The 91,836-nt window shown below is 35.5% G+C and carries 83 protein-coding genes, 2 pseudogenes and 1 riboswitch; of the genes and pseudogenes, 51 read left to right on the forward strand and 34 right to left on the reverse strand.

All coding sequences use genetic code 11. The annotated features are described in order from the left end of the window. The first annotated feature begins 20 nt into the window (after positions 1-20). From prfA to scpA, 4 genes are all read left to right on the forward strand, one after another. Positions 21-1,106 (forward strand): peptide chain release factor 1, encoded by a 1,086-nt coding sequence (gene prfA, locus CW752_RS15155; RefSeq protein WP_101240540.1) that lies wholly within the window; start codon positions 21-23, stop codon positions 1,104-1,106. Between the two features lie 79 nt (positions 1,107-1,185). Beyond that, positions 1,186-1,851 carry a hypothetical protein gene (locus CW752_RS15160; RefSeq protein ID WP_228401807.1) on the forward strand — a complete coding sequence of 222 codons (666 nt, stop codon included), beginning with the start codon at positions 1,186-1,188 and terminating at the stop codon, positions 1,849-1,851. A gap of 104 nt (positions 1,852-1,955) precedes the next feature. Continuing rightward, on the forward strand, positions 1,956-4,058 hold the full coding sequence (locus CW752_RS15165) for a prolyl oligopeptidase family serine peptidase (protein WP_101240541.1): 2,103 nt from the start codon (positions 1,956-1,958) through the stop codon (positions 4,056-4,058). Between the two features lie 173 nt (positions 4,059-4,231). Then, positions 4,232-6,364, forward strand: a complete 2,133-nt coding sequence (gene scpA, locus CW752_RS15170) for a methylmalonyl-CoA mutase (protein ID WP_101240542.1) — start codon at positions 4,232-4,234, stop codon at positions 6,362-6,364. A gap of 50 nt (positions 6,365-6,414) precedes the next feature. On the opposite strand, the gene CW752_RS15175 is transcribed toward scpA, so the two are convergent. Further along, on the reverse strand, positions 6,415-7,260 hold the full coding sequence (locus tag CW752_RS15175; protein ID WP_133121701.1) for a hypothetical protein: 846 nt from the start codon (positions 7,258-7,260) through the stop codon (positions 6,415-6,417). A 440-nt stretch (positions 7,261-7,700) separates the two neighbouring features. Between CW752_RS15175 and CW752_RS15180 the strand changes: the two genes are divergently transcribed. The 6 genes from CW752_RS15180 (at position 7,701) to CW752_RS15200 (ending at position 14,331) form a co-directional block, all read left to right on the forward strand. Next, positions 7,701-8,438 (forward strand): hypothetical protein, encoded by a 738-nt coding sequence (locus CW752_RS15180; RefSeq protein WP_101240544.1) that lies wholly within the window; start codon positions 7,701-7,703, stop codon positions 8,436-8,438. A gap of 27 nt (positions 8,439-8,465) precedes the next feature. Continuing rightward, on the forward strand, positions 8,466-9,857 hold the full coding sequence (locus CW752_RS15185; protein ID WP_101240545.1) for an RtcB family protein: 1,392 nt from the start codon (positions 8,466-8,468) through the stop codon (positions 9,855-9,857). Positions 9,858-10,080: 223 nt separating this feature from the next. Next, a complete protein-coding gene (locus tag CW752_RS15190) occupies positions 10,081-10,626 on the forward strand; it encodes a hypothetical protein (protein ID WP_101240546.1) in 546 nt (181 codons plus the stop codon). 3 nt (positions 10,627-10,629) lie between these two features. Next, positions 10,630-11,328, forward strand: a complete 699-nt coding sequence (prfH, locus tag CW752_RS15195) for a peptide chain release factor H (RefSeq protein WP_101240547.1) — start codon at positions 10,630-10,632, stop codon at positions 11,326-11,328. 75 nt (positions 11,329-11,403) lie between these two features. Further along, a complete protein-coding gene (locus CW752_RS17090; RefSeq protein WP_262496357.1) occupies positions 11,404-11,526 on the forward strand; it encodes a hypothetical protein in 123 nt (40 codons plus the stop codon). Between the two features lie 216 nt (positions 11,527-11,742). Next, positions 11,743-14,331 (forward strand): T9SS-dependent M36 family metallopeptidase, encoded by a 2,589-nt coding sequence (locus CW752_RS15200; protein ID WP_185117648.1) that lies wholly within the window; start codon positions 11,743-11,745, stop codon positions 14,329-14,331. A 45-nt stretch (positions 14,332-14,376) separates the two neighbouring features. On the opposite strand, the gene CW752_RS15205 is transcribed toward CW752_RS15200, so the two are convergent. Further along, the gene (locus CW752_RS15205) at positions 14,377-14,664 is read right to left on the reverse strand and encodes a cytochrome C (RefSeq protein ID WP_101240549.1); all 288 of its coding nucleotides are present in this window, start codon (positions 14,662-14,664) and stop codon (positions 14,377-14,379) included. Between the two features lie 20 nt (positions 14,665-14,684). Then, on the reverse strand, positions 14,685-14,978 hold the full coding sequence (locus CW752_RS15210; protein WP_101240550.1) for a c-type cytochrome: 294 nt from the start codon (positions 14,976-14,978) through the stop codon (positions 14,685-14,687). Positions 14,979-15,178: 200 nt separating this feature from the next. Here CW752_RS15210 and meaB point away from each other — a divergent pair, with 200 nt between their 5' ends. After that, entirely contained in the window at positions 15,179-16,171 is a 993-nt protein-coding gene (gene meaB / locus CW752_RS15215) for a methylmalonyl Co-A mutase-associated GTPase MeaB (RefSeq protein ID WP_101240551.1), read from the forward strand. Here meaB and CW752_RS15220 read toward each other — a convergent pair. Beyond that, positions 16,168-16,716 (reverse strand): DUF4251 domain-containing protein, encoded by a 549-nt coding sequence (locus tag CW752_RS15220; RefSeq protein ID WP_101240552.1) that lies wholly within the window; start codon positions 16,714-16,716, stop codon positions 16,168-16,170. The two genes, meaB and CW752_RS15220, sit on opposite strands and share 4 nt — an antisense overlap. 107 nt (positions 16,717-16,823) lie before the next feature. Between CW752_RS15220 and CW752_RS15225 the strand changes: the two genes are divergently transcribed. Both CW752_RS15225 and CW752_RS15230 read left to right on the forward strand, forming a co-directional pair. Continuing rightward, on the forward strand, positions 16,824-17,630 hold the full coding sequence (locus tag CW752_RS15225) for a M48 family metallopeptidase (RefSeq protein ID WP_101240553.1): 807 nt from the start codon (positions 16,824-16,826) through the stop codon (positions 17,628-17,630). A 90-nt stretch (positions 17,631-17,720) separates the two neighbouring features. Next, complete coding sequence (locus tag CW752_RS15230; protein ID WP_101240554.1) at positions 17,721-18,032, forward strand: lipopolysaccharide assembly protein LapA domain-containing protein; 312 nt, start codon at positions 17,721-17,723, stop codon at positions 18,030-18,032. A gap of 36 nt (positions 18,033-18,068) precedes the next feature. Here CW752_RS15230 and CW752_RS15235 read toward each other — a convergent pair whose 3' ends face one another. The 11 genes from CW752_RS15235 to CW752_RS15285 form a co-directional block, all read right to left on the reverse strand. Beyond that, a complete protein-coding gene (locus tag CW752_RS15235) occupies positions 18,069-18,680 on the reverse strand; it encodes an outer membrane beta-barrel protein (protein WP_101240555.1) in 612 nt (203 codons plus the stop codon). Next, positions 18,664-19,473 carry an ABC transporter ATP-binding protein gene (locus tag CW752_RS15240; protein WP_101240556.1) on the reverse strand — a complete coding sequence of 270 codons (810 nt, stop codon included), beginning with the start codon at positions 19,471-19,473 and terminating at the stop codon, positions 18,664-18,666. Before CW752_RS15240 ends, CW752_RS15235 begins: the two co-directional genes overlap by 17 nt. After that, the gene (locus CW752_RS15245) at positions 19,473-20,225 is read right to left on the reverse strand and encodes an MlaE family ABC transporter permease (protein WP_101240557.1); all 753 of its coding nucleotides are present in this window, start codon (positions 20,223-20,225) and stop codon (positions 19,473-19,475) included. The genes CW752_RS15240 and CW752_RS15245 overlap by 1 nt, the downstream gene beginning before the upstream one ends. 86 nt (positions 20,226-20,311) lie before the next feature. Continuing rightward, the gene (locus CW752_RS15250; protein WP_101240558.1) at positions 20,312-21,682 is read right to left on the reverse strand and encodes an exopolysaccharide biosynthesis polyprenyl glycosylphosphotransferase; all 1,371 of its coding nucleotides are present in this window, start codon (positions 21,680-21,682) and stop codon (positions 20,312-20,314) included. Between the two features lie 41 nt (positions 21,683-21,723). After that, positions 21,724-22,353: a 7-carboxy-7-deazaguanine synthase QueE gene (locus tag CW752_RS15255; protein ID WP_101240559.1), complete on the reverse strand. Its 630-nt coding sequence runs from the start codon at positions 22,351-22,353 to the stop codon at positions 21,724-21,726. A 7-nt stretch (positions 22,354-22,360) separates the two neighbouring features. Beyond that, positions 22,361-23,245 carry a bifunctional 5,10-methylenetetrahydrofolate dehydrogenase/5,10-methenyltetrahydrofolate cyclohydrolase gene (locus CW752_RS15260; RefSeq protein WP_101240560.1) on the reverse strand — a complete coding sequence of 295 codons (885 nt, stop codon included), beginning with the start codon at positions 23,243-23,245 and terminating at the stop codon, positions 22,361-22,363. Positions 23,246-23,318: 73 nt separating this feature from the next. Further along, positions 23,319-24,959 carry a glucose-6-phosphate isomerase gene (pgi, locus tag CW752_RS15265; RefSeq protein WP_101240561.1) on the reverse strand — a complete coding sequence of 547 codons (1,641 nt, stop codon included), beginning with the start codon at positions 24,957-24,959 and terminating at the stop codon, positions 23,319-23,321. 208 nt (positions 24,960-25,167) lie between these two features. After that, entirely contained in the window at positions 25,168-25,773 is a 606-nt protein-coding gene (locus CW752_RS15270) for a hypothetical protein (protein ID WP_101240562.1), read from the reverse strand. Next, positions 25,763-26,197 (reverse strand): RNA polymerase sigma factor, encoded by a 435-nt coding sequence (locus tag CW752_RS15275; protein WP_410493650.1) that lies wholly within the window; start codon positions 26,195-26,197, stop codon positions 25,763-25,765. Before CW752_RS15275 ends, CW752_RS15270 begins: the two co-directional genes overlap by 11 nt. A gap of 99 nt (positions 26,198-26,296) precedes the next feature. After that, complete coding sequence (locus CW752_RS15280; protein ID WP_101240564.1) at positions 26,297-27,172, reverse strand: TraB/GumN family protein; 876 nt, start codon at positions 27,170-27,172, stop codon at positions 26,297-26,299. A 143-nt stretch (positions 27,173-27,315) separates the two neighbouring features. Continuing rightward, entirely contained in the window at positions 27,316-28,236 is a 921-nt protein-coding gene (locus CW752_RS15285) for a DUF4349 domain-containing protein (RefSeq protein WP_101240565.1), read from the reverse strand. A 210-nt stretch (positions 28,237-28,446) separates the two neighbouring features. Between CW752_RS15285 and CW752_RS15290 the strand changes: the two genes are divergently transcribed. Next, on the forward strand, positions 28,447-29,805 hold the full coding sequence (locus CW752_RS15290) for an acyl-CoA dehydrogenase family protein (protein WP_101240566.1): 1,359 nt from the start codon (positions 28,447-28,449) through the stop codon (positions 29,803-29,805). Between the two features lie 66 nt (positions 29,806-29,871). Here CW752_RS15290 and CW752_RS15295 read toward each other — a convergent pair whose 3' ends face one another. The 3 genes from CW752_RS15295 to lon all read right to left on the reverse strand — a co-directional run bounded on the left by CW752_RS15295 (position 29,872) and on the right by lon (position 34,161). After that, entirely contained in the window at positions 29,872-30,249 is a 378-nt protein-coding gene (locus CW752_RS15295; RefSeq protein WP_101240567.1) for a DoxX family protein, read from the reverse strand. A gap of 182 nt (positions 30,250-30,431) precedes the next feature. Then, positions 30,432-31,544: an AI-2E family transporter gene (locus CW752_RS15300; RefSeq protein WP_101240568.1), complete on the reverse strand. Its 1,113-nt coding sequence runs from the start codon at positions 31,542-31,544 to the stop codon at positions 30,432-30,434. 211 nt (positions 31,545-31,755) lie between these two features. Next, positions 31,756-34,161, reverse strand: coding sequence for an endopeptidase La (lon, locus tag CW752_RS15305; RefSeq protein ID WP_101240569.1), 2,406 nt, complete (start codon positions 34,159-34,161; stop codon positions 31,756-31,758). A gap of 260 nt (positions 34,162-34,421) precedes the next feature. On the opposite strand from lon, the gene CW752_RS15310 reads away from it, so the two are divergent. From CW752_RS15310 to serS, 11 genes are all read left to right on the forward strand, one after another. After that, entirely contained in the window at positions 34,422-36,575 is a 2,154-nt protein-coding gene (locus CW752_RS15310; protein ID WP_101240570.1) for a peptidylprolyl isomerase, read from the forward strand. 127 nt (positions 36,576-36,702) lie between these two features. After that, positions 36,703-37,653, forward strand: a complete 951-nt coding sequence (locus tag CW752_RS15315) for an MlaD family protein (protein ID WP_101240571.1) — start codon at positions 36,703-36,705, stop codon at positions 37,651-37,653. 8 nt (positions 37,654-37,661) lie between these two features. Further along, entirely contained in the window at positions 37,662-38,993 is a 1,332-nt protein-coding gene (locus CW752_RS15320) for a (Fe-S)-binding protein (RefSeq protein WP_101240572.1), read from the forward strand. Between the two features lie 90 nt (positions 38,994-39,083). Beyond that, the gene (locus CW752_RS15325) at positions 39,084-39,869 is read left to right on the forward strand and encodes a (Fe-S)-binding protein (protein ID WP_101240573.1); all 786 of its coding nucleotides are present in this window, start codon (positions 39,084-39,086) and stop codon (positions 39,867-39,869) included. 133 nt (positions 39,870-40,002) lie between these two features. Next, positions 40,003-40,818: an FkbM family methyltransferase gene (locus CW752_RS15330; RefSeq protein ID WP_101240574.1), complete on the forward strand. Its 816-nt coding sequence runs from the start codon at positions 40,003-40,005 to the stop codon at positions 40,816-40,818. Positions 40,819-40,980: 162 nt separating this feature from the next. Then, positions 40,981-41,469: a hypothetical protein gene (locus CW752_RS15335; RefSeq protein ID WP_101240575.1), complete on the forward strand. Its 489-nt coding sequence runs from the start codon at positions 40,981-40,983 to the stop codon at positions 41,467-41,469. Between the two features lie 6 nt (positions 41,470-41,475). After that, on the forward strand, positions 41,476-42,588 hold the full coding sequence (locus CW752_RS15340) for a glycosyltransferase (RefSeq protein ID WP_101240576.1): 1,113 nt from the start codon (positions 41,476-41,478) through the stop codon (positions 42,586-42,588). A 51-nt stretch (positions 42,589-42,639) separates the two neighbouring features. Continuing rightward, entirely contained in the window at positions 42,640-43,887 is a 1,248-nt protein-coding gene (locus CW752_RS15345) for an oligosaccharide flippase family protein (protein WP_101240577.1), read from the forward strand. 104 nt (positions 43,888-43,991) lie between these two features. Then, entirely contained in the window at positions 43,992-45,890 is a 1,899-nt protein-coding gene (gene asnB / locus CW752_RS15350; RefSeq protein WP_101240578.1) for an asparagine synthase (glutamine-hydrolyzing), read from the forward strand. A 39-nt stretch (positions 45,891-45,929) separates the two neighbouring features. Beyond that, complete coding sequence (locus tag CW752_RS15355) at positions 45,930-46,433, forward strand: hypothetical protein (RefSeq protein ID WP_101240579.1); 504 nt, start codon at positions 45,930-45,932, stop codon at positions 46,431-46,433. 65 nt (positions 46,434-46,498) lie between these two features. Continuing rightward, entirely contained in the window at positions 46,499-47,767 is a 1,269-nt protein-coding gene (serS, locus tag CW752_RS15360; RefSeq protein ID WP_101240580.1) for a serine--tRNA ligase, read from the forward strand. 58 nt (positions 47,768-47,825) lie between these two features. Here the strand turns inward: serS and CW752_RS15365 are convergent, their stop codons facing one another. The 9 genes and pseudogenes from CW752_RS15365 to CW752_RS15405 all read right to left on the reverse strand — a co-directional run bounded on the left by CW752_RS15365 (position 47,826) and on the right by CW752_RS15405 (position 57,409). Continuing rightward, entirely contained in the window at positions 47,826-48,563 is a 738-nt protein-coding gene (locus CW752_RS15365; protein WP_101240581.1) for a hypothetical protein, read from the reverse strand. 20 nt (positions 48,564-48,583) lie between these two features. After that, positions 48,584-49,309, reverse strand: a complete 726-nt coding sequence (locus tag CW752_RS15370; RefSeq protein ID WP_101240582.1) for a sulfite exporter TauE/SafE family protein — start codon at positions 49,307-49,309, stop codon at positions 48,584-48,586. Then, positions 49,300-49,752, reverse strand: coding sequence for a FixH family protein (locus CW752_RS15375; RefSeq protein WP_101240583.1), 453 nt, complete (start codon positions 49,750-49,752; stop codon positions 49,300-49,302). The genes CW752_RS15370 and CW752_RS15375 overlap by 10 nt, the downstream gene beginning before the upstream one ends. Positions 49,753-49,761: 9 nt before the next feature. Then, the gene (ccoG, locus tag CW752_RS15380; protein ID WP_101240584.1) at positions 49,762-51,216 is read right to left on the reverse strand and encodes a cytochrome c oxidase accessory protein CcoG; all 1,455 of its coding nucleotides are present in this window, start codon (positions 51,214-51,216) and stop codon (positions 49,762-49,764) included. A gap of 95 nt (positions 51,217-51,311) precedes the next feature. After that, the gene (locus CW752_RS15385) at positions 51,312-52,193 is read right to left on the reverse strand and encodes a cbb3-type cytochrome c oxidase N-terminal domain-containing protein (protein ID WP_101240585.1); all 882 of its coding nucleotides are present in this window, start codon (positions 52,191-52,193) and stop codon (positions 51,312-51,314) included. 10 nt (positions 52,194-52,203) lie between these two features. Then, positions 52,204-52,404, reverse strand: a complete 201-nt coding sequence (locus CW752_RS15390) for a cbb3-type cytochrome oxidase subunit 3 (RefSeq protein ID WP_101240586.1) — start codon at positions 52,402-52,404, stop codon at positions 52,204-52,206. Between the two features lie 22 nt (positions 52,405-52,426). Further along, positions 52,427-54,687, reverse strand: a pseudogene (gene ccoN, locus CW752_RS15395) (cytochrome-c oxidase, cbb3-type subunit I). Positions 54,688-54,708: 21 nt separating this feature from the next. After that, positions 54,709-54,921, reverse strand: a complete 213-nt coding sequence (gene ccoS, locus CW752_RS15400) for a cbb3-type cytochrome oxidase assembly protein CcoS (RefSeq protein WP_101240587.1) — start codon at positions 54,919-54,921, stop codon at positions 54,709-54,711. A gap of 109 nt (positions 54,922-55,030) precedes the next feature. Beyond that, positions 55,031-57,409: a heavy metal translocating P-type ATPase gene (locus tag CW752_RS15405; RefSeq protein WP_101240588.1), complete on the reverse strand. Its 2,379-nt coding sequence runs from the start codon at positions 57,407-57,409 to the stop codon at positions 55,031-55,033. An 89-nt stretch (positions 57,410-57,498) separates the two neighbouring features. Between CW752_RS15405 and CW752_RS15410 the strand changes: the two genes are divergently transcribed. From CW752_RS15410 to CW752_RS15480, 15 genes are all read left to right on the forward strand, one after another. After that, the gene (locus CW752_RS15410) at positions 57,499-58,212 is read left to right on the forward strand and encodes a Crp/Fnr family transcriptional regulator (RefSeq protein ID WP_050019785.1); all 714 of its coding nucleotides are present in this window, start codon (positions 57,499-57,501) and stop codon (positions 58,210-58,212) included. A gap of 62 nt (positions 58,213-58,274) precedes the next feature. Continuing rightward, a complete protein-coding gene (panB, locus tag CW752_RS15415; RefSeq protein ID WP_101240589.1) occupies positions 58,275-59,090 on the forward strand; it encodes a 3-methyl-2-oxobutanoate hydroxymethyltransferase in 816 nt (271 codons plus the stop codon). Positions 59,091-59,093: 3 nt separating this feature from the next. Further along, entirely contained in the window at positions 59,094-59,411 is a 318-nt protein-coding gene (locus CW752_RS15420) for a hypothetical protein (RefSeq protein WP_101240590.1), read from the forward strand. An 11-nt stretch (positions 59,412-59,422) separates the two neighbouring features. Further along, positions 59,423-60,100 (forward strand): RluA family pseudouridine synthase, encoded by a 678-nt coding sequence (locus CW752_RS15425; protein WP_101240591.1) that lies wholly within the window; start codon positions 59,423-59,425, stop codon positions 60,098-60,100. Positions 60,101-60,303: 203 nt separating this feature from the next. Then, positions 60,304-60,714, forward strand: a complete 411-nt coding sequence (locus CW752_RS15430; protein ID WP_101240592.1) for a very short patch repair endonuclease — start codon at positions 60,304-60,306, stop codon at positions 60,712-60,714. After that, positions 60,715-61,908 (forward strand): DNA (cytosine-5-)-methyltransferase, encoded by a 1,194-nt coding sequence (gene dcm, locus CW752_RS15435; protein WP_101240593.1) that lies wholly within the window; start codon positions 60,715-60,717, stop codon positions 61,906-61,908. It begins immediately after the preceding gene. Continuing rightward, a complete protein-coding gene (locus CW752_RS15440) occupies positions 61,898-63,073 on the forward strand; it encodes a type II restriction endonuclease (protein ID WP_101240594.1) in 1,176 nt (391 codons plus the stop codon). Before dcm ends, CW752_RS15440 begins: the two co-directional genes overlap by 11 nt. Positions 63,074-63,181: 108 nt before the next feature. Next, a riboswitch (TPP riboswitch) is annotated at positions 63,182-63,278 on the forward strand. A 57-nt stretch (positions 63,279-63,335) separates the two neighbouring features. Then, a complete protein-coding gene (thiS, locus tag CW752_RS15445; protein WP_101240595.1) occupies positions 63,336-63,542 on the forward strand; it encodes a sulfur carrier protein ThiS in 207 nt (68 codons plus the stop codon). 24 nt (positions 63,543-63,566) lie between these two features. Then, positions 63,567-65,378, forward strand: coding sequence for a phosphomethylpyrimidine synthase ThiC (gene thiC, locus CW752_RS15450; RefSeq protein ID WP_101240596.1), 1,812 nt, complete (start codon positions 63,567-63,569; stop codon positions 65,376-65,378). Next, positions 65,375-65,962 carry a thiamine phosphate synthase gene (locus CW752_RS15455; protein WP_101240597.1) on the forward strand — a complete coding sequence of 196 codons (588 nt, stop codon included), beginning with the start codon at positions 65,375-65,377 and terminating at the stop codon, positions 65,960-65,962. The genes thiC and CW752_RS15455 overlap by 4 nt, the downstream gene beginning before the upstream one ends. Next, a complete protein-coding gene (locus tag CW752_RS15460) occupies positions 65,938-66,678 on the forward strand; it encodes a hydroxymethylpyrimidine/phosphomethylpyrimidine kinase (RefSeq protein WP_101240598.1) in 741 nt (246 codons plus the stop codon). Before CW752_RS15455 ends, CW752_RS15460 begins: the two co-directional genes overlap by 25 nt. Positions 66,679-66,936: 258 nt before the next feature. Further along, positions 66,937-67,551 (forward strand): thiamine phosphate synthase, encoded by a 615-nt coding sequence (locus tag CW752_RS15465; protein ID WP_101240599.1) that lies wholly within the window; start codon positions 66,937-66,939, stop codon positions 67,549-67,551. After that, positions 67,548-68,324 carry a thiazole synthase gene (locus CW752_RS15470; RefSeq protein ID WP_101240600.1) on the forward strand — a complete coding sequence of 259 codons (777 nt, stop codon included), beginning with the start codon at positions 67,548-67,550 and terminating at the stop codon, positions 68,322-68,324. The genes CW752_RS15465 and CW752_RS15470 overlap by 4 nt, the downstream gene beginning before the upstream one ends. Positions 68,325-68,335: 11 nt before the next feature. Next, complete coding sequence (thiH, locus tag CW752_RS15475) at positions 68,336-69,454, forward strand: 2-iminoacetate synthase ThiH (protein ID WP_101240601.1); 1,119 nt, start codon at positions 68,336-68,338, stop codon at positions 69,452-69,454. A 178-nt stretch (positions 69,455-69,632) separates the two neighbouring features. After that, the gene (locus tag CW752_RS15480; protein ID WP_101240602.1) at positions 69,633-70,343 is read left to right on the forward strand and encodes a HesA/MoeB/ThiF family protein; all 711 of its coding nucleotides are present in this window, start codon (positions 69,633-69,635) and stop codon (positions 70,341-70,343) included. A gap of 205 nt (positions 70,344-70,548) precedes the next feature. On the opposite strand, the gene CW752_RS15485 is transcribed toward CW752_RS15480, so the two are convergent. Next, the gene (locus tag CW752_RS15485) at positions 70,549-72,759 is read right to left on the reverse strand and encodes an outer membrane beta-barrel protein (RefSeq protein WP_101240603.1); all 2,211 of its coding nucleotides are present in this window, start codon (positions 72,757-72,759) and stop codon (positions 70,549-70,551) included. Positions 72,760-73,034: 275 nt separating this feature from the next. Here CW752_RS15485 and CW752_RS15490 point away from each other — a divergent pair, with 275 nt between their 5' ends. Next, positions 73,035-73,316 (forward strand): hypothetical protein, encoded by a 282-nt coding sequence (locus CW752_RS15490; RefSeq protein ID WP_101240604.1) that lies wholly within the window; start codon positions 73,035-73,037, stop codon positions 73,314-73,316. A gap of 36 nt (positions 73,317-73,352) precedes the next feature. Beyond that, on the forward strand, positions 73,353-73,823 hold the full coding sequence (locus tag CW752_RS15495) for an Hsp20/alpha crystallin family protein (protein WP_101240605.1): 471 nt from the start codon (positions 73,353-73,355) through the stop codon (positions 73,821-73,823). Between the two features lie 229 nt (positions 73,824-74,052). On the opposite strand, the gene CW752_RS15500 is transcribed toward CW752_RS15495, so the two are convergent. After that, complete coding sequence (locus CW752_RS15500; protein WP_101240606.1) at positions 74,053-76,320, reverse strand: aconitate hydratase; 2,268 nt, start codon at positions 76,318-76,320, stop codon at positions 74,053-74,055. Positions 76,321-76,632: 312 nt separating this feature from the next. Next, positions 76,633-79,416 carry a bifunctional aconitate hydratase 2/2-methylisocitrate dehydratase gene (locus tag CW752_RS15505; protein WP_101240607.1) on the reverse strand — a complete coding sequence of 928 codons (2,784 nt, stop codon included), beginning with the start codon at positions 79,414-79,416 and terminating at the stop codon, positions 76,633-76,635. A gap of 290 nt (positions 79,417-79,706) precedes the next feature. On the opposite strand from CW752_RS15505, the gene CW752_RS15510 reads away from it, so the two are divergent. From CW752_RS15510 to CW752_RS15550, 9 genes are all read left to right on the forward strand, one after another. After that, entirely contained in the window at positions 79,707-80,477 is a 771-nt protein-coding gene (locus CW752_RS15510; RefSeq protein WP_228401809.1) for a WG repeat-containing protein, read from the forward strand. 300 nt (positions 80,478-80,777) lie between these two features. Further along, positions 80,778-82,898 carry a TonB-dependent receptor gene (locus tag CW752_RS15515; RefSeq protein ID WP_101240609.1) on the forward strand — a complete coding sequence of 707 codons (2,121 nt, stop codon included), beginning with the start codon at positions 80,778-80,780 and terminating at the stop codon, positions 82,896-82,898. A gap of 197 nt (positions 82,899-83,095) precedes the next feature. Next, entirely contained in the window at positions 83,096-83,836 is a 741-nt protein-coding gene (locus tag CW752_RS15520; protein WP_101240610.1) for a hypothetical protein, read from the forward strand. Next, positions 83,824-84,378 carry an acyl-CoA thioesterase gene (locus CW752_RS15525; protein WP_101240611.1) on the forward strand — a complete coding sequence of 185 codons (555 nt, stop codon included), beginning with the start codon at positions 83,824-83,826 and terminating at the stop codon, positions 84,376-84,378. Before CW752_RS15520 ends, CW752_RS15525 begins: the two co-directional genes overlap by 13 nt. A 78-nt stretch (positions 84,379-84,456) precedes the next feature. Next, on the forward strand, positions 84,457-84,837 hold the full coding sequence (locus CW752_RS15530; RefSeq protein WP_101240621.1) for a GxxExxY protein: 381 nt from the start codon (positions 84,457-84,459) through the stop codon (positions 84,835-84,837). A 38-nt stretch (positions 84,838-84,875) separates the two neighbouring features. After that, positions 84,876-85,805, forward strand: a complete 930-nt coding sequence (locus tag CW752_RS15535) for a 2-hydroxyacid dehydrogenase (protein WP_101240612.1) — start codon at positions 84,876-84,878, stop codon at positions 85,803-85,805. Between the two features lie 195 nt (positions 85,806-86,000). Then, positions 86,001-87,263 (forward strand): serine hydrolase domain-containing protein, encoded by a 1,263-nt coding sequence (locus tag CW752_RS15540; protein ID WP_101240613.1) that lies wholly within the window; start codon positions 86,001-86,003, stop codon positions 87,261-87,263. A gap of 25 nt (positions 87,264-87,288) precedes the next feature. Next, on the forward strand, positions 87,289-89,067 hold the full coding sequence (locus CW752_RS15545) for an Ig-like domain-containing protein (protein WP_101240614.1): 1,779 nt from the start codon (positions 87,289-87,291) through the stop codon (positions 89,065-89,067). Positions 89,068-89,071: 4 nt separating this feature from the next. Further along, positions 89,072-89,530, forward strand: coding sequence for a heme-binding domain-containing protein (locus tag CW752_RS15550; RefSeq protein ID WP_101240615.1), 459 nt, complete (start codon positions 89,072-89,074; stop codon positions 89,528-89,530). Between the two features lie 266 nt (positions 89,531-89,796). Here CW752_RS15550 and CW752_RS15555 read toward each other — a convergent pair whose 3' ends face one another. From CW752_RS15555 to CW752_RS15570, 4 genes and pseudogenes are all read right to left on the reverse strand, one after another. Beyond that, complete coding sequence (locus CW752_RS15555) at positions 89,797-90,309, reverse strand: NUDIX hydrolase (RefSeq protein ID WP_101240616.1); 513 nt, start codon at positions 90,307-90,309, stop codon at positions 89,797-89,799. Positions 90,310-90,351: 42 nt separating this feature from the next. Next, complete coding sequence (gene xerD, locus CW752_RS15560) at positions 90,352-91,266, reverse strand: site-specific tyrosine recombinase XerD (RefSeq protein WP_101240617.1); 915 nt, start codon at positions 91,264-91,266, stop codon at positions 90,352-90,354. A 6-nt stretch (positions 91,267-91,272) separates the two neighbouring features. Beyond that, on the reverse strand, positions 91,273-91,695 hold the full coding sequence (locus CW752_RS15565; protein ID WP_101240618.1) for a deoxycytidylate deaminase: 423 nt from the start codon (positions 91,693-91,695) through the stop codon (positions 91,273-91,275). Positions 91,696-91,745: 50 nt separating this feature from the next. Next, a pseudogene (locus tag CW752_RS15570) lies at positions 91,746-91,836 on the reverse strand (enoyl-CoA hydratase); the annotation flags it as partial.

The following is a 91,836-nucleotide window of genomic DNA, read 5'->3' on the forward strand; positions in this document are numbered from 1 at the left end:
GCACCCACAAAAATTCCACAATGTCTAAATCATTAATTCCAAAATTAGAAGCTATAAAACAAAGATATAATGAGGTTGCAGACCTTATTATACAGCCTGATGTCATTTCAGACCAAAAAAGATATTCTTCTTTGAACAAAGAATATAGTGATTTGGGAAAAATTGTAAGAGTTTACGATCAATATAAAGGAGCTTTGGATTCTATTGCAGAATCTGATGAAATCATTGCTGATGGCTCAGACAGAGACCTTGTAGATCTGGCTAAAGAAGAAAAACTGGAAGCTCAGTCAAGAATCCCTGGATTAGAAGAAGAACTTAAAGTATTGCTGATTCCTAAAGATCCGGCAGACGACAAAAACGTTATCGTAGAATTACGTGCCGGAACCGGAGGTGATGAAGCTGCAATTTTCGTAGAAGATATCTACAGAATGTATACGATGTACTTCAAAGCAAAAGGATGGAGACATGAAGTGACAGATTCCAATGAGGCCGCAAAAGGATACAAGGAATTAATCATGAAGGTGGAAGGAGAAGGAGTTTATGGAATCATGAAGTTTGAATCGGGAGTTCACCGTGTACAACGTGTTCCTGAGACGGAATCTCAAGGTAGAGTTCACACTTCTGCGATCACAATAGCTGTTTTACCGGAGGCTGAAGAAGTAGACGTAGAAATCAACCCGGCTGATATCGAAATGCAGACTTCCCGTTCAGGAGGTGCAGGAGGTCAGAACGTAAACAAGGTTGAAACGAAAGTTCAGTTGACACACAAACCTTCAGGATTGGTAGTTGTTTGCCAGCAGGCGCGTTCTCAGTTAGCAAACCGTGAATTAGCAATGGAAATGCTTCGTGCCAAGTTATATGATATCAAATTGCAGGAAGTTCAGGGAGATATTGCTGCCCAAAGAAAAACAATGGTTTCTACAGGAGACCGTTCTGCAAAGATCAAAACATACAATTATCCTCAAGGGAGAGTAACGGATCACAGAATCAACAAATCAATGTATAATCTGGATGCTTACATGAACGGAGATATTGCTGAAATGATAGACGCCGTAATTATGGCGGAGAATGCAGAGAAAATGAAAGGAGAAGAAGAAAACTACTAAGGTTTTTTTAAAATAAAATAAAGCTTCTGATTTTTCAGAAGCTTTTCTTTTTCAAAATCACATAACAAAAATATTAACTATGAAAAGCTACAAAATTATTGTATTGCTGTTCCTTATGGTGATGGGACAGAATCTTACGGCACAAACAGAAGTAAAGAAACCCAAAGAAGTATTTCAACTATTTTTCGATACTTTTTTAAAAAATGATGAGGCTTCACGGGTTAAACTTAATGACTACCTAAGACCTACCGTAGAGGGGCAGGATGCATATCAGGTGAATTTCAAAGAAACTTCAGAAGAAACGCTTAAGACAACCACTGAAGGCTTCCTTTCTATTTTCCCTAAAGCTGCGGCTAAAGCTTGCCAAAAAGACGCAGAGGAATATGTAAGACTTATGTTCGAAAATTTCAGAAAGGGGCAACTAATGATAAAAAGTGTAAAGGTGGTTCCTAATGAATATTTGGAAGGTGAAAAAATTGCTGAACTTACTTATACTGTAAGTTTTAAAGTTCCTTCCCATCCACCTGCACAACCATCCACCGATCCCAAAAAGGTAAAACCTGAGGAGCTGAAAAAATATTTATCAGACCTGATTGAAGGGTTTAAAAATGCTGATAAAACAATAATGACAGATCAGGAGTTCAGTTTGTATGAGCTTAAACAAGACGGTAAAATATATTATTGGAACGGAAGCCCAGATCAGATTGTAACCAACCTTACCGATTTCTATTTTGATAGCTTTTAATCAAAACACATTTGATTATTACGATATAATTAATAAAAAGTCCCGATTTTATGGGACTTTTTTTATTTCACATACTTTACGTACTTTTGATAAAACCGTTCACTATGAATTTTAAACCTATGTTATTAACTGCTGGAGTTTTATTTTCAGCATCTTTTTATTCTCAAAAAATGAACTATCCTAAAGCATTAAAAGGAGGTCAGACCGATACTTATTTTGGTACTGCTGTAGCCGATCCTTTCAGAGATTTAGAAAATGACTCTGAAGCGACAAAAAAATGGGTGGATGAAGAAGTGGCTTACAGTCAGAATTACCTTTCTAAAATTCCATTCAGAGATAAAATTAAAAGTCAGTTGAAAGATATCTGGAATTATGAAAAAATTTCAGCACCTTTCAAAGAAGGTGACTATACATATTATTATAAAAATGATGGTTTACAGGCACAATCTGTTTTATACAGAACCAACAGCAAAACAAAAACGACAGAAGTTTTTTTAGATCCTAATAAATTTTCAGAAAAAGGAACAACCTCACTTTCTCAGCTTTCGTTCAACAAAAAAGGAAATCTTGCGGCTTACTCTATTTCCGAAGGTGGAAGCGACTGGAATAAGATTATCATTATTGATGCTGTTACCAAAAAACAAATTGATGATACCTTATTGGATGTGAAATTCAGTGGAATTTCATGGCAGGGGGATGAAGGGTTTTATTATTCAAGTTATGACAAACCTAAAGAAGGGACTGTACTTTCCGGAATGACGGATAAACACAAAGTATATTTTCACAAATTGGGAACCAAACAATCTGAAGATAAATTGATTTTTGGAGGAGATAAAACACCAAGAAGATATTTAGGAGCCGGAGTTTCTGAAGATCAAAGATATCTCATCATTTCTGCAGCCAATGCTACCAATGGAAATGAATTGTATATAAAAGATTTAAAGAAAGGAGGTGACTTTGTGCAGATTGTAAAAGGTTTTGATATCAATGCAAACATTGTAGACACACAAGGTGATGATCTTTTTATTTTTACAGATAAAGATGCACCGAATATGCGTCTTGTGAAAACTACGATCAGTAATCCTGCTCCTGAAACATGGAAAGACGTCATCCCACAAACAGAAAATGTGTTAGGGATTTCTACCGGGGGAGGATATTTCTTTGCCACTTATATGATTGATGCTATTGATCAGGTAAAGCAATTTGATAAAACAGGAAAATTAATCAGAGACATAGCACTTCCCGGAAAAGGAAATATTTCGGGATTCGGAGGAAAAGAAAAGGAAAAAGATGTTTATTTCTCTTTCAGTAATTATATTACACCAGGAACGACTTACAAATTTAATGTAGATTCAGGGAAATCAGAAGTATATCAGAAACCAAAAGTGAAATTTAATCCGGATGATTACGTTTCCGAGCAGGTATTCTATACTTCAAAGGATGGTACAAAAGTTCCTATGATGATCAATTACAAAAAAGGAACTCAACTGAACGGTAAAAATCCAACTATTCTTTACTCTTACGGAGGTTTCAATATCAGCCTACAGCCTTCTTTCTCCGTAGTGAATGCAATCTGGATGGAAAATGGAGGAATCTACGCTGTTCCAAATATCCGTGGAGGAGGTGAATACGGGAAAAAATGGCATGATGCAGGAACAAAAATGCAAAAGAGAAATGTTTTTGAAGACTTTATCGCAGCAGGAGAGTATCTTCAAAGTAAAGGATATACCTCTAAAGAATATATGGCGCTTTCAGGAAGATCAAACGGAGGTCTTTTGGTAGGAGCTACAATGACAATCCGCCCTGATTTGGCGAAAGTGGCATTCCCGGGAGTCGGAGTATTGGATATGTTGAGATACAACAAATTCACCGCCGGGGCAGGATGGGCTTATGATTATGGAACCGCAGAAGATAGCAAAGAAATGTTTGATTATCTTAAATCATATTCTCCGGTACATAACGTAAAAGCTGGAACCTGCTATCCTTCTACAATGATTATTACCAGCGACCATGATGACAGAGTAGTTCCTGCTCACTCATTTAAGTTTGGTGCTGAGCTTCAGGAAAAACAGGCATGTAAAAATCCTATTTTATTAAGAATAGAAAAGAATGCAGGGCATGGTGCCGGAAGATCTACAGATCAGGTAATCGGTGAAAATGCTGATTTATTATCATTTGCATTGTATGAAATGGGTATTAAACTTTAATTCTGTGGCGTAAAAACCAGGTTTAAAATAAAAATATACAGACCAAATAAATTACAGAAAGATCGGCAGTTGTCCGGTCTTTTTCTTTGTTAAATAACATAAAAGCTGAATGTTAACAGAAGTTTTGTGTTTCGTTCAAAAAAATTAACTTTACGGAGACAAAAATTATTGGAATGCGAAAGACAATTTCTGTGAAAACACCGGATTTTAATGTATTACCTCAAGAAAGAGAAATTTACAATTTTGAAAAAGACGGATTGGAGCTTAAATCATCTTATGATAAAAAAGATGTTAAAGACTCATCTTTAACACAAACTTCTCCGGGAATTGAACCCTACTTAAGAGGACCGTATTCCACGATGTATGTACAGAAACCATGGACGATCCGTCAATATGCAGGATTTTCTACTGCTGAAGAATCAAATGCCTTTTATAGAAGAAATCTAGCTGCAGGTCAGAAAGGGCTTTCGGTAGCATTTGACCTTGCTACTCACAGAGGATATGATTCCGACCATGCAAGAGTAGTGGGAGACGTAGGAAAGGCAGGAGTGGCAATCGACTCTGTTGAAGATATGAAGATTTTGTTCAATGAAATTCCGTTGGATCAAATATCCGTGTCAATGACAATGAATGGTGCTGTACTTCCGATTTTGTCTTTCTACATCGTAGCAGCTGAAGAGCAAGGGGTAAAACAGGAGTTGCTTTCAGGAACCATTCAAAATGATATTCTGAAAGAGTTCATGGTAAGAAATACCTATATCTATCCGCCGGCACCTTCCATGAAGATCATTGCAGATATTTTTGAATATACATCTCAGAATATTCCGAAATTTAATTCGATTTCCATCTCAGGATATCATATGCAGGAAGCAGGAGCTACTCCGGTATTGGAAATGGCCTATACCTTGGCAGATGGTCTTGAGTATGTAAGAACCGGAATCAAAGCAGGAATGAATGTAGATGATTTTGCTCCTAGACTATCGTTTTTCTGGGCAATCGGGATGAATCATTTCATGGAAATTGCTAAAATGCGTGCTGCAAGATATATCTGGGCTAATCTTTTAAAGCAGTTCAATCCACAGAATCCAAAATCTTTAGCATTAAGAACCCATTCTCAGACTTCCGGCTGGTCTCTGACAGAGCAGGAACCTTTCAATAATATAACAAGAACAGCGATTGAAGCCTTGTCTTCAGCACTCGGAGGAACACAATCTTTACACACCAATGCATTAGATGAAGCAATTGCCCTTCCAACAGACTATTCTGCAAAAATTGCAAGGAATACCCAGATTATCCTTCAACAAGAAAGTGGAATATGTGATGTCGTAGATCCGATGGGGGGAAGTAACCTTGTGGAAAGTCTTACCCAGCAGATGATTGAAGAAGCGATGAGGTATATTGATGAGGTAGAGCAGGAAGGAGGGATGACCAAAGCCATCGAGGCAGGAATTCCGAAAATGAGAATTGAAGAAGCTGCTGCCAAAAAACAAGCAAAGATAGATAGTGGAGAAGAATTTATTATTGGTGTGAATTCATTTAAAACGTCATTGAAGCAAGATGCCATCGAAATTTTAGATATTGATAACACTGAAGTTCGCAGAAAACAAATAGAAAGGCTGAATTCCATTAAAGCAACAAGAAATTCTGAAGCAGTGGAACAAATTTTAAGTGAAATTCGTGAAAGTGCAAAAACAGGGAAAGGAAATCTGCTGGCATTATGCATCGAAGCCGCAAGAAGAAGAGTAACGCTTGGTGAAATGAGCGATGCTATGGAAGAAACTTTTGGAAGATATAAAGCTAATATTAAAACAATTTCTGGAGTATACGCTATGAATGCCGGTAAAAACGAATACTTTGAAAAAGCTCTTCATTTGACACAAAAATTTGAAGAAGAAGAAGGACGACGTCCAAGGATTATGGTCGCGAAAATGGGCCAGGACGGACATGACAGAGGAGCGAAAGTGGTAGCTACCGCATTTGCCGATATGGGATTTGATGTAGATGTTGCCCCATTGTTCCAGACTCCGGAAGAAGTGGCTAAGCAAGCTGTAGAAAATGATATTCATATTCTGGGAGTATCTTCATTGGCTGCCGGACACAAAACATTAGTTCCTCAGGTTGTTGGTGAACTTCAAAAATTAGGTGCTGATGACGTAGCAATCGTCGTAGGAGGAGTTATACCACAACAGGATTATGAATTCTTATATGCCAATGGAGCCGACTTTATCTTCGGTCCCGGAACCAATCTTCCGAAATGTGCGGTTGAGATTTTAGAGCAATTATTAGCCCGGTCTTCCGATCAGTAGACTGGCAATACCATAAAAAAGACTGCTTCCATTTCGAAGCAGTCTTTATTTTATTTCTTGATTTCTACTATTTTACCGTCATCCAAAATCTGGTAATACGCTTTGGTAATGCTTTGACTTTCCCCATCTAATGTGTGATCCGTAGTGACAGTTACCTTACCGCTTTTACTGATTTCATAACTGCTGAACTCTTCCTTCTTATCGTCCTTTCCGGGATCAAACCAAATACCTTCTACATAAGCTTCACCAACGATGCTGTTATTCATTACAGTAAGCAGATAGTATCGGTAATCAAAATCTCCACAATCCATCGGAACAAGAATAAGATCCATCCCTTTATATTGGGTTAACGGAAAATATCTGAACTTGGGTTCTCCACAGGTATATTGTTCTGAACCTTCAGGCAAGAAATCGGTTTCCATAAACTTGACATCTACCCTGGGAAGACTTTCCAGAGGGAAACTGTATTTCCCTTTTTTTAAACCGGATTTTTCCTGTGCAGGCTCATTCGTTGCCTTTCTCCATTTTTCAATAGATATATAATCTCCCGAAACAGATTCCATAATTTCCAGCTGATCACATTGATTACCGGAAGCCCGAAAAATATGATAGGTTTCAAAACGGTCAGGTCCGTTATATCCCGCAGAAATAGAATAGTTCCAGATACCATTAACCTTTGTACTGTCTACTAAAAAAGCAATGCCACTTTTCCCGTTAGTCAGAGAATCCAGAAATTTAGCCTGTTCTTTCATTTCATCAAGATCAAGGATTTTTTTCGTGAAATCGGTTGAATAACAAGCTTTGTCCAACACTTTTACTTCTTCTTTTTTTACTGTGGATTCTTTCTTACATCCGATCAACAATAACGGGAGTAAGCCTAACAAAAGTCTATGCATGAAATTAATTTTTTCACAAAAATAAGATTTAAAAAATTGACCATTTGAAAAATAGTTATATATTTGCACCTGAAAATCAAGTTTAACCATTTAAAAACAACGAAGCAATGTTCAGAAATAAACAGAATTCTACAGTTGGATTGCCACTTTTCGTGGTAAGGCTTCGTGGTTTGGTACAGTCTTAGAATAATAGTACAAAGAAATATCAAAACCCGGAGTCGTATAGATTTCGGGTTTTTTATTGCGCAATATTTCAAACTCAAGTTTCCCCGAAATCTTTTAGTGTCGTTAAAGGACAAATAATTGGATGAGATTTTAATCTCAAAACAACAGATGTCCATCATTGTCAATGCATCAACTAATATTTTAGTTGAAAAAAGGAAAAAGATACAAATAGATCTTTAATTATAGATCTTGTATCTGATATCCTGTGTCTTAACATGGAAAATGATCACCTTCTGTCCCATCGCTTAAGAAGTGTGAGGAGCAGAAAAAGAACAAAAAGAAAAGATGTAGAAAAGCAGATCAGAAAAAAGTTTAAACGTAGTAAAGAACTTTGGAAAATCAAGAGAAATACTCCACTGATTCCTTTAGATAATCCCTATCAGAGAGGATTTGTAAGATTCTTTGTCGTCAGGGATGATGTCATGAGATCCAAAGACGGAGAATTTTTTGAAGAAATTTTGAAGAAAATCAATACTTATATGTATTCCGAAAGTCGCCAATTTCTCAAGAAGAAAAGGAAATTCGGGAGGAGAATATATGTCGAAAAAGAGCAAAAGCTCAAGCCTATTTCTCTGTGGTCCTGGAATGATCCGAAACTCGGACTTACGGCTAGAGAAAGGCAATATTTTCTAAAATATGAAGAATATTGTCCCTATCGGAAATGCAATGAGATATACTACGAATTTACTGAACCATGGAGGTTTACCTTAAGGATAAGACCCAATATGATTACCCACTACAAACCTGTAGACTTTGAATTGGAAAAAGAAATTGCAGAGCTGGAAGCTTGTCTGCAGCAGCATAAAACAGTAGGGGTTATCAACAAAAAAATCTACGGTAAATCATACAAATGGAGATCACGAAAAGAAGATGTACATCTTATCAGAAGCGGGAAATATTTTACCTGCGCACTTTCTGCAAAAGAGATTGCAGAAAACTTTCAGGACGTGTAAGTCCGACTATTATTTAAAACCAAAACAATGGGAAATTTAAAACTAAAAGGAAAAGATATATTAAAACTGGGCTATCCAAACAATCAGAGTGTTAATGTTGCTTTGGAAGTCATGAAAAGAAATTTTGCCACCAAAAATATCCATCACGTAAAATCTATTTTAAAAGAAATCCTGATCAATCCGGAGAATTTTGAAAAAGACTTAACCTTCGGGCAGATCGCAGAAACATTGCTTTCTTCAAAAAAGACAGAAAAAAGAATGCTGAATTCACAGCGTGTCTCTTTTCAGATCTTTGGAAACAATATTTCAGAAGAAGCAAAAAACCAGTTGTACACCGCACTGAAATTGCCGATTTCTACACAAGGTGCTTTAATGCCTGATGCACACAGCGGATATGGGTTGCCTATCGGAGGCGTACTTGCTGTAGAAAATGCAGTCATTCCTTACGGAGTAGGCATGGATATCGGTTGCAGAATGAGCCTCAGTATTTTGGATACGCCGGTTTCATATCTCAACGGAGCAAGGGATAAATATGAAAAAGCCCTTGCAGAACATACAAAATTCGGAATGTACGAGACCCATAAATCTCACATAGACCATGAGATCTTCGACAGAGATACCTTTGATCTCATTCCAATTTTGAGAAGGTTAAAAGGTAAAGCCATTAAGCAAATGGGTTCTTCCGGTGGTGGAAATCACTTCGTAGAATTCGGGGAAGTAGAAATCACCGAAGAAGATGAACAGATAGGTCTTCCGAAAGGGAAATATTTGGGAATCCTTTCTCACAGCGGCTCCAGAGGGCTGGGAGCAGAGGTTGCCCAATATTATTCCAGAGTAGCTGTAGAGCAATGTCCATTACCAAAAGAAGCGCAACAGTTTGCCTGGCTGGATTTGAATACACATCTTGGGCTGGAATATTGGACAGCCATGAATCTTGCAGGAGATTACGCTTCTGCCTGTCATGATGATATACACAGAAGATTAGTGAAAGCTGTCGGAGGGAGAGTGAAGGCGAGAATAGAGAACCATCACAATTTTGCATGGAAGGAAATCCATAACGGGAAAGAAGTGATTGTTCATCGAAAAGGAGCAACACCGGCTAATGAAAATGAATTGGGAATGATTCCCGGATCGATGACGGCAAAAGGCTTTATCGTCCGTGGAAAAGGCAATTCTGATTCCCTGAATTCTGCATCGCATGGAGCAGGAAGAGCCCACTCAAGAGGAGAATGCAGAAGCCTGTTCACTCAAAATGACATTAAAAAAGAATTGAAATTAAAAAATGTCACCTTGATGGGCGGAAATGCAGAAGAGGCACCAATGGCTTATAAAGATATTCATGAAGTGATGAACGCACAAAGTGAACTGGTAGACATCCTTGGAACATTTCAACCGAGAATTGTGAGAATGGATAAGTAATCAGCTCTATAATGAGGAGCTTAATCCCGCTTTCCGCACTCGCTATTTTTCTTTTTTCACAAAAAGAAAAATGAGCTCAGACAATTGCTGCAATCGGGGCTAACCTAACAGGTTTCAAAAACCTGTTAGGTTTTAATAACAATAGAAAAGAAAAGGTAATGAACAGATTAAAATAATAAGGAAATAATCAGTTACCAACTTTATCACTTTAAAAAATAAAACAATGGGAGCACCACATAATATAAAACGATACGGAGAAGTCTGGCCGGAATTCAGAATTCGATTTGGACTTGAAATTCTAGAAAAATTAAAAAATAAAGTCATTATATCGGGCGGATGGGCGTGGCATTTTATGTCCGAACCGGGACACACCGAATACAAACATGCCCATGATCATAAGGATATTGATGTTTTTGTAAAAAAAGAAAATGTTGCAGAAGCAGTAATGATTCTTCAGAATGAGGGATTTCAGAAAGTCTGGACCCGCTATGATCATCTGCCAAGTGAAGAAAACTTTCGCAGGTATGAGAAAACAGTAGTGTTGGAAGGCGAAAAGTTTCATAGAATTACTGTTGATTTCTTTGAAAGAAACGATCTGGAAACTGTTCAAGCGAATGGATTTATTGTAGTAAAACCAGATGTTTTACTTTCATTCTACAGGAATATTCATTCCAGTGACAAATGCTGGGCAGTAATGGCTGCAAAAGAATTATTACAAAAAGGGATTGATCCTTTGGGACATCCCCAATTAAGCGAAATGCCAAAGTAAAAAATGAAAAAATTAATACAAATCACTGCAGGAAAAGGACCTTTAGAATGCCAATGGGTAGTCGCTAAAGTGCTAAAGACCTTCCTGGATGAAGCAAAACAAAATAAAATAGACTACGAAATGATCCACCGCGAAAATGGTGAAGAAAATTTGACTTTGAAATCAGTAACCTTACTTTTAAAAGGAAAAGACCTAACGATCTTTTTAAAAAGTTGGCTGGGAAGTATTTGTTGGATAGGGAAAAGTACATTTAGAAAGATGCATAAAAGAAACAATTGGTTTATTGGTATTTTTGAGTTGGAAGGATTAAAAACTGTTGATTTCAATGAAAGAGATATCCGGTTTCAAACCACAAGAAGCCAGGGAAGTGGTGGGCAGAATGTAAATAAAGTCAATACCGCAGTTCGGGCTACCCATATTCCAAGCAAAGAATCTGTATTTGTACAGGATTCAAGATCACAGTGGGAGAATAAAAAACTGTCTGTGATCCGGTTGAAAGAAAAAGTAATGGCAATACACATTCAGCAATTGGAGAAAAGAATGAAAGAAACTTGGGCATTGCAGATACAAGTGCAGCGTGGCAGCCCGGTACGAACATTTTCAGGAACGGATTTTAAAAAAAATTATGAAGACAACTCCTTTAAAAAGACAAGGAGTGCTCTGAAAAATGAACTAAAAAAATACAGTAATGACCTTAACTAAAAATAAATATTACTTTGAGGCCTTAGCAATACAACAGAACAAATGGGAGAAGGATGATCGGGTTATTTTGCTCTAATGATTACTACCAGACCCGGTGATACTTCTGTTCTTGTGAGAGGAGTAAGTGCATATCCGAAGGGACAGCCCATTACAGGAGTGGGGATAAGACTTGCTAAATATTCTCCTGATTTTGGATAAAGCATTGCTTCCTGATGTATTTTAAAAGTAAGTTTTCATAAGAAAGCTTACTTTTTTATTCTAAGGAATTTATAAAATGAAAATTGCCAACTTTGTGAATAAAAATAACTGAAAAAATAAGAAAAGGACAAAATAAAGGTCTATTTTTTCTTTTAACAATTCTTTCAATGTTTTGATTGTAGCAGTCTGTAAATTAGTATGATAAAAACTTTGAGTATGAATAGAAAATTATTTTTAATGCCAATCTGCTTGGCTGTTTCTTTGACTTGTGGAGTGCTGAATGCACAAAGTTCCACAACACTTATTAAGGATTATTATCAAAAAAGTGGGAAGCTAACCCAGAAAAAGAAAACGAATAATAAAACTGAAGTCATTATCTTAAATGAAGACCCTTCCCAAAGTTTAGGAGTGACCGTTGTTAATGTTCAACAGACTTATGATGGTCTCAGAGTCTATAATGCATTAGGGAAAGTGCTCATTAAAGATAATAAAATTATTTCCGAGAGTAATGAGTTCAGTAAAAATATTGTTATTGCTGATCAGAAATCAGCTCAGGGAAAACTTTCCGAAGATTTTCTTAAAAAGAAATTGGGAATAAGTAATGTTTCTAAAATTGATTATTTGCCAAACGTATATTTTGAAAGAAATGGGATTTATGTTCTTTCACAGGAGATATTTGTTTCAGATAAAAAAAAGGCTGCAGTCTGGCATATAATTGCCGATGCGGCCAGCGGAGAGATTTTAAGTAAAGAAAATATGGTTCTTAGTTGTAGTTTTAGTGACAATTCACAAGAACAAAAAATCTCCAATCCCGGATTAAAATCTGATAAAGAACAATTGCCGGCACCCATAAAAAATATTAACAGTAATGAAGGACTACTTACTCCTACCAGTGCTTCTTACAATGTTTTTCCTCTTCCGGTCGAGGCGCCATCATTTGGATCCAGGGCCATTGTAAATAATCCTTGGGACCTGCTACTTTCACCTGAAGGATGGCATTCGGACGGAACAAATAATTATACCAACACAAGAGGGAATAATGTGTATGCCTATTCGGATCAGGATAATAATGATAGCCCTGGTTATTCCCCGGACGGAGGTAGTAGTCTGACCTTTAATTTTCCTTTTGCAGAAGGAAGATATGAGAATCCATTTACCTATAGAAATGCTTCTATTACCAATTTGTTTTATATGAATAATAAAATGCATGATATATTCTACAAATTTGGATTTACAGAAACATCACGAAACTTTCAAACAAACAATTTTAATAAAGGAGGATTAGGGGGTGATGCTGTAAATGCAGAAGCATTTGATGGCAGTGGTTTTAATAATGCTAATTTCTATTCAGGGCGTGAACAGGTAATTAACGGGCAGACCTTTCTTGAAGCACCAACAATGCAGATGTATCTTTTTGAAAGACCTAATACAGCGTCAGATCCTATTTCACGATACCGTTACAATTCTCCAGCAAGTATGACAACCAGACCGAAGGTAGATGTCCGACGTGTATATTTAGGTGCTATTTATGGTCCAGTGGAAACGGGTGATCTGGCATTTACTATTCCGGATAATTCTTGTACCGCTATGGCAGCAGGAAGTTTGACTGGAAGAATAGCTTTGATAAAGCAAGGTGGTTGTAACTATGATTTGCAGGTTTATAATGCTCAAAATGCTGGTGCCATTGGTGCTGTCGTATATAACCCAAATGCTAATTTCCCAGCTCAACCCTCAAGTACTACGTGGTTTTATGATGACAATATAACCATCCCTTCTCTTAACATCGGAAAAACAGAAGGAGAATATCTTAGGGATCAGATTCTTGCCGGAACAACAATCAATCTTACATTAAGTGATAAAGATTATAATGGTTATAGACATTCAAGTTTTGATAATGGCATAATTGCTCATGAATACGGGCATGGAATATCCAATAGATTAACCGGGACAGGATACGGGTGTCTTAACGGAAGTGTTTCCAAAGAGCAAATGGGTGAAGGATGGTCAGATTATTTTGCTTTAATGATAACAACAAGGCCAGGAGATACTTCGTCATTAGCTAGAGGAATGGGAACATATCCTTATGGGCAACCAACAACAGCAGTAGGGATCAGACCTGCAAAATATTCTCCGGATTTTTCAGTAAATGACTATACTTATGCAAAAACAAATACAGCAGCTGTTCCGCATGGTATGGGATTTATCTGGGCAACTATGCTTTGGGACCTTACATGGAAGTATATTGAGAAATATGGCTATAATAGTGATGTGATGGCAAGTCCGACTTCCGGTAATGCCAGAGCATTACAAATTGTAATGGACGCAATTAAACTTCAGTTTTGTAATCCTTCTTTTATTGATGGAAGGAATGCTATTCTTCAGGCTGATGCTGTTAAAAATGCAGGCGCAGACAAATGTATGATCTGGAATGTATTTGCTAAAAGAGGTTTAGGAGTTAATGCTTCAGCAGGAGTTAAATCTGTAGCGAATGATCAGGTGGAAGATTTAACAGTACCTCAGGAGTGTAATTCTGCTTTATCGACTCAGGATGTTAAAACAGCAGACCAAAAATTCATTATTTTCCCTAACCCTACATATGATGAGTTTTTTGTAGGAAACATAGATAAATCCAACAAAGAAGTTAAAATTACAATGTTTGATATGTCCGGAAAATTAGTGTTCTCCGATTCCCGGGAATCAACATCCAAAAAAGCAATTTCTACGAAAGATTTGCAGAAAGGAGTTTATATGGTTCATATCCGACAGGGAGATAAAGCACAGGTTGAAAAACTTATTGTAAGATAAGTATATGTTTAAAATAAGATAAAAAATAAGCCTCCAATTGGAAGCTTATTTTTTATTCACTGAAATCAGATAGTCATAAACCATTTGATGTTGCTCATCACTAAGCTTAGCTTTCGGAGCCATTCTGCTTAATGTATTGATCCATCCTTGGTTGTCATGTTTTGTTGGTTCAGGTAATTTGTGGCATCTTGAACATGAATTTTCAAAAATAGTCTTCCCCTGAGCCAATTTCTCCGATGAGGTATATTTAGGTCCGGTTACAGCAGTACTTTTAGGTCCACAGGATAGTAAAATTACCGAACCTGCAATACTGCTTAAAATTAATTTTTTCATATGCCTATTTTGTTTGATGGTTATTTTTTCACAGAAACGATATAATCGTAAACCCATTTATGCTGGTCATCCGTTAATTTTGCTTTTGGAGCCATTGCGTTCATAATTCCTACCCATTGTACCGAATTGTGTGAAGTTGGGTCAGGAAGCTTATGGCATTTGCCACATGAGTTTTCAAAAATAGTTTTTCCCTGGGCGATTTCCGCAGCAGTTGACGTTGATGTTCCTGGTGTTGCAGTAGCAGTAGAAGCTTTTGGAGTACAGGAAACTAAAAGTATTGCAGTAAATGAAGCCGCAGCGATGATTTTTTTCATGTTTCTAATTTTTGATGTACAACAAATGTAATGAATTCTCTAAGCTGTTGATATAATGTTCTATAGTTTTAATTTAGAAGAAATAAAAACTAAATAAGTAATAAAATCATTAAAAATAATGAAGATGGTAATGAGCCTTTTTGTGATGTCTTCCTGTAAGCATTATTGATCATTCATAATTAATTATTAATTTTGGAACAATGAAATTTTCTACTGAAGAGCTAATAGAAGGAATACGATCAGGAAATAAACGTCTGATTGCAAAAGCTATTACACTAGTTGAAAGTAAAAAAGCCGACCATAGAATACAGGCAGAAGAACTCTTAAAGAAAATAATGCCCTTTACAGGAAACTCCATCAGAGTCGGAGTAACTGGTGTTCCCGGTGCAGGAAAATCTACATTTATTGAAAATTTTGGTAGACTGGCTATTACGAAAGGTAAAAAAGTAGCTGTTCTTGCTATTGATCCTAGCTCCTCCATTAATAAAGGAAGCATTTTAGGAGATAAAACCAGAATGGAAGAATTGGCCAAAGAAGAAAATGCATTCATACGTCCTTCCCCAAGTTCCGGCTTTTTGGGCGGAGTTGCCAACACAACTTTTGAAACCATGATGATCTGTGAAGCAGCAGGTTATGATTATATTCTTATAGAAACAGTAGGAGTAGGGCAATCAGAGGTGCTGGTAGCTGATATAACTGATGTTTTTCTGTTTCTTAAAATTATTGGAGGCGGAGATGAGCTTCAGGGAATAAAAAGAGGAATCATGGAAATGGTAGATCTTATTTTTATTAATAAAATAGATCAGGATAATCTTCAGAAAGCAAAAAATACAAGATTGGAACTGAAAAGAGCATTAGATTTTATACCTCCTAAAGAAAAAGAATGGAAAATACCAGTTTTATTAGGGTCTGCATTGCGTAATGAAGGTTTGGGAGATGTTTATGATAATATTGCTGAATTCATTAATCTGAAGAAAAAAACGGGGCGCCTTGAAGAAGTTCGTACCCAACAAGCTGAAAAACGGTTTGAATACTGGGTTCAGGAATATATCTTGAACTTAATGAAAAAGAGCAATACCGTAGAAGAGGCTTATCTTATGCATAAAAAAAATGCTTCAGAAATGGTATCTAATCCAAGTACTGAAGCAAAATTATTTGTTGAAAAATTTTTGTCTAAAGAAAATAGAGACTAAAGCTTTTCCTTTTCCTGCTTTACTTCATTTTTTGAAACGTATCCGTCATAGGTAATAGGCTGTCTGTCATTACTTCTTACAGATACAAATGCCTTACCTGTTTTATAAACTTCAATATTAAGCTCATCAACATTTCTCACATCATTAGGTTTGATTCTGAGTGTCCATGTTCCTTTTTTATTTTGAGATTTGTTAATCGTGAAATCCTTTGAAATAAATCTATAGCTGTTATTATCTGTATTTCCATAAGTTGGATTGAACAGTCTTCCGAAATAAGGAAGTGTAACCTCCAAATTATTTTTACTCAATACTATAGAATAATCTCCGTTCAGGTTCAGCATTCTTGTAGCGGTAGCATTAGGCATAGAATTCATGATATTGATAACATCATAATTGGTAGGGTTCGCTCTCTGAGCATTGAAGGTAAACTCCTGCGAATTCACTAATGTATCTACTGTCTTTGGATCTAAAGAACCCTGTGAGGCACAGCTCTGAAAGAAAAATAGAAATCCAAAAATAAAGAATAGAGAAATATACTTTTTCATGATTGAAATAATTATTAAATTTAAAACAGCAAAATGTATGCAAATATATTCTTTCCGAAATATTTTGGAACAAAAATTGTTAAGGTTGAATTATTAACACTCAAAATATGAAATTTATACATCTATTTGGAATAGGAGCAATTGCTCTGTCGGCCGTTGCCTGTACTACAAACCCGATTACGGGGAGATCATCTCTACAGCTGGCCAATAATTCGGAAATTTTAACAATGTCTGCACAAGAGTACAAAACGACATTGTCTAAAGGTAAAGTGATTTCCGGTACGGCAGATGCAAAAAGAGTGGCAAATGTAGGAAACAGAATTAAAAATGCAGCAGAAAGATATTACCAGAGTATAGGAAGATCTGCAGATCTGGCAAGCTATAATTGGGAATTCAATCTTCTGCAAAGCAACGAATTAAATGCTTGGTGTATGCCAGGAGGTAAAGTAGCGGTCTATACGGGAATTTTACCAATTACAAAAGACGATAATGGACTTGCCGTAGTAATGGGGCATGAGGTTTCCCACGCTTTGGCGGGACACGGAAATGAAAGAATTTCTCAGGCAATGGTAGCACAATATGGAGGAGCAATTCTTGGTGGTGCTATTTCCAATGCACAATGGGCAAGTATCTTCCAGAAAGCATATCCTATCGGATCGCAAGTTGCACTATTGAAATACGGAAGAAACCAAGAGTCAGAAGCGGATCAGATGGGACTTTACTTAATGTCTATGGCAGGATATGACCCAAGAGCTGCAATTCCTTTCTGGAATAGGATGGAGGCTGCATCTTCAGGATCAAGACAACCTGAATTTTTATCTACTCACCCGAATCCGGAAACAAGAATTTCAGACATCAATAAAGATCTTCCTAAAGCTTTGGAATATTATAAGGCAGCGGGAGGAAAGATATAACTAGTATAGAATTTTAATCTTGAATGGAGCCTTATTAAATTTTTAGTAAATTTGGTAAGGCTTTTTAATATAACCACTAAACACAATATTATGAAGAGTTTATCAATTACCGGACTTATTCTTTTGGCAGTGTCTGCCTTACTTTTTTATCTGACTACCGATTTTGCTGTGGAGCAAATTAAAATTTCCCATATCATGGGCATGATGGCCGGCGTCGGCATAGGGCTGATTATTGGCGGATTGGTAGGCTATGTAAGCAAAGGAAGTGCAATGAAGGCTGAACAGAAGAAAAAAGAGTTCAAACAGCTGCAGAAAGAAAAAGAAGAATTGGAAAAACAGGCTGCCAGTATTGCAAAACGTCAGGCTGAGCTTGACAATCAAAATAAAAACCCTCAAATTTAAATTTGAGGGTTTTCAGTTGTTATTTTCGATACTTGATTAAAATTTATATCCTAAACCTACCATAAATAAATTAGGTCTGTTGTCATATCTGATTTCCGAACCGGAAACCTTGTTGATAAAATTTCTTTCATCCTTACTGAATGCACCTTCATATTTTGCATTGACAATCAGTTTCTTAATTTCAAGCTGTGCGCCAAACTGATATCCTACTGTAAAGTTATTCTTAGCATTTTCCTTAAAATCATTGTAGGTGTTGTCTTTGCTTAAATTGAAGCTTCCTACCGGACCAACAAATACACCCAACATATTCCCTAAAAGATTGTATCCTAAAAGAACCGGTACGTCAATACGGTTGCTTTTAACATCAAAAGTAGTGTTTTGTGTAGTGAACTCATTTTTGAAATGAGTATAGTAAATTTCCGGCATTACAAACAATGAAGTAGGCAAAGCTACTTTTAATGAAAGTCCTGCATTGAACCCAACATTGTTTTTTCCTGTTCCTTCAATGGCATCATTCACTGTTCCTTTGATGTTTGACCATGAAGGAGAGCCTGTAGGAAATATTAAATTGGCTTTAGCTGCCAGTGATATCTGTGCAGAAGCCCACATTGAAAACCCTACAAGAGCTATACTAAGTACCTTTTTCATTATCGTCTATTTTTGTATTCTCAATCGTTTTATTATTCTCAAGTAAATATTCTCGCAGTTCTTTAAACAGTTCTGAAGAATAAACGAAATCGATCAGATTTTTATTACCTGCCGTAATAAGAATGTCTTTATTACCTTCCCATTCTTTAATTCCCAATCTTAGGTATACAATTTTCTCGCCAATCGTCATTACGGAGTTCATATCATGCGTATTGATGATTGTCGTAGTATTATATTCTTTTGTGATTTCGTAGAGAAGGTCATCTATTACTTTTGAAGTATAGGGATCTAATCCGGAGTTGGGCTCATCACAGAATAAATACTTAGGATTGTTTACAATAGCTCTTGCAATAGCCACCCTTTTTTGCATCCCTCCGGAGATTTCGGAAGGGTATTTTCTATCGGCCTTATCGAGATGTACTCTGCCTATAACTTCAAAAACTCTTTTTTTCTTTTCTCTATAAGTAAGATTGGTGAACATATCAAGGGGAAACATGATGTTTTCCTCTACAGTTAAAGAGTCAAACAATGCACTTCCCTGGAACACGGTCCCGATTTCCGAACGAAGATGTTGTTTTTGATCTCTTGTCATGGTATTAATGTCCCTCCCGTCAAATAGGATTTCTCCGGATGAAGGGTCGTAAACATTCAATAAGCTTTTAAGAAAAACTGTTTTTCCTGAACCACTCTGGCCGATGATCAAATTTACCTTTCCTTTATCAAATGTGGTTGAAATTCCCTTAAGTACTTCAACATCACCAAAACTTTTCTTAAGATCTTTTACTTCAATCATCAGCTTAATATTAATTGGGTTAAAATTAATTCAGAAATGATAATGAATACCATTGTCCATACCACAGCTTGTGTACTGGCTCTCCCCACTTCAAGAGATCCTCCTTTTACAGTGTATCCGAAATAAGAAGGCACTGTTGCAATGATAAATGCAAAAACAATGGTTTTAATAAATGCATAATAAATAAATAAATTAGGCATGTACATTTGAATCCCGACAATATAATCGTTTTCTGTCCAGTTTCCTGTTAAAATCCCTGCAATATAGCCCCCGCCAATACCAAATACAATACTAATGGCAATAAGAAGAGGGTTAAAAAGCATACAGGCGATAATTTTAGGGAAAATCAAAAAGTTAGGTGAATTTACGCCCATAATATCCAGCGCGTCAATCTGTTCGGAAACTCTCATTGTCCCTATACTGGAAGCAATGTAAGAGCCTACTTTACCTGCCAAAATTAAACTGATGATAGTAGGAGCAAATTCCAAAACAAGTACGGCTTTAGTAGCATATCCTACAAATGAAGGAGGAATAGGAAAGGATGAAGCATCAAAGTTATTGAACATCTGAATGGCAACTACTGCCCCAACGAATATAGATGTGAAGACAACCAACCCAAAAGAGTTGACTCCCAAATCATTAATTTCTCTCATGAACAGCTTCCAGAAAACCCTCATTTTCTGAGGTTTCTGCAGGGATTTACCCAGAAGGATCATGTATTCCCCTACTGCTGTGAAAAACTTTTTTAACATACTGCTAAATTAGACTTTTTTATTTAATTAGGCTAGGGTTAAAGTAAAGACTGAGGCACGGTTTAATGTTAAAATTTGTCTAAATATTATTTAGCATTTTTGTCTCCGCCAATAACCAATAAAATGGTTTTCAAAATAATGACCAGATCCAATACAAAACTCCAATTTCTGACATAAAATGAATCGGCTAGAACCCGTTTGTTCATTTCCACCTCTACATCTCCAAAATCCCCTCGCAATCCATTTACCTGAGCTAATCCTGTAATACCGGGGCTTACCATGCTTCGTAAGCTGTATCTGCCAATTTTTGCTTTATAATAATGGTCAACTGCCAGCATATGTGGACGCGGACCAACGACAGACATATCTCCTTTCAAAACATTGATGAATTGTGGAAGTTCATCGAGACTTGTTTTTCTTAGAAATTTTCCAATAGGAGTAATTCTTGAATCATTTACCTGTGTTGTACGGATGGTAGATTCATTATTAGGAACCATCGTTCTGAATTTAAAACAATTAAAAATTTCTTCATGGAAACCATATCTTTTTTGTAAGAAAAATACAGGCCCTTTAGAGGTTGCTTTAATAAGGATGGCAATGATTGGAAAGACCCAGGAACAAATTAAAACAAGAACGATGATCGAAAAAATAATATCGAATGCCCTTTTCATTAGAAAATTGGCATAATAGTCTAGTGGATATCTGGCTTGATTGAGAACCGGCTGAGTCTGAATATATCCAAGATCATAAAGGAAAAAATCACTTTGTGTTATACTCGGGATTAATGAAATATGAACTTTATTCTCTTCTGCTAAGCTAAAGATCTGGGATTCTGTTTCTTCATCAAATGAATTTTCAGTAGATAAAAATAGAGTATGAATTTCGTTTTTTTTCCAAAACCCGACTAATTTATCACGGCTGATGTCTGAACTTTCGTATTCAAATATTCGATATCCGTAATCTTTTCGCTCTTCAAAAATGTTTTTTAAAATTTCGGTAGAACTATTATTTCCCAAAAACATTACATTCCTATAGTTGACTCCTAATGAACGAAGATATTTGATTGCAAAATATATGATTGATTTTGACAAAAAAATAAAAACGAAAAGATAAAGGGAAAGCCAATAAATATCAGAATTGAAAAAAACATTTTTACTCACCTTTCCGATAAGCAGCACACCCAATATAAAAAATAAAAAGTGGATAAAGAGCTTTTCAAGAAACAAAGTATACGTGAGGTTCCTCTGAATGTTGTATATTTTTGTTCTACCACTTAAAAGCATCCAGAACAAAAATAATAAGGTTAGGGAAAATACATTTTGATACCAGGTTTCTTCATGATATCTTAAACTTTCGTTCCTGCTTATAAAAAAGAATATAAAGATAGATGCAATAACCATGAGGTCAAGCAAAATAATGATCGATTTCAGGTATCTAGAGTATCGAATTCTCTGCATCTATCGGTATTATCGTATACGGCGAGCTAATTTACATATTTTTACGGTATGTTCAGATATTTATGGGTTTGAACCGAAGCCTGCCACTCAGGATGTTCCAGAATAAAATCCGTAATCTTGGGATACATTTCGTTTCTTTTGCTCCATTCGCTTTGAAGGTAAAGTTTACAGTTTTCAGAAACTTTTGCCGCTTGTTCTTGGGCAAATGTAAGATCATGATTGTTGAAAACAATTACTTTAAGTTCATTGGCCTTCTGATAAATCTCTTCTTTAGGTAATCCGGTTTTCTTTGGGGATAAAGTGATCCAATCCAATTGTCCACTCATCGGGTAAGCACCAGATGTTTCAATATGAATAGAGCAGCCTAATTCTTTTAATTTAGAGGTAAGAATATCCAAATTCCACATTAAAGGTTCACCACCTGTTAATACAATGGTTTTACAATGTTTAGCCGCTGTTTCTGCAATTTCTATTGTATCCATTACTGGGTGCAGGTCCGGATCCCAGCTTTCTTTCACATCACACCAATGGCATCCGACGTCACATCCTCCTAATCGGATGAAATAGGCTGCTTTTCCGGTGTGTGCTCCTTCTCCTTGTAAAGTGTAAAAATGCTCCATCACAGGGAGCATTTTACCTTCTTTTAATAAAATATCTTTTTCTTTATTCATTTTAAAATTAGTCGTTATAGACCGAAGTTTTGTAAGCAATGATGGTGTTTTTCATCAACATAGCTCTCGTCATTGGGCCTACTCCTCCAGGTACTGGTGTGATCCAGCTTGCTTTGGCAGCACAGCTGTCAAAATCTACGTCACCTGCCAGATAATATCCTTTTGGAGAATCATCATCTACTCTTGTGATCCCAACGTCCACAATTACAGCTCCATCTTTGATCATTTCTCCTTTTAGGAAATGAGGATCTCCTAGAGCCGTGATTACGATGTCTGCCTTTTTTGTGTATTCTTCGATGTCTTTAGTATATGAATGCGTAAGGGTAACAGTTGAGTTTCCAGGGAAATCTTTTCTTCCCATCAAAATACTCATCGGTCTTCCTACAATTTTACTTCTTCCAATAATTACACAGTCTTTTCCTTTGGTTTCGATATTATATCTTTCTAATAATGTTAAGATTCCAAAAGGGGTAGCTGGTAGGAATGTATCCATTTCTAAGGCCATTTTTCCAAAGTTTTCAGGGTGGAATCCGTCCACGTCTTTTCTTGGATCAATAGCGTTGATAATTTTCTCCTGGTCAACTTGATCAGGCAAAGGTAATTGAACGATGAATCCGTCTACCGCTTTAGATTTATTCAACTCGTCAATTGTCTCCAATAATTCAGATTCCGAAACTGTACTTGGAAACTTGATCAGGCTGGATTGGAATCCTACCTCTTCGCAGTCTTTTACTTTTGCATTTACATAAGCCTTACTTGCTCCATTGTTCCCTACAAGAATTGCCACCAAATGAGGAGCTCTTCTTTTGCTGGCAAGGATTTTTTCCACTTCAGCTTTGATCTCTGCTTTGATTTCCTTGGATACTTTAAGTCCATCAAGAATTTCTGCCATTTTACTTTTTTACTTTTATTTAGATTTAGATTTTATCAATGCTATAATGTCCTGAAATTCATCAGCTTTCTTTTTACTTATTCCCTTTATAATAATTGATCAATCCGTTGGTGGAGCTATCATGAGAATGTATAGCCTCATTATTTTCAAGCTCCGGAAGGATTTTGTTGGCTAATACTTTTCCTAATTCAACTCCAAATTGATCAAAACTGAAAATATTCCAGATTACTCCCTGAACGAAAATTTTATGCTCATATAAAGCAATCAATTGTCCAAGTGAAAATGGCGTTAATTCTTTGAATAATATTGAGTTAGTTGGTGTGTTTCCGTGGAAAACTTTATAGTTTAATAATTTTTCGATCTCTTCATCGGATTTACCTGAAGTTCTAAGCTCTTCCTCAACTTCTTCTTCAGTCTTACCAAAAGCAAGGGCTTCTGTTTGTGCAAAGAAGTTGGCCAATAATTTATCCTGATGGTCAGAAACCTTATTAGGACTCTTAGCATAGGCAATAAAATCGGCAGGAATTAATTCTGTTCCCTGGTGGATCAGTTGATAAAATGCGTGCTGTCCATTGGTCCCAGGTTCCCCCCAAATGATGGGTCCTGTTTCATATTCTACAAATTCACCGTTTCTGTCCACACACTTTCCGTTACTTTCCATATCTCCCTGTTGAAGATAAGCAGCAAATCTGTCCAGATATTGAGAATAAGGAAGGATTGCATAGCTTGTTGCTGCATAGAAATTACGATACCAGATTCCTAAAAGTCCCATTAGTACAGGTACGTTTTCTGAGAAGTTCGCAGTCTGGAAGTGTTGGTCAGTATCAAAAGCTCCTTTTAAAAGCTGTTCAAAATTTTCATACCCTACAGACAATACAATGCTTAGTCCGATAGCACTCCAAAGGGAATATCTTCCGCCTACCCAATCCCAGAATTCGAAAATGTTTTCTTCTGCAATTCCGAACTGTTTAACAGCTTCAATATTAGTGGATAACGCTACGAAATGCTTAGCTACATCCTCTTGTTTTCCTGCTTTAAGGAACCAATCTTTTGCGGAGTTAGCATTCGTCATTGTTTCCTGAGTGGTAAACGTTTTAGAAGCAATGATGAATAGAGTGGTTTCCGGATTCAGGTTTTTAACAACTTCTGCCATATGATTTCCGTCCACATTAGAAACAAAGTGAACATCCAGTCTTGTTTTAAAATGCTTTAAAGCGGAACAAACCATTACAGGTCCCAAATCTGAACCTCCGATTCCGATGTTTACGACATCTGTGATCTCTTTTCCACTGAACCCTTTGTGTTCTCCTGAAATGATTTTTTCAGAAAAAGCTTTCATATGGTTCAATACTCTTTTGATCTGAGGCTTAATATTTTCACCGTCTACAAGAATTTCACGATCAGAGAAATCTCTTAAAGCAGTATGTAAAACTGCTCTTCCTTCTGTTTCATTGATTTTATCACCGGAAAACATTTTAGAAATAGCATCTTTTAACTGACATTCTTCTGCCAGTTGTAATAAAAGCTCTTTTGTTCTGGAATCAATCAGGTTTTTAGAATAATCGAAAAGATAGTTTTCCTTTTGCAGAGAGAATTCTTCAAAACGGTTTGGGTTATACTGGAAAAGGCTTCTTAGTTCAAGATCGTTAGATGCAAAATGTTCGTCAAGGGCTTTCCAGCTGTTGGTTTGTATAGGATTTATTTTTGATAGCATGTTGTTGAGAATTTATAATTCAGAAAAAATAAGGTACCGGATCAAAATCTATATAAATCCATAACGATTTATTTCTGATTTGCAAATTTAAGGAAAAATAAAACCTCAAATAAATTTGAAGATAATAAATAACAATTTTTTAAAAAACAAAACCCCGGAAATGATCTGAGGTTCTATTTTTATGAGTTAAAATATGTTTTTTTGAATGTTATTCGTCTATTTCGTTCAGAATATGTTCCAATTGTTTGGCCTGGCGTCCATAGATATACTTTGTCCATAAAACAATATTAACGATAATTGCGATTGTTCCAATAAGAACAGAAATAATGAGAGTTTGTTGATGAGAATTGGTTACATTTTCAAAGGTCATTCCTTTTTTAGCCAATATCTTATAGAATTCAAGTCCCAGTGTAATCATGAAGTGAGGGAGAAGCAGGAAGCCAAAAGATTGATATCTTTCCATATTGAGTTTTAATTCGTGATAGATTTTCCAGAGGCTGCTTTTTGTATTTCCTGTATAAAGTTCCGTCTGCTTGTAAAATTTGTAAAAGCCGAATAAATAATAAGAAGATATAACAAAAAGCATCACATAAGAAGTATAATAAATAACATATTGTGAGACTGGAAAATTCAGTATTTGAGGGAAGAATGCCATAAGAATAATAGCCAGAACCTGTGCCGGAAATTCCCTTTTCATACTTTTTTGTATCTTTTCAATAGGATGTTTGCTTTCCTTTAATTGTTTTATACTGTCTGGAATATGAACATTGCTGTCTTCATTATTCCACTGTTCTTTTAGTTGATCAAAATTCATAACCTGATTTTTTTATGATTTGCTGTATTTTTTCTTTTGTTCTGTTGAGTTTTACACGGGCATTGCCTTCGCTGAGCCCGAGGTTGTTTCCAATTTCTTTATGTGACATCCCTTCCATGAAATAAAAGATGACGGCCTTCTCCAGAGGATTCAATTCCTGAACGGCACGATAAAAGATTTCCAGCTGTTTATCCTTTATAGGATTGTAATCTTCCTGCTGTACCTCAAAATGATGGGGTGAGTCTGTATGGTTTTTTGCCCTCTGTTTTTCTTTCTTTAAATAGGTAATGGCAGTATTGATGGAAACCCGATACATCCAGGTAGAAAATTCACTGTTTCCTTTAAAGTTCTGATAGGATTTCCACAGCTGGATAAGGATTTCCTGCTGAAGATCCTCCCGGTCTTCTATGGAATCTGCATAGATCCGGGAAGCTTTGTATAATATGCCTTTGTGCTGATTAACAAGCTTTAAAAAGGCTGTTTCAGTTGGAGTACTCACAATAGTTTCATGGTTGGGTTATTATTATAAGTTGGTTACAGGTTTTACTGTATATCCTTTTGCTTTAAGAAGATTGATGAGCCCGTTATTGCCCCACAAATGACCACTTCCTACTGCAAAGAAAGAGCTTTGTTTTTTCATAATTTCTGGCATTTTTTCTGCCCATTTTATATTTCGGTCAGTCAGCATAAATTGTTCCTGTTTATTATTCATGAATTTTGGGTCTTTAATAAGCTGGTCCAGGTTTTTTAAATTTTCATTTTTAAAAGCTTCCGTCATTTTTTGTGAAGCGATAGTATATTCATTACTTAATTTCAGTTGATATATCACTTCTTTCAGATCATATGATTGGCCAATTGCATTAATTTGGTCGTTAACCTTTTCCAGTCCATTCACACTTTTCTTGTTTTTTAAAGCTTCTTTTAACAGTTCAATTTCGTACATTTTCACTTCATTTTGGGGACATGGGATTGCTTTTGTAGCAACAAGAGAGTAAAGAGCTTGTGGGCTGTGGCTGTCAACGTTTTTCAGGTTGGTTCCATAGTCGGCAAGTATTTTGTCCAGTTCTTTTGCTTCCTCAGGAGTCAGTTGTTCAGAAATCTTTTTATCCGCAGCCATCATTTTCTGCATCGCAGCCATTTCATTTTGATCGATGTAATTGATTTCCATTACAAAATTTTCAGTTTGATTAAGAGCTTTCCAGGTTTTAGGTTTTATTTCAAAATCTTTATTGCATAAGATATGAAATGTTCCGGCAATGTAAGATGGTTTAGAAAGTCCGTTTCCGGATACTTCCCATAGCAGGCTGTTCTCATTCTCTGTATTCTTATTCTGTGCAGTGGCTGTTGTGAAATGTACTGACAGTAATGCAGCGAATCCAAGTTTCATTAAATTTTTCATAGTATTTATTTTTTTTGATTTTCTGTTCTTTTAAACAGTAGGTAAGGGGTGCATTACAATCGTTACAGTTTTTTTTCAAAAAAATAAAAACCTCCTGAAAACAGGAGGCTGTAAAATCTAAAATTATGATGATAACCTATAGGTTAGGAGCTCTGTTCTGGAGACTTCGGAAGTTCAGATCTGCTAGATTTTCTTTTTCTTAAGAAATAAAACAACCCGCCAGCAATTAATACAATGGGCCAGATGTTGATAAGCCCTACAATAATTCTTTGAATCAGGTAAAATCCATACACAAAACCGTCTTTTGCATCATGAATAAAATTGTATTTGTACTTATTATCAATGCTGTCTGTATTCGTAACTGCTATTTCTGCAATCCGTAGTTTAGGTTCTTTGATGTAGATGTCAACCGTGCTGTACTTCAGGTTGTCTGCCATACTCATGGTATTCAGTTTCTGAAGATTCCCTTCAGATATATTATTGTCATCTAAGGTTACTTTGTCTTTATTGGTTTTTATCTTCTCAATGTTTTCTGAAGTTTTCTGGTTTCTTTTCGCTTCAAGCTCCGAATATTTGATATTGGCAGTAACATCTTCTGCATTGATTGTTCTTGAATTTAAAAATAATTTGCTGGTGTTGATAGCTGTTAAAAGTTCTCCAAGCTTTTCGGTAGGAACTCTTACCTGCATTGTGTTTTCAGTCTTGTATTTTTTGATAAGCATGGCTTCAGTATCAGAAGTGTTGTAAGTGTCTTCATAAGCCACATTGCTTTGCAGATTGCTTTTGGTAACAAAACCTCCAAGATCCTGAACAGACTTTTCAATAGCAATGGTAGCATTGTAGGCATCTTTTACCTCCATATTCACATCTGCAGTCTTGATGAACTTTTTGTCTTTGACTTCCATACTTGCAGCAGACGAAATGCTGTCTGATACTATGGCTGAAGAATCTGTTGAAGCTTCATAACTTTTAAGTTCACCGCTGGTGGCTTCACTCTTTTTACATGAATAAATACCCAGTAAAAGAACAGCTGATAATGATAGTGTAATGTAATTCGTTTTCATAGCGTAAGATTTTTGAGGTTTTGCTTGAGTCAAAGTTCAGCCACAATTCTTTGTAATGCTTGAAAATGGGAAGTAAAAAACTTGTAAAGAAAATATTCTTTTTTAATCAATTGATTATTAGAATTTTGTAAAATGAAGTGTGAACTTGGAGCTTATTTTCGGAGTAATTTTTGCTTATGTTTTTACAAACCAAAATCACAATATATCATTATGTCAAATACCTTTTCTAAAATCAGAAATGCCATAGGACTATTCACGTCCATAGATTTTGATCAGCTAAGTGCTATTTCGCAAAAAGTAGATTTACCCAAACTGATGCATAATTTTTCAAAGTTGGATGATAAACAGCTTGCCGGACTTATGAAAATGCTGGATCAGGATAAGAAAACGAAAGAACTTCCTCCCATTGATGGTGATTTTTACGATATCTACCATACTTTATCTCCTGAACAACGGGAAATTCAGCTTAAAGTAAGAGCTTTTATGGAAAAAGAGGTTAAACCTTTAGTCAATCATTACTGGCTCAGAGACGAGTTTCCTTTCGAATTGATTCCGAAATTTCAGAAACTGGATATCTGTGGAGTAACTTATGAAGGATACGGCTGCCCGGGAATGCCTTTTTTGATGGAAGGGGTTATTGCAATGGAAATGGCAAGAATTGATGCCTCTATTGCAACTTTTTTTGGAGTACAGTCCGGGTTGGCAATGGGGTCCATTTATATCTGCGGTTCAGAAGAACAAAAACAGAAATGGCTTCCTCAGATGCAAAAGTTTGAAAAAATAGGTGCTTTTGGACTTACAGAACCGGAAGTAGGTTCAGGTGCGGCAGGCGGGCTTACCGTTACCTGTAAGAAAACAGAGGAAGGGTGGGTTTTAAATGGTCAGAAAAAATGGATTGGAAATGCCACTTTTGCAGATCTTGTGATCATTTGGGCAAGAGATTTAGACAGTGGAGAAGTAAAAGGTTTTATTATAGAAAAAGATAATCCGGGATATTCTGTTGAGAAAATTAAAGGGAAAATGGCGTTGAGAATTGTTCAGAACGGATTGATTACATTAAAAGACTGTCTGGTAACCGAAGAAAACCGTCTTCAAAATGCCAATTCCTTTAAAGATACCGGAAAGGTATTGAGAATGACCAGGGCAGGAGTAGCGTGGATGGCGACAGGATGTGCAAGGGGAGCCTATGAAAGCGCTTTGGATTATACCCGAAAAAGAGAACAATTTGGAAGACCTATTGCTTCTTTTCAAATGATTCAGGGACACTTGGTTGAAATGTTGTCTAACCTTACTGCTATGCAGACAATGGTATTTAGGTTGTCTGAAATGCAGGATGAAGGTATTTTAAAAGATGAGCATGCTTCCTTAGCCAAAGTTTTTTGTACTCTAAGGACAAGGGATATTGTATCCAGAGCTCGGGAAGTTATGGGAGGAAATGGTATTTTGCTGGAATATGATGTGGCAAGGTTTGTAGCAGATGCCGAGGCTATTTATTCTTATGAAGGAACAAAAGAAATCAATTCACTTATTGTGGGTCGTTCCATTACAGGTTTTAGCGCTTTTGTATAAATGTAAAATTGCAGATAATAGTTTCATAAATATCAGCCGAAGTCTATTATCTGCAGCTTAGGTGGTTTAGCTTACCAGGTTTTTATATTTTTCCCTGTTGTCAATAATAATCAAAATATTAATCAGAAATAATATACCGGAAATGGCAATACCTGGGATTGAAGGATCTTTGAAAAGATTGTGAATTAAAATACCAACCATTACAGGCAGAATAACAATGGCTCCTAATGCTCTTGTTTTTGGAAAGATAAATAATAGCCCTCCTATAATTTCAACGGTTCCAACTAGGGGCAGTAGCCAGCCTATTTCTCCGAAAGCTGCATACACTTTCATTTGAGCGTCTGTCAATTTTGGAGTAGGATTATAATGGAAGAATTTGTCTAATCCTGCATTAAGAAACATAACTCCGAATAATAAGCAAATAATAAACTTTACTATTTTCATAATTGATGATTTTATATCAAATGTAAAACAAATACAAATAATATGTAACTATTTGTGTTGAAAATTTAAAATAAGTTATCAATTATTGATTATTTGTGTCTATGGAATAGTTGTTTTGATGTAGCTTTCATCATTTCTCAATTATCATCCATCATTTATTATTCATTGCTCATTACTGATATCTAGTCCATTTCCTTTAATGTAATGTTCTTTGAAATTTTATAAGTTTTCTTCTTTTTATTGGGCTTTTCATCTTCACCGAGAAGTTTTCCCCAAGGTTTCAGGTCGTCAACCTTTTCGCAAATTATTTTAATAATCGCAATGGCCGGGATACACAGGAACATTCCTGCGATTCCCCAAAGATGCTCGCCTAGCAGAATTCCAATGAAAGAAAACAAGGCGTTAATTTTTACTTTAGACCCTACTACAAATGGTAAAACAATATTACCGTCTACTGCGTGTATGGCAATATATCCTACAGTTAGATAAATACATGTTGAAGGACTGGCTGTTGCGAATGCGATGAAACAAGAGATAACCAGTGAAATAAAAATACCCAGGTAAGGAATTACGTTTAATAGACCAGTCAAAACAGCCAGGAGAATCGCGTATTTTACTCCTAAAACAGTAAGAAGAATTGAAGTAAGAATGGATACTATAAGTACCTGAAGACATAATCCGAAAATGTATTTCTTTGTCATAATACGTATTTCGGTTACCGCAGCCTGTACACTTGATTTATGTCTTTCATTGAAGACGGTAACAATAAAGTTATTCAATAATCTTCTATAATTTAAAATGAAGATAAAAAATAAGGTAAAGAAAATGATGAAACCAAATCCTGTTGAAAATATTCCAAATGTAAAACCTAAAATAGCCCCGGAAGAAGAAAGGAGTTTATTGAGAGCCTGATTGATGTAATCTACTTGTTCATTCACTTTTACATTGAATGTTTTCGAAACCCAATGCTGAAGATTATTAAAAACAGTGGTAAGTTGTTCTCTAAGGTGGGGCAGGTCTTTGCTGAAATCTGATAATTGAGAACTGAAAAAATAAATCAGTCCGCTTAAAATAACCAACATGATGAAAACAGAAGTCATGGTAGATATAGATCTCGGAAATCTTAGCTTTCGTTCCATAAAAGTGGCTACCGGTAAAAATAACATTGCCATCAGGAATGCAAAGAAAAAAGGAGCCAAAATTGTTTGTCCTAATGCTAAAAGGTAGCCAAGGCCAATGATAGAAATGACTACCATGGTAAGTTTGGGAAGAAAAGGAAGTCTAAGAAAATTCATAATCAAAAATATGGAGTAAAAGAATAAAAATAAGAAAACCTACCCAAGTGAAAAATTTTTTTATTCACCGGCTTGAGTTTTCTTTTAGCGCAGCAAATTTCATTCCAGCCGGTAAGCTGTAAAATTAAGGAATATTGAAGTTTTAATAAAAAGAGAAACACGCCTCGGATGACCGGGACGTGTTTCATTATTGAGAAGTTAATATGTTGTTTTATTTTTCAATAGCAATATCGATAACCTCTTCCATTCTGTTAACGTAATGTACTTTCAGGTTTTTTAAATAATCTTTCTTGATTTCTTCTACATCTTTTCTATTGGCTTCACAAAGGATTACATCTTTGACCCCGGCTCTGGTAGCGGCTAGAAGTTTTTCTTTGATACCGCCTACAGGCAGAACTTTTCCTCTTAGAGTAATTTCACCTGTCATTGCAAGGTGAGGTTTTATTTTTTTGTTTTTAAAAGAAGAAACCATTGAAGTAAGCATCGCAATACCTGCTGATGGCCCATCTTTAGGAGTTGCTCCCTCCGGAACGTGAACGTGGATGTTTTTCTTATCCAAATCTTCCTGTGCAATTCCTAATTCATCATGCTTAGCTTTGATGTATTCTAAAGCAATCGTTGCTGATTCTTTCATTACCGTTCCCAGATTTCCGGTCATTGTTAAAGCTCCTTTACCATTGCTTAAGATACTTTCGATATAAAGAATATCTCCCCCTACACTTGTCCATGCAAGACCTGTTACCACACCTGGAACTCCAGTGATTTCTGATAAGCTTTTCGGTCTTGGAACACCCAAGATTTCATCTACTTTTTCAACAGAAATTTTAGGATCATATTCTTTTACTAAAGCAGTTTGTAGGGCTACCCACCTTGCAATGGAAGCAATTCTTTTTTCTAAAGTTCTTACTCCGCTCTCTGAAGTATGAGCCTCTACAATATGCTTGAGTTCAGTATTTCCAAGCTTGAATGATTTTGTATCCAAACCATTTTCTTCCTGTTGTTTTTTGATGAGGTGTCGTTTAGCAATCTCAATCTTTTCTTCTAGAGTATATCCGGCGATCTGAATGATTTCAGTTCTGTCCAAAAGAGGAGTTTGTATCGTAGAGAGGGAGTTGGCTGTTGCAATGAACATTACTTTAGACAGGTCGTAACCCATCTCAAGGAAATTGTCATAAAATGACTTATTTTGTTCCGGATCAAGAACTTCTAATAACGCAGAGCTTGGATCACCATGAAGACCTTGTCCGATTTTATCAATCTCATCCAGCACGATGACAGGGTTAGATGTTCCTGATTTTTTGATAGACTGTAAGATTCTTCCGGCCATTGCTCCAATGTACGTTTTTCTATGTCCGCGGATTTCACTTTCATCGTGAAGACCACCCAGGGATAATCTTACATATTTTCTACCTAAAGCATCTGCAATCGATTTTCCTAATGAAGTCTTACCAACTCCTGGAGGCCCTACCAACAATAGGATAGGGGATTTCATGTTGTTTTTTAATTTTAAAACAGCCATGTGTTCCAGGATTCTCTTTTTGATGTCTTCAAGCCCGAAATGAGCTTTGTCTAAAACTTTTTCAGCTTTTGCAATATCAAAAATATCTTTAGTGTAAGTTTCCCATGGAAGATCAGTAAAGAAATCAAGATAATTTCTTTGTACATTATAATCAGGAGAGTTAGGATTCTGACGCTGAAGTCTGTTGATTTCTTTTTGGAAATGCTCTTCTACTTCTTTGCTCCATTTTTTGGTCCTGGCTTTAGCAATAAGGTCTTCTACATCACTTTCCGGCCCGCCGCCCAATTCTTCCTGAATAGTTCTGATCTGTTGATTTAGAAAATATTCTCTTTGCTGCTTATCAAGGTCTTTTGAAGTTTTTTGATGAATTTGGTTCCTCAATTCCAGTTTTCTGAAATCTTCATGCATCATTTCATAACACTTATTTGCTCTTTCCATCATGCTTTTCTCTTCAAGCAATTTCTGTTTTACCACAGATGGGAAGCTTGCATTGGTACAAATGAAATTTAACAAATCATCATTATTGTTGATGTTTTTTATGGCAAAGTTGGCTGCATTAGGTATGTTTGGATCAAGTTCAATGATTTTTAAAGCAAGTTCCTTGATGTTTTCCAATAATGCTTCATATTCTTCCTGATTTTTAGGCTGCGTATCTTTTAATTTTGATATTTCAGCTTTGAAATAAGGCTGATTGTCAATAATTTTTTTGATTTTAAACCTATGAAATCCTTTAGTAATAGCCGTGATATTACCTTCAGGTAATCTTATAATCTTAATAATCTTTGCCAACGTACCGGTAAGATAAATGTCTTTTTCGGTAGGCTGTTCCAGATCTGAATTTTTCTGACTTACAATTCCAATAAAATCTCCGTTCTTCTGTGCTTCTTCAAGAAGTTGTATAGACGTTTTTCTCCCTGCAGTAATAGGAATTACCACATTTGGGAACATGACCATATTTCTTACGGGAAGTATAGGGAATATTTTTTGTCCGGAATTTTTATCAGTCTCCGAGAAGTCGGAAAGATTGATTTCTTCAGCTACGATATCAAATCCGTCGCTGATCATTTCTTCTAAACTAATATCTTCAAATTCTGTCATAATTGATCGAATGACAAATTGTCATTTTCGTTTTTAATCGTTAAAGGGATTTTTTATAATATGCTCTGAAAACGTGTAGCATATTATAATGTTCTAAAATGCACAATACTTATGCCATTTGTTTTTTACTAAAAAATATGGTCAAAATTTCCTTTTTTCAAAAAACTTTCTCATTAAAAGACAAAATAAAGAACTTCTGCTTCTGTAATTTCTTAAAAATGTGTATTTTCGCAAACTGATAAAAAACTATAATTTATAAAATGGCAATTTTAGGACAGATTAGGAGTAAGCCTTGGCTTTTAATGGGAGTAATAGCACTGGCGCTTTTAGCGTTTTTGGTGAACCCGGACAGCATCGACAAGGTTTTTGGTAAAAATCCTGATGTTTTAGGAAAAGTAAACGGTGAGAAGATCACCCGCGAAGAGTTCAATGATCAACTTTTCGTGCTGCAGCAGCAAGCTGAACAACAAGGTCGTCCAAAAAATGGTCTTGAAGAGCAGGCTTGGCAGTTACTTGTACAATCTAAGCTTATCAAACAGCAGTTTGAGAAATTGGGCTTTGAGATGACTGATGATTATTTCTGGAACCAAATCCAGTATGATCAGATGTTTGCCCAAAATCAACAGTTCTTTGATGAGAAAGGTAATTTTAAAACTCAAGAACTTAAAAAAGAAATTGAAACATTAAAAAATACCAATCCTCAAGGGTATACTCAATGGTTGAAAACAAGAAAGACTATTGAATATAGATTGATGGCAAGACAGGTATTTACCAATATTTCGGCAGGAATTACCACCGGTAAGAAAGAAGCTGAAGAATTGATGAAGGAAAGAGATCAGCTTGCTGATATCGACTTCGTAAAAGTTGATTATGCTGCTTACCTTCAGAAAACAAAAATCAATGTTTCGACAGAAGATCTTGCGAACTATATCAAGCAACATCCGGTAATGTTCAAGGCTGAGCCTAGCAGAAACTTAGGTATTGTATTTTTCCCGGCTAAACCTAGTGCGGCGGATGATGCAGCTGCTATGAAGGAAATTACAAAATTATACTCAGGAGGTACTGATGCAAGCGGAGGTACAGAAAACTTCCAGAATACGAAAAATGATTCTATGTTTGTAATGGCAAACTCTGATATGCCTTTCAATCCTCAGTATGTAACTCCTAAACAATTGCCTGCAACAATACAAGGTCAGATCACTACTGCTGCAGTAGGACAAACTTTTGGGCCTTACAAAGAGCAAAATTTCTATGTAGTTTCTAAGCTTGTTGGTAAAAAAACATCAGATTCTACATTATCAAGACATATCCTTATTGCTTTCAAAGGAAGCCCTGCGGGAGAGGGAGTAACGAGATCCAAAGAGCAGGCTAAGAAATTGGCAGACTCTATCGGAGCCATCGTAAAAGCAACTCCTGCTAAGTTTACTGAATTCCTGAAACTTTCTAATGATCCAAATTCTGCTGCACAAGGTGGTAGCTTAGGTTGGACAACTCCAGAAACGCCTTTTGTTCCGGAATTCCTTACCTATTTAGCAAACAACCCTAAAGGAGCTACAGGAGTAGTAGAAACACAATTCGGTTACCATATCATCAATATTGAAGATAAGAAGACCGGATCAATGGGATATAAAGTGGCTAACCTGATCAAAGAAATTAAACCTTCTGATGCTACGGAAGCTGAAACAGACAAAAAAGCAAGGAAATTCATTCAGCAGGTTCAAGGGAAATCGTTTAATGATTTCGTGAATATTGCTAAGAAAGGTAATTATCAGTTTACTAACCCTAAAGCTGCGAAGAGATTTGAAGGTCAGCTTCAAGGTCTAGGTACTGAAAAAGACGGAGATATTTTAACTTGGGCTTTTGATAAGAAGAGATCTAAAGGAGATACAGAATTCTTTACAGTAGACGGAACAGGTGATAAAATTGTAGTATATCTGAACGGAAAACAGGAAGCTGGTCTTGCTGATCCGGAATCTGTAAGAGATCAGATTGAAGTAATTGTTAAAAATAAATTGGCAGCAAAACAAATTTCTGATAAAATTGCAGCAGCAAAAGCTTCAAGCTTAGATCAGGTTGCTAAATTATTTGCTACTACAAAACAATCTGCTCAGGTTAACCTATTGAACCCTTCAGTAGCTGGTGCTATGGAGCCTAAAGTAGCTGGTGCAGCATTCGGAGTAGCGAAAGGTAAACTTTCTAATCCGGTTGAAGGTGGAACAGGTGTTTATGTTTTAATTAAGAAAACAGAAACAGTAAACAAACAACCAGGAGATCTTAAGCAGTTTACAGAGTCTATTACTCAGAGAAATGCAGGAATGTTCGGACAAGCTTGGATGAAGAGCCTTCAGGACAATGCAGATATCAAAGATTATAGAATTGAGATCTGGAACAAGCTGGGAAATCAGCAACAATAAGAATTTAATTTTACAGATATAAAAGCGACAAATTTTTTTGTCGCTTTTTTTGTATTTAACGCAGAACAATAAAGGAAAAGATTAATTTAAAATGTATTATATTTGCTTATTAGAAAAAAATTAGCAAGTGAAGTTCAGTAAAGAAATCAAAGCTGGTGTAATCACACTTCTAGCTATCGTAGGCTTTGTGGTGTTGTTTCAATTTATGAAAGGGAAGAGCCTTTTTACTACCGACAATATATTTTACGCAAAATTTGACAATGTGGAGGGATTGGCACAGTCTGCGGCCGTTTCTATTAATGGTCTGAAAGTAGGACAGGTTGATAAGATTATTCCACAGACTGCAAAAGACGGTAAAATTAGCTTTGTTGTAAAAGTTACGGTTGATAACAAATTCGAATTTTCAAAAAACTCTACGCTGGAAATTTTTGAGCCGGGATTAATGTCCGGTAAAGAAATGAGAGTAAATCTTGTATATGGAGGAGCTACTGCAAAAGATGGAGATACATTGCACGGTGCTTTTAAATTGGGTATGATGGGAAGTCTTTCTTCTCAGGTAGGTCCTGTAAAAGATCAACTGCAAGGTGTATTACATAGAGTAGATTCTTTGATGGCTAATGCCAATCAGATCGTAGATGCGCAAAATAGAGCGGAAATCAAAGCTTTATTAGCTAATCTTAATAAAACAGTAGGAGCATTACAAACTACAGCAGGAAGTGTAAACACCCTGGTAGGACACAATGATCCAAAACTTCAAAAAGTACTGGATGATGCAAGTCTTACCATGCAAAGCGGAAAAGTGACGTTGGATAAATATGGCAATCTTGCGCAAAGTATTGATACCAAACAATTAAATGCAACGATTGCAAGCTTAGATGCCACAGTTGGAAAATTGAATCAGGTAATTGGAGGAATAGACAAAGGAGAGGGAAGTTTGGGTAAACTGATGAAGGATGAGCAACTTTACAATAATCTGAATTCAGCTTCATCCAATTTGAATTCATTGATTGAAGATATGAAAGCGAACCCTAAGAGATATATTAATTTCTCTGTTTTCGGTAAGAACAATAAAGACTAATACGCCTTATGCAGTACATCGATAACATTATTTTCCTGATTTTATTAGTGGCCGGTTTTGGATTGTTTGCCAAAAGCCTCCAAAAGATCTATAGAAATATCAGATTAGGTCACGAGATTAACAGAAACGACAGAAAATCCGAACGCTGGAATACCATGGCAAGAGTTGCGATGGGACAAAGCAAAATGGTAAAACGTCCTGTTGCAGGGATTCTGCACGTTTTTGTATACGTAGGTTTTATTATTATCAATATAGAACTTATAGAAATAATCGTCGATGGTTTGTTTGGAACTCACCGTTTTCTGTCTTCAGTATTCGGAAATGGTTTTTATAGTTTCTTTACGGCTACATTAGAAATTTTAGCCCTTCTTGTAGTGATTGGGGTTGTTATATTTTTCATCAGAAGAAACTTTTATGGAGTTAAGAGATTAACCATGAAGGAACTTTTCGGATGGCCAAAACACGATGCGAACTGGATTCTTATCATAGAATTTGCTTTAATGATGGCTTTCTTCAAAATGAATGCTGCAGATTGGGTTTTACAACAAAGAGGTGTATTACCACAGCTTGGAAGTTTTCCGATCAGTTCAACAATTCTGGGTCCGGTTTTCAATAACTTCGGTGACGGATTTTTACACTTTACAGAAAAAGGTGCTTGGTGGTTTCACTTTGTAGGAATTCTTTTCTTTATGAACTACCTTTATTACTCTAAGCATTTGCATATTATCCTTGCATTTCCAAGTACTTGGTATGCTAACCTTGATAAAAAAGGAAAATTCAATAACCTTGATTCTGTAACTAAGGAAATCAAATTAATGATGGACCCTAACGCGGATCCATATGCTGCTCCGGCTGAGGGAGAAGCAGATGCAGCTCCTTCTAAATTTGGTGCAGAAGATATTTTTGACCTGAATCAGGTACAATTGCTTAATGCTTATTCATGTACAGAATGTGGACGTTGTACTTCCGTGTGTCCTGCTAATATTACAGGTAAAAAGCTTTCTCCAAGATTGATTCTGATGAAAACCAGAGACAGATTGGAAGAAGTGGGAAGAAATATCGATAAAAACGGAAAGTTCGTTGATGATGGGAAAAAGTTATTGAACGACTACATCACCAAAGAAGAGCTTTGGGCTTGTACTACTTGTAATGCGTGTACAGAAGCATGTCCTGTATTGCTTGATCCACTTTCTATTATCTTCGAAATGAGAAGATTCCTTGTGATGGAACAGTCTGCTGCTCCACAGGAATTGAATCTGATGATGACAAACGTGGAAAACAACGCAGCACCTTGGCAGTATAACCAGGCTGACCGTTTAAATTGGGCAACAGAAAATTAGATAATTAAATCAATTTGAAAATTTGAAAATTGATATAAGTCGACTCATTTTCAAATTTCCAAATTCTCACATTTTCAAATTGAAAAAGAAATGGATTTCAATATAAAAACAATGGCAGAATATGCTGCCGAAGGAAAATCTCCGGAAGTTTTATTCTGGGTTGGATGCGCTGGTAGCTTCGACGATCGTGCTAAGAAAATTACAAAAGCATTTTGTAAAATTTTAAATAAAATAGGCGTTGAATTTGCCGTTCTTGGTCAGGAAGAAAGTTGTACCGGTGATCCTGCAAAAAGAGCCGGAAATGAGTTTGTTTTCCAGATGATGGCTCTTACAAATATTGAAGTATTGAATGCTTATGAAGTAAAAAAAATAGTGACGGCCTGCCCGCACTGTTTCAATACCCTTAAAAATGAATATCCAAGCCTAGGCGGTAACTATGACGTTGTTCACCATACCCAATTCCTTAAAACATTAATGGAAGAAGGAAGATTAAAAATCGAAGGTGGGGCATTCAAGGGGAAAAAAATTACTTTCCATGATCCATGTTATTTAGGACGTGCGAATGATGAGTATGAAGCACCAAGGATTTTGTTGGAAAAACTGGATGCTGAGCTTGTAGAAATGAAACGTTGCAGAACAAACGGCCTTTGTTGTGGTGCCGGAGGTGCACAGATGTTTAAAGAACCTGAAAAAGGAAATAAAGACATCAATATCGAGAGAACAGAAGAAGCTTTATCTTTTGAACCTAAAGTAATTGCTACCGGATGCCCTTTCTGTAATACCATGATGACAGACGGTGTAAAACATTTTAATAAAAATACCGAAGTTGCTGTAAAAGATATTGTAGAGCTTCTTGCAGAGGCAGAAGATTTATAATCTTATTTAACGAAATTGTATTGTAGACTTCTACAAAGAACATTATACGACATTTACATGCAAAATCCAGGGTTACTCTGGATTTTGTTTTTTTATTCAAAATTGCTGTATATTGCAGTTATATAAAACCAATATGAGAAGTCTTCTAGCTTCCTTTTTTAAATTTATTTTTAAGTTTTCTTTTTTCAGACAAAAGTATTTTGCCTTTCATAAATATATTTTTAAGCCGTACCATCTTTTTAATGGAGTAGATAAAAATATTATATATAGAGATTCCTTCAATCTTGATTTAAATCTTAGTGATTGGATTCAACAACAACTTTATTTTCTCGGTGATTATGAAAAAGATGAAATAGACTATCTGTATTCTGTTTTAAAGGAAGGTGATGTTTTTATAGATGTTGGAGGCAATATAGGATTGTTTTCACTCAATGCTTCAAAAGTTTTGGGAAATGATGGGAGAGTATATGCTTTTGAAGCTTTCAAACCGAATTATGAGAAATTTTCCAGATATATTACCAATAATAATCTTAAGAATGTTAGTCTAGAACATTTGGCTGTTTCTGAAGGATCAGGATTCATTGATATATTTTATAATGATAGTTTTGATAATGTGGGAATGGCATCATCTTATATAGAGAACTTTACCACTAAAGAAAAAGTAAAATGTCTTAGCTTAGATGATTATGTAAAGAGTCATCAAATTGGAAAGATCGACCTTATTAAAATTGATATTGAAGGTGGAGAGGTTTCAGCATTAAAAGGGATGTCACAAATTCTGACCAGTTTTCAGCCTAAAATTATCATAGAAATAAACAATATAACGTTAAAAAGCTCCGGACATAGTGAAGATGAGCTATTACAAATATTGTCTCAAAAAGGCTATTCTAAAACAAAAATTTTAAGTAGGGATGAGGCTTCCTATAATGCAGTATTTGAATGTATCTGATCATTTTCAACTTGTTTGAATTCATTTACTTTCTGGAGAAAAAGTTGTAATTTTATACTCTGAATAAAAAGGATGTGAAATTGCTATTATCTATGTTGTAGGATTGACAAGGAATAAAAAAATGTGATTTCATATCGTTTTATGAAAATTAAATATTTGCATATGAAAATTGAAGAATCTAATATTGTAGAAACGAACGACTATAGAGTTATTATATATCCTGCGTCAAGACCATTTGAAACGAAAGAAGCAAAGGTAATTACTGAGAAATTATTTGATTTCCTGGCTACATGGGCTGCTCATGGAAAACCGCTTGCTTCTTCTTTTAAAATTGAAAAAAATCAGTTTATCATCATATGTGTAGATGAAGAAAAGGAAGTCGCTTCAGGTTGTAGTATTGATGCTCTTGGAAAGATTATGAAGGAGATTGATGAAGAATATCAATTGGGGCTATTTGATAGAATGAAAGCTAGTTTTATAGAAAATGGAGAAGTAAAAACACTAAAGCTTCTTGATTTTAAAACAAAGATCAGAAATGGAGAACTTCCTAAGGAAATTGAGGTTTTTGATTTTTCTAAAAATACCTATTTGGATTTTTTAAGCCATTTTTTACTACCATTTGAAAAAAGCTGGGCTTCTTCCATAAAATAAATACTATTGAAAATTCTATTCATTTCTTCATGGTTTCCGAATAAACTTGAACCTACAAATGGTAATTTTGTGCAGCGCCATGCAGAAGCTGTTGCGTTATTGCATGACGTGGAAATATTACATGCAATAGGAGATCCTTCCCAAAAAGAACAATTTATTTTTGATGATTCCGTTAATAATGGTATAAGGACACTTATTGTATATTATAAAGGCTCGAAAAGTTCGGTTCTGAATTTTAAGAATAGAATGTTGGCTTATAAAAAAGGTTTTTTAAAATTACAAAAACCGGATTTGATACATGGTAATGTATTACACAATTCCATGTTATTTGCCGTTTATTTGAAAGGAAAATATAAAATTCCATTTGTCATATCAGAACATTGGGCAGATTTTCTTGAAGTAAACAGGGCTAGTCTTAGTTTTACAAGTTTATTGATTGCACGGTTCATAGCCAATAAGGCTTCTTACTTGCTTCCTGTAAGTGAAATTCTAATGAAGGATTTAAAGGATTTGAAAATTGGGAAAAAATTCAGGGTAATCGGGAACGTTGTGGATACGGATCTTTTTTTTCCACAAAACGATCAGAATGATACCTTTATCTTTCTTCACATATCAAATCTTGTTAGTCTCAAGAATCCGGATAAAATGATTGAGGTGGCCGTTCGGCTTAGAAAAGAATTTCAAAATTTTGAATTTCATATTGGAGGAGACGGGGATATAGAAAGTTTGCAACAGATCATAGAAACGTATAATGCTCAAGAATATATTCATGTTTTTGGAGAACTTTCTCATAAAGAAGTTGCAGAGAAAATGAGGAGGAGCGATTGTTTTGTACTTTTCAGTGACTATGAAAGCTTTTGCTGTGTCCTTCCGGAGTCTCTTTCCTCTGGGGTTCCTGTGATAGCGACAAATGTTGGAGCAATTCCGGAGGTCGTTGGAGAAAATCATGGAATACTCATTGATAAATCTGAAGAAAAATTGTACACAGCGATGAAGGAAATGCTCTGTAGACAGTATACTTCATACTCTAAAGAAGAGCTGCATGGGTACGTTGTAGAAAGGTTTTCTTTATCGAAAATTGCAGAAGAGTTTAATAAGGTTTATAAAAGCGTTATTTAGAACAGTTATCCATTCAGAAAAGATATTTAGAATTTCCATTAATTAATTGAAATGAAAAGTTTAAAAGATTTTATCAAAGCATTTTTAAATAATGATGGACAACATGTTTTTATTTCTCTGTTAGTAGCAAAAATATGTGCTTTTTCAGGTTCTCTTTTTATGATTCGGATTCTATCGGAAAAGGAATTTGGAATGATGAGTATTGTGGCATCTGTTTTTGCAATTTTCGCTCCATTTAGTGGGTTTGGAAGCCCTCAGAGTCTAATCAGATTCGGATCTTTATGCGGTTCTGAAGAAGAAAAAAAAGAGCTCTCAGCCTATCTTTTTAGAAAAGGCTTTTTTTATCAACTTGCGCTGAGTATAGTTTTCTTCTTACTTTCATTTTTATATGTAAGTCATTATTACTACATTTTTTATATATTTTTTTTCTTTACCATTAGGCTGATGGGTTTTTATTTCCTCAGTCATATACAGTCTAATAGCCGTATTTATCTAAAAAATAAAGAATTTGCGACGGTAAATAATGTAATTAATATCTCAGGATTGTTGATGATGATCGTATTTTCATTCTTTTGGGGATTGTATGGGTATTTAATCGCTATTGCTATTGCGCCATTTCTATCACTTTTTTGGTACAAAGAGTCTTTATGGAAAATAAGAATTTCTTTAAAGAATTTTACATCAAAAGAGATTTGGAATTTTGCTTTACACGCATCAGCAACGGCACTGTTATCAGATGCTCTTTTTTCAGCAGATATATTGTTATTGAGTTTTTTTACAAACGAGAATGCAGTAGCAAATTACAAAGTTGCATTGCTTATTCCCTCCAATATAATTTTTTTGGCTCTTTCATTTATGCAAAGTGATTATCCTATTTTGGCCCAAAATTATCGTAATAAAACTTTTCTAACTCATTATATTATCAACTATTATAAGATTTTTGTTCCCATTTCTTTGGTTGTACTAGTTGTGGGATATTTTCTTAGTAAAACTATTCTTCAATTGTTTTTTGGTGCTCAGTATACTCATAATTCAATTATATTTTCTTTGCTTCTCGCGGCATTTTGTGGCAGTATGTTATTAAGAAATCTATATGGAAATTTATTGTCTGCAGTAGGTTTAATGAAAATGAATACATTATATTCGGCTCTTTCATTGATTCTTTTAGGTCTTATTTCTTATTTTTTAGTGCCGGAGGGAGGTGTTAAAGGTATGGCCGTTTCAATGACTATTGTCTTGACTGTTTCTGGATTGTTAATGATGTTATCATTCCTGTCTTATCTCAAAAATTTAAAATAAAATTTACTTTGTCCCTTATTAAAATCCAATTTTAAAATATAGATCGGATTACATCATAAAGTAAAGCCATTTTCCTATTTTTACAAACCTATTTAGACTTCACTATGTGCGGAATCAACGGATATTATTCATTTCATAGAAGTATTTCCTCTAAAAATATTTTAGAGATGAATCAAGCGATCAGGCATCGGGGACCGGATGATGAAGGATTTTGGCTTTATGAAGAAGGTAAGGGCAGGTCTTTTTCCGGAATTGATTCCACAGAAATGGTTAAAAATCAATTTCCTGCTTTAGGTACCGAAGATTCAGATATTGCACTAGGATTTCGAAGACTTTCCATTATTGATCTTTCTGAAAAGGGGCACCAACCTATGCTTTCCGAAAACGAGCAGGTTGTGATTACTTTTAATGGGGAAATCTATAATTTTAAAAAAATAAGAGAGGAACTTACCAATCTGGGGTATACTTTTGAAAGTACTTCTGATACGGAAGTTATTTTAAAAGCTTATAAAGAGTGGGGAAGCAAGATATTTGCAAAATTGGATGGGATGTTTGCAATTTGTATTGTTGACCTTTCTAAGCAGAGGCTTTTGTTAGCAAGAGATCGGGTTGGAATGAAACCCCTATTTTATTATAAAAGCAAAGATGGGTTGGTTTGGGCTTCGGAAATAAAAGCTTTGCTGAAAAATGAGCTGGTAAAAGCTGAGCTCAACTGGGATGGAGTTTATACTAATTTCCTTTTTCAGACTACTCTTGCGCCCAATACATGTTTTAAAGATATTTTTTCTTTAGAACCGGCTTCTTTTATGACAATCGATTTAAAAAATGGAGAATGTATAACAGAAAAATTCTGGAGCTTGCCTTTGGAAGCTACAGAACCTGTTTCTGAGGAGGAAGCAATTAAAAATATAGATTTGTTATTGTCTGAAAGTATCTCAGAGCAATTGTATGCGGATGTACCGGTGGCTATTATGATGAGTGGAGGAATAGACTCTACCTTTATTGCTTCCAAATCCAAGCCTTTCAATAAAAGCATCAGTACTTTTACGATTTCATATCCTTTTTCTGAGGAGGAAGTTAAAAATGCGTCTTTAGCAGCAAAACATTTTGGTGTTTTACATCAGGTGAAAGAAGTAAGTGATGAAGAAGTTCTAGGTCAGTTAAAAGAAAATATTCAACATTTTGAAGAACCATATAGCGGTCTTGAAGTACTTATCAATGCTGCAAAGTTTGCTCATGACAATCATTATAAAGTCGTTTTGAGCGGAAATGGGGCAGATGAGCTTTTTGGAGGGTATTCCCATACTTTGAAACTTAAGAAGTGGGTATCCATGAAGCGATTTAACTTTATCAGGCATTTCGTTTTTACAAAAGATCGATTTTCTGAAAGAGTGAAGAACTATTTCTCTCAGGATTTTATGTTCGATTTTTTTCGCCAGAGTCAGATAAGTATGAGGCCCTTAGAGTTTAAAAAAATCATTAAACCGGAAATTTATAAGACAATGAATACTAATCTCTCAAAATATCATGCATCGGAATCGAAAAACTATTCCGGATATTTTGAATATGATATGCGTTATTCTCTCTCTTCCCACCATGTTTTCCGCGATGACCTGAGTGCGATGAAATATGGTGTTGAATTCCGTTATCCTTATTTGAGCAATCGTCTCATTGATTATGTTGCTGCATTACCGGAAAATTTTAGGTTTAATGGAATTCAGAATAAACCTTTATTGCGCAAAACAGCAGAAAAGAATCTCCCCAAAGAAGTTTTAAATATGCCAAAGAGAGGATTTTCTTTTCCTTTGAACTCCTTTATCAGGAACGAAAAAAAGGTACAGGATTTCATTGTTGAAAATTTAGAAAGTTTGAAGAAAAGAAATTTTTTCAATCCCGAAGTTATTGATTTGTGGTGGAATCATCTTGAATATGAGTATGATTGGGTGAAAATTTGGCAATTAGTTACTTTTGAATTGTGGTATCAGAAATATTTTGAAAAATAAAAAAGTAGCCTAAAGATTAATATTTTTATCTTTGCTGTAATGAGGAATATTGTTTTTGGAATATTGTGTATTGTTTTTGCAGTAATAAGCTGTAAAAGAGAGGATGACGATTCTTTACAGAGAATTGATCAGATACTCAATATTTATATGAAAAGTAGTACCAATCCGGATTTGCTGAATAGTAAAAGAGCCGGCTCTTATACCGGATATTCCGTGAATGATCTTTTGGGGGATAAAGATATTTCCCCGGTGACTATTCCATTGAAAATGACCACCGATTCGATATTTTATATGGAATATATTTCAGGTGCTAAAAGAAGAAAATTTGATTCAGCTGGGACAACATATTATTCAAGAATGCAGCTTACCCTAAATAAAACAGTGAATAACGCTACTCAAAGCACACTTGATACCATCGAAATTCGCTATCGAAATACACCTTTAGCATTCCAGGTTTCCCAGGTATTATATAATAGAAAACTCATGTTTTCCAAAGATGCCGGTGCTCCAAATTCAATAAATGTCGTAACTATCACAAAATAGTTTTAAATTTGTAAAATTGTTAGCTTATATTAAGTTTAACATCTAATATTTAACATCTAAATAAAATGTTACAAGTCAATTTTTTACGCGACAATAAGGAACGCGTTTTAGAAGGTCTTAAGAAAAGACAATTCAAAAATCTTGAGTTGGTAGACGAAGCTATCGCTGCTGACGAAGAAAGAAAAAGAATCCAATTTGAATTAGATTCCCAACTTTCCGAGATCAACAAAATCTCCAAAGAAATTGGACTTTTGATGAAGGAAGGAAAAAAAGAAGAAGCGGAATCGGCAAAATCTAAAACAGCACAATACAAAGAGTCGAGTTCAGAATTGAAATCCCAATTAGAAGTAAAAGAGAATGCTTTACTGGATATCTTGTATCAGCTTCCGAATATTCCAAATGAATTGGTGAAAAGCGGAGCTTCTGCAGATGACAATGAAATTATTTTCCAATCTCATACCGTAGAAGGGCTTGGTGAAGGAGCTATTCCTCACTGGGAACTGGCAAAAAAATATAACCTTATCGATTTTGAATTAGGAGTAAAAATTGCCGGGGCAGGGTTTCCTGTTTACTTAGGAAAAGGAGCAAGATTACAAAGAGCATTAGTTCAATATTTCCTGGATAAGAATGTTGAAAAAGGATATACAGAAGTAAATCCTCCTCACGTTGTGAACGAAGCATCAGGTTTTGGAACAGGGCAACTGCCCGATAAAGAAGGACAAATGTACTATGTAAGCGAAGATAAGCTATATTTGATTCCTACTGCTGAAGTTCCTGTAACGAATCTTTATCGTGATGTTTTATTGGATGAAAAAGATCTTCCTATCAAAAATACAGCTTTCTCTCAGTGTTATAGAAGAGAAGCAGGTAGTTATGGGGCTCACGTAAGAGGATTAAACCGCCTTCACCAGTTTGAAAAGGTAGAAATTGTAAGAATTGAAAAACCTGAAAATTCTTATGCTGTTTTGGAAGAAATGGTAGAACATATCAAAGAAATTCTTACAGATCTTGAATTACCTTTCAGAGTACTAAGACTTTGTGGAGGAGATACTGGTTTTGCATCTGCCATGACGTATGATTTTGAGGTATGGAGTGCAGCTCAGGAAATGTGGTTGGAAGTAAGTTCTGTATCTAACTTTGAAACATTCCAGGCGAATAGATTGAAGTGCCGTTATAAGGCTGATGGTAAATCACAACTGGTTCACACGCTAAACGGATCAGCAATGGCATTACCAAGAATTATGGCAGCTTTGCTTGAAAACAATCAAACTGCAGAAGGAATTAAGCTTCCTAAGAAAATTGCAGAGTATGCGAGATTCGATGTTATTAGCTAATTCGTTTAGAAATCAATAAATAAAAACCCACCGAAATGTTTCGGTGGGTTTTGTTATTTTATTCTGTTACAATGATAATCTTTTTATCATCATTTTTAAACTTTGCTTCTTTATCATACATAGTTCTCAGATCATATCCTATTTTTACGGAATAGTTGTCTATCTGCTTTAGCCAGTCATGTTTACCTGTAATGGATTTTATCTTATTTTCAAACTTTAAGGTAGTTTCGATCTTTTTAAAGAACATGGTCATCATTCCTTCCATTTTCTCTGCTTCTTCTTTTGAACTTTTAGTACGAATAGCTTCCTCAAGGTTTTTAAGATTAAAATTTTCCGTACTGATCGTCAGGGTTTTCCCATCCCAATTATTGAAAATATTTTGATCTAATGGTAGTTTTTCTTCTTTTGTGAAGTTTTTTAACGACTGATAATCATTGGAAGAAAAATGTTCCAGTTTAAAAGCAAAGCCTGCAGCTTCATTATTTTCTTTTTTAGATTTCATGAAAATCTTTTTCATGATTTTGATGGAGTCAGGGTTTTGAGTTTTTAATTTTCCTTCCTGTTTTTCAAGTTCATAGATGCTTGTCCAGGTCGTAGGAAGCTTATCCATTTCTCCAAATTCTCCTTGCTTTAATGAATCCGGAGTCATTGCTTTCATTTCTGCCATAAATGCTCTGTTATCAATATCAGTAACAGTCGTTGTCGTGGCATCTTTATGATAGACAATTTCAGAATTGACAATGCATGATTGCAGTATGAAAAGACTTATTAGAAATAAGACAATAGTTTTCTTCATGGTAGTATTATAAGTTCTAATTAATGGCAATTAACAGCTCCGTTGTGATCTTTGGAAATGGTCATAGCCTCTGCTTTTGGAGAAACATATGGAATTCCGAGCTCAAGACCTCTTAAAATGAATAACCCACCTAATATGATCATAATGATAGGAACAGCTTTTAATACTTTAATTCTAAAAGCCTGATTCATGAGATTTCCGGCCAAAACTATGGCAAACATGAATGGAAGGGTTCCCAATCCGAATAAAGCCATATATAAAGCTCCCTGCCATATTCCCCCTCCTGCAAGGCTTGCTGTAAGTGCCATATAAACCATTCCACATGGAAGAAACCCATTAAGAACTCCTGTGGTGAATCTGGAACGATAATCTGCCTTTTGGAGCAGTCTTCCTAAATTTGATTTTACGGAATATAAAAATTTAGACAGAAAAGGGATTTTTGAAGCAAAATCTTTTCCTCCAAATGAAAATACAGCCATAATAATAAGCAGAATACCGGCAGTGATTGTCAGATATTTCTGAAAACCTGCCATTTCAAACCCTTGTCCTATGATCCCCAGAAGCGCACCTAATAAGGAATAGGTAAAAATTCTTCCAAATTGATAGGTAAGATTTTGAAGATAAAAATTGGCTGCTTGTTTTTTTGTTAATCCCATCGATAAAGCAATAGGTCCACACATTCCGATACAGTGAAAGCCGGAAGCGAAGCCTAAAGCAATAGCCGATACAACAAGTCCTATTTCCATATCACGTCATAATCCATTCTGTAGTCTGTTTTATCTTTCGTCCAACTCAATCTTAAAGTATAGTTACCCATTTTCAATACTTGTGATGGGATTACAAATGATTGATTAACATCAAGCTGTACAGATTTTTTTATATCTAAATTCTGGTCGTCGGTTCTGTTTAAAACAAATTTTACCGTAGTATTAGAGTTATTATATTCTTTTGGAAAAGTGATTTTAATTCCATTGGTATCCTGGCTGTATACAGGTTTTTCCTGTAGTTCATCAGCTCTTTTTTTAGAATCAATTACATCTTGATATTGTAGTTCTTCTTCATAATAATTATCTGTTACCATTTCAGAATTCTTCTGCCCGTTCGGGAAAAGAAACATCATCGATAATATAAAAACTATAAATGCAAATAATGCAAGTACAACACCGTGTCCCCAACTAAAGTTCTTCATCTTTTTAAATTAAAATTGTAGTTTGAATGGTCCTTCAAAATAAGTTTGATAAGAATCGATCAGTTTACCTTTCATATCGTAAACCCCGATTGTAATATTCTGTTTAGAAAGCTTCATTTCATCTTCCGGGAAGCTGATATTAATTGTTCCTTTGGATATTTTATCTCTGTCTACAGGGATTTTACTTGAAGCACTATAAGTAATTTCCCCATGAGCAGGAGCAATTACTTTTATGGTAACGATTTTTTTCTCGTTGGTTTTATTCAGGAAGGTATAATTATAAGTGTTGATAATTTTTCCCTCTTTTACAAAGAATGTACTTCCTGCCGGCTTAATGAATTTGGCTTCCATTTCACCCCTGCTATAAAGAAGGTATCCTAAGAACCCTACTAAAAGAAGTAAAAATACTGCAAAACCTTTCATTCTTCCTGTAAACTTAAATTGAGTCTGTTTCTCAATTTCATTTTCAGAAGCATATCTGATCAATCCTTTCGGAAGTCCTACCTTATCCATAACTTCATCACAGGCATCGATACAAGCCGTACAATTAATACATTCCAGTTGTTGCCCGTCTCGGATATCAATTCCTGTAGGACATACTACGACACATTGGTGGCAATCAATACAATCACCTTTACCTGCAGCTTTTCTGTCTTCACCTTTTCTCCATTTTGATCTGTTTTCTCCTCTTTTAAAATCATAAAAAACATTGATTGTATCTTTATCAATCAATACTCCCTGAAGTCTTCCGTAAGGACAAACCAAGGTACAAACCTGTTCTCTGAACCATGCAAATACGAAATAAAATGCAGCAGTAAGAAGAATCATCACAATAAAGTTGGTAGGGTGTGCAAACGGCCCCTCAGATACAATTTTAAAAACCTGCTCATATCCTACAATGTACATGAACATAAAGTGAGTAATGATCAATGAAATAACAATGTAAACAGACCATTTTAAACTTCTCTTCCAGATTTTCTCACTGTTCCACTCTTGTCTGTCCAGCTTCATCTGCTTATTTCTGTCACCTTCAATCAGATATTCGATTTTACGGAAAATGGATTCCATAAAAATTGTCTGAGGGCATATCCACCCGCAGAAAATTCTTCCGAATGCAATCGTAAAAACAATAATAAAGATTAAAGATGCAATAGCACCCAAAGTCAGGATAAAAAAGTCTTGTGGATAGAAAGGTTGTCCAAAAATGAAAAACTCCCTGTCTATTACATTGAACATCAGTAATGGGTTACCATTAATTTTGATGAACGGTAATGTAAAATAAATAATTAGTAAAGTATAGCTTACAAGGTTTCTATAGTTGGTATATTTCCCTTTAGGCTTTCGGGGAAATACCCATCTTCTTTTACCGGATTGCTCCATTGTCCCGATAGAATCTCTGTAAGTTTCAGGGTCCAGAACCTGTCCCTGTCCGCCTCGTACTTCTATTTCTTCTATGTCTGACATGTTGTAATGTGTTTAAAAAAGAAAAAACATAATTCGTTACTATTTTTAATCTAATAACAAATTATGTTTTTTTCATATGTTTCTAATTTTCTAAATTATTCTTTTTCCCAGTGCGCTTCAGTTCCTTGAGGAGCAGCTCCTCCCTGAGCCGGAGTTACTGGTGGAAGTTCTTGGTTGATGTGATATACATACGCTGCAATTTTTTCAATTTCAGCACCAGAAACTTCTCCGTTTTTACCGAAAGGTCTCATCGCAGGGTTAGTAGGAGAACCATTCCAGTCCATATGGAATACGTTTTTGAATAACGTCTTTTCTGGTTGGTTGATCCAGTAGTTATCAGTAAGGTTTGGTCCGATACCTCCACTACCGTCTTCCTTGTGGCAAGATGCACAGTTTGTTTTGAATAATTCTTTACCTTCTGCGATATTATCAGCTGAATATTTTGCTGTTTCAATCGTTACAGGAGGCTGAGATTTTTGATATTCTTCAATACTTGCCAATTGCTCTTTATATTCTTTCTCATACTCGCTTAACGGGTGAGCGAAATCTGTGAAAGTGTAAGCTGCAATATATACAATACAAAAAGCGGTCCCAAAGTAGAATAAACCTACCCACCATTTTGGTAATTGGTTATCCAATTCCATGATCCCATCAAAACCATGGTCGATAAGGATATCTTTTTCTTCAGTTTCAGATTGCTTTTTAAATGCTGCAGCATACATTCTTTTGAAGAAAGGAACTTTCTTTTCAGCTAAATAAGCAGCTTTTTCTTCCGGAGATAATTTTTTGAATTTGTTATTTTCAATCAAATCTCCAATGGCACTGTGGATATATGCCAGAATACCAGCAATCACAACAGTTCCCCAGAAGTAAGGCGAAGCTAGGAACGCGTAGCTCTGCACAAACAAATAATAAAAAACTATTAAAAGTCCGATTATTATCAAGATGTTTACAACAACAGGTGTTCTTTGTTTCATAAAAAATAGTTTAATTTTTTAAATTAAAATTATCATCTTCATCATCCCCAAGAGGAGCCTCTTCTTCTTCTTTATAATATTTTTTAGGTTTGCTAAAAACATATATTATCAAAGCGACGAAGAACAGCATAAAGAAAATCAGAGCCAGCGTCTGGTAGAAACCAGCATTTTCTGTATTGGATAATATATCTTTAAAGTTCTGGGGAATCATATGATGTGCCTTTTAATGTTTTTTAGTTATTACTTGCTGTTTTGATTTCAGTTGTTTTGATATCTGTTCCTAATCTCTGTAGGTAAGAAATAAGAGCTACAATTTCTTTTTTCTCTAATTCTCCCTGAGGTTTTTTAGCATAAGCTTCTTTTAAGTCATTTGCTTCAGAGAAGATATCTTTTACAATTTTCTTAGCCTGGTTATCTGCCCATGCATTTGCAGAATCAATTTGAGGTTTTGTATAAGGTACATCAAATGTATTCTTCATCAACTTCATTTTGTCTACCATTTTAGATCTGTCTAAGTTAGTAGCAATTAACCAAGGGTAACGAGGCATGATAGAACCTGCAGAAGTAGATCTAGGGTTGTACATGTGCTTGTAGTGCCAAGAACTTGGGTTTTTACCTCCTTCTCTATGTAAATCCGGTCCGGTTCTCTTAGATCCCCAAAGGAATGGTCTGTCGTAAACAAATTCTCCAGCCTTAGAGTACTGTCCGTTTTTACCGTTGAATCTTGTAATCTCATCTCTAAATGGTCTGATCATCTGAGAGTGACAAGCGTTACATCCTTCACGGATATAGATATCTCTACCTTCAAGTTCTAACGGTGAATAAGGTTTTACCGCAGAAATGGTAGGTACACTTTTCTTAAGAGTTAGGGTAGGGATAATTTCTACCATACTTCCTATTGAGATTGTACATAATGACAATACTGTTAAAAGTAATGGCATTCTTTCCAACCAAAGGTGGAACCCTTCTCCTTCTTTACGTTTGTTTCCGATATTTGCTAATGCAGGTGCTTCAGCAGGAACTTCTTTTTGGAATGATCCTTTTCTTACCGTAGCAATTACGTTAACAATCATAAGGATTGCTCCTGAGATGTAGAATAAACCTCCTACAAATCTCATTTTATAGTAAGGAATAATAGCCGTTACAGTATCCAACCAGTTTTTCCATAATAATGTTCCGTCCGGGTTGAATTGTTTCCACATTAATCCTTGTGTGAATCCAGAAATATACATTGGTACTGCATAGAAAATGATTCCTAATGTACCTAACCAGAAATGCCAGTTAGCTAATTTTACAGACCAAATTTTTGTTCTCCACATAATTGGTACCAAATAATAGATAACCCCGAATGCCATGAAACCATTCCATCCTAGAGCTCCTAAGTGTACGTGACCGATTACCCAGTCCGTAAAGTGACCAATTTTGTTGATATTTTTAGTTGCCAAAAGTGGACCTTCAAACGTTGCCATACCATAACAAGTAACGGCTACTACGAAGAACTTAAGAATAGGATTTTCTCTTACTTTATCCCAAGCTCCTCTTAAGGTAAGAAGACCATTTAACATACCTCCCCAAGATGGTGCAATAAGCATAATAGAGAATCCTGTTCCTACTGCTTGTGCCCATGCGGGAAGTGCTGTATACTGAAGGTGGTGAGGACCAGCCCAGATATATACGAAAATTAATGACCAGAAGTGAATAATAGACAGTTTATATGAGAATACCGGACGTTGCGCCGCTTTAGGCATAAATAATACATTAAACCTAAAACCGGAGTCGTCAATACGAATGCTACTGCATTGTGACCATACCACCATTGTACGATAGCGTCTTTTGCACCTGCATACGCTGAATAAGACTTCCAGCCAGAGAATGATAATGGAACTTCAAGGTTGTTGAAGATGTGAAGCATTGCTACTGCAACCCAAGTACCTAAATAGAACCAAATGGCTACATAAAGGTGTCTTACTCTTCTCTTCGAAATAGTTAGAATCATATTGGCACCAAAGATGATCCAAGAGAATGCAATTAAGATATCAATTGGCCATTCGTGCTCAGCATATTCTTTAGAAGTATTGATACCCATAAAGAAAGTAATGAACGTCGCAACGATCATAAACTGCCAAGTCCAGAAATGAATCCAGGATAGTGTATCACTATACATTCTTGTTTTTAATAATCTCTGCGTAGAGTAGTATACCCCAACGTAAACAATATTACATACGAACGCGAAGATTACAGTATTGGTGTGCAACATCCTGATTCTACCAAAACCAAATGCACCATGAGTGTTTATTAAACCTTGAATATTACCGGATGCTAAACTTTTGATGGTTGTATCATCTGTCCCGAAAAAGAACTCAGGTAATTCAGGGTAGAAAAGCATTAATGCCGCCGTAAGCCCAAACGTAAATCCTATGAAACCAAAGATAATGGTTGCATAGAGGAACGCACGGACAATACTATTGTCATAACTAAACTTTTGTGTTTCCATATCAACTATTCACTATTTTTCTCAATTTTTATTATTTTCTCCTATTTCTTTTTCGTCTTTATCCTTGTTGCCAGTTTTTTCCTCTTTTTCTTTGATTTCATCATCGAAAAGAATCCTGACAGCCGGAGATTCATCATCTTCAAACTGTCCTTTTTTGGCATACACTATAAATACGACCAGGAAGATCGCAGCTAAAGAAACACTGCAGACGATCATTAAATATAGAATATCCATTGGACAACAAAATTAACCTATTTTCGGGGTTCAAATTTAGTGAAAAATAATGACATTCATCACGAAATGCCGATTTCAGCTAATTTAAAATCAGTCTAAATAAGAGGGTTTAAGCCTGCTTTTTAAAATACTTTCGACCTAAAATCCAAGTTGAAACTGTCGTAAAGGTAACCACTGTAATGGAACTGATTGGCATAATGATTGCAGCAAAAAGCGGATGCATATGTCCTGTAACTGCGTAACTTAAACCGACGATATTGTAAAGGAAACTGATTATAAATGTCATTTTCACAATCTTTATCGAGCCCTTGCAGACGTTCAGGTAATTGTCCAAAGTCACTACTTTTTCTCCATTCATAATAACATCTGAAGAAGGTGTGAAACTATTGGTGTCGTCAGCAATAGCAATTCCTACATTGCTCTGTTTTAAAGCTCCTGCATCATTCAGTCCGTCACCAAGCATAGCTACTTTCATGTGCTGGTCCTGAAGGTCTTTGATGTAGTTCAGTTTATCTTCCGGACTTTGGTTAAAAGCCATCCCTTTATAGTTTGGAATCAGGTCTTTCAGTTGATTTTCTTCAGAAGAATTATCACCGCTTAGGATGAATATTTTGTAGTGGGTAAGTTTATTGAATAGATCTTTTAGTTTTGGACGGTATTCATTTTTGAAGATGAATTTTCCTATAAATTGACCATTTTTGCTGATGTAAACTGCTGTTTCAAGGTTTTTGGGTTCTTGATTATTATAACGTGCAGAACCAATTTTGTAAAGGGTGCCTCTTACGTTCGCCTCATATCCTTTTCCGGAAATCTCCTGAAAATTATCAACAGGGAAATAATCGTCCTTCACCTCTATAAATTCGTACAATGATTTCGAAAGAGGGTGATTGGAATTTTTTAATAATGTTTTGATATTGAGTAAATCAAATTCATTGATTTCTGAACCTTCGTATTTGATGTTGGATTTTTTTCTGTGGGTAATGGTTCCGGTTTTATCAAAAACAATAGTGTCCAGTTTAGCAATTTTTTCAATTGTTAAAGTGTCTTTTACATAAAACTTGTTTCGTCCCAATATTCTCATAATGTGCCCGAAAGTAAACGGTGCGGATAGTGCAAGGGCACACGGACAGGCAATAATTAAAATTGCTGAAATAACCTGGAACATTTTTTCAAGATCGATGAATGACCAATAGATTCCGGATATTAAAGCGATGCCTAAAATGATGAAGGTGAAATATTTACTAATGCTATTGGTTAAAGTGTCAAGTCCGGTTTCATGTTTTTTAAAGGCTTCCTTATTCCAAAGTTGGGTAAGGTAACTTTGATCCACATCTTTAATGACTTCCAGTTCCAGAGAAGAGCCGATTTGCTTTCCTCCTGCAAAAATTTTATCACCAGGCTGTTTGCTGATACTTTCGCTTTCTCCGGTAATAAAACTGTTGTCAATATTTCCTTCCCCGTTTATTAAAATGGCGTCCACCGGGATGATTTCCTGATTTCTAACTAAAATTCTGTCTCCGACTTTTATTTCAGATAGCAGTATGTTTTCCTGTTTTCCTTCAAAGTCTACTTTGGTAACTGCAATCGGGTAGAAAGATTTATAATCCCTGTCATAAGAAAGGGCACTGTAGGTTCTTTTCTGGAAAAGTTTACCCATCAGCATGAAGAATAAAAGGCCACACAGGGTATCAAAATAACCGGGGCCATAATCGGTTGCCACTTCGTAGATGCTTCTTCCAAAAAGCACCAATATCCCCAATACAATAGGAACATCAATATTGACTATTTTATTTTTTAAACCGTACCATGCTGATTTGTAATAATCTGAAGCAGAATAAAATACAACGGGACAAGCCAATAAGAACATCAATATTCTGAAGAGTCCTTTGTAGTGTTCCATCCAATAATCTTCTCCACCTACATATTCGGGGAACGCTAAAAACATTCCGTTTCCGAATGCAAAACCGGCAATCGCAAATTTTACAAGAAGTGATTTGTCAAGATGATCTACATTTTTTTCGGCAGTTTCAAGGCTGATAACGGGTTTATATCCTAAATTGGTTAAGAAGTTGGCTAGTTCACTTAATTTCAGGTCGTTATGATTGAATGAAATTTGTAAGGTCTTTCTGGTGAAATTGACCTGAGAATATTTAATATGTGGATTTAGAGTATGAAGACTTTCTAATAGCCAAATACAAGAAGAACAATGGATTACAGGTATTTTAAATGTAACGAGACTGGTGTTTCCTTCAGAGAAATCTGTGATTTTTTCAAAAATCTCGGGAGTATCCAAGTAATCAAATTGGGTAGAGTTTTCATCATTGGGACGAATTCCGGCGCCTTTATTGAGTTCGTAGAAATTACTTAAATTGTTTGTATTCAGAATTTCATAAACAGACTTACAGCCGTTACAACAGAAAATCTTTTCATCAAACAAAATTCTCTCTTTTTCTATACCTTGACCACAATGAAAACAGTTCTCGCTCACCACCCTAAAATATTGAACTACAAAATTATAACAATTTTTTTTGTTTATCGATTTAAAAAGTTCTATTTTTGTGATAAATATCATATAAAATGCCGCAGGAACAACAGATCGCAATTGAAGAGAGGTTCGCCAGAGTTTTTAATGATAAATCATTTAAGGAAAGACTTTCTAGCGCAGATTTTGAAAAATACATTAATGGCAAAAAGAAACTGAGTTTTCAGAAACATGACACCATTTTCGAGGATGGAGAAACTCCAAAAGGAGTGTTTGTCCTGGAGAAAGGTGCTGCTAAACTTTCAAAATCAGGGGCTTTTGGGAAAGATCAGATTTTAAGATTTATCAAAGAAGGAGACATCATCGGCTACCGATCTTTGCTTTGTGGAGAAAACTTCCAGGCAAAGGCAGAAGCAATGACTGATATTGAATGTGTTTTCTTACCTGCAGATATCTTCATGTATCTTTTAGAGGTTGATCCGCAATTATCTTTCGTAATGCTTCAGAAAATTTCGTACGAATTAGGAGAGTCTTCCAATACCATTACATTCCTTGCACAAAAAACAGTAAGAGAGCGATTGGCTGAAATATTACTGCTTTTGGAACAAAAATTAGGGGTTGATCCGGAAGGTTTTATCAAAATCTCTTTAACAAGAGAAGAAATTGCTAATATTATTGGTACCGCTACGGAAAGTGCCATTCGTCTGATTTCCGAATTCAAACAGGATAACCTGATTGAAGTGGATGGAAGAAATATTAAAATTCTCAATCACGACAAACTCATGAAACTCGGTCACGTAGTTTTATAAATCATACAAAATTTGAGTCGGCTGAAAGGCCGACTTTTTAACTTTTAAAAAATAGATACATTATGTCTGTTCACTCTGAAATTAAAAAAGTTACGACGGAAACCTTGCGTAAAATGAAATTTGACAAGGAAAAAATAACAATGCTCACTGCCTATGACTTTACCACGGCAAAGATGGTAGATGCAGGAGGAGTGGATGCTATTTTGATTGGTGATTCTGCAGCCAATGTAATGGCAGGTTTTGAAACTACATTACCTATTACATTAGATCAAATGATTTATCATGCTCAAAGTGTGGTAAGAGGAACTGACAGGGCTTTGATCGTAGCAGATTTACCTTTTGGAACTTATCAGAGTAATCCTGAAAAAGCATTGGAATCTGCAGTAAGAATGATGAAGGAAGGTGGAGCTCATGCTGTAAAAATTGAAGGTGGAAAGGAAATTTCAAAATCCATCAAAAAGATCATCAATGCAGGTATTCCGGTAATGGGACATTTGGGGTTAACGCCTCAGTCTATCTATAAATTTGGAACTTATAAAGTAAGAGCTAAAGAAGAAGCGGAAGCGGAAAAACTAATTGCTGATGCACAACTTTTAGAAGAACTAGGTTGCTTTTCTGTTGTTTTAGAAAAAATTCCGGCTGATTTAGCTAAAAAAGTAACGGAAAGTATTTCCATTCCTACCATCGGAATCGGAGCGGGAGCTCATTGTGACGGGCAGGTTTTGGTATATCATGATATGGTGGGAATGAATCAAGGCTTCAGTCCTAAGTTCTTAAGAAGGTATCTTGACCTTTACACCGAAATTACAGGAGCGGTTTCGCAATATGTAAAAGATGTGAAAAGCGTAGAGTTTCCAAATGAAAATGAAAGTTATTAATCAATGCAAAACCAACAACAATCTATCCAGGGAATATTATCTATCGCAGCACTGATTTGTCTTGCTGTAGGATGGTTCAATTTATTTTCTCCGGAAATCAATCATTTACTTTCCAGAAAAGTCTTCTATGTTTTAATAGGAGGGAGTTTCCTTATTCAGGCGCCGATGCTTACCAATAAAAATTTTGTTTTTGGAATGTATGCTGCTGCTGCGGTATGTATATTCGGAGCATTTATCCCTGAAAGTTCAAATCTTTCATCCATTAAAACAATTGGTCTGCTGGGAGGTATTATTCTTTCATTGTCCAATAGAAGAAGATAAATTGTAGGAGTATGAAGGAGCAGATTGTATATGAAGACAACCATCTTTTAGTGATCAATAAAAAAGTCGGTCAGCTTGTACAAGGCGATAAGACCGGTGATGAGTCTCTATTAGAATCTATAAAAAATTATATAAAAGTAAGAGATGCTAAGCCGGGAAATGTTTTTCTCGGCTTGGTTCATCGTATAGACCGTCCTACGTCAGGGCTCGTGATCTATGCTAAAACCTCCAAAGCACTTTCCCGTCTTACTCAGATGGTGAAGAATCGTGAGATTAAAAAAACGTATTGGGCTGTGGTGGGGAAAGAAATGATTCCACAAAGCCAAAGATTGGTTCATTATTTAAAGAAAAACGAAAAGAATAATAAAGCGATTGTTTTTCCTAAAGCTACTGATGGAGCTAAAGAAGCAATTCTAACGTACCATGTAATCAAGACGCTCGATAATTATCTGCTTCTTGAAATTGATCTGGAAACAGGGAGACATCATCAGATCCGAGCTCAGTTATCTAAGACAGGGGTTCCAATTAAAGGAGACTTAAAGTATGGATCACCACGTTCCAATCCCGACGGAGGAATTAATCTTCACGCCAGAAGGTTGGAGTTTATTCACCCTGTTACCAAAGAGAAAATTGAAATTGTAGCTCCGGTACCACAGAATGATGCAGTGTGGAGAGCTTGTGAAGAATAGATTAAGTAATTTTAAATGCTTTATATTATTAAAATTAAAGCTATTGTTATGAACAATTCTCCAAATTTGCTAATCATCAGTAGGTAATAGGGCGCTTTATTTTTCTTTGTTAATTATGCCTAATCTTTATCTTCAAAATTAAAACCGGCTGATCTTAAGATATATACTTCTGTTTTGTCAATCAAATTTATAATTTTGTATTTATGGATGTTTTAACAAAAGAACAGAGACGAAAAAATATGCAAGCTATCAAGAGTAAGGGAACAAAAGATGAAATTCTCTTGGCTAAAACTCTATGGAAACTTGGATATCGTTATAGAAAAAATAATAAGTCTGTTTTTGGTAAGCCGGATCTCACATTCAAAAAGAATAAACTTGCAATTTTTGTAGATAGTGAATATTTTCATGGGAAAGACTGGGAAACTGAGAAATTTAGAATACAGACTAATAGAACTTTTTGGTGGAATAAAATTAAACAAAATATAAAACGTGATAAAGCTGTGAATGAAGAACTTTACAGACAAGGCTGGAAAGTTTTGAGATTTTGGAGCAAAGAAATTCGAAAAAATTTAGCATCTTGCATCAATAAAATAGAAGAAAACTTAAAAGAATAAATGACAACATACAGTGAAATAAAAGAAAGACTTAATATAAAGATTGACAGGCACTTAAATGACGGTTTTGCTGCTTTAACACATTATTGGCAAAATCATACAAATGGTGTCTCTCAATACTTTAAACCTTCTGCAAAAGAATATTTGCAAAAAGAAATTTTATCAACTGTAGAAGACTCGGAACAACTATATATTCCTTTTAAATTTGACGTTCCATTTCCACCCAAGACAGATTTTAAATTTAGATTTATTGACTTATTTGCTGGGATTGGTGGAATTAGGCTTGCATATCAAAATGTTGGAGGCAAATGTGTTTTTACAAGTGAATGGAATAACTTTGCAAAGAAAACGTATGAAGCCAACTTCGGAGAAGTACCATATGGAGATATAACCGGAATTAATGAAAATGACATCCCAGATCATGATGTTCTATTGGCTGGATTTCCCTGTCAACCTTTTTCAATTGCAGGAGTTTCTAAAAAAAATGCATTGGGAAGAAAACATGGTTTTTTAGATGAAACACAAGGGACATTATTTTTTGATATAGCAAGAATTATAGAGAAAAAAAAGCCAAAAGCTTTTATGTTGGAAAATGTAAAAAATCTTGTTTCTCATGATAAAGGGAAGACATTCAAGGTAATTAGAAATACATTGACTGAATTAGGCTATTCAATTTATTATCAAGTGTTGGATGCAAAGCATTTCGTTCCTCAACATAGAGAAAGAATTATTATTGTAGGATTTAGAAATGAATTTTTTAAAAAGAATGAAAGTTTTGAATTTCCAAAGTTGCCAAAATCCAAAGCAAAGATTAAAAATATTTTAGAAACAGACATTGATCCCAAGTATACTTTGTCTGATAAACTTTGGAATTATTTACAGGATTATGCCGCAAAACATAAAGCAAAAGGAAATGGTTTTGGTTTTGGATTAACTGATTTAGAAGGAATTTCCAGAACGATGTCTGCAAGATATTATAAAGATGGAGCTGAAATATTAATCCCACAAGAAAATTCTAATCCAAGAAGATTAACACCAAGAGAATGTGCCAGATTACAAGGCTTTCCAGATAAATTTATAATTCCAGTGTCTAATAATCAGGCTTATAAACAATTTGGAAATTCAGTTGCTGTGCCTTTAATTCAAGCTGTTGCAAAGCAGTTAGCAAAAACTTTAGAAGAAAATGGAAAATAGCATCTTAACTGAGGTTATCCAATCTGTTCAAAATTCTGATACTGCTTTTTCAAAATTTATTACTGCAAATGACGTTGGGGCAACAGGTGGGCATCAGTCAGGATTTCATATTCATAAAAACAGTTGGCAATTATTTTTTGATTCTCCCGGACAAAAAGGAGAAAATAAAGATAAGTTTATCACTATAAAATGGCAAAATAGTTTTGAAACTCAAAGTAGATTTATATATTATGGAGTTGGAACACGAAATGAATATAGGTTAACAAGATTTGGAAGAGAATTCCCGTTTCTGAAAGATAATAATATTGGTGATTTACTTGTTATTGTAAGAAAATATGATTATTATTATGAAGCTTTTATACTTCAAACTGATGAAGAAATTGAAGGTTTTTTAACTGCGTTAAATATTTCTACTACGGAAATAAATGGTATAATTCCTAAACAGTCTGAACCAACAGCTGAAGATAAACTTATAGAATGTTTTAATGCTTTTATCTCTACTTTATCGATGGATTTTCCTACTACCATGGAGCTGGCAAAAAGAGCAAGGAATTGTTATAACAGTGTATATAATGTAACTCCACAATTAATAAAAGCTAATCCCGATAAACAAATTCTACAATGGATAAATACTGAATTTCAACTTTTTAAAACATTAGAAAATAACAGATATTCCACAAGAATAAAAACACCATTCCTTTCTGTCGAAGAACTAATAGAAATTGCCAATACAATTTTGAATCGAAGAAAAAGTAGAGCTGGAAAATCATTAGAACATCATTTGAGTGAGATTTTTAAAACATTTGAATTAAAATTTGATACTCAGTCTATTACGGAGTTTAATAAAAAGCCGGACTTTTTATTCCCAAATATAGAGGCTTATCACAATCCAAGATATGATGAAGGTAAATTAATGGTTTTAGCATCAAAAACAACTTGTAAAGATAGGTGGAGACAAATATTGAATGAAGCGGATAGAATTAAAACCAAACATTTATTTACTTTACAACAAGGCATATCCAAAAATCAACTTGAAGAAATGTATAAGTATAATGTAAATCTTGTTGTTCCCAAATCATACTTGGATAGCTTTCCAAAAGAATTCAGAGAAAAAATCATGACTTTAGATACATTCGTGAAAAAAGTTCAACATAGTCAAGCGTAAATAAAGGATTTCAAGAATATATTAACTAGACCATCTCAACATCGAGATGGTCTTTTTGTTTAATATAAAATTCAATTTTGCCCATTCTGAAAAAATAACTAACTTCGTCCCATACTTTAGGGGTGTCTGTAATCAACAGACTGAGACTTTACCCTTTGAACCTGATCTGGATCATACCAGCGTAGGGAAAAGTAGATGACTTTTGCTGTACATTCTATTGTACAATAATAGCCATTCCTAAAGTGTATTTAAATTATTAGGAATGGAACTTATAATCAACCACACCCGAAAATCATTTGATGTACTTCCTGAAAATCTGGAAGCATTGCTGGCTATAGAGCTGCCTGGAAAAAGAAAAGGCATCGCTGTAGCTCTTAACAACCGTATTATTCCACTGTCCGCCTGGGCAGAAACCTTCCTCAGTAATAACGATTCAATTTTAATCATCACTGCCACTCAAGGCGGTTAATTCTCATATTTAATACCAATACTTATGGCTCACTCCATTACATGTTCGCCATTTCCGAACTCAAAGAAAATTTACGTTGAAGGAAAAATACATCCTATCAATGTAGCCATGCGTGAAATTCAGCTTAGCCCAACCAAACTTTCGAATGGAGGCTTTGAAGATAATGCTCCTGTTACCATTTATGATACTTCAGGTCCTTATACAGATGAAAATGCAACCATTGATATCCAGAAGGGGCTTCCAAGAATTAGAGAACAATGGATTCTTGATAGAAACGATGTTACCGTGCTTGAAGGAATTACTTCAGAATACGGGAAAGCCCGTCTGGCGGATCCTCGCCTTGATGAATTACGTTTTGCGTATGATCATCAACCGAAAGTGGCACAGGAAGGAAAAGAACTTACTCAGCTTTATTACGCGAGGCAAGGAATCATCACTCCTGAAATGGAATATGTGGCGATTCGAGAAAATCAAAGAATTGAACAGCTGGAATCTGTTTCTAAAGAAATGGCCTTTCAACATGCCGGACATAGCTTTGGTGCTAATACTCCTAAAAATAAAATTACACCGGAATTTGTAAGAGATGAAATTGCTGCCGGAAGAGCCATTATTCCGAATAATATCAACCACCCGGAAAGTGAGCCGATGATCATTGGAAGAAACTTTTTAGTAAAAATCAATGCCAATATTGGGAATAGTGCTGTTTCCTCAAGTATTGAAGAAGAAGTGGAAAAAGCAGTATGGGCTTGCCGATGGGGTGCCGATACGATTATGGACCTTTCTACCGGAAAGAATATTCATGAAACAAGAGAATGGATCATCAGAAACAGTCCGGTTCCGATTGGTACAGTTCCTATTTATCAGGCATTGGAAAAAGTGAAAGGGGTTCCTGAAGATTTGACGTGGGAGATCTTCAGAGATACTTTGATTGAACAGGCAGAGCAAGGTGTTTCTTATTTCACGATTCATGCCGGCGTTTTATTACGCTATATTCATCTGACAGCCAATAGAGTAACGGGAATTGTATCCAGGGGAGGATCTATTATGGCAAAATGGTGCCTTTTCCATCACAAAGAAAGCTTTTTATATACTCATTTTGAAGAGATCTGTGAGATTATGAAGAAGTATGATGTCGCTTTTTCTTTAGGAGATGGACTTCGTCCGGGATCTATTGCAGATGCCAATGATGCCGCTCAGTTTGCAGAACTGGAAACTTTAGGTGAACTAACCAAAATTGCGTGGAAGCATAATGTACAGGTAATGATTGAAGGGCCGGGCCACGTTCCGATGCATATGATCAAAGAAAATATGGATAAGCAGTTAAAGGAATGCCATGAAGCACCTTTTTACACTTTAGGACCTTTGACTACGGATATTGCGCCAGGTTATGACCATATTACTTCAGGAATAGGAGCGGCAATGATCGGATGGTTTGGCTGTGCAATGCTTTGCTATGTAACTCCAAAAGAACATTTAGGGCTTCCGAATAAAGACGATGTAAAGGTCGGAGTGATTACCTATAAACTGGCAGCGCACGCAGCAGATTTAGCCAAAGGACACCCCGGAGCGCAATATCGGGATAATGCATTGAGTAAGGCTCGATTTGAATTCAGATGGGAAGATCAATTCAATCTTTCATTGGATCCTGAAACGGCTAGAGCTTATCATGATGAAACACTTCCGGCGGAAGGTGCTAAAATTGCACATTTCTGTTCTATGTGCGGCCCGAAATTCTGTTCTATGAAGATTACACAGGAAATCCGTGAATCTGCAGAAAAAGGAATGCTGGATAAATCTCAAGAATTTATTGAAAAAGGAAAAGAAATTTATATATGATCCTTGTCATCACTCCTGAATTGATTGTCCCGAACGAAACAAAGCTTATTAATGAAATGTTTCAGGAAGGACTCGATTTGCTTCACCTCCGTAAACCTCTGACCAGCCGGAATGAAATGATTAAATTTATCACTCAGATTGATGAAGCCTTTCATTCACAGCTGGTATTACATACGCATTACGATTTTGGGAAAGAATTTAATATTTCAAGGTTTCATTTCAGGGAGATGGATAGAAGGGAAGAAACATATAAATCTTTTGCAAAAGAAAATACCATTTCAACTTCGGTACATAATATCAGAACATACAATACTTTGGAAAAAGAATGGGAATATGCCTTCATAAGCCCGTTCTTTCCGAGTATCTCCAAAAAAGGATATGGATTGGATTCTACCATAAAAGCAGAAATAACACATCGGAATAATCCGGACGTAAAGTTAATTGCCCTTGGAGGAATTGATCAGGATAATATTCATGAAGTTTTCGAATCAGAAGCAGATGGAGCAGCACTGTTGGGTGCCATCTGGGAAAGTGAAGAACCATTAAATGTATTCAAAAAATGCAGGAACGTCCTTATGTCATAAGTATTGCAGGCTTCGATCCCAGCGGTGGAGCAGGCTTATTATCAGATAGTAAAACCTTTGAACAGGCGAAAGTAATGGGACTTGGAGTGTGTACAGCATTGACATTGCAGACTGCTTCCAAATGTCTGAATTTAGAATGGCGGCCTATAGATGAAGTAACTGAAGCAATTCAGGTTTTGATGGAAAATTATCCCGTTTCAGCAGTGAAAATTGGAATAGTGAAGGATGCCGAATTTCTGGGTAAGATTGTAGAAACAGTTCAAAAAGGGAACCCTGAAATAAAAATTGTTTGGGATCCTGTTCTGAAAAGCACTTCAGAATTTAATTTTTTTGATCTTGAAACTCTATCTCAATTAAAAGATACGGTTAATAAACTCAGTTTGATAACTCCCAATTATAACGAATATACTGTTTTAAAGGAAAATAATCTTTTGCCGGATACCCGCCAATGCTCATTGCTGATCAAAGGAGGACATCGGGAAGATCATTTAGGAACAGATATTTTAGTCGAAAATAAAAAAGAAATTTTACTAATTCCGGCTGAAGACAATACAATCTATTTCCCTAAACACGGTTCCGGCTGTGTTTTATCCTCAGCCATTACGGCCGAACTTGCGAAAGGCGAAAATATGGAAACTGCCTGCCGAACCGGAAAATTATACATCGAAAAATTTTTAAAAAGCAATCCCTCTTTATTGGGAACACATTCAATATAGATAACTTGGATTCGAAAGAACAAAAAAGATTTCTAACCACAAAAGAAACAAAAGATATTAACACTTTAGTGATTTTAAGTGACTACTAAACACTTAATAAGAGCACTAAAGTTTTTTTGAAAATCTTTGATTTTCATCTTATGTGAACTTTTTATGCGGCCTCTTTACAATTACTAAAGTGCCCTAAAGTGTTTCAAATACAAAGCTTTTGTGCCTTTGTGGTTTAATGGGCTCACTAATAGGATACAGATATTAAATATGGAAAAATTACAATACATATCACAAGGCAATACGGAACAAGAACAAGAAATTAACATCCGTAAGGCTTTGGATAACGGAATAAAATGGATACAGGTCAGATGGAAAAATGCACCTGAAAATGAATTGATCAACCTTTGTGAAACGTCAAAACGACTTTGCTCAGAATATCAGTCAATATGCATCATTAATGATCATGTTCAGCTTGCAAAAAGTATAGATGCGGACGGAGTTCATTTGGGCCTTAATGATGGATCTATTGAAGAAGCAAGATTGATATTAGGAGATAATAAACTTATTGGTGGAACAGCAAATACAATATCTGACGTATTTCAAAGAATAAATGAACCTTGTGATTACATTGGTTTGGGACCTTTGAGATTTACTTCCACCAAAGAAAAATTAAGCCCAATTCTTGGTTTTGAAGGATACCGGGAAATTATTGATCAACTTCGTGAGAAATCAATATTAGTACCTAAAATATTTGCCATTGGAGGCGTTACACTTGAAGATATTCAATCTTTACAACAGATCGGTATCTATGGAATATCCATTTCGGGGCTGATCACTAAAGAACCATCCATTATTAATGAATTTAAAAAAGTAATGATATGAACAACCAAAAACTGATAATAGCAGACAGAACTTTTGATTCAAGACTGTTTTTAGGAACGGGAAAATTCGGAAGTCTTAGAGATATGACAACCTCCGTTGTTGCTTCGGAAACAAATATGGTAACCATGGCTTTAAAAAGAATTGATGCCCAATCTGCTGAAGACGATTTGTTAGATTCATTGAGAGAAACAAATGTTCACCTTCTTCCGAATACTTCAGGAGCAAGAACAGCGAAAGAAGCTGTATTGGCTGCGCAATTGGCCAGGGAAGCACTGGAAACAAATTGGGTAAAACTGGAAATTCACCCGGATCCGAAATACCTTTTGCCGGATCCTATTGAAACATTATATGCTACTGAAGAACTTGCCAAATTAGGCTTTATTGTAATGCCCTACATCCACGCTGATCCTGTTTTATGCAAACGCCTCGAAGATGTAGGAACAGCTGTGGTAATGCCTTTGGGTGCGCCGATTGGAACCAATAAAGGATTGAGAACATTGGATTTTTTAGAAATTATCATTAGCCAGAGTAATGTTCCGGTTGTAGTGGATGCCGGAATCGGAGCTCCTTCTGATGCCGCAAAAGCCATGGAAATGGGAGCAGATGCAGTACTGGTGAACACGGCGATTGCTGTAGCAGGAAATCCCGTTAATATGGCAATAGCTTTTAAAGAAGGAGTAATTGCAGGAAGAAGAGCTTTTGAAGCAGGATTAGGTGCTATTGCTAATCATGCGGAAGCCTCGAGTCCGCTAACTTCGTTTTTATTTGAGTAAAAATTAAAGGTATGAACAGCTTTAAAGATGTTTTTGAACAATATCAGTGGGATGAGATAAAAGCTAGGCTCAAAAAGATAAGTTTATCAGAGGTAAGAAATAGTCTTCAGAAAAAACATAAGACCATTGATGATTTTTTGATTTTGCTTTCACCGGCAGCTTCTCAGGAATTGGAGCTGATGGCTAAAATGACGCGATCACTTACCCAAAAACGTTTTGGAAAGACCATTCAACTATACGCTCCGTTGTACCTCAGTAATGAGTGTCAGAATATCTGTACTTATTGTGGATTCAGTTTAGATAATAATTTAAAGAGGAAAACACTTACCGATACAGAATTAATGGTTGAAGCTTCAGTCCTGAAATCAATGGAGGTGAATCATGTGTTATTAGTGAGCGGAGAAGCCAATAAAATTGTTGGAGTTCCTTATTTTCAGAATGCAGTCCGTTTATTAAAACCTCATTTTTCAAATATTTCTATTGAAGTACAGCCCTTAGTGGAAGAAGAGTACCAACTTCTTCATGAAGAGGGAGTACATTCTGTATTGGTGTATCAGGAAACTTACCATCAGGATGTGTATAAAGAATACCATCCGAAAGGTAAAAAGTCAAATTTTCATTTTCGTTTGGATACTCCGGATAGGATTGGGAGGGCGGGTATTCATAAAATCGGTCTTGGAGTTTTGTTGGGATTGGAAGATTGGAGGGTTGATAGCTTTTTCAATGCCCTTCATATCGATTATCTCCAAAAACAATATTGGAAAACTAAATTTTCAGTTTCTTTTCCAAGATTAAGACCTGCGGAAGGAATCATAGAACCCAACTTTATCATGGAAGATAGAGATTTACTGCAATTGATATGCGCTTACAGAATTTGGAATGAAGATTTGGAAATATCAATATCCACAAGAGAAAATGAAACATTCAGGAATCATATCGTATCATTAGGGGCTACAGCAATGAGTGCAGGGTCAAAAACGAATCCCGGTGGATATGCAGTAGATCAGGAATCTTTGGAGCAGTTTGAAACCAGTGATGATCGAAGTATGGAAGAGATTAGAAATATGATTAAAAAAGCAGGATATGATCCCGTGATGAAGGATTGGGATTCTGTTTACAGTGGGATGTAAGTTTTAAAACCATTAAACCCTTAAGAGTGATTAAGAAGTTAAGGTAAATCGCTTCGACTTCGCTCAGCGTGATAACACTACAACTAAATGCTTTATTTTGAGATGTCAGTCTGAGCGAAGTTGAAGACTTTAGGCGTGTAATATAAAAGAAAGTTCCTTAATAGCTCAATGAATAAGTATGCAAAAAGAAGATATTTTTAAAAGATACAGTCGACAGATATTTATTGATGAAATAGGTTTGGAAGGGCAAAAGAAAATTATGACCTCAAAAGTCCTTGTTATTGGAGCTGGCGGATTGGGTAGTCCTGTTATTCAATACTTAACGGCTGCCGGTGTAGGTACTTTAGCAGTAGCAGATTTTGATAAAGTTGAGCTTCATAACCTGAATCGACAAGTGATTCACAATGAAAATGGAATCGGAACATTAAAGGTGAAAAGTGCAGAAGTCTTTGTAAATAATTTGAATCATCAAGTTAACTTTATTCGAATTGAGCAGAAAGTTAATGAGCTGAACGCTGAAGAAATGCTCTCGCAATATGATATTATTGTAGATGGTTCTGATAATTTTTCAACAAGATATCTGGTGAATGATACCTGTGTAAAATTAAAGAAAACATTGGTATATGGAAGTATCTTAGGATTTTCAGGCCAGGTAGCTGTTTTCAATTATAAAGGAAGTAAAAATCTAAGAGATATATTTCCTGAACCTCCTTTTGATGAAAATATTCCGGATTGTGATAGTCTTGGTGTTTTGGGGGCTCTTCCAGGAATTGTAGGAAGTATGATGGCCCTTCAAACCTTGAAGATAATTACAGGTATACCTGTAATTGTCAATCAGTTAACCTTAATTGATGCGTTGAATTGGAGATTTCAAACCTTAGAGTTCTAAAGTGGATTAGATTCTTATTTCTCGAAGATCACACAGGTTTCGCAGATCTTAGTGTGGATGTGTTGTAGTTCTACGAAGAAAAAATCTGCGTTATCAGCTAAATCTGTGTGAGATCTCTTTGTGATCGGTATAAAATCAATAAAAATAAAAATGAGGCAGTGATACTATTACTGCCTCATTTTTGGTTATTAATCATTTAAGTCTATTATTGACCTTGCTGCATTACTCCTCCATTATCCTCTTTTTTCGTCTGATTTAAGATGTTTGGATCTTCCTTGGCCAGTTTATTTTTGGTAGGAATTTTATAATTGATAGAAATTCCAAAGTTTCTTGAATCATATTTGGATCTAAGCATCACACTTTCACCTGAAGGCGGATTAGAACTTACCTGCATCACTTGACCATTGAAAATATCATTAGCAAAAACTGAAACTGTAAGACGGTTGTTCATGAACTTTTTCGTCAGAGTGATATCTAAGTTATTGTTAAATGGTTTTTCAGCAGTAAAATAAAAATATCCTGCTTTGCGAGTCAGATAACTGTAATTAGCTGTCAATTTAATATCTTTTGGTAAAAGTAACTGAGTCATGATATTGAATATCCAGAAACCTTTATTGTTGAGGTTATCAATGTCATGTTTCTGGTATCCTGCATAAATGTACATGAAATTCATTTTGTCAGGATTGAAGTTAGACTTCATAATCTCACTTATTGATTTCGTGAAAATCTGGAACGGAACAGGAAGTCCAACATTGAAATTATGGATTTTCATATTGGAGATATTGATCTGTTCGTTGTAAAGATTTTTACCTTCTTTTCTGATAATCTGTGCTACCTGATTGCTGGCCGAGCTTACACTATATCCAATAAATGCATAATCGAAAGCAGAAATTTTCAACTCATAATTATCGAAAATAGTAGGCTGAAGATAAGGATTACCACTTATTTGAGTATTAGGGCCTGCAAATGTTGTGTTGTTCGGGTTTAAAGCCGAAATGCTTGGTAAACTGATCTTTCTATTATAATTGGCAGCAACATACACCTGATTCATCAGGTTGTATTGTACACTTGCATTAGGGAATAACTTAAACTTGTTAAAAGGGACAAGGTCTTTTTGTACAACGGTACCCAAGCTGTCTTTTCTTGTGATTCCATAAATATCATAGTTTTCAGCTCTGGCTCCTAATGTAAAATCAAACTTCTTTAATTTTGCTTGGAATTCTAAGTATGTAGAGGCTGTTTGTCTGTGATATTCCAGGTTTGTAAGGCCCTTGCTTTCGGTATCATAGTCCTGTCTCTCATACAAACCTCCGGCGCTTACTTTTCCTCCATCAAGTAATTTGATGGGCTGTGCATAGTCTACTTTGAAATTGGCAATTCTCATATCCGATTTATTATTGAGAAGATCATTTGCTCCAGGTTGGAAGAAAGGAGCTCCATCATCGGTAAAATTGCCTTTTCGGTAAAAATTATCTTGTAAGAATTTGCTATTTGATTTTGTATACCCTAGTTGGAAATCCAATTTTTGAGATTTGTCTGCAAAACGTTTTTGATACGTTACCACTGCTTCCTGTCTCAAGCTATTGGTGCGGGCAGCATCGGAAGATTCAAATATTGCTTCTCTGATGGTTGAAGAAGATGCAAGAATATCAGCAATACCTTTACTTAAAGTATAGTTATCATTATTATTGTGATAAATGTCGTAGTTCAATAATAACCTGTCTTGTCCCAGTTCAAAAGTTACTCCTGACTTTGCAAAATAACCTCGTCCATATCGATCCGTATTACTATTTAATAGATTATCCTGTTGAGTATTCATCATACTTTCACGATAATTTTGCCCAACGTTTAGTTGCCACCCGAATAGTTTATTTCTAGCATTTAGATTGATGGAATTGGTTGTTCTGTTTCTATACTTATCATAGTTGCTAAACGAATAATTTCCGGAATAAGTAGCTGTTAAATATTTATTGGCATTTTTATTTGTAATAATATTCATGATGGCCCCTCCGGATGTGGCAGGAAACTCTGCGCCTGGTTGGGTAACAACTTCAATTCTTTCGACGGAATTGGCAGGCATGCCCTCCAGAAAGGAGTTTAGCTCATTGGAAGTAATATTTAAAGGTCTTCCGTTAAGATATACATCCAGCATTTTTCCCTGATACATCATTCCTGCAATGTCTGTGGCTACGAGCCCGGGAAGTTTTTTAATACCTTCTAAAACATTTCCGTTATTAAGCTGAGGTTGTTCCGAAAAATCAAAAATAGTACGATCAGCTTTTTGTTCAACGGCTTTTTTAGTTTTGGTGATGACAACACCGTCAATTTGTTTTTCTTTTGGTTGATTATTGCTTTTTTCCTGTGAAAAAACGAACACAGAACTTATCAAAGATAAAGCGAATATAGTTTTTTTCATAATGTTTTTTACTACTAATCAGTTAGACGCTGAAAAATAAATTTTGTTACAAAATGTTGGATATAGAATTAATATTCTTTTAAAAAAGCCCTTATAGTAGGAATTTTAAGCCTTAAAATGCTGTTTGTTGTTTTTGAAATAAAAAAGTTTAAAGTAAAATAAAAAGAACTTTCGTCTTGTATCATGTAAGCAGTTGAATGTACAAACAATTATAAAAGTAAATCCGGATTTGCTTTATCTTACAAATAAACAATTAACATCTAATAAAGAATAAAATGAACGATAAAATAAAATTTATTCTGCCAAGGGTATTAGGACTAACGTTATTGGCAGGAGTAGCATTATTCATCTTATCAATAGTTTTTAAACTGTTGCTGGTTGGATTAGTCGTAGCCGGAATCGGAACATTGATCGCAAAAATTGTAGGGAAAAGAAGTAGAAAACAAATGAGATACGAAAACATTGAATATCTTCCTTATCACCATGATTTTCCGGAACAAAAATCTGTCTTTTCACAAATTTCTAAGGAAGACATGGGCATTATTCCAATACAATAATCAAGTTTAAAACAACACTATCAAATAATTAAAATTATGTATACACAAGATAATAATACACAAAATCCATTTAGTAAACATGGCCAATGTGGGCCGTTTGGAAGAAATGGCTTCGGAAAAAGATTTAAAGAACATTTCATGGCAGGTAATCATCCTTTTAAAGAAATGTTTGATAGAAAAATAAATACTTATAAGCCTGTAAATATTATAGAGAACGAAGATCACTTTACCGTACAGCTTTATGCTGCGGGTTTAGAGAAAGAACTTTTCAAAGTATCCGTGAAAGATCAGATTCTTATCATCTCTTACGCTCAGGAAGATAAGGTTTCAGACTCAAAAATCATTTATCAGGAATTTTATGTAAGTTCGTTTGAACGTAGATTTCAGCTGACAGATAAAGTTTTTGATGATCAGATTTCAGCGAAATATGAAAATGGTGTTCTAACTGTGATCTTAGCCAAAAATCCGGATAAAAACAAACCGGAACAAAAGGTGAATATCAACTAATATTACCAATCAATCAAACGTTATAGATTTCAATATTTATAACGTTTAGATTTACTTCTTCATAATCGATCTGCAAAACTTGCAAAACCTGCGAGAAATCTTAAGAAATTATTCTCACACAGATTTCGGAGATTAAGCAGATCTTTTTATGTTTTGACTAAAATTATAAAACAAAAAGACGACCTCAAAAGAAGTCGTCTTTTATTATTAATCGATCTAACAATTAATCTTATTTTTCTTGTTGTTTAATCAAGTTCAGGGCAGATCCGGCTTTGAACCAATCGATTTGCTGATCGTTGTAAGTATGGTTTGCCATGATGATATCTTTAGTTCCGTCTTTATGTACGAATTCTAATGTCAATTGTTTTCCTGGAGCAAACTGATCAAGATCTAAGAAGTTAACGGTGTCATCTTCCTGGATTTTATCATAGTCAGCCTCATTAGCAAAAGTAATTCCAAGCATTCCTTGTTTCTTAAGGTTCGTTTCGTGGATTCTTGCGAATGATTTTACCAATACAGCTTTTACCCCAAGATGTCTAGGTTCCATTGCGGCATGCTCTCTTGAAGATCCTTCACCGTAGTTTTGGTCTCCTACAACGATCGTTGGAACGCCAGCAGCTTTATAAGCTCTCTGTACGGCAGGAACTTCTCCATATTCACCCGTTAATTCATTTTTAACGTGGTTGGTTTCCATGTTGTAAGCATTTACAGCTCCAATTAACATGTTGTTGGAAATATTATCTAAGTGACCTCTGTATTTCAACCATGGTCCGGCCATAGAAATGTGGTCTGTAGTACATTTTCCAAAAGCTTTGATTAACACTTTTGCTCCTGTAATATTTTTACCGTCCCAAGCCGGGAATTCTTCTAACAACTGAAGTCTGTCTGAAGTAGGACTTACGTTTACAACCACTTTAGAGCCATCTTCAGAAGGAGCCTGATAACCATTGTCATCTACAGCAAATCCTTTTGCAGGAAGCTCAAAACCTTTAGGCTCATCCAATTTTACCTGTTCACCAGCTTCGTTGGTTAAAGTATCTGTAATTGGGTTGAAGTCTAATCTACCTGAAATAGCCACAGCAGCTACCATTTCTGGAGAAGCTACGAATGCGTGGGTATTTGGGTTACCGTCAGCCCTTTTTGCAAAGTTTCTGTTGAAAGAATGGATGATAGAGTTTTTCTCTCCTTTTTCAGCCCCTTCTCTGTCCCATTGTCCGATACAAGGCCCACAAGCATTGGTAAAGATTCTTGCGTTTTCAAATTTTCTGAATGAATCTAAGAAACCGTCTCTTTCCGCTGTGAATTTCACCTGCTCAGAACCTGGGTTAATTCCTAAAATTGCTTTAGGCTTTACTCCTTTTGATACAGCATCTTCTACGATAGAAGCCGCTCTTGATAAATCTTCATATGAAGAGTTGGTACAAGAACCGATCAATGCCCATTCAACTTCTAATGGCCATCCGTTCGCTTCAGCTTTGGCTCTGAATTCAGCAACTGGAGTCGCCAAGTCCGGAGTGAAAGGTCCGTTTAAATGAGGTGTCAATTCTGAAAGGTTGATTTCAATTAATTGATCGAAATATTGTTCAGGGTTAGCATATACTTCAGCATCACCTGTTAAGTGTTCGGCAATTTTATCCGCTGCGTCTACAACATCTTGTCTTCCGGTTGCTGATAAATATCTTCTCATGGAATCATCATATCCGAAAGTAGAAGTTGTAGCTCCGATTTCGGCTCCCATATTACAGATGGTACCTTTACCTGTAGCAGATAAAGATTCCGCTCCTTCACCGAAATATTCTACGATGCATCCGGTTCCTCCTTTTACGGTAAGGATTCCTGCTACTTTTAAGATAACATCTTTAGCAGAAGTCCAGCCGTTCATTTTACCGGTTAATTTAACACCGATAAGTTTAGGCATTTTAAGTTCCCAGGCCATTCCGGCCATTACGTCTACTGCATCAGCGCCTCCTACACCAATAGCAACCATTCCTAGTCCGCCGGCATTTACCGTGTGAGAGTCTGTACCTATCATCATTCCGCCAGGGAAAGCATAGTTTTCCAATACAACCTGGTGAATGATACCGGCACCCGGTTTCCAGAATCCAATTCCATATTTATCACACACCGAACTTAAAAAGTTGAATACTTCAGAGTTTTTGTTGATACCTTCCTGTAGATCTTTATCAGCGCCTACTTTTGCCTGGATCAAGTGATCCGCGTGAGCCGTGGAAGGAACAGCTACTTTAGATTTTCCTGCCTGCATGAATTGTAAAAGTGCCATTTGTGCTGTTGCATCCTGCATGGCAACTCTGTCCGGTGCGAAATCTACATAAGAGTTTCCTCTTTCATGTGCTTGTGTTGCATTTCCTTCCCAAAGGTGGGTATAAAGGATTTTTTCTGAAAGGGTAAGAGGTTTTCCCACAACTTGTCTTGCCGCAGCAATTCTTTCCGGGTAACGCTCATATACCTTTTTGATCATATCAATATCAAAAGTCATATTAATGTAATTTTATTCTTTTTCAATAGGTTACTTTCCCTGTATGAGAGAGAAAACGTAATTTACTTACATCAAAAAACGTTCCTATAATCCATAAACAGGGATAATTTTGATCTTAAAATCAAGTGATTTTATCACTTTCAATTTAAGAAAAAATAGATTCTATTTTCTCGGTTTTTTCGGGAAAAAATTGTATTTCACTTAAAATAGAATGATTCTAAACAAAAGAACGAAAGATTTTAAATCCTTAAAGGACTAAAATCTTTCATTCATATAATTTTCAACAGTCTTTCGACCTATGTTTCAATTGTATTAGTGAGCGCTTGTACTTGTTAATTCTTTGATAGAAGGTACAAAAGTAGTAAGGTCAATTCCTTCAACAGCTGCTTTATATTCTTCGATGCTTGGAATTCTTCCGATGATCGCAGAAAGAACAACTACAGGTGTTGAAGCCAATAAAGACTCTCCTTTTTTACGTTCAGAATCTTCTACAACTCTTCCTTGGAAAAGACGTGTTGAAGTAGCTAAAACAGTATCTCCTTTCGCTGCTTTTTCCTGGTTACCCATACAAAGGTTACATCCAGGACGCTCAAGGTACATTACATTTTCATATTGTGTACGAGCTTCACCTTTTGGAGCATTGTCATTAAATTCAAAACCTGAATATTTCTCTAATAATTCCCAATCTCCTTCAGCTTTTAACTCATCAATAATGTTGTAAGTAGGAGCTGCTACAACCAGAGGAGCGCTGAATTCTACTTTACCATTTTGTTTTTCAAGGTTTCTCAACATCTGAGAAACGATCTTAAGGTCTCCTTTGTGAACCATACAAGATCCTACGAAACTAAGGTCTACTTTTTTCTCACCACCATAGTAAGAAAGATCTCTGATGGTATCGTGAGTATATCTCTTAGAAACATCATCATTGTTTACATCCGGGTCAGCAATCATAGGTTCTACGATTACGTCAAGATCTACAACAACTTCAGCGTAATATTTAGCATTAGCATCTGGAGTAAGCGCTGGTTTTTCACCTGACTTGATCTCTTCAATTCTCTTATTAGCTTTGTCAATTAATCCCTGAAGAACTTTGTTGTGGTTATCCATTCCTTTGTCGATCATGATCTGAATTCTGCCTTTAGCAATTTCCAATGATTCGATTAGAGTGTTGTCTTCAGAAATGTTGATAGACGCTTTTGCCTTCATTTCAGCAGTCCAGTCTGTAAATGTGAATGCCTGGTCAGCAGGAAGAGTTCCAATGTGAACCTCAATGATTCTTCCCTGGAATACGTTCTCTCCTCCGAATTGCTTCAACATCTGAGCCTGAGTAGCGTGAACCACATCACGGAAATCCATGTGAGGCTTCATTTCACCTTTGAACGTTACTTTTACAGATTCCGGGATTGGCATTGAAGCTTCACCAGTCGCTAATGCAAGAGCAACCGTTCCAGAGTCAGCTCCGAAAGCAACACCTTTAGACATTCTTGTGTGAGAGTCACCACCAATGATGATCGCCCACTCGTCTACAGTGATATCGTTAAGAACTTTGTGAATAACGTCAGTCATTGAGTGGTATTCACCTTTCGGGTCACGAGCTGTGATCAAACCGAAGTCGTTCATGAATTTCATTAGCTTAGGAATGTTAGCCTGAGCTTTTTTATCCCAAACTGAAGCCGTGTGGCATCCTGATTGGTATGCACCGTCAACAACTGGAGAAATTACAGTAGCAGCCATGGATTCAAGCTCCTGAGAAGTCATAAGACCTGTCGTATCCTGAGAACCAACAATGTTTACCTGTACACGAACGTCAGAACCAGCATGTAATACTTTTCCTGGTGTAGTTCCTACAGCGTTTCTGTTGAAGATTTTTTCAACGGCTGTAAGACCTTGTCCTTCGTGTGAAATTTCTTTTGATGGAGCAAAAACAACCGGAGCTTCTACTCCTAAAGTCTGTGCTGCAAATGTCTGTAACTTCTTACCAAATACGATTGCGTAAGATCCTCCAGCCTTGATGAATTCCATCTTTTGTGGAGTGAAAGACTTCGTAAGGTCAATCAGTTCCTGATCTCCGTTATATAATTTCTTTTCTTTTGTATTAATAGTTAAAACAGTTCCTGTAGCTACAGAATAAGCCTCTTCAAGAACGATGTCTCCATTTTCGTTACGAACAGGGTTTCCGTTTTCGTCAACTTTCTTCACCCAGTTCTTAAGGTCAACACCAATACCTCCGGTAACATCAACTGTAGTAAGGAAGATTGGAGAAATACCGTTTGTTCCTCCTACAATTGGAGCAATGTTTACAAATGGTACATAAGGACTCGCTTGTTTACCAGTCCATAAAGCCACGTTATTTACCCCTGACATTCTGGATGAACCTACACCCATTGTTCCTTTTTCGGCGATAAGCATGACGCTTGCATCAGGATGTTGTGCCTGTAAAGCTTTGATTTCTTCCTGAGCTTCAGGAGTAATCATACATTTACCGTGAAGTTCACGGTCTGATCTTGAGTGAGCCTGGTTACCCGGAGAAAGCAAATCGGTAGAAATGTCTCCTTCACCGGCGATATAAGTAACTACTTTGATTTCTTCAGCTACTTCAGGCAGTTTAGTGAAGAATTCAGCTTTTGCGTAGCTTTCTAAAATTTCTTTAGCGATTGCATTTCCGCTGTTGTATGCCTCTTTTAAACGGTTCGTGTCCGCTTCATAAAGGAAAACCTGAGTTTTAAGAACTTCTGCAGCTTGTTGAGCAATGGCAATATCGTTACCTAAAGCTAAGTCTAATAATACTTCGATGGATTTACCTCCTTTCATATGAGATAATAATTCGAAAGCAAAAGCTTGTGAGATTTCTTCTACTACGGATTCACCTAGAATGATCTCTTTTAAAAATTTAGCTTTTACACCGGCTGCACTTGTCGTACCTGGAAGGGTGTTGTAGATGAAAAACTTAAGAGAGTCTGCTCGATCTGCATTACCAGTGTCTTTGATTTGTGCGATGATTTCGCTTAGTAATTCAGCACCATCAATTGGCTTTGGATGTAGCCCCTGGCTTTTTCTTTCTTCAATCTCTTTAATGTAATCCTTATAAATATTCATAATAGAAGTCTTTCAATATTAAAGGTAGAATATTCGCTGTTCTTTACGGGTCTGTATAAATACAATTAATGACATTTTGAGATCTCGCATGTTGATGCAACATTAACCCAATAAGGTCAGCATAATCTACACTCTTTTTTAAAAGTTTTTTAAATTATTAAACAATTCAAAATGTTCCCCAAAATTACGAAATTTTACTATTTTATGAGAATGAATTTATTTAGATTCTTTATAAATATGAATTTGATAATTTCTATTTTTGGCCGTAATTTTGCAGACAAATGATGAATATGAAAAATATCCTGAATGTTTTATGCGTTTTTATTTCTGTTTTTGTTTTATCACAGACCAAAGCTGTGAAGAAAATTACTATTAAAAATGTTGCGAAAACCAGTATAAAAAAGGGAGATGGAACGGTTAAAACAAATCCTGATTTAGTAACGATCAACAAGGAACTTCCCGTTTTGATTCCTAAGAAAAAAGATGGGAAATTCGGATATGTTAATCAAAAAGGAAAATTCATTATCCAACCGGAATATCATATTGCCGTATTTTTTTATGAAGATTGTAATCTTTTGAACTCCCCTAATGAAAAAGTTAGAAAATTTGGAACTAAAAACTATGCGACAGTAGAAAAAGATATGATCTCTTACAGGATTGATCATACAGGTAAAAGAGTCTATCAATTCAAAGATTCGGATTTTGGAAAATGTAAATTTGAAGAATACAAACAGCAGCTGTTTCAAGCTTATGTCTTGAATGGCTTTTACGGAGTTATCGAAAAATCAAAATTTGTAAATGAGGCGGATTATAGACAATTTCAGATTTATCCCCAGTATCAGTACCTCTACATTATGGAAGGAGATGATGTTTCCAATCCGATGATTGTAGTGTCCAATAATGATAAATTTGGAGTGATTGATGTGCATAACAATATTATTATTCCTTTTGAATATTCTAATATCAAAAGAAATTTCAGCTGGAAATTAGGTAAGATGTTTGAAGTGACAAAAGACGGAAAAGAATATTATTACATTGACGCACACAATAAAACATATTAGGAAATGGGGAATAGAGTAATATTTTTAATAACTCAAATTTTTTGTCATATTTTCTATTCGTTCTATTCCTTTTCATATACCACATTTACAGCATTTTGAGTTATGAATCCTGTTTTCCTACATCTCATATATTTTTTGTAATTTTGTGATTGAAATAAAGGGGTGCTTTAACAGGCTGAGATTATACCCAATGAACCTGGAACAGGTAATGCTGTTTAGGGACGTCGGCTCTACAGGAGCTGAACTTGTATAATATCTTATCGATCCCCTTTTATTCATTAAATGTCAAAGATTTATAGAATGAAAGGTTTATTTTTTTTAGGGCTTAGCATAGGCTCTGTTGCCTTTATCCAGGCTCAAAATAAAGATTCTCTGAGTGTCAGGGAAATAGATGCGGTCAATTTTACTAAAAGACTTCCCGTTGCAAAGGAAATTATTAATGTTCAGAAAGATTTGGATGGTAAAAACCTGGGACAGGATCTTCCGATTCTCTTAAAAAATCAAACTTCAGTGATCTCTACTTCAGATGCCGGTAATGGTGTTGGGTATACAGGATTCAGAATTCGTGGGGTAGCCGGTAGAGGAATCAATGTGATGATGAATGGCGTTCCGTATAATGATTCTGAAAGTCAGGGAACCTTCTTTGTAAATGTTCCGGATTTGACAAGTTCAGCATCTCAAATTGTTATTCAAAGAGGAGTAGGAACATCTAATAACGGAGTTTCAGCGTTTGGAGCAAGTATCAATGTAATTTCTAAAGAACCGGAAGACAAAATGTATTTCAAAACGGATGATAGCTATGGTTCTTTTAATACTTATAAATATTCAGCGGAAGTAGGAAGCGGAAAATTCTGGAAAAACAGACTGTCTGTAATGGGACGATATACCCATATTCAATCGGATGGATATATTGACAGAGCTTCTTCTAAATTGAATTCATATAACTTTACAGCCTTATTTGAAGAAAAGAAAACGAAAATTCGTTTTATGGCTTTTGGAGGTAAGGAAAAAACGTATCAGGCCTGGAACGGAATTGATAGAAAAACATGGGAGACTGACCCAAAATTTAATTATTCCGGAGCAATCTATGATGCAGACTGGAAAAATATCATAGGCTTTTATGATAATGAAACGGATAATTACAGACAAAATCATTATCAATTGCTTTGGGAACAAGGTATCAATGACAGATGGAATCTGGAAACTACGTTGCATTATACTAAGGGAAAAGGGTATTACGAAAATTATAAGCAAGGAGATCCTTTTGCAAGATATAACTTACCCAATATTGATGAAAATGGCCAGATCACCAAATCTTCCGACTTTATCAGAAAGAAATGGCTAAATAATGATTTCTATGGAATTGTTTCAACGCTTTACGGAAAATTAGAATCTGTTGATCTTAATTTCGGAGCAGTGGCTAACCAATATTATGGCAGACATTATGGAAATGTTACCGGAGTTTACTTTCCGCAGATTGATGAGTATGAGTACTATAGAAATCGTTCTGTAAAAAATGAATTGGCGGCTTTTGCTAAAGCATTGTGGAGAGTCGGGGAACGTTTTGAATTCTTTGGTGACCTTCAGATCAGAAATATAGATTATAACACCAAAATAATCACTGTAGGAGATGGAGAAGGAGGAAACCTTGACAAAAATTGGCTATTCTTCAATCCTAAAGCCGGTGTGAATTATAAAATCGGAAACGGAAAAGTCTTTCTTTCATATGCTCATGCTCATAGAGAACCGAACAGAGACGATCTGATGAGTGATAATAATGTGAAAGCTGAAAAACTCCACGATTTTGAAGCAGGAATTGAGAAGCAGTTTGGTATTCTATCGGTAACGGCCAATTTATATTATATGTATTACGTTAACCAGTTGGTTTTAAATGGAGAACTGAATAATGTAGGTGCATTTATCAGAACAAACTCAGGGAAGAGCTACAGAAGAGGGATTGAAATCGGGGCCCTGGCTAAACTCTCCAAACAATGGGAATTGTCGGGAAATGTAAGCTTGAGCCAAAATAGAAATCTGGATTTTAATATCAACAATAAAAAGGAAATCAGAAACCTGGGAAATACTCAAATCTCTTTTTCACCGGATGTTATTGCAAACCTTGGACTTAAGTTTAATCCTTCAAAGAGCTTCCAGTTTGCTTTAATGAACCAATACGTAGGAAAACAATATCTGGATAACACCGAAGATAAAAATCTTCAATTGAAAGATTATTTTCTCACAGATTTTAATGCCCAATATCAATTTAAAATTGCCAATAATGATATAGCCCTAAAGTTGTTGGTGAATAATCTTTTCAATAAAAAATACGTTAACAATGGAGCGGTGTATGATGGCGCACCTTATTATTTTTCGCAGGCAGGAACAAACTTCATGTTTGGAATCAGTTGGAAAATTCAATAATCAAAGGACAGGCAAAATTGTAAATAAAGTTGAAAAGATAAATAAAGGAATTTTCAAATTTGTCTTGAAAGAGATTAGGTATAATGAATGGTAAACCTGATTTAATATAAAATAATTAAAAGACTGCTTCGGTAGTCTTTTTTTATATCAAATTAATATCTTAAAAAGTCATGAAAAAGTTATAAATTTGCCACCAAATGAATATTTCAGCATACATTTTAGAATACTTGAAACAATTCGGAACTGCCACAGTTCCAGGCTTTGGTGTGTTTTCTCTGAAAAATTCTAAGGCAATTATCAACTCTGAGAACGGAAGTATTTTACCTCCGGCCAGCCAGATTGATTTTACGATTGATTATGAAGTGAAGTCTGAAGAATTAACAGCCTTTATAGCCAATCAAAAACAGATGTCTTTAGAAGCTTCCAGAAGTGATTTAAAAATTCAGACTGATTTTTGGAAGAAAAAACTTCAGGCAGAGCAGGTTTTGGAAATTCAAAATCTGGGAACTGTTTTTATTGAAGAGGGAGATACCCATTTCAAAGGAAATAGAGTAGAATCCGGGCGTCCTGATTTTTACGGATTGGAAGAGATCAGATTTTCAGATATCAATAATGGAGAGAAAGTAACGGCTTCCGAAAGTCGTGAAAAGGATTATAAATTTAATAAATCCATCCTTTGGATTTTCCTTTTAATCATTCCGGTTCTGGGGATTCTTTACTTTGTATTTACCCAAAAAGAAACCCTTTTTGGAAAGAAATCTTTTAATGCTGTACAAACTTCTACCCATAGAATTGTAAAAGACACCGTTAAGGTTATGGTACATGCAGTACCGGTTTCGGATTCTCTGAAAAAAGATTCATTAGCAAAACCAGCCGTACAAGGAACGAAAACGGTTCCGGCTGCCAGAAACAACACTAAGAATAAATGGCAAAAATAAAAACAGCGTCAGAATCCCTGACCATTATGACTAATATCGTTCTTCCGAACGAAACTAATTCTTTAAGAAACCTTTTTGGTGGTGAGCTTTTAGCAAAAATGGACAGATGTGCATCTATTTCTGCAGCAAGACACTGTGAGAGAAGAGTAGTAACAGCTTCTGTAAACCATGTTTCATTTAACCATCCGATTCCTGAAGGAGGAGTTGTGGTATTGGAATCTAAAGTTTCCCGAGCATTCTCTACTTCTATGGAGGTGTATGTGGATGTATGGTCCGATGATCCGATTAATCAGAAAAAAATTCATACAAACTCAGGGATTTATACCTTTGTTGCCGTAGATGAATTCAACCGTCCGATTCCGATTCCGGATATGATCCCGGAAACAGAAGAAGAAAAAGAAAGATATGCTGCTGCATTCCGTAGAAAAGAACTTTCATTAATTCTTTCAGGAAGAATGAAACCTTTGGAATCTGTGGAACTTAAGAAGTTATTCCAGGAGCCTCAAGAAGAACCTCAAGCTTCTAAGAAAGATAAAAAATAAACACAAATTACACAAATGACCGCACAAATTTTCACAAATGATTTGTGCTGCAAAAAATGAAAAAAATGTGAGATGGATATTTCAGAAAATGATATATCAAAAATTGTTTACGAAGCAGGTTATCTGGTTCATAAAACTTTAGGTCCTGGACTTTTGGAAAGTGCTTATGAAGAGTGTATGTTTTATGAGCTTAATAAGAATGGCTTATTTGTTGAAAAACAAAAACCAATGCCGTTAATCTATGACGAAGTTAAATTAGATGTTGGTTACCGGCTGGATTTGTTGATCGAAAGGAAATTTATTTTAGAAATAAAATCTGTAGAAGCATTGAATGATATTCATTTAGCTCAAATACTTACCTATCTTCGATTAAGCAATTGTAGACTTGGTATGTTGGTTAACTTTAATACCATTCAATTTAAAAATGGAGTAAAAAGAGTAATCAACGGTACCTTATAGTTTGTGTTATTTGTGAAATAATTCGTGTTTAAATAAAAATGAAAATACTCCTTTTAGATAAAAATCATCCCCTAATCACTGAACAGCTTTTAGCAAAAAACTTTATTTTGGAAGAAGATTTTACTTCCTCTTACGATGAAGTCTGTGATAAAATTGAGAACTATGACGGAATTATCATCAGAAGCCGTATTCCTTTAGATCAAAACTTCCTTCAGAAAGCAAAGAATCTGAAGTTTATTGCAAGAGTGGGTGCAGGAATGGAAAATATTGATATTCCTGTTGCTGAAAAATTAGGTATTCAGCTCATCAATTCTCCGGAAGGAAATAGAGATTCAGTAGCAGAGCATGTTGTAGGAATGCTTTTGGTAATCATGAATAGATTGTTTATTGCTTCCCAGGAGGTCAAAAATGGGGTTTGGAAACGTGAAGAGAACAGAGGAGACGAGTTGCTGGGAAAAACAATTGGACTTATCGGATATGGAAATATGGGAAAAGCAACTGCTAAAAGACTTTCCGGCTTTGGTTGTAAGGTGATTTTTCATGATATTCTTCCCGGTCTTTCAGATGAATTTGCAACACAGGTTACATTAGAGGAGCTTAAACAGGTTGCAGAGGTGGTAAGTTTACATATTCCTTTAACGCAGGAAACACATTATCTTATTGATGAAAGGTTTATTGCTGATATGAAAAATGACTTTTATTTTGTGAATACAGCAAGAGGGAAGAATGTAAAAACGGAAAGTTTAGTTGAGGCTTTAAAATCCGGAAAAATAAGAGGAGCCTGTCTGGATGTATTGGAATATGAAAAATCTTCTTTCGAACATCTTGAAGCTGAAAATGAAGACTTAAAATATCTGTTGGAATCCGAAAAGGCAATTGTAACACCTCATATTGCAGGTTGGACGCATCAAAGTAAAGAAAAACTGGCACAGTTCATTGTAGATAAAATTGTAAATTCTCATTGCTAAGCGAAGAAAGCAAAGAAGGCTGAAGGGGTAAAAACGGAAAGGCATAATTGTGAAGTTGCGTCTTTGCTTTCTCAGCCTTCTTCGCCTTTTCAATTTTACTATTTTAAGTATTTGTGTTAAATAATTCATAATATCCCTTTCATATTTATTATTTATTTTCGAGTTTTATTAAATTGCCGCTCATTTTTGAATCTCATGAAGACGCGTAATTTTGTACTTATTGTAACTGTTTTTTTATCCCTTTTTTCCTGTAAAAATAAATCTGAAGCTAAAGAAGTTTCAGCAGAGAATACCACCAATCTACCCAACTACGGAGATGTGGATTTGAGTAATGTCTTTACCAAAGCAGACGGTCAGCTATCCAATAAAGAATCATTGGCCGGTTATATAGATCAATATTATAAAAAGATCTGGGAAGGAGGTGATTTAAGCGGTGGAATATTGGTGGCAAAAGGAGACGAAATTTTATACGAAAACTATAGAGGTTTTGGCAGAGAAGGACATCAGATGCCTATCGATAAGAATACACCATTACATGTCGCTTCGGTTTCAAAAACGTTAACGGCTATGGCAATGATGAAATTGGTAGAAGCCGGAAAAATAAAGCTTTCCGATCACCTTACAGAATATTTTCCAGGATTTCCTTATCCTAACGTTACGGTACAAACTTTATTAGATCAAAGAAGTGGTCTTCCCAAATACGAATATTTTATTACCAAAATACAGCCGGCACCGGCAGAACTTTCAAAGCCGTTTATTACCAATCAGGATGTATTGAATATGATTATTAAATATAAACCTGAACTGTCGAGAGATACAGATACAGGATTTATGTACTGTAATACCAATTTTGCATTATTGGCTTTGTTAATTGAGAAGGTTACAAAAACTCCTTTTCCACAAGCTATGAAAGAAATGGTTTTCACACCATTGAAAATGACTCACACTTATATTTTCCAGGAAAAAGATATTCCTACTGCTTCACAATCTTTTTATTATGGTGGAAACAAATTGTATCCTTTAGACAGATTGGATCTTATTTATGGAGATAAAAATGTATACACAACGCCAAGAGATTTATATAATTTTTCAAAGGCTATGTTTTCAAAGAATTTCCTAAAGCCTGAGCTGATGCAAATGGTTTTCACTCCCTACAGTAATGAAAAAGCCGGAATGAATAATTATGGATTAGGTTTTAGAATGAAAATATTTGATAATGGTGAAAAACTTACCTATCATAATGGATGGTGGCATGGTACCAATTCCGTATTTGCCCATCTTTTAAAATCTAAAGTGACCATTGTAGCGATTGGAAACAAATATTCGAATAAAGTGTATACTGCATTAGCTCTATCCGGATTATTTGAAGATTTTCCTTTGCAGAAAGATAAACTTCAGTCTGTGATGAATGACAATAAAGATAGTTTGAATTCAGGACACGAAGTTTTTGGAGAATAATGTTTATTTTTGCTTAAACATTTTCATGAAAAGGTTTCTTTTATTATTTGTTATCTGTTTTCTTGTACATTCCTGTGCAAGAGTTGGATCTCCTGTAGGAGGCCCGAAGGATACTTTAGCGCCTAGATTTTTAAGCTCCAATATTGATACGACAAGAATCAATGTAAAAAGAGATATTCGCGAACTCCGTTTGGATTTTGATGAGTATGTTACGTTGAAAGATATCAATAAAAACCTTATTATTTCTCCACCGATTAAAAATATCAAACGTATTCTTCCATCCGGAATTGCCAATAAATTTGTTTTGATCCAATGGTCGGATACACTGCAGGCGAATACTACATATAATTTCAACTTTGGAAACTCTATTGTTGATAATAATGAATCTAATCCATTACGTTACTTCAACTTTGCCTTTTCTACTGGAGAAAAATTAGATGATTTGTATGTCAGTGGTGAAGTAAAAGATGCTCTGGATATTAAAAAGAAATCCAGTAGCTCTGAAAACAAGCTGGTCGTAGGGCTGTATCAGGTAAAAGATACTATGAACTATAAACAGAAGCCTTATTATATTACTAAAGTGGATGATGATGGATATTATGAGTTAAATTACCTTACTCCCGGAAAATATAAAATCATTGCTTTTGAAGATGAGAATGGAAATTCAGTTTATGATCCCGGAAAGGAGAAAATAGGATTTCAAAAGGATCCTCTCAATATAGAAAAATCTATTTCAGGATTGAATTTAAAAGTTTATCCTTCTAAAAAGCCTTTGAAATATTCAGAAATGAAAGAAGCTCCGGGTGGAGTTTTAATGACTTTTGAAGGAAACCCTGCTGAGGTAAAAGTTCAATCGTTAAATGATAAGCTTAAAGATGTTAAAATCACTCATGCTCCGAAATCCGATTCAGTCAGAATCTGGTTTGATGCTGTGAAAAATAATGTTGGACAGGAAACTACCGAGAAATTAGTTTTCAGTCATAATATGGGTCCGAAAAAAGATAGTATTTACAATGTTTCCTTATTTTACAAGTTTAATAAGAAAGATGTAATGGATATCAACAGTGATAACGGAGGAGGTTCGCTCGCTCCACAATCTGACTTTAAATTATCCTCTAATTATTTCATCGATAAAATAGATCCTACAAGTTGGAGGTTGACTGTAAAAGGAGATAGCTTAAATACATTACCATTTACAGCTAAAATATCAGAAACAAATCCTTATCAGATACAGGTGAAATCTGATTTTGTTACCGGAAAAAACTATCAACTTTTAATACCTAGTAAGACAGTCTCTTCTTTCTATGCTAAAAATACACAAGCAAAACGTTTTGATTTTGATGTTGCTAAAATAGATCAATTCGGAAGCCTGGCATTTACTCTTTCGAATGCTCCGACAGGTAAATACTGGATCCAGCTTCTTGATTCTTCAGGTAAGGTAATTTATCAAAAATATACACAAGGAGATAAGGTGAAATTCGATATTTTGAAACCTGAGGAATATATTGTAAGAATCCTGGTGGATAATAATGGAAACAAATTCTGGGATGAAGCAGACTTCGCCCATGAAATCTTTGCTGAAGATGCTTATATTTTCTATAAAAAAGTCATTATAAGGGGGTTGTGGGAAACTAATGAAGATTGGGATCTGCATGATACAAGAACATTAGATAGTCCTAAAGGAGGAACTTCTCCTGTGACTCCAAATACAAGTACTCCTTCTGTAGATAAAAAAGAAACCACGGAGCAACCAATAAAAAAAGAATTAAAACTTAATAATGCAGTTCTAACACCTGTAAAATAAGCTTATGAAGAAGGCAAAGAAAATTATCTTTTGGATTTTGGTTGGTTTTGCTCTGATCCAGTTTATTCCAATCGATAGAGTGAATAAGCCGGTAGATCATGCCGTAAATTTTGTAGATGCAAAGAAAACACCGGAAAAGGTAAAATCATTGATTAAAAATGCATGTTATGATTGTCACTCCAATGAGACGGTTTATCCGAAATATGCCTTTATTGCCCCTGTTTCATGGTCTGTAAAAAGCCATGTAAACGAAGGAAGAGCACATCTTAATTTTTCCATTTGGGGAACTTATAACAAAGAATTGAAGGAGAATATGCTTGATAGATCCATGGAGGCTCTTAAACATAAAACAATGCCATTACCCGGATATATTGTTTATCATAAAGAAGCTAACCTTTCACAGGCAGAAAGAACCTTGCTTATTCAGTATTTTGATGAAATGCTGAAATCAAAAACATATTAATCTAAAATATAGTTTTTATCCATATTTTTATAGTGTTGTCATTCTGACGAAGGAAGAATCTCATTATATAGATATCCAAAATATATTTCCCACAAATTTCAGAGATTCATCACTGAGCTTATATAATATGCATCTGTGTAATTCGTGAAATCTGTGGGGAAATTGTTTTTAAACATAAAAAAACTCCCGCAGATTTTACAAAATAGGCAGTGGATAAACCCTAATAATCTGCCGTATCTGCAATATCTGCGAGAGAATATATAAAATTATTTCTTTAAATAATCCTTGAAAAATCTTTTCTGAGAATCAAAAGCAATATCTTCAAGCTGAAGTTCCTTTAAAGGAATCCATACTGCTTCTGAAATTTCTGAAAGCTCAAGGTTAACCTCAAATTTTTCCGATACATTGTATTCATAAAAGAGATCAATCGTATTGTAATCGATTTCTTTATATTGATACACATTAGGAAGGCTTGTAAGGTATCGTAGAGCCGAAATATCAATATCAAGCTGAAGTTCTTCAAAAAGTTCTCTTCTACAGGTTTCTTCTGCACTTTCTCTAGGGTCAACAAACCCTCCGGCCAGATCAAGTTTTCCTTTTTTAGGATCTCTATTCCTTCTGGTAAGGTAGATTTCATCACCACATCTGATGACAACCGCTACTGCGCCTGCCACATTATTATACAGGGTAAAACCACATTCGGGGCAGCTCCATTTCTTTTCTCCATCCCAATCTAAAGATTCTTTGCCACAGCTTGGACAATATTTCAATAATTTCATCTGTTTATAACTATTTTCTCAAAAATCAGACGGAAGGTCCTTTTATTGAGCAATATTAATATTTCTTGGGTGATAACTTAAAATAACATCCCTCAATTCTTCTGTTTTCAGATGAGTATAGATTTCCGTTGTCGTAATACTGGAGTGTCCCAGCATCTCTTGAATAAAACGAAGATCCGCACCATTCTGCAATAAATGCGTAGCAAAAGAATGTCTAAATGTGTGTGGAGATATTTTTTTGTTAACCCCTGCTTTGTCAGTAAGTTCTTTGATAATAAGAAATACAATCACTCTGGACATAGAAGTTCCACGGCTGTTCAAGAACAGGGTGTCTTCATATTTCTTGTTGATTTTACCTTTAGAACGAACCTCTTTAATATAACTTTCCAATAGCTCAGCTGTGTAATCTGCTAAAGGAACGAAGCGGATCTTATTTCCCTTTCCGTTTACTTTGATATATTGCTCCTTGAAATTAATATTGGATATCTTCAAGTCGATTAATTCAGAAACGCGAAGTCCGCAACCATACAGTACTTCAATGATGCAATGGTTCCTTTTTCCGAGATCTGTATTAACCTCAATAGCAGCAATAATTCTGTTGATATCAGCTAAACTTAAGGTGTCAGGTAAGTATAATCCCAATTTAGGGCCTTCAAGTAACGCTGCGGGATTGTCTTCACGATATTCATCTTCAAGCAGAAATTTAAAGAAAGCTTTTATGGACGAGATCCACCTCGCTTGTGATCTCTCACTGAATTTCTGTTTTGAAAGATTGAAAATGTATTCCTGCAGGTTTTCGTAACCGATAGAATCTGGGCCGACGTTTGCCAGATCTTCTTCTGCGTAATCTTTTAATTTCTTAATGTCCCGAACATAAGCGTCGAGAGTATTTTCTGAAAAATTTCTTTCGAAACGAAGAAATATTTCAAAATCTTTGATCTTTTCATCCCAAGTCATTTGTGCTTATTTTTTTAGTTCACAGTCCGATATTTGTTCTATTTCAATGTTATGGTTTCTCAGGAACGATATCCCATCGTCATCCGAATACTCATTGATGTACACTAGTCTTGTAATTCCTGCTTGCAGGATCAGCTTACTACATTCTTTACAAGGAGATAACGTTAAATATAACGTGGCTCCCTTTGCAGATTGAGTGGAAGCAGCCAGTTTTAATATGGCATTAGCTTCGGCATGCAATACATACCAGTGTGTTTTTCCGTTCGCATCTTCACAACAATTTTCAAACCCCGAAGGAGTTCCGTTGTAACCATCTGAAATAATCATCCTATCTTTTACGATAAGAGCTCCTACCTGTTTTCTCTTACAGTAGGAGAGTTTTGCCCATTCCTGGGCCATTTTTAGATAAGCCTTGTCAAACTTATTCATACCGCAGCATTAGTTTTTCGAAATAATTTGGATTAAAAGCTTTTGAAAGGTTAGAAGTTGGGCTTTCTTTTCTCAAGGAAAGCAGTCACTCCTTCTTTCTTATCTTCCATTTCAAAAAGCTCACCGAAATATTTGATTTCG

The sequence above is a fragment of the Chryseobacterium sp. PMSZPI genome (assembly GCF_002835665.1).
Taxonomy (GTDB): Bacteria; Bacteroidota; Bacteroidia; order Flavobacteriales; family Weeksellaceae; genus Chryseobacterium.

Bases quoted from the DNA above. Each gene is read 5' to 3' on its own strand.
- CW752_RS15285 (WP_101240565.1), bottom strand. From the start codon at position 28,236: ATGAAAACGAATTACATTACACTATCATTATCAGCTGTTCTTTTACTG.
- lon (WP_101240569.1), bottom strand. From the start codon at position 34,161: ATGACAGAATTTGAAGATATTAGTTTAGAAGAAATGATCAGCGACGGA.
- prfH (WP_101240547.1), top strand. From the start codon at position 10,630: ATGAAAAAATTAATACAAATCACTGCAGGAAAAGGACCTTTAGAATGC.
- xerD (WP_101240617.1), bottom strand. From the start codon at position 91,266: ATGACTTGGGATGAAAAGATCAAAGATTTTGAAATATTTCTTCGTTTC.
- thiC (WP_101240596.1), top strand. From the start codon at position 63,567: ATGGCTCACTCCATTACATGTTCGCCATTTCCGAACTCAAAGAAAATT.
- CW752_RS15225 (WP_101240553.1), top strand. From the start codon at position 16,824: ATGAAATTTATACATCTATTTGGAATAGGAGCAATTGCTCTGTCGGCC.
- CW752_RS15230 (WP_101240554.1), top strand. From the start codon at position 17,721: ATGAAGAGTTTATCAATTACCGGACTTATTCTTTTGGCAGTGTCTGCC.
- CW752_RS15205 (WP_101240549.1), bottom strand. From the start codon at position 14,664: ATGAAAAAATTAATTTTAAGCAGTATTGCAGGTTCGGTAATTTTACTA.
- prfA (WP_101240540.1), top strand. From the start codon at position 21: ATGTCTAAATCATTAATTCCAAAATTAGAAGCTATAAAACAAAGATAT.
- CW752_RS15515 (WP_101240609.1), top strand. From the start codon at position 80,778: ATGAAAGGTTTATTTTTTTTAGGGCTTAGCATAGGCTCTGTTGCCTTT.
- CW752_RS15520 (WP_101240610.1), top strand. From the start codon at position 83,096: ATGAATATTTCAGCATACATTTTAGAATACTTGAAACAATTCGGAACT.
- CW752_RS15550 (WP_101240615.1), top strand. From the start codon at position 89,072: ATGAAGAAGGCAAAGAAAATTATCTTTTGGATTTTGGTTGGTTTTGCT.
- CW752_RS15210 (WP_101240550.1), bottom strand. From the start codon at position 14,978: ATGAAAAAAATCATCGCTGCGGCTTCATTTACTGCAATACTTTTAGTT.
- CW752_RS15500 (WP_101240606.1), bottom strand. From the start codon at position 76,320: ATGACTTTTGATATTGATATGATCAAAAAGGTATATGAGCGTTACCCG.
- CW752_RS15565 (WP_101240618.1), bottom strand. From the start codon at position 91,695: ATGAATAAGTTTGACAAGGCTTATCTAAAAATGGCCCAGGAATGGGCA.
- thiH (WP_101240601.1), top strand. From the start codon at position 68,336: ATGAACAGCTTTAAAGATGTTTTTGAACAATATCAGTGGGATGAGATA.
- CW752_RS15440 (WP_101240594.1), top strand. From the start codon at position 61,898: ATGGAAAATAGCATCTTAACTGAGGTTATCCAATCTGTTCAAAATTCT.
- CW752_RS15420 (WP_101240590.1), top strand. From the start codon at position 59,094: ATGCAAAACCAACAACAATCTATCCAGGGAATATTATCTATCGCAGCA.
- CW752_RS15355 (WP_101240579.1), top strand. From the start codon at position 45,930: ATGAGGAATATTGTTTTTGGAATATTGTGTATTGTTTTTGCAGTAATA.
- CW752_RS15375 (WP_101240583.1), bottom strand. From the start codon at position 49,752: ATGAAGAACTTTAGTTGGGGACACGGTGTTGTACTTGCATTATTTGCA.
- CW752_RS15480 (WP_101240602.1), top strand. From the start codon at position 69,633: ATGCAAAAAGAAGATATTTTTAAAAGATACAGTCGACAGATATTTATT.
- asnB (WP_101240578.1), top strand. From the start codon at position 43,992: ATGTGCGGAATCAACGGATATTATTCATTTCATAGAAGTATTTCCTCT.
- CW752_RS15345 (WP_101240577.1), top strand. From the start codon at position 42,640: ATGAAAAGTTTAAAAGATTTTATCAAAGCATTTTTAAATAATGATGGA.
- pgi (WP_101240561.1), bottom strand. From the start codon at position 24,959: ATGCTATCAAAAATAAATCCTATACAAACCAACAGCTGGAAAGCCCTT.
- CW752_RS15190 (WP_101240546.1), top strand. From the start codon at position 10,081: ATGGGAGCACCACATAATATAAAACGATACGGAGAAGTCTGGCCGGAA.
- CW752_RS15535 (WP_101240612.1), top strand. From the start codon at position 84,876: ATGAAAATACTCCTTTTAGATAAAAATCATCCCCTAATCACTGAACAG.
- panB (WP_101240589.1), top strand. From the start codon at position 58,275: ATGTCTGTTCACTCTGAAATTAAAAAAGTTACGACGGAAACCTTGCGT.
- thiS (WP_101240595.1), top strand. From the start codon at position 63,336: ATGGAACTTATAATCAACCACACCCGAAAATCATTTGATGTACTTCCT.
- CW752_RS15430 (WP_101240592.1), top strand. From the start codon at position 60,304: ATGGATGTTTTAACAAAAGAACAGAGACGAAAAAATATGCAAGCTATC.
- CW752_RS15385 (WP_101240585.1), bottom strand. From the start codon at position 52,193: ATGAAACAAAGAACACCTGTTGTTGTAAACATCTTGATAATAATCGGA.
- CW752_RS15175 (WP_133121701.1), bottom strand. From the start codon at position 7,260: ATGCATAGACTTTTGTTAGGCTTACTCCCGTTATTGTTGATCGGATGT.
- CW752_RS15300 (WP_101240568.1), bottom strand. From the start codon at position 31,544: ATGAATTTTCTTAGACTTCCTTTTCTTCCCAAACTTACCATGGTAGTC.
- CW752_RS15255 (WP_101240559.1), bottom strand. From the start codon at position 22,353: ATGAATAAAGAAAAAGATATTTTATTAAAAGAAGGTAAAATGCTCCCT.
- CW752_RS15325 (WP_101240573.1), top strand. From the start codon at position 39,084: ATGGATTTCAATATAAAAACAATGGCAGAATATGCTGCCGAAGGAAAA.
- CW752_RS15460 (WP_101240598.1), top strand. From the start codon at position 65,938: ATGCAGGAACGTCCTTATGTCATAAGTATTGCAGGCTTCGATCCCAGC.
- CW752_RS15455 (WP_101240597.1), top strand. From the start codon at position 65,375: ATGATCCTTGTCATCACTCCTGAATTGATTGTCCCGAACGAAACAAAG.
- CW752_RS15335 (WP_101240575.1), top strand. From the start codon at position 40,981: ATGAAAATTGAAGAATCTAATATTGTAGAAACGAACGACTATAGAGTT.
- ccoS (WP_101240587.1), bottom strand. From the start codon at position 54,921: ATGGATATTCTATATTTAATGATCGTCTGCAGTGTTTCTTTAGCTGCG.
- meaB (WP_101240551.1), top strand. From the start codon at position 15,179: ATGAAATTTTCTACTGAAGAGCTAATAGAAGGAATACGATCAGGAAAT.
- CW752_RS15240 (WP_101240556.1), bottom strand. From the start codon at position 19,473: ATGATTGAAGTAAAAGATCTTAAGAAAAGTTTTGGTGATGTTGAAGTA.
- CW752_RS15160 (WP_228401807.1), top strand. From the start codon at position 1,186: ATGAAAAGCTACAAAATTATTGTATTGCTGTTCCTTATGGTGATGGGA.
- CW752_RS15200 (WP_185117648.1), top strand. From the start codon at position 11,743: ATGAATAGAAAATTATTTTTAATGCCAATCTGCTTGGCTGTTTCTTTG.
- CW752_RS15370 (WP_101240582.1), bottom strand. From the start codon at position 49,309: ATGGAAATAGGACTTGTTGTATCGGCTATTGCTTTAGGCTTCGCTTCC.
- CW752_RS15280 (WP_101240564.1), bottom strand. From the start codon at position 27,172: ATGAAAAATTTAATGAAACTTGGATTCGCTGCATTACTGTCAGTACAT.
- CW752_RS15245 (WP_101240557.1), bottom strand. From the start codon at position 20,225: ATGTTAAAAAAGTTTTTCACAGCAGTAGGGGAATACATGATCCTTCTG.
- CW752_RS15290 (WP_101240566.1), top strand. From the start codon at position 28,447: ATGTCAAATACCTTTTCTAAAATCAGAAATGCCATAGGACTATTCACG.
- CW752_RS15185 (WP_101240545.1), top strand. From the start codon at position 8,466: ATGGGAAATTTAAAACTAAAAGGAAAAGATATATTAAAACTGGGCTAT.
- CW752_RS15485 (WP_101240603.1), bottom strand. From the start codon at position 72,759: ATGAAAAAAACTATATTCGCTTTATCTTTGATAAGTTCTGTGTTCGTT.
- CW752_RS15540 (WP_101240613.1), top strand. From the start codon at position 86,001: ATGAAGACGCGTAATTTTGTACTTATTGTAACTGTTTTTTTATCCCTT.
- CW752_RS17090 (WP_262496357.1), top strand. From the start codon at position 11,404: ATGATTACTACCAGACCCGGTGATACTTCTGTTCTTGTGAGAGGAGTA.
- CW752_RS15260 (WP_101240560.1), bottom strand. From the start codon at position 23,245: ATGGCAGAAATTCTTGATGGACTTAAAGTATCCAAGGAAATCAAAGCA.
- CW752_RS15270 (WP_101240562.1), bottom strand. From the start codon at position 25,773: ATGAATTTTGATCAACTAAAAGAACAGTGGAATAATGAAGACAGCAAT.
- CW752_RS15470 (WP_101240600.1), top strand. From the start codon at position 67,548: ATGAACAACCAAAAACTGATAATAGCAGACAGAACTTTTGATTCAAGA.
- CW752_RS15320 (WP_101240572.1), top strand. From the start codon at position 37,662: ATGCAGTACATCGATAACATTATTTTCCTGATTTTATTAGTGGCCGGT.
- CW752_RS15220 (WP_101240552.1), bottom strand. From the start codon at position 16,716: ATGAAAAAGTATATTTCTCTATTCTTTATTTTTGGATTTCTATTTTTC.
- CW752_RS15410 (WP_050019785.1), top strand. From the start codon at position 57,499: ATGCCGCAGGAACAACAGATCGCAATTGAAGAGAGGTTCGCCAGAGTT.
- CW752_RS15490 (WP_101240604.1), top strand. From the start codon at position 73,035: ATGAACGATAAAATAAAATTTATTCTGCCAAGGGTATTAGGACTAACG.
- CW752_RS15390 (WP_101240586.1), bottom strand. From the start codon at position 52,404: ATGATTCCCCAGAACTTTAAAGATATATTATCCAATACAGAAAATGCT.
- CW752_RS15165 (WP_101240541.1), top strand. From the start codon at position 1,956: ATGAATTTTAAACCTATGTTATTAACTGCTGGAGTTTTATTTTCAGCA.
- CW752_RS15310 (WP_101240570.1), top strand. From the start codon at position 34,422: ATGGCAATTTTAGGACAGATTAGGAGTAAGCCTTGGCTTTTAATGGGA.
- dcm (WP_101240593.1), top strand. From the start codon at position 60,715: ATGACAACATACAGTGAAATAAAAGAAAGACTTAATATAAAGATTGAC.
- CW752_RS15365 (WP_101240581.1), bottom strand. From the start codon at position 48,563: ATGAAGAAAACTATTGTCTTATTTCTAATAAGTCTTTTCATACTGCAA.
- CW752_RS15505 (WP_101240607.1), bottom strand. From the start codon at position 79,416: ATGAATATTTATAAGGATTACATTAAAGAGATTGAAGAAAGAAAAAGC.
- CW752_RS15545 (WP_101240614.1), top strand. From the start codon at position 87,289: ATGAAAAGGTTTCTTTTATTATTTGTTATCTGTTTTCTTGTACATTCC.
- CW752_RS15465 (WP_101240599.1), top strand. From the start codon at position 66,937: ATGGAAAAATTACAATACATATCACAAGGCAATACGGAACAAGAACAA.
- CW752_RS15250 (WP_101240558.1), bottom strand. From the start codon at position 21,682: ATGCAGAGAATTCGATACTCTAGATACCTGAAATCGATCATTATTTTG.
- serS (WP_101240580.1), top strand. From the start codon at position 46,499: ATGTTACAAGTCAATTTTTTACGCGACAATAAGGAACGCGTTTTAGAA.
- CW752_RS15235 (WP_101240555.1), bottom strand. From the start codon at position 18,680: ATGAAAAAGGTACTTAGTATAGCTCTTGTAGGGTTTTCAATGTGGGCT.
- CW752_RS15525 (WP_101240611.1), top strand. From the start codon at position 83,824: ATGGCAAAAATAAAAACAGCGTCAGAATCCCTGACCATTATGACTAAT.
- CW752_RS15495 (WP_101240605.1), top strand. From the start codon at position 73,353: ATGTATACACAAGATAATAATACACAAAATCCATTTAGTAAACATGGC.
- CW752_RS15180 (WP_101240544.1), top strand. From the start codon at position 7,701: ATGGAAAATGATCACCTTCTGTCCCATCGCTTAAGAAGTGTGAGGAGC.
- CW752_RS15510 (WP_228401809.1), top strand. From the start codon at position 79,707: ATGAAAAATATCCTGAATGTTTTATGCGTTTTTATTTCTGTTTTTGTT.
- CW752_RS15425 (WP_101240591.1), top strand. From the start codon at position 59,423: ATGAAGGAGCAGATTGTATATGAAGACAACCATCTTTTAGTGATCAAT.
- ccoG (WP_101240584.1), bottom strand. From the start codon at position 51,216: ATGTCAGACATAGAAGAAATAGAAGTACGAGGCGGACAGGGACAGGTT.
- CW752_RS15555 (WP_101240616.1), bottom strand. From the start codon at position 90,309: ATGAAATTATTGAAATATTGTCCAAGCTGTGGCAAAGAATCTTTAGAT.
- CW752_RS15330 (WP_101240574.1), top strand. From the start codon at position 40,003: ATGAGAAGTCTTCTAGCTTCCTTTTTTAAATTTATTTTTAAGTTTTCT.
- scpA (WP_101240542.1), top strand. From the start codon at position 4,232: ATGCGAAAGACAATTTCTGTGAAAACACCGGATTTTAATGTATTACCT.
- CW752_RS15295 (WP_101240567.1), bottom strand. From the start codon at position 30,249: ATGAAAATAGTAAAGTTTATTATTTGCTTATTATTCGGAGTTATGTTT.